The sequence below is a fragment of the Paenisporosarcina quisquiliarum genome (assembly GCF_027563315.1).
In the GTDB taxonomy this organism is placed as follows: Bacteria; Bacillota; Bacilli; order Bacillales_A; family Planococcaceae; genus Paenisporosarcina; species Paenisporosarcina quisquiliarum.
In genome coordinates this window covers 170791-256782 of the sequence record NZ_JAMKBJ010000004.1, presented here as the reverse complement: position 1 = coordinate 256782, position 85992 = coordinate 170791, and the positions used below count along the sequence as shown (strand labels likewise).

Sequence of the window (85992 nt, the reverse complement as noted above, 5' to 3'; positions counted from 1 at the left end):
GGTAGATAGGTTCGAGGTGGAAGCGCGGTGACGTGTGTAGCTGACGAATACTAATCGATCGAGGACTTAACCAAAATGAATTTGAATGGTTTTCAATGACCCGTTTATCCAGTTTTGAGTGAACAAACACTCAAAAAAGTCTAGTGATAATGGCAAAGAGGTCACACCCGTTCCCATACCGAACACGGAAGTTAAGCTCTTTAGCGCCGATGGTAGTTGGGGGTTTCCCCCTGTGAGAGTAGGACGTCGCTAGGCTTTTTTATTTATACTTTTATTCCGAAGTAGCTCAGTGGTAGAGCAATCGACTGTTAATCGATTGGTCGTAGGTTCGAGTCCTACCTTCGGAGCCACTTTCTTGCTTCCATAGCTCAGCAGGTAGAGTGCTTCCATGGTAAGGAAGAGGTCACCGGTTCGAGCCCGGTTGGAAGCTTTTTTCCAAAAATACAGTACTCGTATTATACATAATGGCCCCTTGGTCAAGCGGTTAAGACACCGCCCTTTCACGGCGGTAACACGGGTTCGAATCCCGTAGGGGTCACCATTTTGTCATACGAAGATGACAAAATGCGACGACGCAGCAAAGCAAGGAAGGAGCAAATCCTTCAACGTTTGCGATAAAGACATAATTTTACCCAGGAGGATTAGCTCAGCTGGGAGAGCATCTGCCTTACAAGCAGAGGGTCGGCGGTTCGAGCCCGTCATCCTCCACCATATATTTTACCCTTGGAGGGGTAGTGAAGTGGCTAAACACGACGGACTGTAAATCCGTTCCTTCGGGTTCGGCGGTTCGAATCCGCCCCCCTCCACCATTTTTTGCATTTTATTAATGGGGTATAGCCAAGCGGTAAGGCAACGGATTTTGATTCCGTCACGCCCTGGTTCGAATCCAGGTACCCCAGCCATAACTCTTGTACGAGCCATTAGCTCAGTTGGTAGAGCATCTGACTTTTAATCAGAGGGTCGTAGGTTCGAATCCTACATGGCTCACTTTTTTATTTATCTTTTTTCGGGGCCTTAGCTCAGCTGGGAGAGCGCCTGCCTTGCACGCAGGAGGTCAGCGGTTCGATCCCGCTAGGCTCCATAATTGAAAAAGACGTTTGGGATGTAATATTCCAAACGTCTTTTTGTGTTTTTGAGATATAGATTTATCCAAAATAGTGTGAGGATAACATTTGAATGAACTCTTTCTCTAATTCGCCTTGTTTCTTTACAATCACATAGGTCGTGACTTTCGGTAGTTCGAATAAATCAAAGTGGATGTTCATTAATCTTCCTTCTAGTAGTTCACGTCTGACAATGGAATGGGGTAGAAATGAAATGCCGAGCCCTTCCTGGATGAAGCGTTTGGTGATATGGGCTTGTGACACTTTCATCGAGCGCAAGCCGGTTACTTGTTTTCTCAACTTTATCAACACGTCATCCCAAAACACGGGGTGATGGTGGGTAAAAAGTGTATAAGTCTGTAAATACTCCATTTCATCGTACGCTGGTCCACTTTCATCATCATAGATATCCACAGGAGCAATGAAAAGAAGATGTTCTTCAAAAATTGGAATTGATTCAATATGTTTATAAGTCGAATTTAATGCGGATATCCCCAAATGGACATCTTCTTTATCCACAAGTTCTTCGATCAGATGGGATTCTTCTACACGAATCGTAATTTCCAAGTCTGGATGTTGGCGCATAAATGATCGCAGGATATGAGGTAATATGGTTTCGGCTAGCAAAGGTGAGATAGCGATGGTCCAATTTCTTCTATACCCTTGCTTATATGCATGGATGGATTGAATGCTGTCTTCATATTGTTGAAGGAGTTTTTCCGCTTTATCCACAAACATTTTTCCAGCATCGGTTAGTGTTACTCGATTTTTATTGCGTTCGAATAATGAAATTCCTAAATACTCTTCTAGTAATCGAATGTGTACGGAGACACTCGGTTGGGACATCAAAAGTTGTTCAGAGGTCTTTCGAAAATTGAGAGTTTTTGCAGCAATAATGAATGTTTTTATCCATTGTATTTCCATAATCGACACCTCTTTTAATTAATAATATTAATTAAGTTAATTATAACTATTTAATTTTTATAATCAATTTATCAGCGTATACTCCTTTTATAGGAGGCGATAATATGTTTCAAAAAGGATTAAAAGACGTGGTCGCGGTTCATACGAAAATTGCATCAGTGGATGGAGAAAAAGGTGAATTGCGCTACCGTGGAGAACTTGTGGATAAAATTGTTTCAAATGCAACATTTGAACAGTTGTCCACATATTTATGGACAGGAACGAAAGAACCGGTTTCTCTACTATTAAAAGAAGGAAGGGAACTTCCTGAACATGTGTCTAAATTACTGCTAAATTTACCGATTAATTTACAAGTGATGGATGTATTGAAAGTAGCTGTTTCAGCTTACGGAACCCCGTCATTCCTGCAAAAATCCCAATATGAACAATCAGTTATTTTAACTGCAGCACTTCCGGTAATTGTAGCTTTTTATTATCGAAGACAGCAAGATTTGGAGCCGTTGGCATCGCAAGAAAATCTAGGACATACTGCTAACTTTTTATACTTATTAACAGGGATATCCCCAACACCTGCGCAAGTAGAAGCACTTGAGACGTATTTGTTATTAACAATGGAGCATGGATTGAATGCGTCGACGTTTGCCGCGCGAGTCACGATCTCAACAGAGTCTGATATTCCATCTGCGATTGTTTCGGCACTCGGTACGATGAAAGGTCCATTACATGGAGGTGCTCCTTCAGGCGTACTTGCTTTGTTAGATGAAATGAAGTCTCCGGAAGGCGTTCGTCCTGTCATTGAAGAAAAGCTTGCCAGAGGTGAACGTATTATGGGGTTCGGTCATCGAATTTATAAAACGGAAGATCCCCGTTCCATTGTACTTAGGGAAAAATGTTTGTCCCTTCAAGGAAAAGATGCTTGGCTGGATCTTGCTACTTATGCTGAAAAAGAAATTATTCACCTGTTGAATGAACATAAACCAGGGAGAAAGTTATACACAAATGTGGAGTTCTATGCTGCTGCCATCATGCGTGCGATTAACCTGGATCCTACTCTCTTCACCCCGACATTTAGTGTTGCACGAATTGTAGGTTGGACAGCTCATGCCATGGAACAAGCAGAGGATAATACGATTTTCAGACCACAGTCTGTATATATCGGAAAAACTTTTGTATGATAGTGGAAAAGTTGTTGGGGAGTTGTGGAGTATGAGTGTGTTATTAATGCATGATGATGTGACATTACGACCGATGAAAGAAACCGATATCGCACGTCTGTGGAAACTAACGACAACTGAGACGTTTACCTTTATGCTTAACCAAATTCAACATATGGATGAGTTTGAACAATGGATGGGCTCTGGCTATGAACAGATGCAATCAACAGATTCGACCATTGTTTTAGTTGTAGCCAATACGGAAACGGATGAACTGTATGGTTCTACAAGGATCTATAACATTGATCATTCTAATAAAACATGCGAAATTGGCGCTACTTTTTATGGCAAACCATTTCAACGAACACATATAAACACGACGTCTAAGTGGCTGCTGCTTACGTATGCATTTGAAACCCTTGGTATGATTCGTGTGCAATTTAAAACAGATGAAGAAAATTTGGTTTCTCAAAAAGCGATTGAACGATTAGGGGCGAAGAAAGAAGGAATCTTACGCAATGAACGTATTCGCTCAACTGGAAAACCACGCAATGCCGTCGTTTATTCCATTATCGAAAATGAATGGTCATCAATCAGAAATCAATTGTATGAAAATATGAATAAATATTCAAAATGATGTACAGTTGAGCCAAGTGTACCTCTTGATTTACAATAAACTTAAGTAAATGGGGAGGTATAAAATAATGAATAAATTAAATATATCTTTAATCGGAGTACCAATGGATTTGGGTCAAAATCGTCGCGGGGTTGATATGGGACCAAGTGCGATTCGTTATGCTGGTGTGGTTGAACGTTTAGAGGAAATTGGTCACTCAGTAACGGACGAAGGCGATATTCAAATTGCGGCGGCAGAAAAAACGGCTCCAACGGATACAAACTTACGTAACTTAAAAGAAGTAACAGATGCAAGTACGACTTTAGCAAACAAAATTCATGACGTGATGGAAAATGGTCAGTTCCCTCTTATTTTAGGTGGGGATCACAGTATTGCCATTGGTACACTAGCTGGTCTAGGCGATCGTTATGAGAATTTAGGCGTCATCTGGTACGATGCACATGCAGATTTAAATACGGGAGATACGTCACCTTCAGGCAACATTCATGGTATGCCTTTGGCAGTCAGCATTGGATTAGGTCATGAGCAATTGGTGAATATCCGTGGATTTGCTCCAAAAATCAAACCTGAAAATGTTGTCATTATCGGGGCACGTTCAATCGATCCAGGGGAACGTGAGTTAATCAAAGAAAAAGGCATAAAAGTATTCACGATGCATGATATCGATAAACTTGGGATGACGGAAGTCATGAACAAAGCAATGTGGTATTTAAAAGACCGTGAAGTGGATGGTGTCCATTTATCTCTTGATTTAGATGGAATCGATCCAATTTATACACCGGGTGTTGGAACTCCTGTACCGGGTGGAATCAGTTACCGTGAAAGTCATTTAGCGATGGAAATGCTCTATTCTTCAGATATGATTACATCTGCTGAATTTGTGGAAGTAAATCCGATTCTTGATGAGAAAAATAAAACGGCTGATGTAGCTGTAGCTTTAATGGGCTCACTGTTCGGCGAAAAATTATTATAAGGTAAATCGAACTGTTCAACCTGGCATATGATGCTTACAGGTTGAACAGTTTTTTCTTCATTTCAATGCAACTAAAGCTCATGAATTGGCGTCTATCTGTAGGGAAGTTTTTTATCATTTGTAAGTATCTTGAAAATAGTTCTGATATAATAAAGTTATAAAAAAGATATAAAAAGATATAAAAAAAGATGAAACCTGTCTAGGCTGTAAACCGTATAAGTAAGACAGCCGCATGAGCGGAGGGGAAATCACCATGGATGCTTTGGTCAACAAACGAATAAAAGAAGTATTAAAAGGCGATCAAAATGCATTCGCGGAGATTGTCGAACTATACCAGGATAAATTATATCGGGTCTGTTTTCGTATGCTTGGAAACAAACATGAAGCGGAGGATATAGCACAGGAAGCATTTGTCCGTGCATTTATTAATATTCATACGTTTGATACAAAACGAAAATTTTCAACTTGGTTGTACAGAATTGGAACCAATTTGTGTATTGACCGTATAAGAAAGAAGAAACCAGATTATTACTTAGATGCAGAGGTTTCAGGCACGGAAGGATTAAACATGTATTCGCAAATCGCTGCGTCTGAAGAGTTGCCGGAAGATCAAGTTATGAAGATGGAAATGCAAGACCGAGTTCAATATGAAATCAGTCGCTTGCCGGATAAATATCGTGCAGTGATTGTACTGAAATATATGGAAGATTTACCGCTCCAGGAAATCAGTGAAATTTTAGAAATGCCGCTTGGAACTGTGAAAACCCGTATCCACAGGGGGCGCGAGGCGCTCAGAAAGCAATTGAGTAACATGTAGGAGGGATTCACGATGAACAAATGCCCAGAACAGATTGTTCACTATATGCATGAATATTTGGATGGCGACATCAGCGGTGAGCATGAGCAGGAGCTTAAAACCCATTTAGCCAGTTGTCCATCGTGTCAGCAGCACATGCATGAGTTAAGTAAAGTTGCTGCGTTCGTACAGAGCGCATCACATATATCTGCACCAAATGGTTTTGTGGAAGGCGTGACGGCACGTTTGCCTAAAGAAACATCAAAAGTCGGAATGAAGCGTTGGTTCCACAGTCATCCTTTATTGACTGCTGCAGCCTTGTTTATGATTTTAATGAGTGCTTCACTCTTCTCGAGTTTCAATGAAGACCAACACTTCTCCTTCACAAAACAACCGAACCTTGTAGTTGAAGGAGAAAAAGTAATCGTTCCTGCAGGAGAGATTGTCATAGGGGACTTGGTTGTCAAAAACGGTGACCTTCAAATCGATGGAGAAGTAGATGGCAATGTAACGGTAATCAATGGACAGTATATGGCCTCAACAGCCAACGTTACAGGGGAAATAGAAGAAATTAACCAAGTGTTCGATTGGCTTTGGTACAAAATTAAAGCAGGTGCAAAAGACGTTGCGTCACTTGTAGATGGTAAAGAAGATAAATAAGTCTACCCTTCAGGGGTGGGCTTTTTCTTTTTTTATCATAAAGAAGGCTTCCTGTCAGAAAGCGTTGAACGCAAATACGCGGAAGAGGAATAATCCAGTGCTATTTCAATATCCATGCTTTTCTTTGCAGCAGGCAGAACGCTGGGTGTTTATGTTATACTGATTCCATATGAATATGTGATGAAAAGTGGGGGATGCCACATGCCGTTTATTGACCAATTTACAGATTTGACGCCGGTAAACGTGCTCGTTAATATACTTGATGTGTTACTCGTGTGGTTTGTCATTTATAAGATCTTCACTTTGATAAAAGGAACGAAAGCAGTCCAATTATTAAAAGGAATCTTTGTTATCATAATTGTCCGGGTGCTGACGCAGACAGTTGGATTGGACACACTTGGTTGGATGATGCAAAAAATCATTGACTGGGGTTTTCTTGCCATTATTATTATTTTCCAACCGGAACTACGACGTGCACTCGAACAGATTGGACGAGGCAAATTATTCGCCCGCACGAGCCTTCAAGAAGCAGAAGAGCAGAATCGGTTAATTGAAGCTATGACGAAATCTGTAAGCTATATGGCGAAACGCCGAATTGGTGCATTGATTTCGATTGAACGTGAAACCGGGCTGACAGAATATATTGAAACCGGTATTAAAATGAACTCTGAAATTACTTCGGAATTATTGATTAATATTTTCATACCCAATACGCCACTTCATGATGGAGCGGTGATTATGCAAAAAAATAAAATAGCGGCAGCTGCTTGTTATTTGCCGTTATCCGAAAGTCCGTTCATTTCTAAAGATCTTGGTACACGTCATCGGGCGGCTCTCGGTATCAGTGAAGTGACAGATGCCATTACGATTGTTGTATCTGAAGAAACTGGAGCGGTTAGTTTAACATCGAACGGAGACCTTCACCGAAATCTATCCATTGAAGAATTTGAAACACGCTTGCGAAAAGTGTGGTTTGGACCTGAACCTGAACTGGTCAGCACTTCTAAATGGACGTGGAGGGGGAAAAAGAATGGATAAAATGATGGATAGCCCTTGGTTTTTAAGAATCACGGCGCTGCTTCTCGCCATGCTTTTGTTCTTGACGATTAAATCCGATGAAGAAAACTTAAATGCAGCAACGAACGGGAACATGACGGACATTATTCGTGATGTGCCAGTGGAAGTTTATTATGATGATGAGAACTTAGTGGTCACGGGGGTTCCTAAGACCGTCGATATGACGATAGAAGGACCAACGTCACTTGTACAATCAGCAAAACAACTACAAGACTTTACCGTCTTTGTTGATTTGCGTACATTGAATATGGATGAACATAATGTCATGCTGCAAGTGGAGAATGTGTCGGATAAACTCGAAGTCACTTTAGATCCATCGTATATCGAAGTAAATATTGAAGAAAAAATCACTCGTGAAATGCGGGTTGATGCAGAATTCAACGAACGATTGTTGGCTGAAAACTTTATCGTGACGGGCATGAAAACGGATCCGGAACGCGTTTTGATAACGGGTGCTAGAAGTGTGATTGAAAGTATCAGTTTTGTTAAAGCGACCGTCGGGGGAGAACAAGGGCTTAATAAAACCTTTACCCAAGAGGCAAGCGTAAAAGTGTTGGATAAGGATTTATCCAAATTAAATGTTACGATAGAGCCTGCTCAAGTGGACGTCACAATTGCCATGGAAGAATATAGTCGAGAGGTACCAATTGACTTAAGGCAAATCGGGCCACCAAAAGAGGGCGTAGTCATTAATGATTTAACGCCATCATTTGGTTATGTACGTGTGTATGGAAATCGGGCAGTTGTAGATGCCTTGGATGCAATTAAGGTAGATGTGGATGTGAGTAAGCTCGAAGAATCGAAAGAACTCACACTGAAAATACCGGTTCCTAAAGGTGCATCACGAGTTTCTGAATCTCAACTAGAAGTATTAGTTGATGTGACACCAGCGCCTGAAGAAGAGCCAGTGCCGGATGAGTCAGCTCAAGCTGGACAAACGGAAGTCAAAACGACAGCTCGTGAATTTGCAGGTGTCAATGTAGAAGTGAAAGGGTTGGCTGAAGAGGATCGTTTTTCCTTTACTCAACCTGACAGTGGTCAAGTCCTCTTGACCGTTAAAGGTGAAAGTTCCTATATCGATACATTAACTGCAAGTGATTTTCAGGTATATGTAGATGCAAGCGCAGCAGAAGACGGTGAAAATCTTTTGGATGTCACCGTAGAAGGTCCTGGAAATGTGACATGGACGGTGTCTTCACCTTCCGTCACAGTGGAAGTTATGCGAGCTTAAGTTTGGATTTGAAGGAGAGAATAGATAAATGGGTAAATATTTTGGAACTGATGGGGTAAGAGGCGTTGCGAATAGCGAGCTAACACCAGAAATGGCATTTAAATTAGGTCGTATTGGTGGATATGTGTTAACAAAAGGGAGTACAAGCCGTCCGAAAGTTTTAATTGGACGAGATACACGTATTTCTGGACATATGCTGGAAGGTGCACTTGTAGCTGGTCTTTTATCAGTAGGTGCAGAAGTTATGCGTTTAGGCGTGATCAGCACGCCAGGTGTTTCATACTTAACACGTGTGATGAGTGCAGAAGCGGGCGTAATGATTTCTGCTTCGCATAACCCGGTTGCCGATAATGGAATCAAATTCTTTGGTTCTGATGGCTTTAAACTTTCGGATGATCAAGAAGCAGAAATCGAAGCGCTTATTGATACAGAAGTGGATGAATTGCCACGTCCTGTTGGCGGAGATTTAGGGTCTGTTACGGATTATTTTGAAGGCGGACAAAAATATATCAGTTACTTGAAGCAAACATTGGATGAAGATTTTGTTGGCATTCATGTTGCTTTGGACTGCGCACACGGTGCAACGTCATCTTTAGCAACTCATGTTTTTGCTGATCTTGATGCAGACCTTTCTACAATGGGTGCATCACCGAACGGATTGAACATTAACGAAGGTGTTGGGTCTACTCATCCTGAGGTATTGGCTAAATTTGTCGTGGATAAAGGCGCTCACGTAGGTCTTGCATTTGATGGAGATGGTGACCGACTGATTGCAGTAGATGAAAAAGGACAAATCGTAGATGGCGACCAAATCATGTACATTTGTGCGAAGCATTTGCATAGCGAAGGCCGTTTGAAGCACGATACAGTTGTTTCAACAGTGATGAGCAATATGGGCTTCTATAAAGCTCTAGAGTCTCATGGAATGAGCAGCGTTCAAACAGCGGTTGGTGATCGATATGTAGTCGAGGAAATGAAGAACAATGGCTACAACTTAGGTGGAGAACAATCTGGACACATCGTGTTCCTGGATTACAATACAACGGGTGATGGCTTACTGACAGGTCTTCAATTGGTGAACATCATGAAGATTACCGGCAAAAAGCTGTCTGAACTCGCAGCTGAAATGACGATTTTCCCACAAAAACTTGTCAATGTTCGTGTAACGGACAAACATGGAGTGACGGATAATGCCAAAGTGGCAGCTGTCATTTCAGAAGTGGAGCAAGAAATGGCAGGGAATGGTCGCGTCTTGGTACGTCCTTCAGGTACGGAACCATTGGTGCGTGTCATGGTTGAAGCATCAACGAAAGAAGATTGCGAACGTTACGTAGAACGCATTGCTGAGGTTGTGCGTACTGAAATGGGATTAGCAGAATAATTTTAAAATGGAGACCAGCTTTTATGAAGCTGGTCTCCTGTCGTTCTGTTCATATAACTACCATTTTAAAAACAAGTCGTAAGAATATTAATTATTTTTCTTCCTATCTGCTAATTCTTTTCGTATAATATCAATACAATGGAAGAAAGTGGGTGGCCTATGCGTTTAGATGATACAGATAAACGTATTTTAGAATTATTGATTGCCAATGGACGCTTATCGTATGTAGATATAGGAAAAGAATTGAACTTATCACGTGTAGCTGTGCGCGAACGTGTGCACCAATTGCAAGAAGAGGGAGTTATTGAGCGTTTTACAGTGGTAATCAATTCAGAAAAAGTAGGTAAAAGTGTTTCTGGCTTCTTTGAAGTGGATTGTGAACCATCTTCACTTGTTGAAGTTGCTGAAACGCTTGCTGATAATCCTAGTGTTGCAAGCTGTTATCAAATGACAGGTCCTTCCACCCTTCATATGCATGTGTTGGTGGATGATTTCTCGAATTTAGAGAAGTTTATCAATGAAGAATTATACGCTTTGGAAGGTATTACCCGTGTAGAAAGTCACATCTTATTGAGACGCTTTAAGAGCCGTAGTGGATTAAAATTATAACAAATGAAGCCCCCTGACATTTCTTAGGAAAAGTCAGGGGGTTTTTTCGCTTAAAATTTCTAGTTTCGAAATGATTGAAACCGTTTTCATTAATTAAGTCAGACAATACTAACACCTTGTATAAAATATTGTTGAAAATATTACGTTATGTAGTTATATAATCACTATTTATGAACAAAAAGAATCAAATATATGAAATTTTATAATTTATTTGAATATTCATGTAGATTTTTAATTTGCTATGCTCTATAATCACATTTAACAAATAACAACCAATTGTTAAGTGAAATAAAAAAAATAATTAACAATTGTAAGAAGGTAGGGGGATAAATGATAGCATTGATTGTCAGAAGAGGAATCCAGCTCGTATTTTTATTATTGGGTATTTCCTTTCTTGTTTTTTCATCCATGTACATAGCTCCTGGCGACCCAGCCACAATGGTGGGAGGACCCACCGCGACGGAGACTGATTTGGAAGCCATTCGAGACAATCTTGGATTAAACGATCCATTCCTCGTTCAATATGGCAGATATTTAAAACATGCGGCTCAAGGTGATTTTGGTTATTCCTATCAGACAAAACAATCTGTTTCTGAAGCCATAGCTATTCGTTTTCCGAATACATTAAAACTTGCGATTGCCAGTATGATTGTTGCGGTAGTCATTGGAATATTTGCAGGATTGATATCGGCACTGAAGCATAATTCCTGGTTGGATGTTACATCCACCACGTTTGCCCTTGCTGGTATTTCAATTCCGAACTTTTGGTTAGGTGCATTGTTAATTTTAGTGTTTGCAGTAAATTTGCAATGGCTTCCCGTTGGCGGGCTATCCGCACCTTTCTACACAGTTGACGGCATCAAACAATTGGTTTTGCCGGCGATTACACTTGGTACAGGCTCTGCAGCAATGATAGCGCGAATGGCGAGATCTTCCATGCTCGAAGTAATTAAAGCTGATTATGTCAGGACTGCAAGAGCGAAAGGTGTGAAAGAACGAAATGTCATTTGGATTCACACATTGAAAAATGGCATGATTCCAGTCATCACAGTCATCGGGCTTAACTTTGGATTTTTGCTGGGAGGAACAATCATTACGGAAAAAGTATTCGCCATTAATGGTGTAGGAAGGTTAATGATTGATTCAATTGCAATGAGAGATTTTCCGATGGTTCAAGGATCGGTACTATTAGTAGCTACGTTGTTTGTTGTGGTGAATTTAATTGTAGATATTGTTTATACCTTTATTGATCCACGGATCAGCTACGACTGATGAAAGGAGACCCCACCTATGACGAATGCAGTCCTTACGGAAGAAAGAATGGCGGTTGTAAAGAAGAAAGAAAAAGTTTATGTCACGACTTTAAGACGATTATTAAAAAACAAGTTAGCGGTAGCAGGGTTAATTATTATCCTTTTACAGATCGGAATGGCCATTTTTGCACCACTTATTGCCACCCAAGATCCCATCAAACAAAACTTAGCCGCAAGTGAATTGCCGATGTTTTCAGATGGTCATTGGTTAGGGACTGACAACTATGGACGGGATGTTTGGACACGAATTGTTTATGGTGCACGAATTTCGTTGCTGGTAGGAATTACAGCGGTATCACTCGGCCTAATTGGTGGTGTCACGTTAGGGTTGCTTGGGGGATACTACAAAAAATTGGATGGCGTAATCATGCGTGTTGTTGATTTATTGTTCTCATTCCCAGGAATATTGCTCGCAATGTTAATTATCGCTATTTTGGGCACGAACTTGGTCAATGTCGCAATCGCCATCAGTATTTGGTCCATCCCAACATGTGCACGAATTGTACGTGGTTCAGTTCTTTCAATTAAACAGAAAGAATACATCATGGCCATGAAGTCATTGGGAGCATCCGATTTCAGAATTATGATGCGACACATTTTACCGAACGCATTTGCACCGATTATTGTATTTGCGACTATGCGAATGGCAACAGCCATTTTATCAACAGCCTCACTTAGTTATCTGGGACTGGGTGCGCAGCCACCTACACCTGAGTGGGGAGCCATGATTTCACAAGGACAAGATTATATGTGGACATCCCCTCACTTGACGATTGTTCCTGGTATCGCCATTATGTTGACGGTTTTTGCATTCAATGTAGTAGGAGATGGATTACGGGATGCATTAGATCCAAATATGAATATTTGATATTTATGAAAAACAAAAGCGCCATTCTAGCTCAATTAATTAAGGAAGACCAAATAGCGACATCGTGAACATCAACAAAATAGAGCAGGGGGAAAAAGAATGAAGAAAACAATATGGTACTCAATCGTGTTAATCGCAATGCTTGTCCTGGCAGCTTGCTCTGGGGAATCGGCATCTGCACCTAAAGGTTCAAACGAATCAAACGGTGGTGGTGAAAGCAACGAAACATTTACTTATGCATCAACTTCAGATGCTGTTGGTTTATCTCCAATCTTAATGAACGATGCTGTATCCGCAAATATCACGGAGCATGTTTACGAGCAACTATTTACTCGAAATAGTGAGACACAGGAATTTGACCCTCTGCTTGCAGAATCATATGAAAACCCAGATGAAAAAACATGGGTCATTAAATTAAAAGAAGGCATCAAATTCCACGATGGCTCGCCGTTCAATGCGGAAGCTGTAAAATATACGTTTGATAAACTTCGTGACCCAGCGACTGCTGCACCACGTGCATCTTTATTAGAACCAGTTGATACAATCACGGTAGTAGACGAACACACTGTTGAAATTAAAACGAAATATCCGTATGGACCATTCTTAGCGGCATTGTCACATACAAATGCTGCGATTGTGAGCCCAACAGCTGACAAAAAACAAGACTTAATGAAAGACCCAGTTGGAACAGGTCCCTATAAATTTGTTAGTTGGACACCAGGGGATAAAGTTGAATTAGAAGCAAATGAAGATTATTGGGATGGCGCACCGGCATTGAAGAAAATCGCGTTTAAAGTTGTACCAGAAATCTCAACAGCGATTTCTATGCTTCAAACAGGTGAAGTCCAATTCATCGATAATCTACCAACAGAACAAGTGAAACGATTAGAATCAATGAAAAACATTAATATCGAAAAGAAAGACGGTACAAGTGTTTATTACTTGGCATTCAATCACTCACGCGAAAGAAACCAAGATGCTGATTTCCGTAAAGCTGTTTCATTAGCAGTAGACCGTGATGCATTTGTGTCGAAGCTAAATGGATTAGGTGTAAGAAGTGACAGTGTCATTGGGCCACAAGTGTTCGGTTTTGATGAAGGGGCAGATAAAGCAGGAACAGCGTACGACGTGGAAGCAGCAAAAGCTTTAGTTGAGAAAAATGGATATGGAGACGAACCAATTAAGCTATTGACGGCGAATCGTGACAATTTCATTTTAATGGCTGAAATCGTGCAAGCTCAATTAACAGAAGCTGGATTTAAAGTGGAAATTGAATCGTTGGAATGGGCAACATTCCTTGATACAGCTCGCGCTGGAGAGTATGACATGACGTTCTTGAGTTGGTCGAATGTTACGGCAGATGGTTCTGAATTGTTGTATCCGAACTTCCATAGCGATAATGTCGGTTCATCTAACCGCTCACAGTACAGCAATCCGAAATTTGACGAGCTGGTTGTTCAATCTCGTACAACAATTGATCAAGATAAGCGTCTACAGATTCTAGATCAAGCGAATCACTTGATGATTGAAGAAAATGTCGTACTTCCGATGTACCATGGAATTGTAACAACTGCTATGGACAAAAATTATACAGGCCTTGAAGTAGATCCGACTGGTAAATGGTCGTTGAAAAACGTAACGAAAAAGTAGGGGGAATTGATATGGAGACATTACTCGAAGTGAATCACTTGGTAACTGAATTTCGCACGGCAGAGGGCAACGTCCAAGCTGTGCGGGACGTCTCCTTTTCCATTGCAAAAGGGGAGACGCTTTGTATCGTTGGTGAATCAGGCTGCGGGAAAAGTATCACATCCCTATCCGTCATTGGACTGCTTCCGAGTAATGGAAAGATTGCCAGTGGAGAAGTGAAATATGAAGGTAAGCCAATTCATGATCTACCGTATGAAGAATTGAGAAAAATGCGTGGCACGAAAATCTCGATGATTTTCCAGGAACCAATGACCGCGTTAAATCCTGTATTAACTGTGGGGTACCAGCTCCGAGAACCATTAATCCTCCATCATAAAATCAGTAAAAATGAAGCGACGAAACAAGGCATCGAATTATTGAAGCAAGTCGGCATTCCTTATCCGGAAAAAAGGATGAACCAATACCCGCATGAACTAAGTGGAGGGATGCGTCAAAGGGTAATGATTGCCATTGCCCTAGCATGTCATCCGGGACTTCTAATTGCAGACGAACCGACCACCGCCTTGGACGTAACTATTCAAGCGCAAATATTGGATTTGATCAACGATTTGAAAGAAAAGCTCAATATGGGGGTCATGATGATTACGCATGATATGGGCGTAGTCGCTGAAGTGGCCGACCGCGTGATGGTAATGTATGCCGGCAAAAAAGTGGAAGAAGGGTCCGTCCAAGAAATATTTGATCATCCGAAGCACCCGTATACAATCGGCTTGCTGAATTCAGTACCGAACATCGACGATCCCGATTTTGAATTGGAACCGATCCCCGGGTCCCTTCCAAGTTTGCAGGAAAACATCCAAGGCTGTCGATTTCATCCGCGATGTAAATTTGCGATGGATAAATGCCGTGAACTTACACCACCTGAATTTAAAACGGACGAAGGACATGTCGTCAGTTGTTGGTTGCACGAAGAAGTGGAGGAGGTTAAGCATGGTCACCTTGTCGCCCAAATCTAATCAAAAAATTCTCCTTGAGTTAAAAGGCGTGAAAAAGTACTTTCCTATTAAAGGAGGCATTTTGAAACGTGTTCAAGGTCACGTGAAAGCCGTCGAAGATGTCTCACTTCACTTGTTTGAAGGGGAAAGTCTCGGTGTAGTGGGTGAATCTGGGTGTGGAAAATCCACTCTTGGTCGTGCCATTTTAGGACTTGAAGAATTAACAGAAGGAAAAATCCACTTTCGTGACGAAGAAATACAAGATTTGAAACGTAAAGAAAAATTGAAATTCGTCAAAGAAATGCAGATGATTTTCCAAGATCCTTATGCGTCTTTAAATCCACGCCAACGGATTGGCCATGCACTAGAAGAAGTATTTACAATGCATACGAACATGTCAGCGAAAGAAAAGCGGGCAAGTGTGGTAGATTTGCTACATGAAGTCGGATTGAAAGAAGAACATTTCGACCGGTACCCGCATGAATTTAGTGGGGGACAAAGGCAACGAATCGGTATTGCACGTGCCATTGCCTTAAATCCTTCATTTGTTATTTGTGATGAAGCGGTATCGGCTCTGGATGTTTCGGTACAGGCTCAAGTGTTAAAATTGTTGAAAACACTACAAGAAAAGTATCAACTGTCTTACTTATTTATTTCGCATGACTTAGGCGTAGTTCGTTATTTCTGCGACCGAGTATTGGTGATGTATCTAGGAAATACTGTGGAGCTTGGAACTGTAAAAGGATTGTTTGCTAATCCATTGCATCCGTATACACAAGCGTTGCTGTCAGCAATCCCAAGACCTTCTGTCCATACCAACACGAAGCGCATTCGCTTACAAGGGGATTTGCCAAATCCGGCAAACCCACCAAGTGGATGTCCATTCCATACGCGTTGTCCGATTGCACAGGAAGTATGCAAGGTTGATAAGCCAGCTTGGCAAGAAGTAGAACCAGCACATTTTGCCGCTTGTCATTTTGCAGGAACAAAAATTTAACTAGTGAACTGAAAGAAATGAAGGGGGAACATCATGGATTACTTACACCACCCATTTGCTGCGAAGCGTCATACTGTATTCGCTAAAAAAGGCATGGTTGCGACTTCACAGCCACTTGCGGCACAGGCTGGACTTGAAATATTACAGAAAGGCGGCAATGCAATTGATGCTGCCATTGCAACAGCAGCTGCCTTAACCGTTGTAGAACCAACTTCAAACGGCATCGGTGGCGATGCATTTGCCCTTGTATGGACAAAGGACAAGTTGCATGGTCTTAACGCTTCAGGCCCTGCACCGCAATCGATTTCTGCTGAAGCCATCCTTGAGAAAGGTCATGAAAAGATGCCGGTATTCGGTGTCATTCCAGTTACAGTTCCTGGTGTGCCGGCTGCGTGGGCGGAGCTATCCTTAAAATTTGGAAAGCTTCCATTAAAGGACGTGCTTGTTCCTGCGATTCGCTACGCAGAAGAAGGCTATCCGTTGTCACCGATTCTCGGCAAGTATTGGAAATCGGCTTACAAGAAGTATAAAGAAACGTTCACGACGGAAGAATTTACTGCCTGGTTCGAAACGTTCGCTCCGGATGGTCGGGCACCTGAAATTGGCGAAGTGTGGTCTTCACCAGGGCATGCCAAAACATTGCGCGCAATAGGCGAAACGAATGCACGTGATTTCTACGAAGGTGAAATTGCCGATAAAATCGATGCATTCTTCAAAAAGCATGACGGGTACTTAACGAAAGAAGATTTATCTACATATAAACCGCAATGGGTGGAGCCAGTCTCTGCTAACTACCGCGGATACGACGTGTGGGAAATTCCGCCGAACGGGCAAGGAATGGTTGCGTTGATGGCGTTGAACGTTTTCAAACAACTGGATCCTCCAGCTTGGCAAGATGCGGACACATTCCACAAACAAATCGAAGCGATGAAACTGGCGTTTACAGATGGTCAGGCTTTCATTACAGAACCTGAAGCAATGCCTGTCAGTGTTGAACATTTGCTATCCGATGAATACGCTGAGAAACGAGCGAGTGTCATTGGGGAAACGGCAGCGAACCCAGAACCGTATGAATTGCCAAAAGGAGGTACGGTTTATCTCGCCGCTGCGGATGACGAAGGAAATATGATTTCCTATATTCAAAGTAACTATATGGGCTTCGGCTCCGGCATTGTCATCCCAGGTACAGGTATCGGCATGCAAAACCGCGGACATGATTTTTCATTAGATGAAACGCATCCAAACGTGTTAAAACCAGGCAAGCGCACGTATCACACGATTATTCCTGGCTTCTTAACGAAAGACGGGCAAGCTGTCGGTCCGTTTGGTGTGATGGGTGGCTACATGCAACCACAGGGGCATTTCCAAGTGGTCACAAATACAGTCGACTTCCTATTAAATCCGCAAGCTACGTTGGACATGCCACGCTGGCAATGGATGAAAGGCAAGACCGTTCATGTAGAGCCAGAGTTTCCGAACTACCTGGTGCAGAGTCTTGTTCGAAAAGGACATGATATTCATGTGACTTCGGATGGTGGCAGTTTTGGACGTGGACAAATCATTTGGCGAGACCCTGAAACAGGCGTGCTACAAGGTGGCACGGAATCCCGAACGGACGGAGCCATTGCCGCTTGGTAGAACGTCAAGAGGAAAAGAACGCGTCCGAACGTCCAGCTCGCGTTCTTTACCAAAATATCGGATTAGCATTCTTTCGAACAGGAATGCTTGGTTTCGGAGGGGGGCCTTCCTCCATTCCGTTGGTCCATCAGGAAGTTGTGAAAAACTATGGATGGATGACTGATGATGAGTTTGGCGACACGATTGCGCTTGCCAACACATTACCAGGTCCTATTGCGACCAAAATCGCCGGATATGTTGGGTACCGCGTTGCAGGTATACGCGGATGTTTGATTGCACTAGCTGCTTCTGTAATTCCCACCGTTTTATTAATGATTGTCTTTTTAGGTTTACTACAAACATATAAAGACATCCCGTGGGTTCAACATATGTCGGCATCGGTGGTACCGGTGGTAGCTGTCATGCTTGGCGTCTTGACTTGGGACTTCATTAAAAAGTCAGGTGAGACACTCGGTTGGATGCGCGCCATCTTCATCATTGTGTTGGCTGGCATTTTAATAGAAGGTTTACAGATCCATCCGGCGGTTGTTATTTTAGGTTGTATCCTCATCGTCTTTTCACCACTCCTGACAAGGAGGAAGAAACCATGATTTATTGGCACTTGTTTTTAGCGTTTTTCATTCCCGGTATTCTCGGTTATGGAGGAGGCCCAGCTTCAATACCCTTGGTTGAGCATGAAGTCGTAGGGAATTACGAATGGATGACCACGCAGGAATTTAGTGAAGTAGTCGCGATTGGCAATTCGTTGCCTGGTCCCATTGCTACGAAAATGGCCGGGTATATTGGGTATACGGAAGCGGGCGTACTAGGATCTATTGTTGCGATGTTCGCAAGCGTTGCCCCGTCTTTACTCCTGATGATCGGAATGATGGCCATTCTGCTGAAGTACAAAGACGAACCGGAAGTGAAAAACTTAACAAAAATTATCCGACCGGTAATCGCCATTCTGCTTGGTTTTATGACAATTCAGTTTGGACAGGAGTCAGTTGAAGGCATTGGTCCCGGATACACTTTATTTTTAATGGTAGCAAGTTTCGTTTTATTGGAAAAAGTGAAGTTACACCCAGCTTTTGTCATTGCATTGGCATTGGTATTTGGGGCTATAACGGGATTATAAAGGGGTCGCTTTAATGCGATCCTTTTCCATTTTTCCGATACACTTCTCATCTCTTTGTCAGCTGCGCTCACTCACATCCTCATGTACTTAAGTACACTCCGGTGTTCGCTCGCTTGCTTCCGCGACCTGCTCGCGTCTCGGAAAAATGGAATGCAATCTTTAATAGATTTCTGCGTCACTAGTTCCTCCTGTCTCCGCATGTCCTGGAAAATGGAGGACTTTTAATTTGAAAATTACTAGATGAAAATTTGTTCATAAAAATCTAGAGAACGCTTATTTATTCACGGGAAAATGGATGGTAAATTTTAACGGGCTGCTTTATTAGCCATTCATGTTTCTTTGGAATATATTGTGGGTATGTACTGTATTGACGTATGTAAGTGAATTCAGTATGATAGGTGTGCTGACGTGAACTGTAAGTCATTGACAACTGACTACTTAAACGTCCCCGTGCAAAAGGAGCGAATTTACGCACGTCAAAAAATCGGAAAACAATGATAGCGCCTGAGCTGAAGAAATCGGACGGAAATGGATCTTCAGCAGACGAGGAGGAGGAGTATCGAAGATTCGGCGGATACCTCCCGGCCGCGATGCCCGGTCGTAATTCTGATTCTTAAACCGCAGAAGTGATTTTGCGATTAAAGGAAGAAGAGGGCACAGGAATAGCGTCTGCACGCTTAGCGGGACGCTTATTTTAATTTGATTAAATTATTGGAGGATTTTAAATTATGTGCGGAATTGTAGGATACATTGGAGAGTTAGATTCAAAAGAAATTTTATTAAAAGGTTTGGAAAAATTGGAATACCGTGGATACGATTCAGCTGGTATTGCTGTTCGTAATGAAGATGGTGTTACGGTCTTCAAAGAAAAAGGTCGCATTGCAGACCTGCGTCAAGCAGTGGAAAATGATGTCCACGCAAAAACTGGTATTGGACACACTCGTTGGGCAACTCACGGGGTACCAAATCAATTAAATGCCCATCCACACCAAAGTGAATCAGGTCGCTATACACTGGTTCATAACGGAGTAATCGAAAACTATCACTTACTTCAAAAAGAATATTTACCTGGCGTTGAAATGAAGTCCGACACGGATACAGAAGTCATCGTTCAGTTGATTGAGAAATTCTCAAACGATGGCATGACGACTGGTGAAGCATTCCGTCATACACTTGGCTTATTGCACGGTTCATACGCAATCGCGTTATTGGATTCAGAAGAAGCACAAACAATCTATGTAGCTAAAAACAAGAGCCCGTTATTAGTTGGTCTTGGTGACGACTTCAACGTTGTGGCATCTGACGCAATGGCGATGTTACAAGTAACTGACCAATACGTTGAGCTTCATGATCAAGAAATGGTAATCGTGAAAAAAGAATCGGTTGAAATTCAAAAATTAGATGGCGAAGTAGTAGAACGTGAAGCTTACACAGCTGAATTGGATATGAGCGATATCGAAAAAGGCACATACCCTCACTACATGCTGAAAGAAATTGACGAGCAACCAGCAGTTATGCGTAAAATCATCCAAGCTTACCAGAACGAACAAGGCGAGCTTGAAATCGATGAAGCAATCTTGACTGCGTTAAATGAAGCGGATCGTATGTATATCATCGCAGCAGGAACTAGCTACCATGCTGGTTTAGTTGGGAAAGATTACTTCGAGAAAATCGCTGGCATTCCTGTAGAAGTTCACATTTCAAGTGAATTTGGTTACAACATGCCGTTACTATCTGAAAAACCATTGTTCATGTTCATCACACAATCAGGTGAAACAGCAGATAGCCGTCAAGTATTAGTGAAAATCAAAGAGTTGGGTCACCCGACATTAACAGTTACGAACGTACAAGGATCTACGCTTTCTCGTGAAGCAGACCATACGTTGTTATTACATGCAGGCCCAGAAATCGCTGTAGCGTCTACAAAGGCTTATACAGCACAAATCGCTGTTCTAGCACTTACAGCAGCAGTAGCGGCTAAAAAGTCAGGGCGCTCAGTAGATTTCGATATCGTTCAAGAGCTAGGCATCGTTGCAAATGCGATTCAAGCGATGGTTGATTCAAAAGAAGAAATGGAGCAAATTGCTCGTGACTTCCTTTCAACTACACGTAACGCATTCTTCATCGGTCGTAACTTAGACTTCTGTGTCAGCATGGAAGGCGCATTGAAATTGAAAGAGATTTCGTACATCCAAGCTGAAGGCTTTGCTGGTGGCGAATTGAAACACGGAACGATCGCTCTAATTGAAGACGGTACACCAATCTTCGCTTTAGCGACGCAAAAAGCAGTAAGCTTGAACATCCGTGGTAACGTAAAAGAAGTAGTAGCACGTGGAGCTAACCCATGTATCATTGCAATGGAAGGCATGGAAGAAGAAGGCGACACACTGGTATTGCCAAAAGTTCATCCATTGTTAACACCATTAGTTTCCGTAATTCCTTTACAGTTAATCAGCTATTACGCTGCTCTTCACCGCGAATGTGACGTGGATAAACCACGTAACTTGGCTAAGTCGGTAACAGTTGAATAGAAATTTCAGCTGATACATTTTGACCGTGCTCTTGAAGATAAACGGTTTTGAATAAAGACTCACGCAATCCCCCTTTAGACTTGTATGTCTAAAGGGGGATTTTTTTATGTTTTGGGTTGAACGTATGGTTAGTTGGAAAAACAACTTTGGTTGCAAAAAAGTAATTAGGTGAATATCACATGGTTTTATGTTAAAATTTTCTAGTTTAGAATTCTATATCTCATAGTTTGGGACGGAATTACATAAGGTTAGGAATCTTTATTTATTTGAGTCATTTTCGTAATGACTTAATTTTACACAACGATTAGAAAAAGATTTTTTATTAGCTGGGGGATGCCTATGTGGAATATTTTAAAGACCTTTTTTATTTTAGAGAAATCCAATAAAAAGAATATCTTTGCTTTTATTTTCGTAGGAGCATTTGTTTTGAGCTTAATGTTCTTTGTGAAAACCGAAGATTTAGGAAACCCGATTAAAGAAAAGTCGGGAGAGTTTCAATCGGTCTCTTCAGCGTTGAGTAAGTTTCAAAATGTAGACGCTACTGATCGTGGAAATGGTAGCGATTTATATAAAAACTTAGTGCTTCAGCAAAGATTAATATCTACGCAAAGTATGTCACTGAAAATGGATCGGCCAGAATTATTTTTGGATGCGGCGATAGAACTTGCGCGTTTAAGAGCGAACTCATTTGACCTGGAGGGATTTGATGGGGTTGCGAGCTATCTGCCCTCAAGAATAGAAAATGAATTTGATCGTGTATTTTATCAATACATAAAGAAAACAGGATTGTCATTAACCACGAATTCCCTATCCTTCTATCAATTTTTGGCCTATTTATTCGGTATATTAGGTTCTGTTTGGTTTATTTTTATCAGTATTTATTCATGTGGAATCATGATAGAAGATTTCCGCCATACGTCTTTAATTAAAGGGTATCCTATATCTTTTGATAAGTATGTTTTAGGTAAATGTATCTCATCCATGCTTATTGTAGGTGTAATTCTTCTGGAGTTATTTGTTTGCAGCCTGCCGTTAATTTATTTTCAAGGACTAGGAAACCCTTCGTATCCTATAGCGATCTTTGATGGTGTTTTTAAAGTTTATCCAATATACAAGTTTCTAGGTTTATCTATCCTTTATATGATTTTAATTGCCATTTTCACCATACTGCTATCCGTAATATTAAATGTCCTATTGAAGAATATGTACTTAACGTTGTTCGTTGAATTGTTATTATTTATTTTGCCGATGTTATTTCCAAACATGATGAATCTTGTTCCGTTTAATCCATTCAACTACATGAATTTCACCAGTATATTGAATGGCCAGACACTGGAGTTTGAAAATCCAGTCGACTTAAACAGCACACATGGACTTATATATATCGGGATGAGTATTGCCATAATGGTAGTCGCTGTAAAGTACTTCCTGACTACTGGGAAACTAAAAAAGATATAGGGGAGTGAGAACATGTGGCCGTATTATAAGTTTGAATTCTATCAATTTATTACGAATAAGAAGAATATCGCAATTTATGTCCTTCTACTTTTCTTCTCCTGTTATTACGCACTAAAAATTGCTCCAACATATGACCCTATTGAAAAAGTGGATGAAAGTGAAATTGAGGCACGGTTTTTGACGAGAGAAGAATTTCTGAATACTGTTGTGATTAATGACGGGACGCATCATTTTACGCGTTTTGCTGCCGCCATATTTCCTGAATGGAATGTTTATGATAAAGGCAGATTAGACGCGATCAAACAGAACGATTTGAAAGAGTACGCTGAAGCTACTAATAAGTGGTATGGGTACTCCGACAAGATGATTTTTACCAGGGGAAATGGTGTCCTATTTTATCATCCGCGGTATTATACGTTCGGAAATAATTATGCAACGATGGATGGACACTATGCATATTTATATTCTGCAAGTCGTTACAAAGGCTATGCAGAGGGAAATTCAAAACTATCCATAAATGTTTTCGAAGAAAGAACAGCACTGCAAACATTACAACGTCTATTGCACTCTTATCTGCCGTTCATTCTCATTGTAAGTTGTATATTTTTCACGGTGGATATTGTGTTGAAGGATCGACGATATCCAACGTTGTTACAAGGCCTACCACTTTCAGATTGGAAAAAGTTAATTGTTAAAGGCGCAGTATCCTTAATAGGAAGCATCGGTGCATTAGTTCCGCTTTCTGTTGGTTTATTGATTATTGGTATACAAAGTGGATTTGGTGATTTTAATTTACCGGTTCCCATTTATTTTTCTGCTGAAAAAACATTTTCAAATATACTGCTAGGTGAATATATATTACAAAACATGCTGATCATGATTTTTTGGTTTTTATTTATGATTTCCTTGCTCCTACTTGCGAGTGTGACGTTAAAAAACGAGTTTGCCAATTTATTAGTAGGTTGCGCTTTTGTTATTGGAGAACTTACTTACTTTGGCAGAGGGAACGGAATCTTTTGGGATGTCCAGTGGTATCCGACGAGTTATGTTCAGGTAGGTCAGGTACTTTCGGGGTATCGGAACTATCTGTATAATTCCGAAGCACTGACAATTGTAAACGGACTCTTCGTAATGGGGTTATGTACAGGTATTTTTCTGTTCTTCACTTTCTTAATCAGTAATCATAGAAAGTTTAAACTACTTTAGTTTGATAAGGATGGTGAGAAGATATGATGGAATTAAAAAATATTGGTGTTCGCTTTTCAGGAAGAGACGTGTTAAAAGATGTTTCTGTGATGTTCCATTCAGGAGAAATTATTGGTCTGGTTGCTCCAAATGGCACAGGGAAATCAACGCTTATGAATGTCATCATGAACTATATTAATCCTAATAGCGGGAAAGTCATTTTAAATGATGAGCTAGAATATACAAATAAAAAGAATGAAGTGAAAATTCATCAACTAGTATCCATGATGCCAGATCAAAGTGACCTATATAATCAAATTTCCGGAAAAGAGCATTTGAAAATCTATTCCTCCATGTGGAATAGTCAGCCGAAATTAATTGACGAAACAATAAAAGAACTTGGAATGTCATCCTATATAAATAAAAATACAGGAACGTATTCTTTAGGGATGCGCCAGCGGTTATGTTTTGCGATGCAAATCGTATCAGACACTCAAGTCATGTTAATGGATGAAGTGATGAACGGGTTGGATCCTACACATGTCGAACTTATTTCGCAAATTCTCGTTAAAAAGAAGTCTGAGGGAAAAACAGTTATCGTAGCTTCACATTTATTAGAAAATCTAGAGAAATATGCGGATCGCATTTTCTTTATGAAAAATGGAGAGTTAATTCAGGTCAATGACATTTCTCCAGGGTTTGATGTAAGAGAAATCACAACTGTTCGAGTAACAGATGTAACAGACACGCTTAAAGAGAACTTTTTAAAAGAGTTTCCAAAAACAAACGTACAAACTTTGCCAAATGGCACTACGCTCATAGATGTTCAGGGATATGGTTCGGGGGAATTAGGGAATGTTTTAGCGTTTCTTAAAGCGAATCACATAACAGAGGTTAACTTTGGGAAAGTAACATTAGGTGATTTGTATTCCATGTATTATCAAGAAGGATGAGAAATGTTTATAACTATTTCCCGAGTAATACGATGTTTAAAGAAATTCAGTAATATAATTATTGGTTTTTCAATAAAATAAAATCTACGAAAAGGCGTAATTCACTCTGAGAATTATGCCTTTTTTATTTTTATGGCTTAATGATTCTTCCCTCAGTAAAAACCCATCAAAAAATAGTTTTCCTGTCTAGTGAAACGAATTTGTGTAAAAATAGATTTAAATAGTAAATCTTTACAAGGTGAAAGGAGCCATATATGAAAATTCAAGCAGCCCGTTTTGGTGAGATAGAAGTAGCAGACAGCAGTATCATTACATTTAATAAAGGCATTCCAGGATTTGAAGAATATAAAAAATATGCATTATTGCCGGCAGATGAAAAAGGGGAATCCCCATTCTTTTTCCTGCAATCGATAGAGGAAAAAGAAGTGAACTTCTTTTTGGTAGATCCCTTCTCATTTTTCAAGGAATATGATATCAAACTAGAAGAACAAATGGTAGATAGACTTGAGTTAAATAAGCCTACTGATGCAATCGTCTTAACAACGGTTACAGCAAAAGGTGAAATTAAGGATGCGACCACTAACTTAAAAGCACCACTTGTCATAAATAACAAAAAACAACTTGGCATGCAAATTGTTTTAGATAACAAAGACTATCTAATTAAGCAGCCTTTATTTCAAGATGCTGAAGGAAGGCAGGTGTAGCAGATGTTAGTGCTTGGAAGAAAAAAAGGCGAATCCATCATTATTAATGACGACATTGAAATCTTCGTAACTGCTATTGAAGGGGAAACAGTGAAACTCGGAATAAAAGCACCAAAACAGATTTCTATTCACCGGAAGGAAGTTTATTTAGAGATTCAAGAAGAGAATAGACGAGCGACTTCAAATGTCATCAACTTGAGTGATTTCTTGAATATGAAGAAATGAGTTTATAGGTTAAGCCTGCGATATTAGCAGGCTTTTTATTTTTTTGAAATTTTATAGAAATATTCTCAAAAAGCGCTAAACATTTTAAATCTAGCTCCGATATAAATACTGTAAGCTAGTCCAAACGGATTTGGACACTTGCACAAACAAAAAACTTTATTACACGGAGGTAATAGGAAAATGAGAATTAACCACAATATCGCAGCACTTAACACTCATCGTCAATTGGGCAACGCAAACAATGCACAGATGAAAAACATGGAGAAATTATCTTCAGGTCTTCGTATTAATAGTGCAGCAGATGATGCGGCCGGCTTATCGATTTCAGAAAAAATGCGTGGCCAAATTCGAGGATTAGAACAAGCTTCACGTAATGCTCAAGATGGGATTTCATTCATTCAAACAGCAGAAGGTGCACTTAACGAAGTAAGTGATATGCTGGTTCGTATGAAAGAGTTATCCGTTCAGAAAGCAAATGAAACAAATAGTGGAACAGACGTTGATAATCTTGAACTTGAGATGAAAGAACTTGGAGCAGAAATTGATAAAATCATTACAAAAACAGAGTTTAATGGAACAAAAGTGTTCTCAGGTGCTATTGATATTGTAGTTAGTGATAGTGATCAAGATGTTTTTGCAGTTGGAGTAGCACAAGTTGCCCTAGCGTTGAACAGTGGGTCAACAACATCAGGAATTGAAACTGCAATTGATACTATTAATACGAAAAGATCAACACTTGGAGCTCAACAAAACAGATTAGAACATACCATTAATAATCTAGGTGCAACATCAGAAAACTTAACAGCTGCGGAATCTCGTATCCGTGATGTTGATATGGCAAAAGAAATGATGCAACAAACAAAGAACTCTATTCTTGCTCAAGCAGCTCAAGCTATGTTAGCTCAAGCAAATCAACAACCACAGGGAGTACTACAACTTCTTCGTTAATTGATTGCTTAACAAAAGAGGCTCCCGAAAATTGGGAGTCTCTTTTAAATTTAATGGTATATGTAACCATTGATGCGTGTGGAAGAAAATAGTTTTAAGAGTGTAATTGTCTATGTCAGTGATTCCCCCCGTAAAAATAACCTCATTATAAAATCTATTTAGTACTATAATTCAATTATAGGTTTGATGCCGATATTTACACATAGGAGTATGTTAAGATTTTATTAAATAGCTAATCCGGAGGACTACAATAGTGGAAATTATTTTTCAACAAAAAAAATTAAAATTCGACAATAAACTATTACCAGAGAATATAATTCAAATAATTAATGAGTTGCTTAGTAAAGACTATATTTTTAGTTATTTCATTGCCGATGGAATAGAGGTGCTTGAAAGTCATGAAGACTATCTAAATCAATATATCAATGAGATAGGTCGTATCGAGGTTTTTGCACAAACGGTAATAGAGTTTGTAAATGACATTCTTCTATCAGCAGAGGATTACATCATTCGTGCAAACCCTGAGCTTGGAACCCTTGCAGAAGAATTTTACGATAATCCAAACTCTGATTCATGGAGTCGATTCAGTCAACTTTTAGATGGTTTACAATGGCTTTCTGACATGATTTTATTGATTGGAGACTCTACAGTAAAGCCTTTAAATTGGGGGGGGTATGTAAAAGTTTCAAATGAAATGCAGGGAATACTCAAAAATTTAGAAGAAGCACTTCAGAATGAGGATAATGTTCTAATAGGAGATTTAATTGAATACGAAATCATCGAGAATTTCAAAGCTTTAGGTAAAGAAATACAAAAGTCAATCGATGTAGAGGGAAGACGATATGATCTTAGTTGACAATCGAAATGTTCTCCGTTTGAAAAACCGAGACTTATTGAACCGGATGACCGAAGTCGAAAAGAATGCTAAAACTGGAAATATCATTGTAGAACAGGCCAAAACAGGTGTACAAACATTGAAAATGCTAATCGATGGTAAAATGCAATACGTTCACAGTAAATATGATCCGAAAAAGGATGCTCAGCGTTTTGTCGATAAGTTCGAAAGTGAAAATATTAAGCACGTAATCTTCGTTGGAATGGGACTCGGGTATCACGTTGAAAATTTTACCAAAGCTCATCCAGATACGAAATATTCGATATATGAACCAGATGAACAAGCACTTCTAACTTACTTGTCTTGTAAAAGTATATATGATTTACCGATCAATAATTTGGTGAGAATCTTTACTGGAACAGATGAAGAAATTTTAATGCGAGAATTAAAATCTCTGTTGCAATCTTCAAATGGTGTTCTGAAAATAATCACTTTGCCTGTATACGAAAAGATTTACAGTGAACAAATCGAGCTAATCATGAAAGAACTAGTAGAGTCGATGAAAATTAAAAAGAGTACTCTAGTAACAAATGTTTCTTTCCAAAAACGTTGGACCATTAATTCCATTAAAAACTTTCCTAAAGTACTTAAAACACCAAATATCTTGCACGATATCGACAAAAATGCTTTTAAAGATAAACCCGCAATTATCGTAGCGGCTGGACCATCACTAAACGAAGAATATGAAAACTTGCGCTACATAAAAGAGAATGGACTAGCTTACATATTCTCAGTAGGATCAGCTATTAATTCATTGATTGAGCAGGGGATTTATCCGGATGCTGCTTGTACATATGACCCGAAAGAGTATAACCATCTCGTTTTTGAAAAATTAAAAGGCCTTAATATATCAGAAGTGCCGCTGATTTTTGGTAGTTCCGTGGGGTTTGAGACACTAAGGAACTACCCTGGAGAAATGTTACATATGCTCACGAATCAAGATACGATTGCTCCACATTACATTGATAAGTCCGAAAACATTAATGTTGTACTTGATGCTTCCTCGATTGCAGTTGTTACATTTCAATTATTAAGAATGTTAGGATGCAGTCAAATAGTTTTAGTAGGGCAAAATCTAGCTTTTCAAAACAATAGCCGATATGCAGAGGGAATTAATTATGACTTCATCCCTAACGAATTATCTGAAAAAGAAAAAGTAAGTCTGTTAACTGTAAAAGATGTTTCTGGGCAAGAGATTCAAACAAATGAAAGTTTTAACAGAATGCGTCAACAGTTGGAGCGGTATATTAATTTGTCTCCAAACCAGGAAGTGATTAATACAACCAAAGGTGGAGCTCATATTGAAGGAACTGTATTTATGCCGTTAACTGAAGTAATATCAGAACGATGGACAGAAACAGTAAATGTAAAACCAAACTGGTTTGAAGGTGAAAACACTTATAATCTAATTTATACAAAAAAACAAATAGACAGCATGCTAAATGCAATGCATCGCCTTAATCTAGAAATTAGCCGTGCACTAAAAACACTTTGTGATATTAATTCTGCTGTTAATATGAACCGGACTAAGGTTTTAGAGAAAACGTTTATAAGGTTCGACAAAGACTTCAAAAAAATAAAAAGCAATATATTCTATAAAGCATTTATAGAGCCGATGGTACGTGTATATAACCAGCGTCTTTCTGAAGTAATCCAGGAGGTACGGTTTGAAAATGACTTAATTAAAAAAGGAAGAGTTATTTCGGAAATATATGTAGGCTTCTTGAATGAATGTCAGGAACAAATGCATGCATTACAACCTTATGTACAGGAGTTACATGCCGATATAAAGAAAATGATTTAATAAAAATAGTAAAAAAATATGAAATGGATTCGTAGGAGGAATACTGATGAGCAATTTTATCCAAATAGGTTTAAGAAAAATCGGTAGCGACTATCCTCCCTTGGTTATACCTGAAGTTGGTATTAACCATGAAGGAGATATAGAAAAAGCCTTTCAAATGGTAGATGATGCATATAAAGCTGGAGCTGAAATTGTAAAGTTTCAATCCCACATTATTGAAGATGAAATGATACCAGAGGCTGGAAAAATAATTCCAGGTAATTCCAAGGAATCTATATTAGATATTATGTCCCGTTGTACATTAACTTTAGAAGAAGAAAAAGAATTAAAAGCATATGTGGAAAGTAAGAAAATGATTTTTATGAGTACACCGTTTTCCAGAGCAGCAGCAAATCATCTAGAAAATCTAGATGTGGATATATATAAAATTGGGTCGGGAGAGTGCAACAACTATCCATTAATTGAGCATATATCATCATTTGGAAAACCAATTATTATGAGTACGGGAATGAATGATATTGAATCAGTAAATAAGTCAGTGGAGATAATGGAGAAATACAAAATTCCATACGCGCTTCTTCATTGTGTATCGATGTATCCAACCCCTTACGATAAAGTGCGACTTGGTGCAATAAATGATTTGAAAGTAAACTTCCCAAATGCTGTTTTGGGTTTGAGCGACCATTCAATAGGAAATTATACTTGTTTTGGTGCAATCCCTTATGGTGCCAGTATTTTAGAAAAGCATTTCACTTCTAATAAAAATTGGCCAGGTCCAGATATACCCATATCCATTGATCCATCTGAATTGAAGGATTTAATAATCGGCTCCAAAGCGATTTGGGAAGCAAAAGATGGTCGTAAAGAAATTCAGCCAGAGGAACAAGTAACTATTGACTTTGCTTATGCTTGTGCAGTTTCGATTAAGCCAATTCAAAAAGGTGAAGTTTTCTCTAAAGATAATATCTGGGTGAAGAGACCCGGTACTGGTGAAATAAAAGCAGTTGAATATGAGAAATTAATTGGTAAGACAGCAAGTAAATTTATTCCTGTAGACATTCATCTCTCATGGGACATGGTTGAATAATACATGGATATAAAGAAGATAGTTTTTTTAACAGGAACGAGAGCAGATTATGGAAAATTGAAATCATTGATGATAGAAGTAGAAAAAAGTGAAGGTTTCGAGTTACATATTTTTGTTACAGGTATGCATATGCTTTCAAAATATGGATCTACATATATTGAAATTGAAAAAGATAGTTTTAATAATATATACAAATTTGTTAATACCAAGGTAAATCTAGGCATGGATATTACATTAAGTAATACAATTGTTGGTTTTAGTAACTATATTTCCGAATTTAAGCCTGATTTAATTGTTGTCCATGGTGATCGTATAGAGGCGCTAGCAGGATCAATTGTTGGGGCGCTAAATAATATAAAAGTGGCTCATATTGAAGGTGGAGAAATTTCAGGCACTATTGATGAATCCATTCGACATGCAGTGACTAAGTTTTCGCATTTACATTTTGTAGCAAATGAAGAAGCGAAAAAACATGTTATCCAATTGGGGGAAAAAGAGGACGAGATATATGTAATTGGCTCTCCAGATATAGATATTATGTTTTCAAAGAAATTACCTAGTTTAAGCGAAGTAAAGAATCATTATGGGATAACATATGATGAATATGCAATTTTCATGTATCATCCTGTAACTACAGAACTAGATAAGCTTGTGAATAATATATCTGAAGTAGTTGAAGCCCTCATTGATTCTAAGAAGAATTATATCGTGATATTCCCGAACAATGATGAGGGGAGCGGGACTATATTGCATGCTTATAATAGATTGGAAAATAATAAGAATTTTAAACTGTATCCGTCTATTCGTTTTGAGGCATTTTTAGTTCTATTAAAGAATGCACAGTTTATGGTAGGAAACTCAAGTGCGGGAATTAGAGAAGCTGGTATATATAACATCCCTACAATTGATATTGGGAGTAGACAGGATGGACGATATAACCGTCATGAAAGCACCATTATTCATGTAAATGAAAAAAAACAAGAATTATTAGTAGAGCTATCACAAATATTTCAACGATTAACTTCACCACCTGTATTTTATGGGGATGGAGAAAGTGCGTCTGAATTTATAAAAGTTCTAAAGAATCCAAAAGTTTGGAATGGTGAATTTCAAAAAAAATTCATTCCTTATAACTCTCAATTTTAAAGGTGAAGACATGTACAAAAACAAAAAAATACTAGCAGTTATTCCAGCAAGAGGTGGAAGTAAGGGTATACCCCAAAAAAACATATACAGTATTTATGGAAAACCATTAATTTCTTTCACCATCAATCAAAGCTTACAATCAAAATATTTAGATAGAGTAATTGTATCAACTGATTGTGAAAAGATAGCTCAAATATCAGAGTCTCTTGGAGTCGCAGTACCCTTTTTGAGACCACGTGATTTGGCTACTGATTCGGCGAAGACAATTAGTACAATGGTTCATGTTATCGAGCTACTAAAAAGTAGAGATGAAGAATATGACTATGTCGTTCTTTTACAACCAACGCAACCATTGCGTACCTCTGATCATATAGATGAAGCGATAGAGCAGATTATCCATAATGATCAAAGTACCCTTGTTAGTGTTTCAAAAGTTAAAGACCATCCATTATTAATTCGTTCTATTGGTAATGAGGGTTCCCTTAAGAAATTGATTAAAGAAAACAGTACGGTAAGAAGACAAGATTTTGAAGATTATTATAAAGTGAATGGTGCTATTTATATTAATAAAATTGATAAATCATTTAACGAAGAATTAAGTTTAAATGATAATCAATGGCCATATATAATGGATTCAAAATTTGACTTGGATATAGATTGTATGGAGGACATTGAAATATTTAAACGAGTGTTAAATAGTGATGCTTAAAATCATATATTCTCTTGGATAAAGGAAGGTAAATATTTTGAGTTATATAGGTTCCAAAAATGAATTTGTGACGATGGATTTATCCGAAATGAGACCCGAAGGATTTTTACAGACGATTTTGGATAGACAGAAAAATAATATTGATACTGTAAATTCCAGTAATGGGTGGAAGGTAAGAGTGAATTGTCCAATATGTCAATCATCAAAAAGTACGTATCAGTTTGAAAAGCATGATTTTCACTTAGTACAATGTGATGTCTGTAGTACAGCATATTTTGATCAGGTTCCAATTAATACAAATGACATTTATTCTGCACCTCATGCCATAGGGGATGCACAGGAGGCATACCTTGTTAATAAAGATTACAGGAAAATTAGGTTTGCTACTGAACGAGTTCAATTAATAGAACAACATTTAGTTAGCCAAATAAAAGATGTAGATATACTCGATGTCGGTTGTGGAACAGGTTGGTTTTTAGAAACTGCCAAGGACAAGGGGGCGAACTGTTTTGGAGTTGAACTCGGTAAAGATTTGGCAAAATTTACTGCTGAACGTTTAGAAATAACTGTATGGAACTGTGATCTGACAGAATTAGATACTATAAAAAAGTTTGATGTAGTTACAATGTTTGATTTGATTGAACATGTAGAAAATCCGCTTTTACTTATTAACTCTGCAAAAGAGCTATTAAAAGATAATGGCATTATAGTCATTTTTACACCGCAATTTGACTCTGTGGCCATTAAAACAATGAAAGATAAATCGAATTTGATAATGCCAGCTGAGCATCTGTCTTATTTTACAGAAAAAACAGTGGAGAAAGTGGCTGAACTCTCAGATATGGAGGTTGTATACTATGCAACTAAAGGAATTGATATGGGAGATTTGAAAAGTTTTTATGAATACAATAATCAACCTCAACTAGCAGAATCGTGTGCAAGTTTATATGATACTTTACAGCCAACGATAGATAGTTCAAAGTCAGGGAATCATTTAAGAGCGATATTGAAAAAGGTTTAAAGCTTTCATTGGAAAAAATATCAAAATGGGAGAAAGCTAATATGAATTTTCTAAAGGAATTTGTGAAGCGTTGGAATTGGACAAAAGATGCAGATCGATTAGGACCAGATATGTTAGGATCCCATTTTAAATTATACATTCCACTTTTACAAAGAAAAATCTGTGAAAAAAAGTTTCTATACTATGGTGAAAATGCCGATTTTAGAATAGGCGCATATGCAATAGGATGCTCGAATATCAAAATAGGGGACAATGTAGTAATTAGACCTTTTTGTATGTTAATAGCCTCTGCTAATGGAAGTATCGATATTCAAAAAAATGCTTTGATTGGACCAGGAGTCCATATATATGTATCAAATCATCAATATAGTGATTCTACTATACCTATTTATTATCAGGGTTATTCAGAACCGAAACCGGTTTTAATTAAAGAAGGCAGTTGGGTAGGAGCGAATTCGGTAATTTTGCCTGGAGTGACTATAGGTAGAAACGCTGTAGTTGCAGCAGGAAGTATTGTAACCAAAAATGTGGACGATTTTACTTTAGTAGGTGGAAATCCTGCGAGGTTGCTTAAAAAACTGGTCAAACTTAACGTAGAAAAGGATGGCTATAAATCACAACATTATTAGATTTTGTTTCAGTAAATTAGGTAATCATTTAAATAAGAATAACTAAAAAGAAAGATCACCGTAGTTTTGTCTAATATAAATATTATAGTTGACTACACATGGCTTACAAATTTTCATTTTAGAGTAAAGAGGAAGATTTATCTGCTTAAAGATACGTTTTTCCTTTTCTTTAGTTCTGCAATTCTTCTGTTTTCCTCATATCCCAAAACAAGTATTCTACATAAAATCCTATCTTTTAAAAATGCGAATATCTAGGGAAATGTAGTAATTGGTACGCGGTATAATTGGCTTAAATAAAATTACCAATTGAAAAAGGCAAACCATAGTGAAACTGTGGAACGCAAAGCCAATGACCAAAACATTTAAGCATTACATGGATGGCAGCCGGTTGCCACAAGTAATCATGGAACTCATCTATGGACCTTAGCAATTTAACTTCAATCGGGATAATTTCGACTGGGATAATTGAAAGCAGACACTTGAATTTAGTGGAATGTTTGGAAAATAACTGGTACTTGGAACTACTGAAGTGGAAGTGAAAGGTTCGAGACAAGGCTAGAATAACAAACATCACCATAGGTTCAACTTCTGGGAAGCTTCTTTAGTAAAGAGACCAATCGGACAACACTAATATAGAAGCAGGACTGTGACTTATTTCTTGTGATATTCCTCCTTTTTGTTCTTTTTATGCTACTATAAAATTCATAATAATACCATACGACTATTCTTTTAATTATTGTTTCTATGTAAAATGAAAGATATGAACATATAAAGAAGGGTGCGAAATCTATCAATGACCAGCCCAATCTCTTCCAATTGGTTTTATTACATGACAATGGCTTCCATGGCACAAGCAATGCCTTCGATGAATCTCTCGGGCAGGGCAACCAATTCACTCGGCAATGCAGGAAACGAAAATACCCTATTCCTAATGTTATTGAATGCAGCGATGCATGGGAGGAGCGACTCGAACAATGCAACGTCTCTGCCTTTTTCTCAAAATCAGATGATGCCACAAATGAACAGTCCTTTTACTCTTCCAGTAAATGTGCAGGCAGTAGATAAAATAGATGTCCCTACAAGTCCGAATGATACAAGTGACTTTCATTTCAAACCCGTGCAACTCTTGAAACTTGATACTAGTTTAGAAGGGAAATTAAGCGGGTCAGCCACGCACTTTATCAATGCAGGGAAAAAGTATGATATAGATCCGAGTCTCCTTTCTGCGATTGCCATTCATGAAACAGGTAATGGTTCTTCACGAGCTGTTAATGAGAAAAACAATGTCGCTGGCATGATGGGCAAGAATGGGTTGAGAAGCTACGAGTCAGTAGAAGATAGCATTTTCGATATGGCTCGTAATTTACGAAAAAATTATTTGAACCAAGGGAAAGATACGATTGCCGAAATTGGAGCGAAATATGCCCCAATCGGAGTTGCAAATGATCCTACAGGTCTGAATAATCATTGGACAAAAGGGGTCAGCCGTCAATTTAATAATCTATCATAAACAGGACAGATTCTTATTGAATCAGTCCTGTTTTTTTGAACAAATAAAAGTGAAAAAAAGCTAAAATTTTCACGTTTTATGCCGATATACATTAAATAAAGGTCGATCTGGCAGTTAATAGAATGATTGTTAAATGATCATTGTTTCCCTAATCTACCGTTATAGATGATATGAGATAAGGGGAGAGCCACTAATGGAAGTGAAACAAACACCTGTTATACCTTTTCCAAAGAAAGTCGAGCCTGTACAAGAGTATCCTATACAAGGGCAAAAGCATAAAGAGCAACCAATTCAAGAACCGGAAAAAATAACAAAAGAACTGTTAAAAAACAAAGTAGATGGTATGAATGATTTTCTAGAACCTACAACGACTTCAGTTAAATTTAAGCTGCATGAAAAACTGGACATCTATTATGTTCAAGTAATAGACACAAACTCAGATACAGTCCTTAAAGAAATTCCCAATAGAAAATTTTTAGATATGTATGCATCCATGGCCGAGCTTGCCGGATTAATGGTGGATGATAAGTTTTAATAAAAAAACGATTGGAGTGAGGTAAATTGCGTATTGGTGGATTGGCATCAGGAATGGATACGGATCAACTGGTCAAGGAACTTATGAATGCACAAAAAATGCCATTAAATAAATTGACACAGAAGAAAGTGTGGACGGAATGGCAACGGGACGCCAATCGAGAATTTAATTTATCTCTTTCAAAGTTGCGGACAATAGCAAGTGACCTACGTTTTCAAGGCTCATTTAATGCCTATAGTGCAACATCTTCAAATTCTGGTAGTCTGACGGCTTCGACGACAGCAAACGCTTTGAGTGGTACATATCAAGTAGAAGTAGTAAATGTCGCGAGTACGGCAAAAATTCACTCAGCCGGCACGATTGAAAAATCCGCTGGAGTTGCTGCAAAATCAACGGATTTAATACCTGCAACAGGAATGATCACAATTAAAGATAACTCTGGCGCGGTTTTGGGAAGTGTTGATGTTACTAGTGGTCTGACTTATGCAGACGTAGCGAAAAAACTCCAAGAAGCAACTGCTGGCAAAACAACAGAGTTACGAGCAAGCTTTGATGACACTACATCGAGATTCTTCATGTCGACAACAGGGATGGGTGCAGATCAAAACTTTACGTTGGAATTTAGCGACGCTGCGTTAGCAAATCAAGTCATTAATAATAATGGTCAACTATCCTACTCAACCAATACGGCTGGAACGAATTATATGTCGACCGCTACCAACGGTGAAGTGAAATTTGACGGTATACTGGTCGATAACTTAACGTCAAACAAAACAACGATCAATGGTTTGAATTTGAATCTGTTACAAAAAGGTACTTCTACCATTATGGTTCAATCCGACACAGCCAAGCCGCTAGAAACGATTAAAAATCTAGTAGAGAAGTATAACGAAACGATTTCAGAAATCGAGAAAAAACTTGTCGAGAAACGCTATCCCGACTTCAAACCCCTTTCCGATGAACAAAGAAAAGACATGAGCGAAAAAGAAATAGAATTGTGGGAAGAGAAAGCTAGAAGTGGCTTACTACGAAATGACCCGATTCTGAAAAATGCTTTGCAAGAGCTTAGAAGTGCTTTCATGGACCCTGTCGCAGGAATTGCTACTGGAAATATGAATATGCTTTCGCAAATTGGCATTAATACCGGCAAGTACAGTGATGGTGGGAAGCTTTTCATTGATGAAAATAAACTAAAAGACGCGCTGTCAAATAAACCTGATGAAGTCATGGATCTATTTACAAACGGTACAAACGGCATTGGCAACCGAGTTTATGCGGAGCTGAACGATGTTATAAAACGTCTGAGTGAACGTGGGGGTAGTCCAACAAGCGCTGTCGACAACAGTACGATGTCAAAACGAATTACCCAGATGAATCAGGAAATTAGCAAATGGAACGACAGATTGAAAATGGTTGAAAACCGCTATTGGAAGCAGTTCACTGCCATGGAAAAAGCTTTGAGCCAGATGAATTCACAAAGCTCGTGGATGCAACAGAACATGTTCGGTGGCATGTAATGAGTGAGTACCAAAACGTATTAGCTGAATTTCTTCAAGTAACCAAAGAAATTCAATACGTGTCTAAAGCGCTACACTCAAACATGAAAGACGATGAAGCAGGGCAAGTGGAGAACTTACAATCACTCTTTGAAAAAAGACAACAGTTGATTGATGAGCTTGAATCATACTTACAGCAAGAGGACTTTCAATGGACAGATGAAGATAAACAAATTATTCATCAACTGAAAGACTTACAACAAATGATTCAACCACTTATGACTGGTCTACATCAATCATTTAAGACACAAATGAATCAAATTAATCAAACAAAGCAAGGATCCAGGAAGTTTGTAGGTGCTTATCAAAACGTATCGACAGAGGGTTCATTTATCGATGAACGGAAATAAAAAGCAGGAGGATATAACATGTCAGTTATCAACCCTTACCAAGCGTATCAACAGAATTCAGTGATGACAGCATCTCCTCAGGAGTTAACGCTCATGCTATACAACGGGTGTCTAAAATTCATCAGACTATCAAAAAAAGCGATGGCGGAAAAAAATTACGAAATAAAAAACACAAATATAATCAAGGCACAAAATATCATTCAAGAGTTGCGAATTACCTTGAACCAAGATATTGAAATCTCGAACAATATGGCACAACTATACGAATATATGTACACACAATTGATTGACGCCAATATGAAAAATAACCTCGAAACTTTGGAAGAAGTAGAAGGGTATGTTGTAGAGTTACGTGACACATGGAAGCAAGTCATGGCTCTGGCGAAAAAGAACTAAGAGTCAAGGAACGTTTGATATTCTTAGAATTGAAATGAGGGTTTGGTGTGGATAAGACATCATGGATAGGCATAATACTTGGAATGGTCGTATTGGTTGGTGGACTGATTTTAAAAGGCTCCGATCCAATCGCTTTATATAATCCCGCGGCACTGGTAATCATCTTTGCGGGAACGGCTGCCTGCATACTGATTGCGTTTCCACTTGAAGAAGTAAAGAAAATCCCTGTTTTATTTAAAGTGATATTTTCTGAGTCGAAGATGATTCCTCTCAAAGAACTAATCCCGGTATTTACTGAGTGGGCAATGGTCGCAAGAAGAGAAGGATTACTGGCTTTAGAAGAACGCTCTGAAGAAGTGGAAGATCCATTTTTGCAACGGGGTTTAAAAATGGTGGTTGATGGGCAATCGCAGGAACATATCCGTGATTTGATGGAAGAAGAAATTGCTGCGATGGAAGAGCGTCATGAACTTGGTGCGAAGATTTTCACACAAGCGGGTACGTATGCGCCTACTCTAGGGGTACTCGGTGCTGTTATCGGGCTGGTCGCAGCACTTGGTCACTTGGATGATATTGCATTGCTTGGTAAATCCATTTCGGCAGCATTCATTGCTACTTTGTTTGGGATATTCTCGGGGTATGTTATGTGGCATCCGTTCGCCAACAAATTAAAGCGAAAATCAGAACAGGAAGCTAGAATGAAAACTATCATGTTAGAAGGATTGCTGGCTGTCCAGGAAGGTCTTCCGGTACGGATTGTGGAAGAGAAATTATTGACCTATTTACCTGCTAAAGATCGCGTTCTTGTGCAGGAAGAAAAAACAAGAGAAGGTGTTGGCGTTGAAGCGTAAGAAAAAGCATGAAGATCATGTCGATGAATCATGGCTCATTCCTTATGCCGATGTATTGACGCTATTACTCGCTCTTTTCATCGTTCTTTTTGCGGCAAGTGAAGTTGATTCGAAGAAATTCAAGGAAATTGCGGAGTCATTTAATAATGAGCTGCAAGGTGGGACAGGCATTTTGGATGAAGAAGCGGCAATTGAAATCATGACTGATACATCTAAAATTTCCAAATTGGATGAGAACGAACCACCCAAAGAAGAAAAAACGGAAGCGCAATTGGCAAGGGAGCAGGACATGAAAGAACTCGGTGAGCTCCAGGAAAAAATTGAAGTTTACATAAAAGACAAGGGATTATCTACAAAACTGGAAACAGCTCTGACAGGCAAAGGTTTAGTGCTCAAAATTAAAGAAGGTGTTCTTTATCCTTCAGGCAGTGCAGATATAAACGAAGTGTCAAGAACGATTGCGGTTGAAATTTCAAATTTACTGGTTACAGATCCACCACGAAACATTTTTATAGATGGTCATACGGATAATATTCCGGCTAATTCAAAGGAGTTTCCGTCTAACTGGGAATTGAGTGCTGCCCGGGCCATCAATTTCATGAAAATACTTCTTGAAAATAAACAGTTAGATCCGAAAGTTTTTAGTGCAACAGGATATGGTGAATACCATCCAGTAACTACGAATGACACGCCTGAAGGCAGAGCAGAAAACCGTCGTGTGGAAGTATTGATATCACCTTACAAACAAGAAAATTAAACACTGAAGAGGTGCACTATGGGGAAAATGAAAGTAATTGTCATGATGTTTTTCGCTGTCGTTTTACTCGGCGGGGGAGCCATGTTTTTTTTGAAAGATGAAGTATTGGGTAAGGAAAAAGTGAAAGAGAAAGAAATTTCAGCTGAAGAACTTGTTGAAATGAGTGTGGATACGGATATCATCACAACGAATCTAGCATCTCCCAACAATTTTGCGATAGTTCAGTTCAATATTTTGTTAAGTAGCAAGGAAACGAAAGAAGAGGCAGAAAAACGTAAACCTGAAGTGCGTGCTGCCATTATTTCTACCATTGCCAGCTTTACAAAAGACGAGTTGATTGGCAATGAAGGCATTGTCAAACTCGAAAAAGAACTCTCTGCAAAACTTGAACGGATTGTGGAAACTGGAGAAGTCGAACGGGTATTGGTAACGGAATTTAAATTACAATAATTCGTATTTGTACTAAACTTTTTTTAAAAAGTGCCGATATAAATATTAGAAGGATTCAGGTGATTACAAATGCAACCAGGTCAATTGGATAACTGCCGGATTTGTGGCAAATTGTTTCTCAGAGATCATACGGATTATTGCTTAGGTTGTTACAAAATAACTGAGCAGGATTTCAAATTGGTTTCAGACTTTTTATCAAACGAGCAAAACCGTTTTGCTACGATTGAAGAAGTAAGCATAGAAACGGAAGTTTCAGTGAAACAGGTTGCTGATTTCATTCGTGACGGCCGAATATATGCAGAGGACTACCCAAACCTGGGATACCGATGTTCGCATTGTGATAAAATGATAAAAAGACAGCTGTTATGTGATGAGTGTTTTCAACAATTCTCATCTGAAATCAATCAAACATTGAAGAGAGAAAATCTGGTAGATGAGATTAGAAACACACAAAACAAGCATAATAAGCAAAACAATCAAGCGAAAAATACGAACATGCCACAGTATTGGCAGTTAAAGAAATAAAAATAAACGAAAAGGGCGGTGAAGGAATGAATATCGATAAGACGACAAGTTCTTCCTTTATTCAATCTTATCAAAAGCAAATGCAGGTCACACAAGTTGGAAAAACAAGACCATTGCAAAAAGAAGACCAGCTGCAGATTTCAAATCAAGCAAAAGAGTTATTTGAAAAGAACACAGAAATAGATTTAGACAGACAAGGAAAGATCAGCACATTAAAAGCCCAAATTCAGTCAGGTGAGTATCAAATTCACAGTGACAAAGTGGCAGATAAAATCTATCAATTCTGGTTTGATAAATAGATTTCCGCTTTAATAGAGGAGGGTGTCGGATGCTTCAGTTAGTCACGACGCTGGAAGAATTGATGGTCATACTGAAACAACTCATCAACTTGGCTGAACGAAAGAAAGTCGTTTTAATCGAACGAAAAGTTGACGAGTTGAATCAACTGGTACAGGAAGAAGCGAAGATTGTAAAACAGCTCAATCAAGTAGATCAGGAACGTGAACAGCTGGTTGAAAGTGCGCTGCAAAATCACCCATCTCTTAGTTTCAGTCAATTTGTAGAACAACTTCCAAACGAATTTACAAGGAAAAATCTACAATCAAAATTGAAAACATTGCAACAGCTCATGATGGAGCTGCATGACATAAATAAAGTAAATGAGCGACTCGTTGAAGACTCAGTAAATTTTGTTCAACATATGATTGAACACATTACGAAGTCTAAACAACAACATTTCAATTATCAATCTCCTAATCAACAAAAATCACAAACAAGCAATCGTGGCTTCTTCGATACAAAAGCATGATTGACGTTAGAAGGTAGGGAATAAGATGGTTTCAACATTTCACGGATTAGAAGTTGGGAAGCGCGGATTAATGGTCGGGCAGGCAAGTATTTCAACAACAGGTCACAATATTGCCAATGCAAATACCAAGGGCTACTCACGTCAACAAGTGAATGCAATCACTTCCCCTTCACTCGACGTTTGGACAAGCGGTGCTGTTAACCCAGGCCAACTTGGAACTGGCGTATTAATGGAATCCATAACCCGCGTACGTGACCATTTTTTAGATCAGCAATACCGTAATCAGTCAGGTACTCTAGGAGAATGGTCAATTAGACAAGAGACACTAGATCAGCTTGAAACGGTTATCAATGAACCGAGTGATACTGGCCTTCGAACTGCGATGGATCAATTGGCTGGAGCATTTCAGGATTTGGCCAATGAGCCAGACAGTCTTTCCGCTAAAGCAGTTGTTAAAGAACGGGCACAAGCTTTTATTGAAACGATTCAATCCATGGACCGTTCAATGACAGAAATGAAGAAGGATTTAAACCAACAACAAACAGTGAAAATGAACGAAGCGAACGGTTACTTGGAACAGATTGCCCAGTTGAATGACAGCATTAAACGCACAGGTTCTCAGGCAAACGATTTACAGGATAAGCGTGATGTTTTAATCGAAGAACTATCGAAACTGGTTTCAATTAAAGTGGACAACCAAGCAGACGGTACGTCCAACATCTCCTTGACTGATGGGACTTCTCTCGTGGAAGGTGCAAGTATTAAATCTAAAATTGATGCTACCAGCACGTTTGGTGGAGGCGAATTATCTGGTATCGTCAAATCGCTGGTGATCGTTGACGATTACCAAACGAAGCTGAACGCTGTGGCAAAGGATTTTGTTGAGGCAAATCAGATGTCTTCACCTACTGATGCTAGCCAACCGGGAGAAAACCTATTTAGTGGGGATGCGGACTATTCTATTGCTTCACTTAAGGTAAATCCGAATGTTGAAAATGACATGAAGCAGATTACACCTTTGTTTACAGGCATGGAGGAAAAATCCAAGGCAGTGAACAGTTCGTATCGCTCTCTAGTAAGTGAACTTGGAACGGAAAGTCAGACGGCGATTCGTCAAGTTGCCAATTATGAAGCAACTTTACAAGCAACAGATAGCCGTCGTCAGTCGGTAACGGGTGTTTCCTTAGATGAAGAAATGGCTAATTTAATCAAGTACCAACATTCATATAGTGCTGCTGCACGAATGGTTTCAACGACAGATCAGATGCTGGATACAATCATCAACCGCATGGCCGCACGTTGATGATAGGGCATGGGAGGTAATGATGATGAGAGTTACACAGCAAATGTTACATCAAAATTCAGTTCGCCATATCAATCAAAACCTCGGTCGACTGGAAAAAATCAATAACCAGGTATCGACGGGTAAACAGCTGCACCGTCCGTCCGATGATCCAAATGGTGTAAGTAAGGCGATGAACCTGAAAAGTGCACTTGTTGCAAATGAACAATATGAACGTAATACAAATGAGGCCACACTTTGGATGGATGAAACGGATCAGACGATTAACGAAATGGTCAATGTCATGCAACGAGTTCGTGAACTAGCGGTCCAGGGAAATAATGATACTCTTTCTGACACAGATAGAGGTGCCATTGCAACAGAAGTGGAAGAATTGACCGAGCAAATTCGTCAATTCGCCAATTCTAAAGTAAATGGTAAACATTTATTCAATGGCCTAAAAACGAATGAGTCTCCTTATCCCGATAAAGATTCCTATTTGACAGATACATTTGATACAGGTTCTAAAATGTTTACGATTGCGGATGGCGTAGTGATTAAAGCAAATGTTACAGCCAATGAGTTGTTTGGCAATTTTGCTGATGATGCGAATCTGTTTGAAACATTAAATCAATTGTCTGTGGGACTTCGTTCTGGAACTGACATTCAGCTGGATCAAATTGATAAAGGCATTGATCGAATGTTAACGGTATCTGCAGAAGCTGGTGCTAGAAAGAACCGGGTTGAATCAATGGAAAACCGAATTCAAGATAGCAATATTGAACTGAAGTCTATGTTATCGAAACTTGAAGATGTTAATTATGCAGAAGCCGTCACGAAATTGAAAAGTGAAGAGAGTGTCTATCAGGCAAGTCTTGCGGCATCGGCAAAAATCATTCAGCCAAGTTTGATGGATTTCCTGAGATAAAGTATTAATAAAAAGAGCATTCACCATTTGGTGAGTGCTCATTTTTTGTGCACAGATAAACATCTATGAAAAAAATTCCAAAATGAAATAAATCTTTAAAATCAAAAAAGGATGGATTAATGACAAAGTCACTAATCCATCCTTTTTACTTTTTACGATTTCATCGTATTGACCAATCCCATCATATCGTCTGCAAATGATATTGCTCTTCCTTGAGATTGAAGCAATCGTTGAGTGGAAATCAATTCAGTCATTTCGTCAGTTAAATCAACATTGGACATTTCTAGTGCGCCTTGCGTAATTCGAATCGAACCATCATTGTTACCAATTTGCAGAGTACCGTTTGCTACTTGCTCGGCTTCAGTGCCTGGAAGTTGGAAGCGATTCGCTCCGATTTTTTCGAGCAGATTCGGTCTATTAATTTGAGCGATGCTTAACTGGATTTGGGTTGGTTGTTTGGAAGAATCTCGATAGGTTACTTCAAGCGTCCCGTTTTCTGTCACCTTGATGTTGTTGTAATCTCCGTCAAAAGCAATCGGACGGTTATTGCGATCAAGAACCGAATCTCCAGAAGACGTCACCAAGTTTACTTGATTAGAGTTCAAGACTGGTTGTACTTGAAAAGAGCCATCTCTTGTATAAAAAGTAGTGCCTTCTGAAGCCACGCGGAAATATCCAGCGTTTCCTTGAATCATGAAATCAAGAGGGCGATCCGTTTTTTTTATCGAGCCTTGTTCAGTCCGAATACTCGTTTGAGTAATAATTGCACCAGAACCAATGCGCAGACCATTTGGTGTGATACGGCCAATTTCGTTCTGAGGTCCGGCTTGCTTTTCAATGGATTGGTAAAGGGCATCCGAAAAGTTCGCTTCCTGACGTTTGTACCCATTTGTATTTACATTGGAAATATTATTAGCAATGATATCAATTTTTTTTTGCAATTCACGCATGGATGTTGTGGCGGAATTCATTTGGATACTCATGTATATATACCTCCTTAGTAAATACGGCCAATCTCATTGACTGCTTTTTCCATACTGCGATCATAGGCTTGAATAACTTTTTGATTCGATTCAAAACCACGATAAGTGTTCATCATTTCCGTCATCGTTTGAGTCAAATCCACATTCGATTGTTCAATAAAACCTTGTTTAATGAAAGGGCCGTTCAAGCCTGTCACCTCAATGGATTGAGGAGCATCAGCAGGATTTCCTTCCCAACGCAATAACCCCTGACCCTGTTTGACAAATTGTTCAGGGTTTTCGGTATACCCGAGCCATAGTCGATTAGTAGCAACACCATTTTGTAAAATGATTTGGCCATCTTCTTGAACTGTAAATTCTTTTGAATTCACTTGGATCGGTTGCAAGTTTTGATTTAATACATTGTAACCATCACTCGTTTTCAGGAAGCCGTTTTGATCAACGGAGAATTGTCCATTTCGTGTATAACGGACTTGATCATTTTCGAGACCAACTGCAAATACAAGAGAACCCTTTTTTTGAGTTACCGGATTTACTGGCAACATGTCATCAAGTAGAGCAAAGTCGGTCGTATTACCAGTATCTTTTAAAGCACCTTGAAGGAAAGAAGGAATTCCTTCCTGTGTATAGACACCAGTATTTAAAGTTCCCAAAGTGGAATGCCCTATTTTCATAGTTCCGCCCGTTATGCTTTTCATTTCCATCGCTTTTATTAATTGTTCAGGAAATGCACGTAAGGTACTTTGATCCTGTTTAAATCCAGGAGTACTTGCATTGGCTAAATTATTTGTCAAAATTTGTTGTCTTCTATTATTTGCCATCATACCTGAAGTTGCAGTATATAAACCACGAAACATACCCTGTTTTCATCCTTTCAAACGCACAAAGTTGATTATGCGTAAGCATAACATGAAATTGACAGAAAATATAGGTCAATATTGTAAATTAAGGTAATCCAAAATACAATGAAAAATAAAAATATACAAATTAAAGAAAATGTGAGATTATATTTTTGGTACATTTATTACTAAATTATGACGAATTATGACACAAAATTACAATCTGATTAAAAATAGATAGTTTTTATCATTACGATAACGGCAAACTTATTCGAAAGATAGGGACGCAAAGCCACGGGCCTAAGTAGATTCTTATAAGGCAGCCGGGTTACCGAAAAAGATGGAAGCTTTTAAAGTCGTCCACCTTTTCTTGAAGGTGGATTTTTATATGTGACTACACATTATGAAGGGGGTTAAAGAATGAAACTATTTCCTCAATCTTTTCAGTCATTGGAATCGGCATTATCAAACGCCACATTAAAGCAACGCATTCATTCAGCTAATATCGCAAATGTCGATACACCTAATTACAAGAGTAAGCAAGTGAGTTTTCAGTCAACATTGAATGATGCGATGAATAACCAAGGCATGTCCAGCTATAAAACAAATGCCAAACATATTGCTTTCAGTAGCGAGTCGTCGAATTTTAATCCGACCATTAAAGAAAATAAATCCACACAATTTAATCCGAATGGAAACAACGTAGACATGGACTATGAAATGGCGGAGTTAGCAAAAAATCAATTATGGTATAACGCCGTTACGGAAAGAGTAAACGGCAAATTCAACAGTTTACGTACAGTAATCAATGATGGGAGGTAGCAGTTATGAGTTTATTTAACGGTTTTAATATCAGCGCTTCGGGATTAACGGCCAATCGTATGCGAATGGACGTTGTTTCTTCTAATATTGCCAATGCCAACACAACGCGTGCGCATCTTGTAAATGGCGAATGGGTACCGTACCGTAGGAAATCTGTTGAATTATCACAAAGCGGTGTATCCCCATTCCAACAACAACTTCAGTCAGCGATGAATAATCAGTCGACGAAAATATCGGGAGTTACTGTTTCAAAAATTGATGAAGATCAAGCACCCTTTACATTATCTTTTGATCCTTCTCATCCTGATGCGGACGAAAACGGATATGTTCGCTTGCCAAATGTTGATCCGATAAAGGAAATGGTCGATCTTATGTCTGCAACCCGTTCATATGAAGCGAATATTACAGCGTTGAATGCTTCGAAGAATATGTTCATGAAAGCTTTGGAGATTGGTAAATAATCTATCAGATTGCTAGGGGGCACTATGGAAAAATTAAGTTTGATTCAAACACCATTTATACAAAATCAATCAATCTCAAAACTGAAACCTGAAAATCAGGTAGAAGGTTTTGGTCAATTATTTAAGCAGACACTCGAAGAAGTTCAAGCCGCACAGAATACATCGGATAAAATGACCAACCAATTGGTAACGGGTGAAGTAAAGGATATTCATGAAGTGATGATTGCTTCACAAAAGGCAAGTCTTTCTTTGCAACTTACCGTCCAAGTGCGTAACAAGGTGGTCGAAGCTTATCAAGAAGTGATGAGAATGCAACTATGATTTTTAGGATGAGATAAATGAAAGAAAAGTTATTGGTTTATAAAAACAAAATAATCGAATCATGGGGCAGTTTTTCTCCAAAAATAAAGTGGTCTGTGATTGGGACGTTTTTTGTCACGTTACTTCTACTTTTTGTATTTGTATTTTTAAATTCACGTCCAAGTTTTGCTGCACTTTATACGGGTTTGTCTCCTTCAGAAGCTGGTGAAATCAAAACGGCAATCGAGGAGCAAGGAATTCCGGTAGAAGTTTCGTCTGACGGAAAATCCATCAGTGTGCCAAACGAGGAAGTAGCCAACTTAAAAGTCAGTTTAGCAGCGGACGGGATTCCGAAAAGCGGAAATGTGAACTACAGTATCTTTAGTGAAAACATGGGGCTCGGAATGACCGATCGTCATTTTGACGTAGTAGAACGTGACGCGATGCAAAATGAACTTGCTGAATTGATTAAGCAAATTGATGGTGTGACCGAAGCAAACGTAATGATTACACTTCCAAAAGAAAATGTATGGATTACAGATGAAGAACAGGTGGCTACGGCCTCTGTTGTAGTGAAAGGTGACCCTTCTTTTCAACTCGATCAGAAGCAAGTGAATGGTCTGTATCACTTAATCAGTAAGAGTGTTCCCAATTTGCCTCAAGAAGAAATTGTCATCATGGATCAAAATGGCCAGGTTTTTGAAATTCAAAAAGAAAACCAGCTAGATTCGGCATTATCTGTCTATCAACAGCAACGGGAAATCAAGAAAGATATTGAACGAGATATTCAGCGTGAACTGCAGCAAATGCTGGGATTGACACTTGGACATGACAAAGTGGTTGTATCTGTTATGACAACCATTGACTTCACTAAGGAAAAGCGGGAAGAAAACCTGGTTGAAGCCGTCGATAAAGAAAAAAACCAAGGCATCGATATTAGTGTTGAACGAATTGTGGAGTCCTATTCGAGTGAAGGAGGGGCTGTTGCGGATGCAACCGGAGCTGGCGAAACAGAAATCGCCAATTACCCGGGGGTTGATGGAGCTGGAAACAGTGAATCGAAAAAAACGGAAGAACGGATTAACCGTGAAGTCAATCGAATCAACCGCCAAATCGAATTAAGTCCGTATGTAATCGATGACATTACAATCAATGTTGGAGTCGAACCTCCAAACCCTGAAAATCCGGATAGCTTAACTCAACAAAATATAGATGACATCAGCAATCTTTTGAAAAACACGGTAAGTACATCTTTGAGCATGAATGGAACACAGGTGACGGAAGAAGCTTTGGATGACCGGATTTCCGTGTTTGCAACCGAGTTCCAAGGAAAACCTGTAGTTGACGGTGAAACACCGAACGAATCATTGCTGTCGATCAATAATTTATCAAACCCACTGTTATGGGTCATCGTAGCGGGCGTAGTGTTACTTCTGATTCTGATTGTCTTAATATTCGTGATACGTAAAAGGAAGCGTGAAAGCGTGGAGGAAGAAGAATATGTTCTTGATATGTTTAATCAACCGATTGAAAAAATCAGTGACCTTGAGGACGCTGAGGTTGACCTATCCGAGTTCAATACAAAAGCAAATCCTAAGCGAAAAACGATTGAGAAGCTTGCGACAGGGAGACCTGAAGACTTTGCGAAATTGTTGCGCACATGGATGGCAGATGAGTAGGAGGGTGACACATGGCTAAACATGGCAGAGAGCTAAGCGGTATACAAAAAGTAGCCGTATTGTTAGTGGGATTGGGACCGGAAGTATCGGTAGAAATCTTTAAACAGTTGACGGAACCAGAGATCGATCAAGTCACAATGGAAATTTCAAATATACGCCAATTAAAAAATAGTCAAACAGAACAAGTAATCAATGAGTTTTATGAAATGATTCTTGCCCAGGACTACATGAATGAAGGCGGCTTGGAATATGCACGGGATATTCTTGAAAAAGCATTAGGTAAAGACAAGGCATTGGATACAATTGGTCGTTTAACGAGCAGATTGCAGGTTAAACCGTTTAGTTTTGCGAGAAAAGCTGATCCAAATCAAATCTTGAATATTTTACAACACGAACATTCACAAACGATTGCATTAGTACTCTCATATTTGGATCCAAAGCAGTCATCGCAAATTCTTTCCGCACTGCCTCCTGAAAAGCAAGCAGAAGTAGCAAGAAGGATTGCCTTGATGGAAAGTACCTCACCTGAGGTCATTCACCAGGTTGAACAAATTCTGGAACGAAAGCTTTCAGCAACAGGGGCGCAAGATTATACGTCTACCGGTGGTGTGGAAGCAATTGTTAGAGTATTGAGCAAGGTGGATCGTGGTACAGAGAAAGCGATTCTTTCTAAACTTGAAACCGAAACTCCTGATCTCGTTGCTGAAATCAAGAAACGTATGTTTGTATTTGAGGACATTGTGAACTTGGATACACGTTCAATTCAAAGAGTTATTCGTGAAGTTAACGATGCAGATTTAACTTACGCATTGAAAGTAGCAAGTGATGAAGTGAAGGATACAATTTACAGCAATATGTCTACAAGACGGGCAGACTTGATTCGAGAAGAAATTGGATTAATGGGACCTGTAAAATTAAAAGATGTGGAAGACGCACAAACCAACATCGTTTCATTGATTCGTAGTTTAGAAGAAAAAGGCGAAATTATCGTGGCTCGTGGTGAAGGGAATGAAGTGATTGTCTAATATCATTCGCTCCCATACGATTCCGACCATTGAAAAGAAAATTATTCAGACAAAGAAAATAGAAAACAAAACAGTGGATATAAAAGAACAAGAAATTGATCCCGTTTTGCAGCAGCAAAATTTAATCATGGAAATCAAAGCTTTGGAAATTCAGTATAGCGAACTTCAAAGGCAAATGAAGAATGAAATGGACAGTGCCCAGTCCGAAATTGACCAATGGTGGTCAGAGAAACAGTACCAAGCTCAAGAAGAAGCTCGAAGATTGGCAAAAGAGGCATCTGAACAAGGGTTTAAAGCAGGATTTGAGCAAGGTACGTTGTTCGCAGAAGAAGAATTTCGGCAAAAACGCATGGAAATGCAGGTACTGATTGAGACGGCTTATGAAGAAAAAGCAAAAATAGTTCAGGAATCTGAATCATTCTTATTGTCGCTCAGCGTTAGAGTTGCTGAGAAAGTCATCAAAAAAGAATTGAAGCAGCATGATGATCAATTGCTGAACATCGTAAAGCAAGCTTTGAGACAAATCGAAGAGTCAGAAGATGTCGTGATGCAAGTGTCGCTAGAAGATTATCCAATTATTTTACCGTTTCTCGAAGAATTGAAGACCTATGTAAAAGCTGATTCAGAGTTTAAATTAATTCCGGTTGCCAACCTTTCAAAAGGTGGCTGTATGATTCATACGGCAAGTGGTTCTTATGATGCCACGATTGACAGTCAGCTGCAGGAAATTAAAAAGCACTTACTGGCTTATTGTGAGGAGAAAACCAACGATGAACCTAAGGGAAGATGAGTACCTAGAATTATTGGAAGAGATTGAGCCAGTAAAAAAGCATGGGAAAGTGATTCAAGTCATCGGCTTAACCATTGAGTCGAGAGGACCCTACGCAAAAATCGGAGAGCTTTGTCTCTTATATCCCAACCATTATGAGCGTCCGATTGAAGCGGAAGTCGTTGGCTTCAAAGAAAATAAAATATTGCTCATGCCGCTAAGAGACGTATCCCAAATAGGTCCGGGCTGTCTGGTTGTTGCAACTGGCTATCCCCTTCAAATCAAGGTGGGACCATCCATTCTGGGCAAAGTTCTGGATGGTACAGGCCAACCTTTGGATGAAAGTCAGCTTCCAAAAGGTTTGAAAAAATATTCAACGAACAACACGCCGCCGAATCCATTGAAAAGACCGAGAATTGATAAACCATTGGAAGTAGGCGTAAGGGCCATTGATGGTTTACTAACGGTCGGACAAGGTCAACGAGTTGGTGTATTTGCAGGAAGTGGCGTTGGAAAAAGTACGCTGCTTGGTATGATTGCCCGCAATACAGAAGCCGACATCAACGTCATTGCCTTGATTGGTGAGAGGGGCAGGGAAGTTCGGGATTTCATTGAACGCGATCTTGGTCCTGAAGGGTTAAAAAAATCAGTAGTTGTTGCCGCAACTTCCGATCAGACACCTTTACAACGTATAAAAGGTGCCATGACTGCGACAGCCATTGCTGAATATTTCCGTGATCAGGGAAAAAACGTCATGTTGATGATGGATTCAGTGACACGCTTTGCCATGGCGCAACGTGAAGTGGGACTGGCAGTCGGTGAACCACCAACGAGTAAAGGGTATACACCAAGTGTTTTCGCACTTTTGCCAAAACTACTGGAGCGGTCAGGAACTTCAAGTAAGGGATCCATAACTGCGTTCTATACAGTGCTGGTTGATGGGGACGATATGAACGAACCCATTGCCGATGCTGTCCGAGGGATTCTTGATGGACATATTGTATTGGATCGTAAAATTGCTCAAAAGGGACAATTCCCAGCAATCAATATTATGTCGAGTGTTAGTCGGGTCATGCACGACGTTGTGTCTGACGAGCACCAAAAGGCAGCCGTTGAATTCAAACGATTATTAGCGGCTTATGATGCATCGGAAGATTTAATCAATATTGGCGCATATAAGAGCGGTGCAAACAAAGAAATTGATGATGCAATCCGGTCCTATCCACTGATAAAAGAATTCCTGCAACAAGATATATATGAAAAGACAAAGCTGGAAGAGAGTACCGACCGGCTATCAGCGCAATTTGGGGGAGCACAGACGTGACACAATTCAACTTTAGATTTCAAAAAATATTGGATTTAAAAGAGAATGAAAAAGGCTTGGCGCAAATGCAAATGGCGGATGCCATCAAACAGCACGAAGTAGGACATCAAAAAAAGCAAGCCATATACAATAAAATCTTGGATGCAGAACGTTTGAAAAAAGAGAAACAGCAAGATGGAGTCAACATTTCAGAATTAAGAATGTTGGTCAATTATATCCATCAACTTCAAGAGCTATTGATTTCTTCGAATCGCGAGCTGGAGCATTTGCAGCACAATGTGTCGAGAACACAAACGCATTTGCAAAAGAAAGCTCAGGAAGAAAAAACGTGGGGAAATCTAAAGCAACAAGAACATTCCGTCTTCGTTGAACAAAGCAAAACGGCCGAACAAAATTTCTTCGATGAATTGGCAAGCACGCGATTTTACCGGACATCAAAAGCAAGTTTAGCTGAAGGGTGATGAAAAAATGGAAACTATGAGTTTATCTTTTCCTTCCAACATATCAACTTCCAAGTCCATTGCAACGAAACAAAATAGTGGATCTGCCAAAGACGCTGTGAATTTCGCTACATTATTAGGTTCTGTAACAACTTCAGAAGCACAACACGCAAGTGAAGAAAAAGTGAGTGAACTTCAGCAAGGAGATCTACTGGAAAAACTTCAGGAGATGTTGCAAACCTTGCAGGAAATGCCGAAAGAAAATCTGTCACCTGAAGAGCAGGAAATGATGATGGGTATTGTACAAATGCTTTCTCTTCAAACGGTTCAAATAGAAAATCAGCTAAAAAGTGTCGAGCTTGGTCAAGACAAGCTCGTGTTGAGTCATTCAGTTCAGGAAAAACTGGTTAGTCTGCTGAATCAGGTCGATCAGGAAATCCAAAAACAATCAACTATTACTAAATCTTTCGAAGCCGCTACAGAACTTGCGGGGGTAGAAAAAAATATTTTAGCCGATCCGAAAAAGTTGGAGCAAGTATTCAAACAATTAATCGCATTTATCCAACAGCTTGAAACCGAACAGCAGGCTGTTACTGGAAAACAAGTTGAATTTCAGCAACTGAACGAAGTAACAAAAATATTTAAGCATATTGACGATTTACCTCAACAATCAAGTGATCAAACACCTTTAACTGAAACGCCACGGATTAATGGATTGAGTGTAGATTCATCTCGACCTCTTTCAATTCAAGCCATTTCCCAGCTTCAACAACAGGATAGCGGTGCGGGTACAGTACGAGTGGAAGTTGTTCAAAGTGAAGTGAATGGTCAAGTTTTGACTGGAACTTCATCGGACGTTGCAAAAGCTAGTCAAGCTCCAACTCGGCCCGAGGTGACTACTCCAGCACCAGCACCCACAGTTCGAATGTCAAACCTGATTGAAGAATTGGGAGGGGTACTGAAAAGTTCTTTCCGTTTGAATGGCACCCAAGAAGGAACGCAACTAAAAGTGAACATCGCTCCGGAGCATCTCGGACATCTGGATATTCGACTGACAGCTTCCGAAGGTAAGATCGCAGCCCAAATTTTCACCAGTAACTTACTGGCGAAAGAAGCATTAGAACTGCAAGTGAATCAGTTAAGAAATTCATTGCTTCAGCAAGGGGTAACGATTGATCGCATTGAAATTTCTCAACAAAGTTCCCAGTCATCATTTGGACAACAACATGCACATCCAGATCAACGCTTTTCTCAACAACAGCAAAAGCAAGGTCATGCATCACATAATAAAAACGGCTATCAACGAATTGAAGAAGAAGCCGCTGTAGAACGTAACCATTCGTCAGAGGGATTAATGAAAGTAGATTATACAATTTAACGAGGAAGGGGCATTGCAATGAATGTGAATAGTTCAAGCTCGGTCAGTATGCAAACGGCAGGCGCAACAAAGCAAACGGAACCACAAAATGGACTTGGTAAAGATGCTTTCATGAAAATCCTTGTGACACAAATGAAGAACCAGAATCCTTTGGAACCGTTGAAAGATACGGAATTCATTGGTCAGATGGCTCAGTTCAGCAGTTTGGAACAGTTAACAAACTTAAATCAGGCGATGACTCAGTTTGTTGGTCTTCAAGGGAAACAGTCACTATCCGAAAACGCAGATTTAATTGGCAACACGGTGTATTGGGAGCAGGAAGTAAACGGGCAGCTGCAGTCAGGTGAGGGGATTGTCAAGGCACTGGCAATTAAAAATGGAGAGTTAATAGTCGAACTTGAAAACGATAATATCAAAGTTCCGATTGACTCCATCCATCGTATCGAAAAACAGTCAAAAACAATAAATGAACAGGAAATTGTCTAATCCACAAAGGGGATCAGGCAATATTTGAAAGGGGAAAAACAAATGTTACGTTCAATGTATTCTGGAGTATCAGGTATGAAGGGTTTCCAAACAAAATTAGATGTAATCGGGAACAATATTTCGAATGTAAACACGATCGGGTACAAAAAAAGCACAATCAATTTCCAAGATTTATTGAGTCAAAACTTATCAAGCAGCGGTGTTAATCCTATGCAGGTTGGTTTAGGATCAACGACTTCTGCGATCAATGTAAATCATAATCCAGGTTCATTTATGACAACTGGTGTTGGAACGGATTTGGCTATTAATGGTGATGGGTTCTTCGTTGTTCAAAACCCATCAGCACCAGGAACTACTGGCCAATATTTAACGAGAGCCGGTAATTTTGTTGTTGAGGCAGACGGAGATTTAGTAACCGCACAAGGCTATAACGTGTTGAACAGCGCTGGTGGAAAAATTAGCATCCCTGCAAATATTGTTTCATTTTCTATTAATCGCTTAGGTCAAGTAATGGGTAAAGATGCAAGTGGAGTGGAATCGGCACTTGCTACGATTGGTATTGCACAACCTGAAAACCCAGCTGGCCTAAGTAAATTTGGCGGGTCTTTGTATGAATTAAACACTAAAGCAGATTCAAGAACAGTATTACAGCTGCTGGCACTTCCTAAAAACACAGAAGTGGCTTCTGGCATGCTTGAAATGTCCAATGTTGATTTAACAGAGGAATTTACAGAAATGATTATCGCACAACGTGGTTTCCAGGCAAATTCACGTACGATTACTACCTCTGATGAGATCTTACAAGAAGTCGTTAACTTGAAACGATAAAATAGGGAGGGCAGGCTGAGAGGGATGAATCGTCTCTCCAGCCGCTTTTAACATGATCCAATTAACGAAACTTAATCGAACACCTTTGACATTAAATGCTCTGTACATCGAAAGAATTGAGTCCATTCCAGATACAGTAGTAACGTTGGGATCCGGAAAAAAAGTACATGTCTTAGAGACAGTTGAAGAAGTAACAGATAAAGTAACAGCCTACTACCAGAAAATAAACCTTTTGCCGAGTTTGCAGAAGCCAAACTGGATGGAATGAAGGGAGGACAGTCCTGGTGGAATTCTTATCAGATGAAAATATTGAGACCATTCTATCTTCTTTGCAAAAGGATGAACCTAAATTGTTCAAACCTGGCAAAGAACGAAATGTAAAAACATACGACTTCAAAAAAGCTATGCGCTTTTCACAAGATCAAATTCGAACATTAACCAGAATACATGAAAACTTTGCCCGTTTGTTGACATCTTATCTATCTACTCAGCTACGGACATTCGTGCAAATTTCTGTTACTTCAGTTGAGCAATTCCCATATGAGGAATTTATCAATAACGTACAGAAGAAATCCATTCTGGGTGTATTTAAAGCACCCCCGCTTCAAGGAAGTATGGTCATGGAATTCTCTCCGGACGTGGTATATGTCACGGTCGATCGCTTGCTTGGCGGACAAGGGAATATTTCCTTGAAAAGTAGCGATTTAACGGAAATCGAAATCAGTGTAATCCAACGAATTTTCATCAAGGCACTGATCAGTTTTCAGGAAGCCTGGTCGTCTGTAGTGAAACTGTCTCCGGAGTTCAAAGAAATAGAAGTGAATCCTCAGTTCTTAACCATGTTCCCACCTAATGAAACGGTCATTTTAGTAGCATTACATGCAAAAATTGGTGATGTAGAAGGAATCATCAATATATGCTTGCCGCATGTAGTGTTGGAGCAAATTTTACCGAAATTATCCGCTCGCCATTGGTTAGCTAATCAGAAAAAAACTGTGGTCAATCAGGAAGTAGCAGCATTGGAGAAAAAATTGCAAGCTACGAGACTGAATGTCAAAGCTATATTAGGTAGATCGACGATCGACATTGGCGATTTTTTAAATCTTAAGAGCGGTGATGTCATTCGGTTAAATGAGTCCTATGATGACCCTGTCACGATATTGGTAGATGAAAAACAGAAGTTCTTTGCACAACCTGGAGTTTCCAAGGGACGTATGGCTGTGCAAATAACCGAAGTCCATAGAGAGGGAGATGAATTCGATGAAAACTGATAAGTTATCTCCAGATGAAATCAAAGGTTTACTGGGGCAAGGTGGAACAGACAACGAAACGATATCCGAAAGTTCCTTATCGAACCGTGAAATGGAAGCATTGTCAGAGTTATTGAATGTTTCCTTAGGAAGTTCATCTACAGTCCTTACCACTTTATTCACTGAGCAAGTTACGGTTTCGAATACAAAGCTATCTATCAAACGAAATGATCAGTTACTCAACAATACAAAAGAGCCATTCATTGTCGTCCTGGGAGAATACGAAGGTGGCATCAACGGCTTACAGATACTCTCCGTACATGTGGATGACGTCCAGACCATGACAAATCTGATCCATAAAGACAGTGAAGAGAACCATATCAGAAAACAATTTCAAGTGGTAGAAGAAGTGGTGCAACAAATGTTTACTTCAGTCTCCCAATCAATGTCCACTGTGCTAGACCAAGAGGTTTCCCATTCCTTGTCTTCAATGGACTTGATTGAAACACTGAATGACTTCCCCGTCACGAAATTTACGGATGAAGAATGGTTTGTAGAAGCAAATTTCCAACTGAAAATAAACACTCAGGAACATATGACCCTTCATCTATGTATTCCTGTCCGCTTGGCGAAACAAGTGGTAGGGATTTTAACAGATTCATTGGAAGAAGGACATCCAGAGGAGACAAAAGAGATGCAATTTCAATCGACTACTCAAACAGATGCAGCTAGTAAAACCGACGAAGCAGCACCAAATATCCAATCTGTTCAATTCTCAAATTTTGATGAATCAGGCTCGGCTCACGCAGAACCGAATAATTTGGACATGTTACTCGACATTCCACTTCAAGTCACAGTCGAACTGGGCAGAACGAAACGGATGGTAAAAGAAATTTTAAGTGTTTCCCAAGGCTCGATTATTGAACTCGATAAATTGGCAGGTGAACCTGTCGATATTTTAATCAATAACAAGTTAATCGCTGTAGGTGAAGTTGTCGTGATTGATGAAAATTTCGGCGTCCGTGTAACAGATATTTTAAGCACAGCAGAGCGTATTTCTAAATTACGTTAATGCCTTAGTAAGGAGTTTGCCAGGTTTGATTCAAAAAAAATATGTAAAAATACTAGCGATGATTTTGATGTTCACTTTATATGTGATGTTGACCCCGAATTCGGTTAATGCTGCTAAAGATCAGACCGTAAAAGATGCTTTGGGGGAAGAAGATCCAGCAGATGAACAGCTCAAGCCGCTTGTTGAAGAAGATTTAAAGCCAACTAAAGACACTAGTCTCGTGACCATCATTATTAAACTTATATTCTATACGTTGCTGATTCTCGTCATGATTTATGGATTGATTAAGTTTTTGGCAATCAGACAAAAGAAATTCCAACCCAATCAAGCAGTCAAACTAATGGGCGGTACGCCATTAGGCAACAATAAATCACTTCAACTTGTAAAAGTAGGGGACAAGGTTTATTTACTGGGGGTGGGAGATCAAGTCACATTGATCAAGGAGTTTTCAAATACGGATGAGATTAGCAGTATTGAAAGTGATTTAGAGCAACAACCAAACATGCTATCGAACCCGATTATGAATTTATCAAACTCAATCGTCGATTTTTCAAAAGAAAAGATCAGCAAACGATTGGAATCTAAATCTACAAATGGGTTTGAGCAATTATTCAAGCAAAGTTTGATCAAACAAAAGAGTAAACAAGAACAACTTAAGCATGACTTGACCAAAGCAGACGATGAAAAGGAAGGTAAATCATAATGATGATGACAAACTTCCTGCTTTCATTAAGCATTCCAGGCATCAATTTTGGTACAGATGCGCCGGGAGATGTTTCCGTCACGTTGCAACTTTTGTTCCTGATGACCATCCTTTCACTCGCTCCGGGAATCTTGATTATGTTGACTTCTTTCACACGAATTATCATCGTGTTGTCATTCGTCCGGACCGGATTAGGAACGCAGTCGATGCCACCGAACCAAGTGCTAGTGGGACTAGCCTTGTTTATGACCTTTTTCATTATGACGCCAGTATTTAATGAAATTAACGAAACAGCCTTGCAGCCTTATCTGGCAGGGGATATGGAACAAGAGAAAGCGTTGGATACGGCCGTGATGCCAATTAAGGAATTTATGGCTGAGCATACGAGACAAAAGGATCTCGCTTTGTTTTTTAAATATGCTGGATTGGAAAAGCCAGACAGCATTGAAGAAATCCCTTTGACTTCGCTTATTCCGGCATTTGCCATCAGTGAGTTAAAGACGGCATTTCAAATTGGCTTTGTCATATTTATCCCGTTTTTGATTATCGATATGGTGGTTGCCAGTACGTTAATGGCCATGGGGATGATGATGTTGCCACCGGTCATGATTTCGTTGCCATTCAAAATCCTGTTGTTTGTTCTGGTCGATGGCTGGTATTTAATTATAGAATCGCTGCTCGTCAGCTTTTAGGGAAGGAAGAAAATGATGACTCCAGATACGGTGATCAAATTAGCGGAACAATCGATATATATGATCATTATCATATCTGCTCCCATGCTATTAATTGCACTTGCTGTCGGACTGATTGTCAGTGTGTTCCAAGCGATGACACAAATTCAGGAACAGACGCTTGCGTTCATTCCTAAAATTTTGGCAGTGTTTTTGTCCATCGTGTTGTTTGGGCCATGGATGTTGACAATCTTATTGGATTTTACAAGAGATTTGTTCCAACAACTTCCGCAACTAATCGGATAGTGGGATTGATATGAATACTATTTTTGAGATGTACCCATATCTACTGCTGATCTTTGTTCGACTAACTAGCTTTTTCCTCGTTGCGCCTTTATTTTCGATGAAAGGTGTTCCGAACCAATTCAAGATTGGATTGGGGTTTTTCATTTCATTAATTGCCTTATCCGGCATGGACGCTGAAGAAGCACTTCTAATGGATTCCTATTACATCCTGCTGATTATAAAAGAACTTGCGGTAGGTATCGCTCTTGGCTTTACAGCAGCCTTATTGTTATACACGGTTCAAGTAGCGGGGGCATTCATCGATTTTCAGATGGGCTTTGCCATTGCCAGTGTGATGGATCCGCAAACTGGCAGTCAGGTGCCGATTATTGGCCACTTTAAATATATCTTGGCACTTCTTTTTTTATTGACCGTTAATGGACATCATTTAATGCTGGATGGAGTCATGCAAAGCTTCAAGTCATTTCCGGTTGAATCTGTTTCCTTCTCGGCTAGTTTTGGTGACATTACTCATTTTTTCACAACACTGTTTGTAGAAATGTTCGTCATCGCCTTGCAAATCGCAATACCGATTGTTGGCGCACTGTTTCTGATTGATATCGCGCTTGGCATTTTAGCTAAGACCGTTCCACAATTAAACATTTTTGCAGTCGGTCTGCCTTTGAAGATATTCGTTGGGTTTATCATGTTATTTCTTTCGATGCCCATTTTCTTTTACCTATTACAAATCCTGTTCGAAAAAATAATGGTAAGCATGTCTCAGCTGATCAGGTTGATGGGGGGACCATAAGTGCAAAAAAGATATCCTCTCGACTTACAGTTTTTCGCTTCGGAAAAGACCGAAAAAGCCACACCACAGAAGAGGCAGGAATCCAAACGCAAAGGGCAAGTGGCTAAGAGTGCTGAAGTACCTGCAGCCTTAATAATGCTCGGTGGAATTTTGTTACTCAATTTCTTGGGGGGCTGGATACTGGATCGGCTATTGGCCATTTTTAGAATCAATTTCAATCAGTATATTGGCTGGGAATGGAGCCCTAGTAATATTCGCACCTTATTTGAACAAATGACATTCGATGCGGTGATCATCATGGCTCCTATTATGATTATTGCGATGGTATTCGGCTTTTTGGGCAATTACATACAAATTGGGTCACTATTTACAACGGAGCCTCTCATGATGAAGCTTGAACGGTTGAATCCGATCGAAGGTGCCAAGCGAATTTTTTCCATTCGTGCATTGGTGGAGCTTTTAAAGTCCTTACTGAAAATCGGCATTATAGGCTTTGCCGCTTTTAGTGTTTTATGGTCGGCAAAACAAGAATTGTTTTTACTTTCACAGAAAAGTATCGGTTTTTCCTTATCATTTATTGGATCCCTCGTTTTTAAAATGGGATTGGTTGCATCGATTATTTTATTGGTTTTATCGATTTTGGATTATATGTATCAAAAATATGAGTTTGAAAAGGGCATTCGAATGTCCAAGCAAGATATTAAAGATGAATTCAAGAAAGCAGAGGGAGATCCTCTGATCAAATCCAAAATAAAAGAACGGCAAAGACAAATGAGTATGAATCGTATGATTCAAGACTTGCCGAATGCAGATGTTCTCATTACAAACCCTACTCACTACGCGATTGCCATCAAGTATGATGCAGAAACCATGGAAGCACCAATGGTCATTGCAATGGGGAAAGATCATCTTGCCTTGAAAATAAAAGAAAAAGCAAGAGAACTAGAAATTGTGATTATGGAAAATAAACCACTCGCCCGTGCCCTATACGACCAAGTGGAAATAGGTGACTATGTGCCGGAAGAATTATTCCTGGCGGTTGCAGAGGTTTTAGCATATATCTATCGATTAAAAGGAAAGATTTAATGAATTTGTGGGAGGAGGAAACAGCATGAAAATCAAAGATTATCTCGTCTTAGTTTCAGTCATCATGATTGTCGTGATGATGGTTATTCCTCTTCCGCCACTATTGTTGGATTTCTTGATTATGATCAACATCAGTCTTTCGCTGACGATTATTTTAGTCGCGATGAATACAAAAGAAGCACTTCAATTCTCTATCTTTCCAACGCTACTGTTATTGACCACTTTGTTCCGTCTCGGATTAAATGTATCGACGACAAGATCGATCTTAACGAATCAAGATGGGGGACAGGTTATTGAAACCTTCGGATCATTTGTTGTTGGGGGAAGTGCCATTATCGGGATACTGGTTTTCCTGATTTTGGTCATCATTCAGTTCTTGGTTATTACGAAAGGATCTGAGCGTGTCGCGGAAGTTGCAGCTCGTTTTACACTTGATTCTATGCCAGGGAAACAAATGAGTATCGATGCCGATCTTGGTGCAGGAATGATTTCCGATCAGGAAGCAAAGAAGCGTAGAGAAAAGGTAAGTCAGGAAGCGGATTTCTACGGAGCGATGGATGGTGCCAGTAAGTTCGTCAAAGGGGACGCGATTGCAGGGATTATCATTACCCTCATCAATATTCTCGGTGGCTTGATGATTGGTGTCATCGTTCACAAATTGCCATTCGGAGAAGCGGCAAAACTATTTACTTTATTGTCGATCGGAGACGGTCTCGTAAGTCAGATTCCGGCATTGTTGATTTCAACAGCAGCCGGCATCGTAGTGACGAGAGCCGCTTCTGAAGGCAACTTAGGTACAGATATTACAAGACAACTCTTCGCCTATCCAAAGATGTTGTATGTAGTAGCCGGAACGCTCACTTTATTTGCCGTGTTTACGCCAATCAGTCCGCTATTAGTTTTTCCGATAGCCGGACTTGTAGCCTTCGGTGGATATAAAATGCAGCGCACTTTGAATGCTGAAGAAGAGGAAGAAAAAGAAGCTTCTTCTCACGATGGACAGGAACTGGAAGGATTGAAAAGTCCTGAAAGTGTTGTTGACCTACTTCATGTGGATGCCATCGAGTTTGAATTCGGCTACGGCTTGATTCCGATTGCAGATAAAAATCAAGGCGGGGATTTACTGGACCGAGTCATTATGATTCGCAGGCAATGTGCCATCGAACTGGGCATCGTGGTACCGGTCATCCGGATCCGTGATAATATTCAACTCTTTCCAAATCAATATGTCATTAAAATAAAAGGCAACCGTGTAGCTTCGGGTGAAATTATGCTTGATCATTACTTGGCGATGAGCCCAGGAATAGACGATGAAAGCATCGAGGGTATCGCGACGGTAGAACCGGCATTCGGAATGCCAGCTTTATGGGTGAATGAAGAAATGAAAGAAGAAGCAGAAATGGCTGGTTATGCGATTGTCGATCCACCTTCTGTTGTCTCAACGCATCTTACAGAAGTCATCAAGAAGCATGCCCATGAACTCATTGGCAGACAGGAAGTTAAATCCCTCGTTGAAAACATTAGGGAAAACTCTCCTGCAGTGGTAGAGGAATTAATTCCTAACTTAATGGCGATCGGGGAAGTGCAAAAAGTTTTAATGAAGCTTCTGAAGGAAAAAGTATCGATTAGGAATTTACTCGTTATTTTGGAGACATTGGCAGACTACTCTTCTCAGACGAAAGATACAGATGTATTGACGGAGTATGTGAGACAAGCTTTATCCAGACAGATTACCTTGCAATATACGAACCCGAATGAAGCCTTACAGGTGATTACGGCAGGTGCAAGCCTTGAGAAGAAGTTTGCAGAGTCTGTGCATCGTACTGAGCAAGGAAGCTACTTATCGATTGACCCTGAAGCATCACAAACCATTTTTCAAAAGATTTCCGAACAAGTTACTCAACTTCAGCAATCAGGCGTACAACCTATTTTGCTGACATCACCTGCAACCCGCATGTATATGCGCCAATTCGTCGAACGATTTGCACCGGATCTTCCCGTCCTTTCCTATAATGAATTGGAACCGGAAGTTGAGATCCAAAGCGTGGGAGTCGTCAATATCTCCGGAGGGGTGGGAAGTTTCTCATGAGACTGAAAACGTATGTCGTCAATAATATGACCGAGGCTATACCCATGATCAAAAGAGACTTGGGTCCTGACGCTCTGATATTAAATACAAAGCAAATCAAGACGGGTGGTTACTTAGGCTTTTTTAAAAAAGAAAAACTTGAGGTAATTGCCGCAGTTGAACCAACACCTAGTGAACCAAAGCGTAACGCCGAAAGCATCAAGCCTCAGATTCAAGCTGTTGAAAAGAAAATGGATGAGGATATTCAGGTGAATGAGAATGAATCAGTTATGCCGGGTGATAAGCAAGAGGAACATCTGGATGAACTGATGAGTGAACTGAAGAGTCTTAAGCAATTCATGTTCCAGGCAATCGATGAAGACCGCTTACCAGAGGCATTAAAAGCGCTGAATAAAAAATTCAATGCACAAGGAATAACTGAAGAAGTTCAGTCTGAGATCATGGCCAAGCTGATGCTTGTTTTAGAAAAGCAGCCCAATACATCTGGAGAAAAACTTCAAACTTTAGCTAAAAGAGAAATAATAAAGTTAATCAATGCTCATAAAAAAAGACCGAGCAGAAGAAAAGTCGATATCATTTGTTTTATTGGACCAACAGGAGTAGGAAAGACCACAACCATCGCTAAAATAGCCGCCGATTATTTATTAAGTGAAGATAAAAAAGTGGGACTGATTACGTCAGACACATATCGTATTGCGGCAGTAGAGCAATTGAAAACGTATGCTGGCATTTTGAATATCCCAATCAGAGTCGTGGAATCTTCAGCTGATCTGAGTGCGGCAATGGATGATTTAAGCGATTGCGATATCATTTTGATGGATACGGCAGGCAGAAACTATCAACAAAAACAGTATATCGATGACCTGAAGCAGATGCTTCCGGACAGTAAGAAAATACAAATCAATTTAGTTTTGAGCCTAACTTCTAAGTATGAGGATATGACGAAAATTATTGATAATTTCGAAACGATTGTAATGGATCAGCTGATATTGACTAAAAAAGATGAAACCAGTTCTTCAGGTGCCATCCTGAACTTGATTTATCATTATTCAATCCCAATACGATATATTGCCAATGGTCAAAGTGTTCCTGACGATATCCTTACCGTAACTCCTGAGTTAATAGCAAACTTCGTATTAGAGGAAGATGAAAATGTTTGATCAAGCAAAACAATTAAGGGAAAAGGTGCTGCATAAGACACCCAAGAAAGAGAAGAGACAAACCCGGATAATTGCTGTTACCAGTGGTAAAGGGGGAGTCGGCAAATCAAACTTCGCATTGAATTTTGCTTTGAGTCTCGTTCAACAAAACAAAAAAGTGTTGATTTTTGACGTTGACTTAGGATTTGCAAATGTTGATGTATTACTTGGCAGATCCAATAAAGAATCCATAGCTACCATGATTGAAAAGGATTTATCTATTTGGGATATTATCGAAGAAGGGCCGAATGGCTTGTTATTTATCTCAGGTGGTTCAGGTTTCAATGAAATGTTCAGCCTAGATGAATCGAAAATGAACAAATTTTTTAGTGAATTAAGTTCAATTCAAGGTTCAGTTGACTACATTATTTTGGATACAGGTGCGGGATTATCTTATGAAAATTTACGTTTCATTCTCGCAGCAGATGATGTCATTTTAGTCACGACACCAGAGCCTACATCAATAACCGATGCTTATTCTATTGTGAAGATGGTCCATGCCAAAGATCAAAACGTCCATATGAAACTCATCATCAATCAATGTATGAGTGATAAAGAAGGAAAACAAACAGCCGATAACTTTAAAAAAGTGACGGAGCAATTTTTACATAAACAAATCGAAACTTTGGGGTTTATCCCAAGTGATTTGCATATACCAAATGCCGTAAAAAAACAAATTCCGTTTCTACTGGCATATCCAAACTGTCATGCTTCACAGGCTATGCACCATGTGACAAGCGAATTTCTTCAACTTCCTGTTTCTTATAAGCTTGGGATTAAAGGGTTTTTATTAAAAATGCTTTTTAAATAGATTCTGTTAAACGATTTGTTGATTTTGTTCCATGCGGACGCTTTCCGCGGGCGGTCCGATAGCCTCCTCATTCGCTTTGCTCACTGCGGGGTCTAGTCTGGACACGCTTATCCCGCTGGAGTCGCCGCATTCCACTACAATCATTAAAGAGAACTGGTATAGGACATAACTTACGATTTAGTGATATGGAGTAAAACAGCGGAGACTCCAGCAGGAAAAGCGAAGTGCCGAAATCCACTCGGAAGCTAAGTCCGAGTTAGTTCGGTGCAAGCCTGTGGAAAGCGTAGCTGTTTTACGGAGTATCAAAAGCAACATTTTAAATAGCCTTTAAATAAACGCATAAAGCATTCTTATAAGTGGGGGTGAAACTCATGTTGAACAATAAATTGTCGAAAGAAGAACTGGCCTACTGGGGAAATTGGCAAAAAGAGCGAGACCCCCAGGCGGGAGAATACTTAGTCGAGCGCTACCTTCCATTGGTTGATTATATCGTCCAGAGGTTTATGATCAGTTTGCCTAAAACAGTCGATAAGGACGACATCCGTAGTTTCGCATATGAGGGACTGCTTGATGCATTTGATAAGTTCAATATGGAAAGAGACATGAAGTTTGAAACATATGCGTCATGGCGAATCAAAGGAGCAGTCATTGATGGACTTAGGCATAGTGATTGGTTACCGCGTTCCGTTCGGGATAAAGTGAAAAAAATCGAAAATGCGTACGCCATTCTGGAGCAACAGAAAAATGAGTCTGTTACTGATGAGGAAGTCAGTGATTATTTAGGGATTACAAAATCCGAACTGAACAAAACCGTATCAGAAGCGGCTCTGTCCACCATGATTTCCATAGATGAGACTGTTTACGATGATGATCAACAAGTCGGAAAATACGCGTTGATTGAAAACGAGCATGCAGAATCGCCAGAACGCCACTTAACAGCACAGATGATTAAAGAATCATTATCAAATGCGATTGGACGTTTGCCTGAAAAAGAGAAGCTTGTCATTTCGCTCTGTTATTTCGAGGAACTGAAATTAACTGAAATTGCAGAAGTGCTCAGTGTCAGTGTATCCCGAGTTTCCCAAATGCACTCCAAAGCAATACTTCGTTTACGGGCAGCCACACTTGCCATACACGAAAACTATTGATTGTAAAATGGTATAGAAGGATAAGGTGATACTCTTGGATTGGTTTCTGATGGCGATGGTTATTTTAGTTATTCTGGTGAATATCCGATCATTTCTTGTATTGGCCGAATTGAAACAAAAAAGGGCTCAGATGATAGAAGATATAAACGCGATTCACGGAAGTATGGAAGAATTCGTGATGAGCGTGGAAAAAGAAAATGATGAACTGTATCAAAGATTTGTCGATCATGTACAAATGAAAGATAGCAAAATCGTTGAGAGAATTCGATTGTTGGAAGAAAAACTCAATAATGAGATGGCAGGGAGCTCCCCCATGAAACTTCAACAAGAGCAACAAGACGATGAAGCTCACGTTTACGTTGCTGCTTCTGAGGTCCATGAACAAGAAAACGATAAAATGTTGAAATTGTATAAACAAGGTTTTTCTGAAAAGCAAATTGCCAAGGTATTGCAGATGGATCTGGGAGAAGTGGAACTTGTCCTAAATATGTTCAAAAAAAAGCAAAGTTATCAAAAGTAGAATGAGGTGTTTCATTTGCGTATTGGAATGCAAACGAACTTTTCAAACGACCGGATTTCTAAAAATGCAGTGGAAAGTAAGACATCCGATTCTTTTGCCAACGTGATGAGGAAATCACAGAATAAAATGCACTTGGATTCTTTAAATCAATTAATGTCTCGTGTGGATACACAAGGGCAGAAGTTGGCAAAACAAAGAACCCTTGAAAATCTCTTAGATTATAAAAATTTAGTCAAACAGTTTATTGGGGAATCCTTAAGTTTTGGGATGCAGTTGTCCGAAAAACAAAGCTTTAATCAAAGTGGTGGAATGAAAACGCATCAATTAGTGGAAGTGATTGATCAGAAACTTATTGAAGTACAGGATGAAGTGCTAAATAATGAAAATGAAGGTCTTAATACGCTGCGTTTAGTCGGCGAAATCAAAGGATTGCTCATTAATTTATATATGTGAAAGAAGTTATAAAAAAAGGGGAGAAACAAAATGAGCGAGAATCGTCGCGAATTTTTTCGAGTGATATTTCATCAATCGATTGCTGGAGAAATTTCATTGGATGGGGCAATTTTCTTCATGCCGGTAGAGATTGAAAATGTAAGTGTGAGAGGCTTGAAATTCATCTCATCTATGGATATTCCATTAGAGAGACAAGTAACCTGTCGTTTTGAAATTTTAGGCAGTCCTTTTTTATTGGAAGGATCCATTATCCGTAAGTCCGTAAGGTTGCATGATATTGAATACGGCGTAGGATTTGAAGTGAACCAGGATACTTCTTCTGAGTTGTTCAAGCAATTAAACTATTATCAAATTCGTCAACGTAAAGGAAATCCTATGGAAATGGATTGAATCATTTCCTTGTAACACACTAAGACCCGATTCAGGAACAAAACCTGAACGGGTTTTTGTATTTACAGCATGCGGTGTATACTTGGTTGGAGACACTTGTCATAATTAATAGGTTGAATCTAGGTTTAACTATTTGAATTAAATTACTGCTTGGAGGAAATAAATTTATGTCAGATTTACCTAATTGCCCAAACTGCAATTCAGCCTATACTTACGAGGATGGGAATATGCTGGTTTGTCCGGAATGTGCACATGAGTGGACGTTGGAATCGAAAAATGAACAGAGTGCAGAAGATAAAGTGGTTAGAGATGCAAATGGCAATGTATTGAATGATGGTGATTCCGTAACCGTCATTAAAGACCTGAAAGTTAAAGGCAGTTCATCTGTCTTAAAAATCGGAACAAAAGTGAAGAGTATCCGTCTGGTTGATGGTGACCATGATATCGATTGTAAAATTGATGGTTTTGGAGCTATGAAGCTGAAATCGGAATTTGTTAAGAAGAACTAAATATCACAAGAAAAATCCGCTATCTCGTCAATTCGAGTCAGCGGATTTTTCTTAATAAAGTTTTAATCGTCAGCTCATTTTTACGGCATTCGGGTTAAAACCTTTAGCACCTGAATCTAACAAGTCAAAGAAGTGCCACGGGGAGCTATAATCATCTCCGGGTCCAAAAACATCGTTCGCGATCAAAAAGATGGAGCCGTCGTCATCTTTTTTAAAGGTAGAGACACCAGGATATTGGTAGCCATCTTTTTCAAATCCCATATCTTTTTTGAAACTATTGTTTATCGTCGAAACCATAGGAAATGGCCAATTTCTTTCGTTAGCGAAAGATGCTTGAACATCCGGAGAATCGGGAGTAGCTAAAACAAATGGTGCTTTATGTGCAAGATAATCGTAAACTCCGCTGAATCCATCCGCCCACATCGTGCAGTAGGAACAGGATTTCCCCATATTTTGAACGACAATTAATTCATTGCGGTCTCCAAAAAGTTCAAGTAAAGAAGTGGATTGACCGTCACTTTTTATAAACTCGTAGTTTTTTACAGGTACATATGGAGCAGCTTTTTTTAATTTCTTTAAGAGTTGCTTTTTCTCTAGGATTTCTTTCTCTAGTTCTTCAATTTCAGAATTGATTTTTAACATTTCGAGCACCCTCTCTGATTGGCAAGTAATTGATGTATTCTCCGTAAACATAAAAATCTCCTGTATTTCTAGAGCTCATGCTCCTATAGGAAACAAGACGAACGGCTCATAAATACCTGCCAAAATCCATATAAACATAGAGACAAGGATCGTGAGGGTGATTTAAATGTCTTCAATTTGGGCGATGGGCACAATATTTACTGCCATCGGTTTTGGTTTAGGAGGAATCATTGCTTGGGGGATTAAGGGCCTTAAGAAGAACACGGATGCTGTCCTTTGTTTATGTGCAGGGTTGATTCTTGGTTTACTGAGTTTTGAAGTTGCACCAGAAGCTATTGAGCTCGGCAATTGGTTTACTTTTATCGCAGGGGTTTTAGCAGGAGTATTCTTGTTCAACTTTTTGCACGGATTCTTCAGAATACATAAAGTGAGGGGGAAGGGTGGCAAACAGACAGCCGCTTTTTACACCGGCTTGCTGTTGCTGCTTGGCATTTCCATACATAACATTCCTATAGGAATCAGTTTAGGCGCTGTTCAGGACACAAGTTTATCTCGATCGATCCTCCAAATGATCCTCCTGCATAATATTCCAGAAGGATTGATCGTCTTTACGCCATTACTGATAGCGGGTGTTCACAAAAGAACCATGCTATTACTTTCAGTGCTCGTTTCGTTACCGGTGGGAGCGGGTGCTTTAATAGGGAGTAATTTAGAAATGCCCCATCCTCTTCTCTGGTCTGCTTTTATCAGCCTGTCTATTGGAATGATATATATGGTAACGGTAAAAGAAATTCTGATTGAATCCATCCATGAGGCTACGTTTAAACAAATTGTCATAATGACGCTTCTTGGCTTTTGTTTAATTGGTGCATACTTCACTTTAATTTAATTTTCTCTAACTTATCATTAATTAATCCCCGCTGATAGGAACATACAGCGGGGATATTTGTGTTGGAGAACATATTTTCCGAGTTAACTTATTGCCACTTTGGAAGAGGCAAGACGATTTACGGAAACAATCAGCAACAGAGAAATAATTAACATAAGAAGGGAACCACCGATTACGACTGCTTGTACTGAAAACCAGTGTGCCGCTATCCCAATAGTTAACACGGCTAGCAATTGCAACGAATAGACAAGCATTCCGTATAAACTTGAGATTCTTCCCATCATTTCGATTGGGATGTTTTCTTGGATATAGGTTGTGAAACCCGTATTTGCGAGTGCTAATGAGAAGCAGAGAATGAAAAACCCGCTACTTGCCATTACGTAGTTCGTGGAAAAACTATAAACTACGTACCCAATGGATACCAAAATGGTTCCACTGGACATCAACTGTTTGGCAGAAGTGAACTTGACCAGCATATTCGTACTAATAGCGCCCATCAAAAATCCAATACCTGCGACGCTTACAAGTGAACCGTAGGCAGCATCTGTTAAATGAAGTACTTCTTTCGCAAAAGCCACCTCAGTTGAATCAAGCGCGGCTGTTAACAACATGACCATTTGAAAGACCATATAGACGACAACAAAAGGGAAAGCCGTTTTACTGAACTTCCAGACTAAATGCCAATCCTGTACGATAGTACTCCAAGTAAAGTTTGTAGATTCAGATGAGTTTCTACGGCTATGTCCCGGGAGCAAATAGATCAATCCAGCCGACAATAAAAACATACCAGTGTTCACAAACAACGCCATTTCAAGAGAGCCTAGCATAAATAATATCCCCGCAAGAGCAGGTCCCAAGATGAATGCGCCAGAATGAACAAAACTAAGCTTAGCGTTGAATTGCTTTCGCTCGACATCTGGTAATTGCGACGTCATATAGGTAAAAGAGGCTGGCTCAAACATGGCACCTGCCATTTGAATAATCATCACAATCGCATAGATAGCCCATATGGGATCTAGAAAAGGAATGAACAAAATGAGTGATGCCCGCACTACATCGAGGATAATCATCAAGCTCCTCGTTGACACACGATCAATCACACTGCCCGACCAGAATCCCATGAGCATAAACGCAAACGGTTTAATCATATACAGGATCGCAACTGCCAATGCGGAACCTGTCCGATCAAAAATCATTAAGTTGATGGACAATAAATAAATCCATCCCCCAATATTCGCTATTCCAACGGCACTTAAATAATAAGCATTGAATTTCCATTTAGGTAATTTCATTTCATAACCCTCCGACATGTTTTTTGCAAATAAAAAAATCTCACCTCCAAGACGATTTGTCTTGGGGACGAGATTAACATGTCGTGGTACCACCCCAGTTTGTTCTGATGTCACCATCAGAACCTTTTCAAGTACGGCACGATTTTCATGCTTATACTTTAGCTCTCTAACGGGAGCATCCGTCACACCATCCCCCTAAAACTCAAGGTTCCCATGTGAAGCTCAGAGTCTTGTTTCAATCAGTGAATGCTTACCCTTTTTCAGCTACCAGGGCTCTCTGTTCAAGAATTCAGATGACTTACTGTTCTCTTCATTGCTTTTAATTTTGGATATCATAACATAAGGAATCTCTTCTTGGAATCTATTTTTTCTAATTACTCAACTTTCTCCCTGATGCAAACGCCAAATGTTGCTTTTACAACGTCAACTTCGATTATTCCTACGTCAACGCCGAAAATTCCTACGTCAACCTCGATTTTTCCTACGTGAATGCTAATCTCTCCTACGTCAACGCCATTTTCAAATCAATAGTGGGAAGGCTTAAAGTCCAAAGCGAACCGGAACTCTTTGTCTTAGTGATTCTATATAAATCACAGCGAAAGTTGAATAATAATTACTAAAACAAAAAATTTCATTGTAAATAAATAACAATACATGCCACAATCTAAGTATGTGTATTTTAAGGGAGGGTTTTTATGGAACTGTTGATCATTAGGCATGGAGAATCAGAAGCAGATTTATTAGGCGTACATGAAGGTAGAGCGGACTTTCCCTTAACGGAGATGGGGGAGAAGCAAGCGAGTAAAATGGCAACCTACATAGAAAAGTATTATCGACCAAACATCATCCTAACCAGTCCATTAAAAAGGGCTAATAGGACAGCCAGCCTATTACAAGAATCGATAGGCTGCGAATTAATCGTGGAGAATGATTTGATGGAATTTAATAATGGAGTACTTGCTGGATTATCAAGGAAAGAAGCGGCGATTAAATACCCTTTACCTGAAGGAGGAAGACCAGCTCATGTCCCCATTCAAGATGGTGAATCTGATTTAGAATTCCGTTTCAGAGTAGAGGGCATCTTTCACAAGATCTTGTATGAATATCAACATTATGAACGAGTGGCTATTGTGTCTCACGGTGGAACGATTTCAAATTTCTTAAAAGCCTTTCTCAAACAACCGATGAATTGTGAATTCATATTTCCGACAGGTGATACAGGCATTCATTTACTTGAAATAAAAGAGAACGCTCGAATCATCAGATTCCTGAATAAGCAGGAACATCTTAACGGGATTGAAGCTAATGTCTTAAACGAGTGATGTTCAATATAGAGCCTCATTCTTTTCTAAAGTCGTACGTATCCTTATGAACATCGAGGTTCATCCCATTAATGGAGACAATATGATCGTTAATCCACTCAATCTTGCCTTCTTCTATTCGGTAGGACCAATACATATTTCGTTTTTGATCGTTCTTATTATGATAAATCACTTCGCCCCTGACAGCTGGTGCAACGGTAGAATGGCTATTGATAACATAAGTCAGGACTGTATATTCTCGAGTAGGGGAAACTTCCTCGGAGAGCAATTCACCCTGAGGTATCCGATTAATATTAAAGAACAAATGATTTATGATCAGAACTAAACCAAATATAAGAGAACCGAATAGTAAACAAAAATATGCCGTTACTTTTAATACTGTCCTTTGCTTGTTAGACATGGTTTCCACTCCTCTTTAAGAAAGAAACGTATTCGTGAGAAAATGGTTTCCATTGCAATGGAAATACCTATTCAGATTGTTTAAAGTTTCGTGTTTTTAGTAGCCGTACAAGGTTTTCATATTCTCTGCCCCACATTAATTGTGGGGCTTTTTATGTTTCCTAGGCATTTTGACCGCATTTAATAGATAGGTAAATATAGACAGTATTATCTGATAATTACATGGTAAAATAGGAATATCTTATTTAATTGTTGGAGGTAGGAAGTGAAAATAAAACGAAAGATTTTAATTGGAATGACGACATTGGTCATGTTTACTGGGACAAGTTTGACGACTTTACCTGAAGAGTCGACTGTACAGGCAGCATCTTCGTATTCGAGTTTACAAAGCTCAGTTAATACGATTATGAGAGATAGTAGAATGACAAGTGCTTTATCAAGTGTAACGATCCGTAAAGCTTCTACAGGGGAGATTGTGTACCAAAAGGATGCAAATAAAGGGATTACACCCGCTTCAACTTTAAAAAATCTCACCGCCTCTGCCGCTTTGGAAACACTTGGAGAAAACTATCGTTTTTCCACGGACGTTCTGACAAATGGATCCGTTTTAAACGGAACGTTGTATGGAAATCTGTATCTTCGTGGAAGAGGGGATCCGACTCTATTAAAAAATGATTTTGATCATTTTGCTTCCATTCTGGCTAATCGCGGAGTAAAACGACTGTCAGGTCACATTATCGGGGACGATAGTTGGTATGATGCGGACCGACTTTCAGCTGGAATTGCAAAAGAAGACGAGTCTTATTATTATGCAGCACAAATATCTGCTCTAAGTCTTTCACCAAATACAGATTATGATGCAGGTTCGGTTATTGTTGATGCCAAACCTTCAGTGAATGGCCGAGCCGCAAAAATTACGTTAACGCCTGCAACGGGCGTTGTTCGCATTGTCAATTTATCAAAAACAGTTCCTAAAGGATATAGTAATACGTTGAAAATCAAACGCGAAGTCGGCACGAATAAAGTCGTGATCACAGGAAATGCCCCAATCGGATCTTATGGTAGAAAAGAATGGATTGCCGTTTCCAATCCAACAGCTTATGCAATGGATGTTTTCAAGAGGTCTTTATCGTCAAAAGGGATTACGTTTGTTTCAACTTCAAAAGTCGTACGAGGCACTACACCTAGCACTGCACGTGTACTCCTTTCCAAAAAATCGATGCCATTAAAGGATCTAATGGTTCCATTTTTAAAGTTAAGCAATAATACACACGCAGAAGTTTTGGCAAAAGAAATGGGTAAAGTTACATATGGAAAAGGTAGCTGGGATACCGGTCTGAAAGTCATGCGAAATTATGCATCTTCAATTGGCTTGAATACGAACCAATGGGTATTTGAAGACGCATCTGGAATGTCACATGCCAATAAAATACCTTCAAGTGAAATGTCCAAGCTACTGCTTAAAGTTCAATCAGAACCTTGGTATGGAACATTCCGTAAAGGACTGCCGATAGCAGGTAGCTCTGAACGATTTGTCGGTGGAACGTTACGAACGCGAATGAAGACAGCACCTGCTAAAGGAAATGTCATTGCCAAGACAGGGAGTTTGGATAATGTCAGTGCGTTAGCTGGTTATGCGAAAACAAGAAATGGTGAGTGGTTAATCTTCACTGTTCAAACGCAAAATACAAAATCCAGCACGGTTCCTGTTCTCGATCGCATAGCAACAGTTATTACGAATACAAATACATCTCAATAATGTTTTGGCTGCATCGTTCAATCGATGCAGCCTTTTATGATGCTATGACGTTTTATATAAAGGAATATGAAAAGATAGCTAGAATCATCTATTAAAGAGAAAAATTGGGGGAACATCATGAAATTACGAATTTTGCACACCAATGACCTACATAGTAATTTTGACAATTTCTCAAGAATGGCCACACTTATTTCAACGTATAAAAATGAAAACACGATCACCCTCGACGGTGGAGACTTTGCGGATTTTAAGAGCATTGAACTGCAAGGGACTAAAGGCATCGCAGCCATTGAATTGCTAGAAGAAGTGGGCTACGACGCACTGACCATAGGAAACAACGAAATGTTCAACGGCGTGGAAACGCTCGAGCATATGGCGAGTCATAGTTCGGTTCCTTTTATCAGCAACAATTTGGTAAAAAAAGAATTGAGTAATCTTAAGGGAGTAGTTTCGAGTACAATTGTGGTGAAAAACGGTCTTCGGATTTTGATTACCGGCTCATCTCCGGATATGGGGGTTTTCAATGAGGGTTTAGGAATCCATGTATATCCGTTTAAAGAGATGATAGCCAACGAAATCAAACACAATGAAGGACACTATGACCTATGTATATTACTGAGCCATATAGGGACTGTGGCTGATGAAGATGTGGCTAAAGATATTCCAGAAATCGATATCATCCTGTCTGCGCATGATCACCAGCTTTACAGCGAAGCAAAAATTGCTCATGGTACCATCATGAACAGTGCAGGAAATTACGGGGAATATTTAGGAATCGTGGACATTGAAATAAGTGCAGATAAGGGCGTGGAATTGATCTATTCAGCTACGCTTCCGACAAAACAGGCAGAGATTGATGAGCGGATCGTATTTATTATGAAAGAAAATAAAGCAAAAGCCATAACGGCATTGAGTCGTCCTCTATATGATCTTAAAGAGCCGCTTTGGCATGATGTGTTGGAAGAAAACCCATTAACGAATCTAATTGTGGATGGATTAAAAGACATGTTGGGTTGCAAGATCGGATTAATGAACAGTGGCATTGCGAATGCAGGTCTGTTCCACAATATCACCAATAAGAAGTTGATTGAGGTTTGTCCTTCTCCTTTAAATCCGACTTCATTTGAAGTGAAAGGCAAAGATATCAAGTTGGCGTTGGCGCAATCATTAGATGCTCAGGTATGTTTGGCTGACGGCAGAGGACCTGGGTTTAGAGGGAAATTCGTGGGCAGACTCCATATTTCCGGAGCTGACATTTTGCACGATGGCAAAACGATAAAACGTGTGATGATAGGCGAACGCGAAATGGAGGATGACATTTGGTATACAGTGGCAAGCTCCGATTACTTACAACGTGGTTCGGGTTATCCATCACTTGCTCATAACCGTAATGATCGATACAGAGCGGAAGAAATCAAAGATGTGATCCGTGAGTACGCAAATCAATCAGACTTTGTGGAGCGGGCAAAGGTGAACCGTTGGAAACAACTAACGACTGTGAATGTGTAAATGTAAAAATACATTCTTTAAGTTCGGCGAGTAGGTTCAAATAAAAAAGCACGTTTTTTCGGAGGTCTCTTACATTACAAGAGACTCTGCGAAAGTCGTGCTTTTTCTTATGAATTAAATCAGTATGTTAAAACAACCCAACTGCATTGCCTGCTGCATCAATGTCCATTTTTAACGCAGCGGGTTGTTTTGGCAATCCTGGCATTGTCATGATATCACCTGTTAGGCAGACTAGGAATCCTGCACCAAGTTTTGGGATAATATCGCGAATTGTAATCGTGAAGCCTTCTGGACGTCCGAGAAGGGAAGGTTGGTCTGAAAGGGAATATTGTGTTTTTGCCATACAAATAGGTAAAGCGTCCCAACCATATTTCTTCAGTTCGTTTAATTTTCTCTTCGCGTTATCAGTCAGTTGCACGCCAGCTCCACCGTAAACTTGCTGAACGATAACACGTAGTTTTTCTTCGACAGAATCGGTTTCGTCATAAAGTAATTTGAACTCTGTTGGTTTCATAAGTTCCTGTTGCACGAGCTTAGCCAACTCAAGTCCGCCTTTACCACCTTGTTCCCAGACATTTGTCAAAGCAATCTTCACACCGTTTTCTTGAGCCCACTCCATAATCGCATGCATTTCATCTTCTTGATCTGTCATAAAACGGTTTAAAGCGATGACAGGCTCAATGCCAAACTGACGGACGGTATCCACATGTTTAGCCAAATTGGTCATTCCTCGTCTAACCGCATCAGCATTTGGGTGCGTCAATTCATTTTTCGCGACACCACCATGCATTTTCAATGCGCGAACCGTTGCGACAATGACAACGGCATCAGGATGGAAATTCCCTTTTCTTGATTTGATGTGCATGAATTTCTCCGCACCTAAATCCGCTCCGAACCCGGCTTCTGTCACGACGATATCCGCAAGTCTTCTCGCTGTGTTGGTTGCCATCAAGGAGTTACAGCCATGTGCAATATTAGCAAAAGGACCGCCGTGAATAATGGCTGGAGTTCCTTCAATCGTTTGGACCAAGTTCGGCTTGAAGGCGTCTTTTAATAGCATCGTCAAGGCACCTTCGACACCTAGCTGACGAACGGTTACGGGTTCTTTATCGTATGTGTATGCAATGACCATTTGCGCAAGCTTCTCTTTCAAATCTTCCAATGAAGTAGCAAGGCAAAGGACGGCCATAATTTCTGAAGCTACAGTGATGTCAAACCCATCTTGTCTAGGGACTCCCTGCAGGGGGCCACCCAATCCGATGGTTATTTGTCTCAATGCACGGTCGTTCATATCGAGTACGCGTTTCCAGGCAATTCTTCGTGGATCGAGATTCAGTTCATTTCCTTGATGTAAATGATTATCGATAAAAGCTGATAGTGCGTTATTGGCAGTCGTGATGGCGTGTATATCTCCCGTGAAATGAAGGTTGATGTCTTCCATTGGCAATACTTGTGCAAATCCACCACCAGTGGCGCCACCTTTCATGCCCATAACTGGCCCTAAAGAAGGTTCACGCAAGGCCACAATGACCGATTCTTTCAACTGGTTAAAAGCGTCAGCCAATCCGACTGTTACAGTCGATTTCCCTTCTCCTGCTGGGGTCGGACTTATCGCCGTAACCAATACGACTTTTCCATTTTTCGTTGCAGGTGGCAGGGAAGAAACGTCAATTTTAGCTTTGAAATTGCCGTAAAGTTCCAGTGCTTTTCTAGGGATTCCCGCTTTATCGGCGATTTCTTGGATTGGTAACATAGTTGCGCTTGTTGCGATTGATAAGTCTGTAAACGGCATGAATTTCCCAACCTTCCATATTCCTTTTAGTAAAACTTTAATTGATTCTGCTGAGCGAAATGGTTCTTCTGTGAACTTTCCTTACGATTTAATAACCATATCATTTTTGCTAATCATTTATCTCTTAAAATGACTCCCTAAAATCTCTTTTTGACAATACTAACTTACAAAATTCACAGATTCAAGTGATTTTTAAGTTAAATATCGAACGATGTCGTTATTTTATTAAGAAACATTCGCCTTTTGGATACTTCGCATAAAGAAACTAATCATATGTAAGTGCTTTTTCCAAGATAGTCTGAAATGCATTCGGAAAATAAAATCTCTCCAAGTATAACAAGCGTGTGATAAAAGTGAATTGCGGGTATACCTAATCTAAATAAACATATTCTGAGGAGGTATACCTATGTTTGAACCCAAGAACAAAGAGAAAAAAGATGAAAGAATCAAGACGCGTAAGGAAACGGAGAAAAAGAATGTAAAACTTTCTTCAAATGATATATCGGAAGAAAAGAATGAAAATACGGAGACAGTGGTCACACAACCACGTATCGGTACGGAAGGTCTTTAAAAACAAAAGCGAACTCATTGGAGTTCGCTTTTTTAATGGCATCGTAGAAGTCAGGCGAATGAGATTTCACTCGAAACATCCATGTCAGATGGTGTATAATGCAACAGTAAGCAAGTCATTAACTACCGTTTTAGTAATAGTATGATATAGATACATATACGTGAAAGAGAGTGAAACGATATGGGACGTAAGTGGAATAATATTAAAGAAAAGAAAGCTTCAAAGGATTCAAATACAAGTCGTATTTATGCAAAATTCGGCCGCGAAATTTATGTGGCAGCTAAACAAGGTGAACCGGATCCAGAATCAAACCGTGCACTTAAAGTTGTTCTTGAACGTGCTAAAACGTATAGTGTGCCAAAAACAATTATTGATCGTGCCATTGAAAAAGCAAAAGGTGGTTCAGAAGAAAATTACGATGAACTTCGCTATGAAGGCTTTGGTCCAAGCGGCTCAATGGTCATCGTTGAAACACTGACAAACAACGTTAACCGTACAGCTTCGGATGTACGTGCGGCATTTGGTAAAAATGGTGGGAACATGGGTGTGAGCGGATCGGTTGCCTACATGTTTGATGCAACGGCTGTAATTGGGATTGAAGGTAAATCGGCTGATGAAGTATTTGAATTGTTAGTGGAAGCTGACGTTGATGTGCGTGACGTTTTGGAAGAAGAAGAATCAGTTATTGTATATGCTGAGCCTGATCAATTCCATGCTGTGCAAGAAGCATTCAAGAGCGTAGGGATTACTGAATTCACAGTTGCTGAACTGACGATGCTTGCGCAAAACGACATTACACTTGAAGCGGATGCTCAAGCGCAATTCGAGAAAATGATTGATGCAATTGAAGACTTGGAAGACGTGCAACAAGTCTATCACAATGTGGATCTAGGCGAATAAATCATAAAAAAGCCGTACCCATACGAGGGGAACCTTGTATCGGTACGGCTTTTTAAATTGGAAAAGGGACATACCCGATTGGGCATGTCCCTTATTATATAAGATAACATAAGCTCTGAATGATATTTTTCATCCCGAATTATTCGGGGAATAATTTCCTAAGAAAGTGTTCCTTGCTTTCCGTGCCGCGGTCATTTGTCCACTGGGTGTCTTCCTTAAGCAACGTAAACCCTACCTTCTTTTACGTCCTTGCGACCCTATAGTCGCGCCAGTGTGAATAAGTTTAATCAAAAACATCGAGTAGATGCCAGAATTTCAAATACTATTTGCTATCTTACTTGTTAACTAAAATATTATTGCATATGCAGTCGTTTTTGTCAATGAATGAGCAAAGTACCGTAAAAAGAATCTGCTTTCCTGTAAACTAAAATCCTTTTTCTCCGCTAAATCCCTAGGTCATTTTAAATCCCCTTCATATCATAATAAGAATCTTTGAAGGAAAGGGGGACTTTATCATGGATTATTACGGCGGTTACGGCCCATGTGGTGGCTATGGACCATGTGGTGGTCAGTACGATCACGGCTCTCGTAGAGGGAGTACTTTTGCATTAATTGTAGTTCTTTTCATTTTACTAATCATCATCGGGGCAACTTTCCAAAAGAAATGCTAAATAAATAGGAAATTCCTTCACTAGTACGATGGTTATATACATTCGAATTTCCCCTGAAAAATTCCCATTTGTTTAAAGAGTGCCTAAACCGCACTCTTTTTTGTTTTTTGCAATCCCAGGTTGAAATGGAATGAGCCAGATAGACAGAATGATGGTCCAGGTAGACAGAATCGCTATCGAATAGACAGTTTACGCTCCCAGGTAGACAAAATGGCATTCCAGGTTACTCAATCAGAATCGTCAACTTTTCACAGGAGTGTTTTGAAAGGACAATCTACGGGAACCTTACTTGTAAAAAGGAGTTTTGCACATGCCTTGGAACAACAATGATTATCCTGATTCTTTCAAGAACTTGGACACGCCTGTTCGCAAGAAAGCTATTGAAATTGCCAATGCCCTTCTTCGAGATGGAATGGACGAGGGCCGAGCTATTGCCATCGCCACTGAAAAAGCCCGTGAATATGTCGGTGGCGATGAGAAGCAAGAAGTATATAAAGTATTGAAGCACTCAGATGGTTGGCAACTTCAGAAAGACTCTGGAAGTAAAGCGATTTTCGTAGCTGAAACAAAACAAGACTTGCTGGATAAGGCAAAACCATATGTGAATGACCACAATGGGGTACTGAAAATTTATCAAGAAGATGGTTCATTGCAGGACACAATGTATGAATATGATTAAAGGTTAGATATAATTAAACGCCCACTTCATCTATAAAATGAAGTGGGCGTTTTGTGTATCAAGCATTGTTCGCTTTTTTAACTCGATTATAGAACAGAATCCCACTGGCCAATAATAGGACACCAAATGTAAATGTCTTGAGATCGGCTGTCCCAGCATAAATAACCCAAATGGAATAGAGGGTAGCAAGAATACCGATAATCGCATCCGTAACTCTACTTCTTCCATTCGTATAGGTTTCACCAGTAAAGACAAGCTTTAACTGGAAAGCAGAAGAAATGAAATAAGGAACCAAATAAGACAGCGTGGCAACAATAATAATGAAATCAAATGCAGCAGCAATCGTATTTGAAACTGTAGAGAAAATGAACAATTGTCCAAGTAAATTGGTGATGATCAATGAAAAGACGGGAATTCCTTTTTTATTCACTTTGGCGAATGAAGGGAGGAACAACCCTTGTTTAGCTGCCTGGTAGGGAATTTCAGCACTAAGCATGACCCAGCCAATCGTAGAACCAAATAAACTAATCAAACCGATTGCGGCAAGAATTTTTCCGCCGATTGGTCCCAACACGGTTGAAATGGCATCAATCAGAGGTTTATCAGAAGCGATGAGTGCATCATGGCTTAACATTCCTAAAACGAGCGTGCTGATGCCGACATAAATGGTAAGAGCGATAAGAAGTCCGATTGTCGTTGCACGCTTAACATCGATTGGTTTTTTAGCACGTGATGCGAAAACGATTGCAGATTCAACGCCAACGAATGCCCATAGAGTGGCAACTGCTGCGCCATTCACTTGTCCCAAAAGTCCAATAGATTGTCCAAGTTCATCATATCTTGGTGCAACAAAAGGAAGGATATTCGCTTTTTGAAATGCGAATAAACCAATCACAATAAATAAGACGAATCCAATTACTTTTGTGGCTGTGGCAACAAAATTAATCTTTCCGGCATTTTCAAGGCCGTTCAAGATGATATAATGCACACCCCATAACAATAGTGTACAAACCGTAAAGGTTAGGGCGTTTCCGATTTTTAAAGTGAAATCACCGATTGTAAAAAGTTCAGCCTGATTGACTAAAATAGGGAAGAATGTGGTTAAATAACCGGCAAACGTTGTGATAATGGCTACGTTCCCAGCCACATTTCCAATCCAATATCCCCAAGAAGACATAAACCCTGATAACGTGGAAGCATTACTGCCCGGTTTAAATAATTCCTTGGCATAAATCTGAGGACCTCCAGTTAAATCAGGTTTTCTCAGCGCCAGATTACCAAATACTAAAGCAATCATCAGCACGCCAAATCCTGTAACTAACCAAGCGGATAATACGCCGGCTGGGCTGGCTACTTCACTCAACGTGCGGGGCAGCATGAAAATGCCGGATCCCACCATATTTCCAACTACTAACGCAGTTAAAATCCATAAGCCTAATTTTTTTTCTGTATTCAAAAACGTATGCTCCTTTCAATTCATTCTATATCTACCCGGAATATATGATTTGTAAAATAAGGTGCAAAAATCACTCGGAAACTGATTGCAAAAATTGAATCCTCCAAAAAGGTGGTTGTGGTAAAGATGCCAGTCCCCGCAACTGGTCCAGAGGGTTAAAGGTCTACGAGAAAAACCTTCCACTTGAAGTCGATAAGTCCTCTGACTCTACATCAAGTTATACTTTATTTCCGACCACTATCTCATCTTGAGCTGAAGAAGGCTATATTTATTCACTTGTCCTAATATAGATACGTTCATAAGAGAAGTCAATTGGAATGTTTTACTATAGTAGTGTGTGAAAGTGTTTCTTCTCTAAATGTTCCATTTGACATTGACGCAACGTGAAGGTGTACGATGAAATCAAGAGGAGGTGACGGGGTGGAATACACAGTTCAAAAGTTAGGGAAATTATCTGGGATAAGTTCACGCACATTGCGCTATTATGACGAGATGGATCTTCTCAAGCCGGCGAGAATCAATTCATCAGGATATCGAATATATGGCCAAGCGGAAGTTAATAAATTACAGCAAATCTTGTTTTATAGAGAACTGGGGTTAAGTCTCGAACACATCAAACAAATCGTTAGCAATCCTTCATTCGATGGTGTGAAAGCCTTGAATGAACACCGTTCACAACTCCTCGACAAACGAAAGCAACTGGATTTACTGATTGCCAACGTGGAAAAAACGATATCTTCAGTAGAAGGGGGATGCAACATGACGAACGATGAGAAATTCGAAGGCTTCAAACAAAAAATGATAGATGATAATGAACAACAATATGGCAAGGAAATTCGTGAGAAATATGGAGATGACACGGTCAACCAATCAAACAGCAAAGTGAAAAACATGACCCAAGCCCAACACGATGAAGTAACAAAGCTTGCCAATGAAATTGCCTCAACATTAGCAGAAGCATTCAAGACGGGAAATCCTGCAAGTGACCTTGCCCAAAAAGCGGCGGATCTCCATAAACAGTGGATTATGTACTATTGGCCGAAGTATAGCAAGGAAGCTCATGCAGGACTCGGGCAGATGTATGTGGATGATGAACGATTTACTGCCTATTACGATAAAGAACAACCTGGAACAGCGGCATTTCTTAGAGATGCCATTCAAATTTATACCGGAATGAAGTCATAACAAAAGAGCAGATGGAGTCACTTCGACTTCAATCTGCTCTTTCTGGTATTAAATACGTCAATCAATCAGTTGAATCTTATTATCTTTAAACCACACGTGCATTTGAGCAAGGTGGGCAAGAAGCTGTGGCCCAGACATCAATTGACCGAACCAAGGGACTTGAAAAGCTGTGCCTTTTGAGTCAACCAATTCATTTAATCGTTCCCCATCAAAAAGCTCATGAAGAATCGAATTTTTATCATTTAATAAGTCTTTTAACCAGCCTTGGACTCGGTCGGTGTAATATGGATTATGTGTTTTTGGATATGGGCTTTTTTTACGGTAAAGAACTTCGTTTGGTAACATACCTTCTAACGCTTTGCGCAAGATCCCTTTTTCTCGATTTCCCGCCATTTTTATTTCCCAAGGAATATTCCAGGCATATTCAACAAGCCGGTGATCGGCAAATGGAACGCGCACTTCCAAACTAGCGCCCATACTCATCCGGTCTTTACGATCTAGAAGTGTTGTCATGAACCATACCATGTTCAAATAAAACATTTCTCTCCGCTTTGCTTCGAGACTTGATTCGCCATCAAGTCGGGGAGTTTCAGCAACGCTCTGTTCATAAGCATGACGAGCATAATCTTCAAGTTTTAGCTTCTGACGCCAATCATCTTTTAATAAGGACACACGCTCATTTGTGGAGCGCATCCAGGGAAACCCGGTGCCGTTTAAATCATTGGCATTGTGAAACCATGGGTATCCCCCAAAAATTTCATCCGCGCATTCTCCGGACAAGCCTACAGTGAAATCCTGTTTGATTTCTCTGCAAAACCACAGTAGTGAAGAGTCGACATCCGCCATACCCGGTAAATCCCGAACATGAACAGCCTCAGTCAGATGATCGATTAGTTGATCTTGTGTAATGATGGATGAGTGATGAACAGTTCCGAATGTATTGACGACCTTATCTATCCATGGACCATCAGCATTCGGCTGAAATTCATTGGCTTTAAAGAATTTGGCATTGTCTTCGTAGTCGATGGAGTAGGTATGAAGAGGTCCTTTTCCTTCCTGTTTATAACGATTGGCTGCAATGGCTGTAATGGCACTGGAATCGACACCGCCTGATAAAAAGGAGCATAGTGGAACGTCTGATACAAGTTGACGTTCGACGGCATCCGTTACAAGGAAACGAACTTTTTCTGCTGTTTCATCAACAGAATCTGTGTGATGTTCACTTTTGACGTTCCAGTAGCGCCAAATGCGAAGACCTTGACGTGAAACGGTTAACGCATGAGCGGGGCGTAACTCCTTCACTCCATGGAATACCCCGGAACCAGGTTTTCGGGATGGTCCTACAGCCAGAACTTCTGCTAAACCTTCACGGGACAGTTGCGTCTTCATATCTGGGTGGGCAAGAAGAGCTTTAATTTCGGATGCAAAAAGTAAGCCCCCACTATGTTCGGAATAAAACAGCGGTTTTACACCTAAACGATCGCGTGCGATAAACACTTTTTGTTCTTTCTCATCCCAAATTGCAAACGCAAATATTCCATTGAAATAATCCACACACTGTTCTTTCCATTCAATGTAGGAAGTCAGCAGTACTTCTGTATCGGAGTGCCCGGAAAAGGAATGGCCTTTTCGCAGTAACTCTTTTCGAATATCTTCCGTGTTATATAATTCACCGTTATAGCAAAGTGTATAGCGGTTGTCGTGATGTACTTTCGTCATCGGTTGCTTTCCACCGATTGGATCAACAACCGTCAATCTTCGGTGGCCAAAAACCGCATGTGTTTCCAACCAGACATTCTCGTCATCGGGTCCCCGTTTGGCCAATGTTTTTGTCATGTTTTCCACTATCGATGCCTGCGTTCGTAAATCGCGCTCAAAATGCACCCATCCTGTAATGCCACACATTAACTCTCATCCCTTCTACATCACAAACTCTTCTATTTCCATCTTTCTAGCCTATGCAAAAATCGCAATAATGCTCATACGAGGAGATTTTTGACCGACTGTCGAATTGATTGAAATGGAACACGAAAGGAGAAAAAGTATGCAAACATTTTTTCAATACAATTGGATGATTAGAGAAGAATGGTATAAATGGTGTGAAGAAGTCCCTTTGGAGGAATTGCTGAAAGTACGCACTGGTGGCGTTGGTGGAATTTTGCATACACTATTCCATATTATTGATGTGGAGTGGAGTTGGATTCGCCTTATGCAAGGCAAACCGGATTT

Annotated in this window: 90 protein-coding genes, 8 tRNA genes, 1 rRNA gene, 2 riboswitches and 1 other annotated feature (1 of these 102 only partly in view); of the genes, 90 read left to right on the top strand and 9 right to left on the bottom strand. The window is 39.6% G+C overall.

Annotated features, from left to right (window positions below):
- Positions 1-139 precede the first annotated feature (139 nt).
- The 9 genes from rrf to M9R32_RS07200 all read left to right on the top strand — a co-directional run bounded on the left by rrf (position 140) and on the right by M9R32_RS07200 (position 1081).
- Positions 140-255, top strand: a 5S ribosomal RNA gene (gene rrf / locus M9R32_RS07240).
- A 20-nt stretch (positions 256-275) separates the two neighbouring features.
- Positions 276-350, top strand: a tRNA-Asn gene (locus tag M9R32_RS07235).
- A gap of 7 nt (positions 351-357) precedes the next feature.
- Positions 358-430, top strand: a tRNA-Thr gene (locus M9R32_RS07230).
- A 36-nt stretch (positions 431-466) separates the two neighbouring features.
- Positions 467-541 (top strand) — tRNA-Glu (locus M9R32_RS07225).
- A gap of 94 nt (positions 542-635) precedes the next feature.
- Positions 636-711: transfer RNA gene (locus M9R32_RS07220), tRNA-Val, on the top strand.
- A gap of 14 nt (positions 712-725) precedes the next feature.
- Positions 726-809: transfer RNA gene (locus M9R32_RS07215), tRNA-Tyr, on the top strand.
- Positions 810-827: 18 nt separating this feature from the next.
- Positions 828-902, top strand: a tRNA-Gln gene (locus M9R32_RS07210).
- A 12-nt stretch (positions 903-914) separates the two neighbouring features.
- A tRNA-Lys gene (locus M9R32_RS07205) sits at positions 915-987 on the top strand.
- 21 nt (positions 988-1008) lie between these two features.
- Positions 1009-1081 (top strand) — tRNA-Ala (locus M9R32_RS07200).
- Positions 1082-1145: 64 nt separating this feature from the next.
- Here the strand turns inward: M9R32_RS07200 and M9R32_RS07195 are convergent.
- The gene (locus M9R32_RS07195) at positions 1146-2027 is read right to left on the bottom strand and encodes a LysR family transcriptional regulator (RefSeq protein WP_269926057.1); all 882 of its coding nucleotides are present in this window, start codon (positions 2025-2027) and stop codon (positions 1146-1148) included.
- A 104-nt stretch (positions 2028-2131) separates the two neighbouring features.
- Here M9R32_RS07195 and M9R32_RS07190 point away from each other — a divergent pair, with 104 nt between their 5' ends.
- From M9R32_RS07190 to flgL, 44 genes are all read left to right on the top strand, one after another.
- Entirely contained in the window at positions 2132-3202 is a 1071-nt protein-coding gene (locus M9R32_RS07190) for a citrate synthase/methylcitrate synthase (protein ID WP_269926056.1), read from the top strand.
- A 31-nt stretch (positions 3203-3233) separates the two neighbouring features.
- Positions 3234-3818, top strand: coding sequence for a GNAT family N-acetyltransferase (locus tag M9R32_RS07185; RefSeq protein WP_269926055.1), 585 nt, complete (start codon positions 3234-3236; stop codon positions 3816-3818).
- Between the two features lie 67 nt (positions 3819-3885).
- On the top strand, positions 3886-4791 hold the full coding sequence (rocF, locus tag M9R32_RS07180) for an arginase (protein WP_269926054.1): 906 nt from the start codon (positions 3886-3888) through the stop codon (positions 4789-4791).
- 253 nt (positions 4792-5044) lie between these two features.
- A complete protein-coding gene (gene sigW, locus M9R32_RS07175) occupies positions 5045-5608 on the top strand; it encodes an RNA polymerase sigma factor SigW (protein WP_269926053.1) in 564 nt (187 codons plus the stop codon).
- 12 nt (positions 5609-5620) lie between these two features.
- On the top strand, positions 5621-6247 hold the full coding sequence (locus M9R32_RS07170; RefSeq protein WP_269926052.1) for an anti-sigma factor: 627 nt from the start codon (positions 5621-5623) through the stop codon (positions 6245-6247).
- 201 nt (positions 6248-6448) lie between these two features.
- Complete coding sequence (gene cdaA / locus M9R32_RS07165; protein WP_269926051.1) at positions 6449-7285, top strand: diadenylate cyclase CdaA; 837 nt, start codon at positions 6449-6451, stop codon at positions 7283-7285.
- Complete coding sequence (locus M9R32_RS07160; RefSeq protein ID WP_269926050.1) at positions 7278-8555, top strand: CdaR family protein; 1278 nt, start codon at positions 7278-7280, stop codon at positions 8553-8555. The genes cdaA and M9R32_RS07160 overlap by 8 nt, the downstream gene beginning before the upstream one ends.
- A 28-nt stretch (positions 8556-8583) precedes the next feature.
- Positions 8584-9936: a phosphoglucosamine mutase gene (gene glmM / locus M9R32_RS07155; protein WP_269926049.1), complete on the top strand. Its 1353-nt coding sequence runs from the start codon at positions 8584-8586 to the stop codon at positions 9934-9936.
- Between the two features lie 159 nt (positions 9937-10095).
- Entirely contained in the window at positions 10096-10545 is a 450-nt protein-coding gene (locus tag M9R32_RS07150; protein ID WP_269926048.1) for an Lrp/AsnC family transcriptional regulator, read from the top strand.
- 330 nt (positions 10546-10875) lie between these two features.
- A complete protein-coding gene (gene nikB, locus M9R32_RS07145) occupies positions 10876-11817 on the top strand; it encodes a nickel ABC transporter permease (protein WP_269926047.1) in 942 nt (313 codons plus the stop codon).
- 18 nt (positions 11818-11835) lie between these two features.
- A complete protein-coding gene (locus M9R32_RS07140; protein ID WP_269926046.1) occupies positions 11836-12726 on the top strand; it encodes an ABC transporter permease in 891 nt (296 codons plus the stop codon).
- A 99-nt stretch (positions 12727-12825) separates the two neighbouring features.
- Positions 12826-14376, top strand: coding sequence for a glutathione ABC transporter substrate-binding protein (locus M9R32_RS07135; RefSeq protein WP_269926045.1), 1551 nt, complete (start codon positions 12826-12828; stop codon positions 14374-14376).
- Between the two features lie 11 nt (positions 14377-14387).
- Positions 14388-15392, top strand: coding sequence for an ABC transporter ATP-binding protein (locus M9R32_RS07130; protein ID WP_269926044.1), 1005 nt, complete (start codon positions 14388-14390; stop codon positions 15390-15392).
- Positions 15367-16368, top strand: coding sequence for an ABC transporter ATP-binding protein (locus M9R32_RS07125; RefSeq protein ID WP_269926043.1), 1002 nt, complete (start codon positions 15367-15369; stop codon positions 16366-16368). Before M9R32_RS07130 ends, M9R32_RS07125 begins: the two co-directional genes overlap by 26 nt.
- Positions 16369-16401: 33 nt before the next feature.
- Entirely contained in the window at positions 16402-18006 is a 1605-nt protein-coding gene (locus tag M9R32_RS07120; protein ID WP_269926042.1) for a gamma-glutamyltransferase family protein, read from the top strand.
- Positions 18000-18596, top strand: a complete 597-nt coding sequence (locus M9R32_RS07115) for a chromate transporter (protein ID WP_269926041.1) — start codon at positions 18000-18002, stop codon at positions 18594-18596. The genes M9R32_RS07120 and M9R32_RS07115 overlap by 7 nt, the downstream gene beginning before the upstream one ends.
- On the top strand, positions 18593-19123 hold the full coding sequence (locus M9R32_RS07110; protein WP_269926040.1) for a chromate transporter: 531 nt from the start codon (positions 18593-18595) through the stop codon (positions 19121-19123). Before M9R32_RS07115 ends, M9R32_RS07110 begins: the two co-directional genes overlap by 4 nt.
- A 728-nt stretch (positions 19124-19851) precedes the next feature.
- A complete protein-coding gene (gene glmS, locus M9R32_RS07105; RefSeq protein ID WP_269926039.1) occupies positions 19852-21654 on the top strand; it encodes a glutamine--fructose-6-phosphate transaminase (isomerizing) in 1803 nt (600 codons plus the stop codon).
- A 339-nt stretch (positions 21655-21993) separates the two neighbouring features.
- Entirely contained in the window at positions 21994-23112 is a 1119-nt protein-coding gene (locus tag M9R32_RS07100; protein WP_269926038.1) for an ABC transporter, read from the top strand.
- Positions 23113-23124: 12 nt separating this feature from the next.
- Positions 23125-24318 (top strand): ABC transporter permease, encoded by a 1194-nt coding sequence (locus tag M9R32_RS07095; protein WP_269926037.1) that lies wholly within the window; start codon positions 23125-23127, stop codon positions 24316-24318.
- A 23-nt stretch (positions 24319-24341) separates the two neighbouring features.
- On the top strand, positions 24342-25250 hold the full coding sequence (locus M9R32_RS07090) for an ABC transporter ATP-binding protein (RefSeq protein WP_269926036.1): 909 nt from the start codon (positions 24342-24344) through the stop codon (positions 25248-25250).
- Positions 25251-25504: 254 nt separating this feature from the next.
- On the top strand, positions 25505-25954 hold the full coding sequence (gene fliW, locus M9R32_RS07085) for a flagellar assembly protein FliW (RefSeq protein ID WP_269926035.1): 450 nt from the start codon (positions 25505-25507) through the stop codon (positions 25952-25954).
- A gap of 3 nt (positions 25955-25957) precedes the next feature.
- Positions 25958-26179, top strand: coding sequence for a carbon storage regulator CsrA (gene csrA, locus M9R32_RS07080; protein WP_269926034.1), 222 nt, complete (start codon positions 25958-25960; stop codon positions 26177-26179).
- Between the two features lie 180 nt (positions 26180-26359).
- On the top strand, positions 26360-27127 hold the full coding sequence (locus tag M9R32_RS07075; RefSeq protein WP_269926033.1) for a flagellin N-terminal helical domain-containing protein: 768 nt from the start codon (positions 26360-26362) through the stop codon (positions 27125-27127).
- A 253-nt stretch (positions 27128-27380) separates the two neighbouring features.
- Positions 27381-27983 (top strand): hypothetical protein, encoded by a 603-nt coding sequence (locus M9R32_RS07070; RefSeq protein WP_269926032.1) that lies wholly within the window; start codon positions 27381-27383, stop codon positions 27981-27983.
- Between the two features lie 46 nt (positions 27984-28029).
- The gene (locus tag M9R32_RS07065; protein ID WP_269926031.1) at positions 28030-29826 is read left to right on the top strand and encodes a motility associated factor glycosyltransferase family protein; all 1797 of its coding nucleotides are present in this window, start codon (positions 28030-28032) and stop codon (positions 29824-29826) included.
- Between the two features lie 46 nt (positions 29827-29872).
- Entirely contained in the window at positions 29873-30913 is a 1041-nt protein-coding gene (locus M9R32_RS07060) for an N-acetylneuraminate synthase family protein (protein ID WP_269926030.1), read from the top strand.
- Positions 30914-30916: 3 nt separating this feature from the next.
- Positions 30917-32059: a UDP-N-acetylglucosamine 2-epimerase gene (gene neuC, locus M9R32_RS07055; protein WP_269926029.1), complete on the top strand. Its 1143-nt coding sequence runs from the start codon at positions 30917-30919 to the stop codon at positions 32057-32059.
- A 10-nt stretch (positions 32060-32069) separates the two neighbouring features.
- Positions 32070-32768, top strand: coding sequence for an acylneuraminate cytidylyltransferase family protein (locus M9R32_RS07050; protein ID WP_269926028.1), 699 nt, complete (start codon positions 32070-32072; stop codon positions 32766-32768).
- Between the two features lie 37 nt (positions 32769-32805).
- Positions 32806-33789, top strand: coding sequence for a class I SAM-dependent methyltransferase (locus M9R32_RS07045; RefSeq protein WP_269926027.1), 984 nt, complete (start codon positions 32806-32808; stop codon positions 33787-33789).
- A gap of 41 nt (positions 33790-33830) precedes the next feature.
- Positions 33831-34418 carry an acyltransferase gene (locus M9R32_RS07040; RefSeq protein ID WP_269926026.1) on the top strand — a complete coding sequence of 196 codons (588 nt, stop codon included), beginning with the start codon at positions 33831-33833 and terminating at the stop codon, positions 34416-34418.
- A gap of 304 nt (positions 34419-34722) precedes the next feature.
- Positions 34723-34814: riboswitch (cyclic di-GMP riboswitch) on the top strand.
- 397 nt (positions 34815-35211) lie between these two features.
- Complete coding sequence (locus M9R32_RS07035) at positions 35212-35928, top strand: glucosaminidase domain-containing protein (protein WP_269926025.1); 717 nt, start codon at positions 35212-35214, stop codon at positions 35926-35928.
- A 193-nt stretch (positions 35929-36121) separates the two neighbouring features.
- Positions 36122-36463, top strand: coding sequence for a flagellar protein FlaG (gene flaG / locus M9R32_RS07030; protein ID WP_269926024.1), 342 nt, complete (start codon positions 36122-36124; stop codon positions 36461-36463).
- A 26-nt stretch (positions 36464-36489) separates the two neighbouring features.
- Entirely contained in the window at positions 36490-37980 is a 1491-nt protein-coding gene (fliD, locus tag M9R32_RS07025; RefSeq protein WP_269926023.1) for a flagellar filament capping protein FliD, read from the top strand.
- The gene (gene fliT / locus M9R32_RS07020) at positions 37980-38369 is read left to right on the top strand and encodes a flagellar protein FliT (RefSeq protein WP_269926022.1); all 390 of its coding nucleotides are present in this window, start codon (positions 37980-37982) and stop codon (positions 38367-38369) included. Before fliD ends, fliT begins: the two co-directional genes overlap by 1 nt.
- Positions 38370-38387: 18 nt before the next feature.
- Positions 38388-38765: a flagellar export chaperone FliS gene (fliS, locus tag M9R32_RS07015; RefSeq protein ID WP_269926021.1), complete on the top strand. Its 378-nt coding sequence runs from the start codon at positions 38388-38390 to the stop codon at positions 38763-38765.
- A 47-nt stretch (positions 38766-38812) separates the two neighbouring features.
- Complete coding sequence (gene motA / locus M9R32_RS07010) at positions 38813-39616, top strand: flagellar motor stator protein MotA (protein ID WP_269926020.1); 804 nt, start codon at positions 38813-38815, stop codon at positions 39614-39616.
- Positions 39600-40373, top strand: a complete 774-nt coding sequence (motB, locus tag M9R32_RS07005) for a flagellar motor protein MotB (protein ID WP_269926019.1) — start codon at positions 39600-39602, stop codon at positions 40371-40373. The genes motA and motB overlap by 17 nt, the downstream gene beginning before the upstream one ends.
- 18 nt (positions 40374-40391) lie before the next feature.
- Positions 40392-40823, top strand: a complete 432-nt coding sequence (locus M9R32_RS07000; protein WP_269926018.1) for a flagellar basal body-associated FliL family protein — start codon at positions 40392-40394, stop codon at positions 40821-40823.
- Between the two features lie 69 nt (positions 40824-40892).
- Complete coding sequence (locus M9R32_RS06995; RefSeq protein WP_269926017.1) at positions 40893-41348, top strand: flagellar protein; 456 nt, start codon at positions 40893-40895, stop codon at positions 41346-41348.
- A gap of 26 nt (positions 41349-41374) precedes the next feature.
- Entirely contained in the window at positions 41375-41647 is a 273-nt protein-coding gene (gene flgM, locus M9R32_RS06990; RefSeq protein ID WP_269926016.1) for a flagellar biosynthesis anti-sigma factor FlgM, read from the top strand.
- 29 nt (positions 41648-41676) lie between these two features.
- Complete coding sequence (locus tag M9R32_RS06985) at positions 41677-42156, top strand: flagellar protein FlgN (protein ID WP_269926015.1); 480 nt, start codon at positions 41677-41679, stop codon at positions 42154-42156.
- 25 nt (positions 42157-42181) lie between these two features.
- Positions 42182-43459, top strand: a complete 1278-nt coding sequence (flgK, locus tag M9R32_RS06980) for a flagellar hook-associated protein FlgK (protein ID WP_269926014.1) — start codon at positions 42182-42184, stop codon at positions 43457-43459.
- A gap of 25 nt (positions 43460-43484) precedes the next feature.
- Positions 43485-44366: a flagellar hook-associated protein FlgL gene (flgL, locus tag M9R32_RS06975; protein WP_269926013.1), complete on the top strand. Its 882-nt coding sequence runs from the start codon at positions 43485-43487 to the stop codon at positions 44364-44366.
- A 152-nt stretch (positions 44367-44518) separates the two neighbouring features.
- Here flgL and M9R32_RS06970 read toward each other — a convergent pair whose 3' ends face one another.
- Together M9R32_RS06970 and M9R32_RS06965 are read right to left on the bottom strand one after the other, a co-directional pair.
- Positions 44519-45349, bottom strand: a complete 831-nt coding sequence (locus tag M9R32_RS06970) for a flagellar hook-basal body protein (protein ID WP_269926012.1) — start codon at positions 45347-45349, stop codon at positions 44519-44521.
- A gap of 14 nt (positions 45350-45363) precedes the next feature.
- Positions 45364-46206 (bottom strand): flagellar hook-basal body protein, encoded by an 843-nt coding sequence (locus M9R32_RS06965; RefSeq protein ID WP_269926011.1) that lies wholly within the window; start codon positions 46204-46206, stop codon positions 45364-45366.
- Positions 46207-46438: 232 nt separating this feature from the next.
- Positions 46439-46524: riboswitch (cyclic di-GMP riboswitch) on the top strand.
- Positions 46525-46608: 84 nt separating this feature from the next.
- Here M9R32_RS06965 and flgB point away from each other — a divergent pair.
- The 27 genes from flgB to M9R32_RS06830 all read left to right on the top strand — a co-directional run bounded on the left by flgB (position 46609) and on the right by M9R32_RS06830 (position 68697).
- Complete coding sequence (gene flgB / locus M9R32_RS06960) at positions 46609-47010, top strand: flagellar basal body rod protein FlgB (protein ID WP_269926010.1); 402 nt, start codon at positions 46609-46611, stop codon at positions 47008-47010.
- 5 nt (positions 47011-47015) lie between these two features.
- Complete coding sequence (gene flgC / locus M9R32_RS06955; protein ID WP_269926009.1) at positions 47016-47471, top strand: flagellar basal body rod protein FlgC; 456 nt, start codon at positions 47016-47018, stop codon at positions 47469-47471.
- A 24-nt stretch (positions 47472-47495) separates the two neighbouring features.
- Positions 47496-47792, top strand: coding sequence for a flagellar hook-basal body complex protein FliE (fliE, locus tag M9R32_RS06950; protein WP_269926008.1), 297 nt, complete (start codon positions 47496-47498; stop codon positions 47790-47792).
- Between the two features lie 17 nt (positions 47793-47809).
- Positions 47810-49450 carry a flagellar basal-body MS-ring/collar protein FliF gene (gene fliF, locus M9R32_RS06945; RefSeq protein ID WP_269926007.1) on the top strand — a complete coding sequence of 547 codons (1641 nt, stop codon included), beginning with the start codon at positions 47810-47812 and terminating at the stop codon, positions 49448-49450.
- A gap of 11 nt (positions 49451-49461) precedes the next feature.
- Complete coding sequence (gene fliG / locus M9R32_RS06940; RefSeq protein WP_269926006.1) at positions 49462-50475, top strand: flagellar motor switch protein FliG; 1014 nt, start codon at positions 49462-49464, stop codon at positions 50473-50475.
- Positions 50468-51265, top strand: coding sequence for a FliH/SctL family protein (locus M9R32_RS06935; protein ID WP_269926005.1), 798 nt, complete (start codon positions 50468-50470; stop codon positions 51263-51265). The genes fliG and M9R32_RS06935 overlap by 8 nt, the downstream gene beginning before the upstream one ends.
- Positions 51246-52568 carry a flagellar protein export ATPase FliI gene (fliI, locus tag M9R32_RS06930; RefSeq protein WP_269926004.1) on the top strand — a complete coding sequence of 441 codons (1323 nt, stop codon included), beginning with the start codon at positions 51246-51248 and terminating at the stop codon, positions 52566-52568. Before M9R32_RS06935 ends, fliI begins: the two co-directional genes overlap by 20 nt.
- Complete coding sequence (fliJ, locus tag M9R32_RS06925) at positions 52565-53029, top strand: flagellar export protein FliJ (protein WP_269926003.1); 465 nt, start codon at positions 52565-52567, stop codon at positions 53027-53029. The genes fliI and fliJ overlap by 4 nt, the downstream gene beginning before the upstream one ends.
- A 7-nt stretch (positions 53030-53036) precedes the next feature.
- Positions 53037-54386 carry a flagellar hook-length control protein FliK gene (locus M9R32_RS06920; RefSeq protein WP_269926002.1) on the top strand — a complete coding sequence of 450 codons (1350 nt, stop codon included), beginning with the start codon at positions 53037-53039 and terminating at the stop codon, positions 54384-54386.
- An 18-nt stretch (positions 54387-54404) separates the two neighbouring features.
- Positions 54405-54872: a flagellar hook capping FlgD N-terminal domain-containing protein gene (locus tag M9R32_RS06915; RefSeq protein WP_269926001.1), complete on the top strand. Its 468-nt coding sequence runs from the start codon at positions 54405-54407 to the stop codon at positions 54870-54872.
- A gap of 42 nt (positions 54873-54914) precedes the next feature.
- Positions 54915-55700 (top strand): flagellar hook-basal body complex protein, encoded by a 786-nt coding sequence (locus tag M9R32_RS06910; RefSeq protein ID WP_269926000.1) that lies wholly within the window; start codon positions 54915-54917, stop codon positions 55698-55700.
- A gap of 52 nt (positions 55701-55752) precedes the next feature.
- Positions 55753-55968: a flagellar FlbD family protein gene (locus M9R32_RS06905; protein ID WP_269925999.1), complete on the top strand. Its 216-nt coding sequence runs from the start codon at positions 55753-55755 to the stop codon at positions 55966-55968.
- A gap of 13 nt (positions 55969-55981) precedes the next feature.
- The gene (gene fliM, locus M9R32_RS06900; protein ID WP_269926061.1) at positions 55982-56971 is read left to right on the top strand and encodes a flagellar motor switch protein FliM; all 990 of its coding nucleotides are present in this window, start codon (positions 55982-55984) and stop codon (positions 56969-56971) included.
- The gene (gene fliY / locus M9R32_RS06895; RefSeq protein WP_269925998.1) at positions 56961-58022 is read left to right on the top strand and encodes a flagellar motor switch phosphatase FliY; all 1062 of its coding nucleotides are present in this window, start codon (positions 56961-56963) and stop codon (positions 58020-58022) included. The genes fliM and fliY overlap by 11 nt, the downstream gene beginning before the upstream one ends.
- Before the next feature lie 25 nt (positions 58023-58047).
- A complete protein-coding gene (locus tag M9R32_RS06890; RefSeq protein ID WP_269925997.1) occupies positions 58048-58725 on the top strand; it encodes a flagellar biosynthetic protein FliO in 678 nt (225 codons plus the stop codon).
- Positions 58725-59417: a flagellar type III secretion system pore protein FliP gene (fliP, locus tag M9R32_RS06885; protein ID WP_269925996.1), complete on the top strand. Its 693-nt coding sequence runs from the start codon at positions 58725-58727 to the stop codon at positions 59415-59417. Before M9R32_RS06890 ends, fliP begins: the two co-directional genes overlap by 1 nt.
- Positions 59418-59432: 15 nt before the next feature.
- A complete protein-coding gene (gene fliQ / locus M9R32_RS06880) occupies positions 59433-59702 on the top strand; it encodes a flagellar biosynthesis protein FliQ (protein ID WP_016429542.1) in 270 nt (89 codons plus the stop codon).
- A 10-nt stretch (positions 59703-59712) separates the two neighbouring features.
- The gene (gene fliR, locus M9R32_RS06875; protein WP_269925995.1) at positions 59713-60492 is read left to right on the top strand and encodes a flagellar biosynthetic protein FliR; all 780 of its coding nucleotides are present in this window, start codon (positions 59713-59715) and stop codon (positions 60490-60492) included.
- Positions 60493-61578 carry a flagellar biosynthesis protein FlhB gene (gene flhB / locus M9R32_RS06870; RefSeq protein ID WP_269925994.1) on the top strand — a complete coding sequence of 362 codons (1086 nt, stop codon included), beginning with the start codon at positions 60493-60495 and terminating at the stop codon, positions 61576-61578.
- 25 nt (positions 61579-61603) lie between these two features.
- Positions 61604-63667, top strand: coding sequence for a flagellar biosynthesis protein FlhA (gene flhA, locus M9R32_RS06865; RefSeq protein ID WP_269925993.1), 2064 nt, complete (start codon positions 61604-61606; stop codon positions 63665-63667).
- Positions 63664-64827 carry a flagellar biosynthesis GTPase FlhF gene (flhF, locus tag M9R32_RS06860; RefSeq protein WP_269925992.1) on the top strand — a complete coding sequence of 388 codons (1164 nt, stop codon included), beginning with the start codon at positions 63664-63666 and terminating at the stop codon, positions 64825-64827. Before flhA ends, flhF begins: the two co-directional genes overlap by 4 nt.
- Positions 64820-65677: a MinD/ParA family protein gene (locus tag M9R32_RS06855; protein WP_269925991.1), complete on the top strand. Its 858-nt coding sequence runs from the start codon at positions 64820-64822 to the stop codon at positions 65675-65677. The genes flhF and M9R32_RS06855 overlap by 8 nt, the downstream gene beginning before the upstream one ends.
- A gap of 371 nt (positions 65678-66048) precedes the next feature.
- Entirely contained in the window at positions 66049-66825 is a 777-nt protein-coding gene (locus tag M9R32_RS06850; RefSeq protein ID WP_269925990.1) for a FliA/WhiG family RNA polymerase sigma factor, read from the top strand.
- A gap of 25 nt (positions 66826-66850) precedes the next feature.
- The gene (locus M9R32_RS06845; RefSeq protein ID WP_269925989.1) at positions 66851-67345 is read left to right on the top strand and encodes a DUF6115 domain-containing protein; all 495 of its coding nucleotides are present in this window, start codon (positions 66851-66853) and stop codon (positions 67343-67345) included.
- Between the two features lie 15 nt (positions 67346-67360).
- Positions 67361-67798, top strand: coding sequence for a YaaR family protein (locus M9R32_RS06840; protein WP_269925988.1), 438 nt, complete (start codon positions 67361-67363; stop codon positions 67796-67798).
- 30 nt (positions 67799-67828) lie between these two features.
- The gene (locus M9R32_RS06835) at positions 67829-68188 is read left to right on the top strand and encodes a PilZ domain-containing protein (RefSeq protein WP_269925987.1); all 360 of its coding nucleotides are present in this window, start codon (positions 67829-67831) and stop codon (positions 68186-68188) included.
- A gap of 167 nt (positions 68189-68355) precedes the next feature.
- Positions 68356-68697 carry a zinc ribbon domain-containing protein YjdM gene (locus M9R32_RS06830; protein ID WP_269925986.1) on the top strand — a complete coding sequence of 114 codons (342 nt, stop codon included), beginning with the start codon at positions 68356-68358 and terminating at the stop codon, positions 68695-68697.
- A gap of 69 nt (positions 68698-68766) precedes the next feature.
- On the opposite strand, the gene M9R32_RS06825 is transcribed toward M9R32_RS06830, so the two are convergent.
- Complete coding sequence (locus M9R32_RS06825; RefSeq protein WP_269925985.1) at positions 68767-69339, bottom strand: DUF899 family protein; 573 nt, start codon at positions 69337-69339, stop codon at positions 68767-68769.
- Positions 69340-69505: 166 nt separating this feature from the next.
- Between M9R32_RS06825 and M9R32_RS06820 the strand changes: the two genes are divergently transcribed.
- A complete protein-coding gene (locus M9R32_RS06820; protein WP_269925984.1) occupies positions 69506-70228 on the top strand; it encodes a ZIP family metal transporter in 723 nt (240 codons plus the stop codon).
- Between the two features lie 83 nt (positions 70229-70311).
- On the opposite strand, the gene M9R32_RS06815 is transcribed toward M9R32_RS06820, so the two are convergent.
- Positions 70312-71520, bottom strand: coding sequence for an MFS transporter (locus M9R32_RS06815; protein ID WP_269925983.1), 1209 nt, complete (start codon positions 71518-71520; stop codon positions 70312-70314).
- A gap of 60 nt (positions 71521-71580) precedes the next feature.
- Positions 71581-71843 (bottom strand) — a binding site (T-box leader).
- A gap of 372 nt (positions 71844-72215) precedes the next feature.
- On the opposite strand from M9R32_RS06815, the gene M9R32_RS06810 reads away from it, so the two are divergent.
- Positions 72216-72842, top strand: coding sequence for a histidine phosphatase family protein (locus M9R32_RS06810; protein ID WP_269925982.1), 627 nt, complete (start codon positions 72216-72218; stop codon positions 72840-72842).
- Positions 72843-72858: 16 nt separating this feature from the next.
- Here M9R32_RS06810 and M9R32_RS06805 read toward each other — a convergent pair whose 3' ends face one another.
- Positions 72859-73242, bottom strand: a complete 384-nt coding sequence (locus M9R32_RS06805) for a DUF5412 family protein (protein ID WP_269925981.1) — start codon at positions 73240-73242, stop codon at positions 72859-72861.
- Positions 73243-73506: 264 nt separating this feature from the next.
- Between M9R32_RS06805 and dacB the strand changes: the two genes are divergently transcribed.
- Both dacB and M9R32_RS06795 read left to right on the top strand, forming a co-directional pair.
- Positions 73507-75000, top strand: coding sequence for a D-alanyl-D-alanine carboxypeptidase/D-alanyl-D-alanine endopeptidase (dacB, locus tag M9R32_RS06800; RefSeq protein WP_269925980.1), 1494 nt, complete (start codon positions 73507-73509; stop codon positions 74998-75000).
- Positions 75001-75117: 117 nt separating this feature from the next.
- Positions 75118-76509 carry a bifunctional metallophosphatase/5'-nucleotidase gene (locus tag M9R32_RS06795; protein WP_269925979.1) on the top strand — a complete coding sequence of 464 codons (1392 nt, stop codon included), beginning with the start codon at positions 75118-75120 and terminating at the stop codon, positions 76507-76509.
- 127 nt (positions 76510-76636) lie between these two features.
- On the opposite strand, the gene M9R32_RS06790 is transcribed toward M9R32_RS06795, so the two are convergent.
- Positions 76637-78301 (bottom strand): formate--tetrahydrofolate ligase, encoded by a 1665-nt coding sequence (locus M9R32_RS06790; protein WP_269925978.1) that lies wholly within the window; start codon positions 78299-78301, stop codon positions 76637-76639.
- Positions 78302-78707: 406 nt separating this feature from the next.
- Between M9R32_RS06790 and M9R32_RS06785 the strand changes: the two genes are divergently transcribed.
- From M9R32_RS06785 to M9R32_RS06770, 4 genes are all read left to right on the top strand, one after another.
- Positions 78708-78872, top strand: a complete 165-nt coding sequence (locus M9R32_RS06785) for a hypothetical protein (RefSeq protein ID WP_269925977.1) — start codon at positions 78708-78710, stop codon at positions 78870-78872.
- 180 nt (positions 78873-79052) lie between these two features.
- Positions 79053-79772: a YebC/PmpR family DNA-binding transcriptional regulator gene (locus M9R32_RS06780; protein ID WP_269925976.1), complete on the top strand. Its 720-nt coding sequence runs from the start codon at positions 79053-79055 to the stop codon at positions 79770-79772.
- A 515-nt stretch (positions 79773-80287) separates the two neighbouring features.
- On the top strand, positions 80288-80443 hold the full coding sequence (locus M9R32_RS06775; RefSeq protein WP_269925975.1) for a YjcZ family sporulation protein: 156 nt from the start codon (positions 80288-80290) through the stop codon (positions 80441-80443).
- A gap of 310 nt (positions 80444-80753) precedes the next feature.
- Positions 80754-81122, top strand: a complete 369-nt coding sequence (locus tag M9R32_RS06770) for a DUF2188 domain-containing protein (protein ID WP_269925974.1) — start codon at positions 80754-80756, stop codon at positions 81120-81122.
- 58 nt (positions 81123-81180) lie between these two features.
- Here the strand turns inward: M9R32_RS06770 and M9R32_RS06765 are convergent, their stop codons facing one another.
- The gene (locus tag M9R32_RS06765) at positions 81181-82578 is read right to left on the bottom strand and encodes an amino acid permease (RefSeq protein WP_269925973.1); all 1398 of its coding nucleotides are present in this window, start codon (positions 82576-82578) and stop codon (positions 81181-81183) included.
- Positions 82579-82998: 420 nt separating this feature from the next.
- Here M9R32_RS06765 and M9R32_RS06760 point away from each other — a divergent pair, with 420 nt between their 5' ends.
- Positions 82999-83763 (top strand): MerR family transcriptional regulator, encoded by a 765-nt coding sequence (locus M9R32_RS06760; RefSeq protein WP_269925972.1) that lies wholly within the window; start codon positions 82999-83001, stop codon positions 83761-83763.
- A gap of 57 nt (positions 83764-83820) precedes the next feature.
- Here the strand turns inward: M9R32_RS06760 and asnB are convergent, their stop codons facing one another.
- Positions 83821-85668 (bottom strand): asparagine synthase (glutamine-hydrolyzing), encoded by a 1848-nt coding sequence (gene asnB / locus M9R32_RS06755; RefSeq protein ID WP_269925971.1) that lies wholly within the window; start codon positions 85666-85668, stop codon positions 83821-83823.
- 139 nt (positions 85669-85807) lie between these two features.
- Between asnB and M9R32_RS06750 the strand changes: the two genes are divergently transcribed.
- A protein-coding gene (locus tag M9R32_RS06750; protein ID WP_269925970.1) for a DinB family protein crosses the window boundary here: on the top strand, positions 85808-85992 show its beginning. The gene runs 289 nt beyond the window's last position; only the first 185 of its 474 coding nucleotides appear in the window; its start codon is at positions 85808-85810; its stop codon lies off the right edge, out of view.

Excerpts from the sequence above, each read along its gene's own strand:
- sigW (WP_269926053.1), top strand. The coding sequence starts at position 5,045 with ATGGATGCTTTGGTCAACAAACGAATAAAAGAAGTATTAAAAGGCGAT.
- M9R32_RS07130 (WP_269926044.1), top strand. The coding sequence starts at position 14,388 with ATGGAGACATTACTCGAAGTGAATCACTTGGTAACTGAATTTCGCACG.
- M9R32_RS06965 (WP_269926011.1), bottom strand. The coding sequence starts at position 46,206 with ATGTTTCGTGGTTTATATACTGCAACTTCAGGTATGATGGCAAATAAT.
- fliY (WP_269925998.1), top strand. The coding sequence starts at position 56,961 with ATGAAAACTGATAAGTTATCTCCAGATGAAATCAAAGGTTTACTGGGG.
- glmS (WP_269926039.1), top strand. The coding sequence starts at position 19,852 with ATGTGCGGAATTGTAGGATACATTGGAGAGTTAGATTCAAAAGAAATT.
- M9R32_RS06970 (WP_269926012.1), bottom strand. The coding sequence starts at position 45,349 with ATGAGTATCCAAATGAATTCCGCCACAACATCCATGCGTGAATTGCAA.
- M9R32_RS07075 (WP_269926033.1), top strand. The coding sequence starts at position 26,360 with ATGAGAATTAACCACAATATCGCAGCACTTAACACTCATCGTCAATTG.
- M9R32_RS06905 (WP_269925999.1), top strand. The coding sequence starts at position 55,753 with ATGATCCAATTAACGAAACTTAATCGAACACCTTTGACATTAAATGCT.
- M9R32_RS07090 (WP_269926036.1), top strand. The coding sequence starts at position 24,342 with ATGATGGAATTAAAAAATATTGGTGTTCGCTTTTCAGGAAGAGACGTG.
- M9R32_RS07065 (WP_269926031.1), top strand. The coding sequence starts at position 28,030 with ATGACCGAAGTCGAAAAGAATGCTAAAACTGGAAATATCATTGTAGAA.
- fliF (WP_269926007.1), top strand. The coding sequence starts at position 47,810 with ATGAAAGAAAAGTTATTGGTTTATAAAAACAAAATAATCGAATCATGG.
- fliE (WP_269926008.1), top strand. The coding sequence starts at position 47,496 with ATGGAAAAATTAAGTTTGATTCAAACACCATTTATACAAAATCAATCA.
- M9R32_RS07060 (WP_269926030.1), top strand. The coding sequence starts at position 29,873 with ATGAGCAATTTTATCCAAATAGGTTTAAGAAAAATCGGTAGCGACTAT.
- M9R32_RS07035 (WP_269926025.1), top strand. The coding sequence starts at position 35,212 with ATGACCAGCCCAATCTCTTCCAATTGGTTTTATTACATGACAATGGCT.
- M9R32_RS06910 (WP_269926000.1), top strand. The coding sequence starts at position 54,915 with ATGTTACGTTCAATGTATTCTGGAGTATCAGGTATGAAGGGTTTCCAA.
- fliG (WP_269926006.1), top strand. The coding sequence starts at position 49,462 with ATGGCTAAACATGGCAGAGAGCTAAGCGGTATACAAAAAGTAGCCGTA.
- csrA (WP_269926034.1), top strand. The coding sequence starts at position 25,958 with ATGTTAGTGCTTGGAAGAAAAAAAGGCGAATCCATCATTATTAATGAC.
- fliI (WP_269926004.1), top strand. The coding sequence starts at position 51,246 with ATGAACCTAAGGGAAGATGAGTACCTAGAATTATTGGAAGAGATTGAG.
- M9R32_RS06785 (WP_269925977.1), top strand. The coding sequence starts at position 78,708 with ATGTTTGAACCCAAGAACAAAGAGAAAAAAGATGAAAGAATCAAGACG.
- M9R32_RS07190 (WP_269926056.1), top strand. The coding sequence starts at position 2,132 with ATGTTTCAAAAAGGATTAAAAGACGTGGTCGCGGTTCATACGAAAATT.
- M9R32_RS06985 (WP_269926015.1), top strand. The coding sequence starts at position 41,677 with ATGCTTCAGTTAGTCACGACGCTGGAAGAATTGATGGTCATACTGAAA.
- fliW (WP_269926035.1), top strand. The coding sequence starts at position 25,505 with ATGAAAATTCAAGCAGCCCGTTTTGGTGAGATAGAAGTAGCAGACAGC.
- nikB (WP_269926047.1), top strand. The coding sequence starts at position 10,876 with ATGATAGCATTGATTGTCAGAAGAGGAATCCAGCTCGTATTTTTATTA.
- M9R32_RS06805 (WP_269925981.1), bottom strand. The coding sequence starts at position 73,242 with ATGTCTAACAAGCAAAGGACAGTATTAAAAGTAACGGCATATTTTTGT.
- cdaA (WP_269926051.1), top strand. The coding sequence starts at position 6,449 with ATGCCGTTTATTGACCAATTTACAGATTTGACGCCGGTAAACGTGCTC.
- M9R32_RS07050 (WP_269926028.1), top strand. The coding sequence starts at position 32,070 with ATGTACAAAAACAAAAAAATACTAGCAGTTATTCCAGCAAGAGGTGGA.
- M9R32_RS06775 (WP_269925975.1), top strand. The coding sequence starts at position 80,288 with ATGGATTATTACGGCGGTTACGGCCCATGTGGTGGCTATGGACCATGT.
- M9R32_RS07125 (WP_269926043.1), top strand. The coding sequence starts at position 15,367 with ATGGTCACCTTGTCGCCCAAATCTAATCAAAAAATTCTCCTTGAGTTA.
- M9R32_RS07135 (WP_269926045.1), top strand. The coding sequence starts at position 12,826 with ATGAAGAAAACAATATGGTACTCAATCGTGTTAATCGCAATGCTTGTC.
- M9R32_RS07185 (WP_269926055.1), top strand. The coding sequence starts at position 3,234 with ATGAGTGTGTTATTAATGCATGATGATGTGACATTACGACCGATGAAA.
- flhF (WP_269925992.1), top strand. The coding sequence starts at position 63,664 with ATGAGACTGAAAACGTATGTCGTCAATAATATGACCGAGGCTATACCC.
- M9R32_RS07000 (WP_269926018.1), top strand. The coding sequence starts at position 40,392 with ATGGGGAAAATGAAAGTAATTGTCATGATGTTTTTCGCTGTCGTTTTA.
- M9R32_RS06920 (WP_269926002.1), top strand. The coding sequence starts at position 53,037 with ATGGAAACTATGAGTTTATCTTTTCCTTCCAACATATCAACTTCCAAG.
- M9R32_RS06850 (WP_269925990.1), top strand. The coding sequence starts at position 66,049 with ATGTTGAACAATAAATTGTCGAAAGAAGAACTGGCCTACTGGGGAAAT.
- rocF (WP_269926054.1), top strand. The coding sequence starts at position 3,886 with ATGAATAAATTAAATATATCTTTAATCGGAGTACCAATGGATTTGGGT.
- M9R32_RS06810 (WP_269925982.1), top strand. The coding sequence starts at position 72,216 with ATGGAACTGTTGATCATTAGGCATGGAGAATCAGAAGCAGATTTATTA.
- M9R32_RS07195 (WP_269926057.1), bottom strand. The coding sequence starts at position 2,027 with ATGGAAATACAATGGATAAAAACATTCATTATTGCTGCAAAAACTCTC.
- M9R32_RS07110 (WP_269926040.1), top strand. The coding sequence starts at position 18,593 with ATGATTTATTGGCACTTGTTTTTAGCGTTTTTCATTCCCGGTATTCTC.
- fliR (WP_269925995.1), top strand. The coding sequence starts at position 59,713 with ATGAATACTATTTTTGAGATGTACCCATATCTACTGCTGATCTTTGTT.
- fliT (WP_269926022.1), top strand. The coding sequence starts at position 37,980 with ATGAGTGAGTACCAAAACGTATTAGCTGAATTTCTTCAAGTAACCAAA.
- fliQ (WP_016429542.1), top strand. The coding sequence starts at position 59,433 with ATGACTCCAGATACGGTGATCAAATTAGCGGAACAATCGATATATATG.
- flgB (WP_269926010.1), top strand. The coding sequence starts at position 46,609 with ATGAAACTATTTCCTCAATCTTTTCAGTCATTGGAATCGGCATTATCA.
- M9R32_RS06780 (WP_269925976.1), top strand. The coding sequence starts at position 79,053 with ATGGGACGTAAGTGGAATAATATTAAAGAAAAGAAAGCTTCAAAGGAT.
- M9R32_RS06820 (WP_269925984.1), top strand. The coding sequence starts at position 69,506 with ATGTCTTCAATTTGGGCGATGGGCACAATATTTACTGCCATCGGTTTT.
- M9R32_RS06835 (WP_269925987.1), top strand. The coding sequence starts at position 67,829 with ATGAGCGAGAATCGTCGCGAATTTTTTCGAGTGATATTTCATCAATCG.
- M9R32_RS07095 (WP_269926037.1), top strand. The coding sequence starts at position 23,125 with ATGTGGCCGTATTATAAGTTTGAATTCTATCAATTTATTACGAATAAG.
- glmM (WP_269926049.1), top strand. The coding sequence starts at position 8,584 with ATGGGTAAATATTTTGGAACTGATGGGGTAAGAGGCGTTGCGAATAGC.
- fliP (WP_269925996.1), top strand. The coding sequence starts at position 58,725 with ATGATGATGACAAACTTCCTGCTTTCATTAAGCATTCCAGGCATCAAT.
- M9R32_RS06815 (WP_269925983.1), bottom strand. The coding sequence starts at position 71,520 with ATGAAATTACCTAAATGGAAATTCAATGCTTATTATTTAAGTGCCGTT.
- asnB (WP_269925971.1), bottom strand. The coding sequence starts at position 85,668 with ATGTGTGGCATTACAGGATGGGTGCATTTTGAGCGCGATTTACGAACG.
- M9R32_RS06830 (WP_269925986.1), top strand. The coding sequence starts at position 68,356 with ATGTCAGATTTACCTAATTGCCCAAACTGCAATTCAGCCTATACTTAC.
- M9R32_RS06790 (WP_269925978.1), bottom strand. The coding sequence starts at position 78,301 with ATGCCGTTTACAGACTTATCAATCGCAACAAGCGCAACTATGTTACCA.
- M9R32_RS07140 (WP_269926046.1), top strand. The coding sequence starts at position 11,836 with ATGACGAATGCAGTCCTTACGGAAGAAAGAATGGCGGTTGTAAAGAAG.
- M9R32_RS07040 (WP_269926026.1), top strand. The coding sequence starts at position 33,831 with ATGAATTTTCTAAAGGAATTTGTGAAGCGTTGGAATTGGACAAAAGAT.
- M9R32_RS07100 (WP_269926038.1), top strand. The coding sequence starts at position 21,994 with ATGTGGAATATTTTAAAGACCTTTTTTATTTTAGAGAAATCCAATAAA.
- M9R32_RS06770 (WP_269925974.1), top strand. The coding sequence starts at position 80,754 with ATGCCTTGGAACAACAATGATTATCCTGATTCTTTCAAGAACTTGGAC.
- flaG (WP_269926024.1), top strand. The coding sequence starts at position 36,122 with ATGGAAGTGAAACAAACACCTGTTATACCTTTTCCAAAGAAAGTCGAG.
- flgK (WP_269926014.1), top strand. The coding sequence starts at position 42,182 with ATGGTTTCAACATTTCACGGATTAGAAGTTGGGAAGCGCGGATTAATG.
- M9R32_RS06995 (WP_269926017.1), top strand. The coding sequence starts at position 40,893 with ATGCAACCAGGTCAATTGGATAACTGCCGGATTTGTGGCAAATTGTTT.
- flgL (WP_269926013.1), top strand. The coding sequence starts at position 43,485 with ATGAGAGTTACACAGCAAATGTTACATCAAAATTCAGTTCGCCATATC.
- fliS (WP_269926021.1), top strand. The coding sequence starts at position 38,388 with ATGTCAGTTATCAACCCTTACCAAGCGTATCAACAGAATTCAGTGATG.
- M9R32_RS07170 (WP_269926052.1), top strand. The coding sequence starts at position 5,621 with ATGAACAAATGCCCAGAACAGATTGTTCACTATATGCATGAATATTTG.
- flgM (WP_269926016.1), top strand. The coding sequence starts at position 41,375 with ATGAATATCGATAAGACGACAAGTTCTTCCTTTATTCAATCTTATCAA.
- M9R32_RS06915 (WP_269926001.1), top strand. The coding sequence starts at position 54,405 with ATGAATGTGAATAGTTCAAGCTCGGTCAGTATGCAAACGGCAGGCGCA.
- M9R32_RS06825 (WP_269925985.1), bottom strand. The coding sequence starts at position 69,339 with ATGTTAAAAATCAATTCTGAAATTGAAGAACTAGAGAAAGAAATCCTA.
- M9R32_RS07150 (WP_269926048.1), top strand. The coding sequence starts at position 10,096 with ATGCGTTTAGATGATACAGATAAACGTATTTTAGAATTATTGATTGCC.
- M9R32_RS07120 (WP_269926042.1), top strand. The coding sequence starts at position 16,402 with ATGGATTACTTACACCACCCATTTGCTGCGAAGCGTCATACTGTATTC.
- M9R32_RS07160 (WP_269926050.1), top strand. The coding sequence starts at position 7,278 with ATGGATAAAATGATGGATAGCCCTTGGTTTTTAAGAATCACGGCGCTG.
- flhA (WP_269925993.1), top strand. The coding sequence starts at position 61,604 with ATGAAAATCAAAGATTATCTCGTCTTAGTTTCAGTCATCATGATTGTC.
- neuC (WP_269926029.1), top strand. The coding sequence starts at position 30,917 with ATGGATATAAAGAAGATAGTTTTTTTAACAGGAACGAGAGCAGATTAT.
- M9R32_RS06855 (WP_269925991.1), top strand. The coding sequence starts at position 64,820 with ATGTTTGATCAAGCAAAACAATTAAGGGAAAAGGTGCTGCATAAGACA.
- flgC (WP_269926009.1), top strand. The coding sequence starts at position 47,016 with ATGAGTTTATTTAACGGTTTTAATATCAGCGCTTCGGGATTAACGGCC.
- M9R32_RS06795 (WP_269925979.1), top strand. The coding sequence starts at position 75,118 with ATGAAATTACGAATTTTGCACACCAATGACCTACATAGTAATTTTGAC.